This is a genomic window from Flavobacterium glycogeni, assembly GCF_048286775.1.
Lineage (GTDB): Bacteria > Bacteroidota > Bacteroidia > Flavobacteriales > Flavobacteriaceae > Flavobacterium.
Genome location: NZ_JBLVPV010000005.1, coordinates 115,343 through 230,685, shown reverse-complemented (window position 1 = coordinate 230,685; position 115,343 = coordinate 115,343). Strand labels below are relative to the sequence as shown.

The window sequence follows — 115,343 nt, the reverse complement described above, 5'->3', positions numbered from 1 at the left end:
AAACGACTCTGTGTGTGCTATCGTTTATCTTTTTTGCGATAAAAACTCCCGTTAATTCATTTCCATAAACGGTTATGTTCGCTTTATACACATAATCGATTTCTGGATTTGAAAAATACGGTGCATTATACGTTGTTGTTTCTAAAGTTACTGGTGTAAAATCATTTACAACTTGTGTGGCACAAGAAGACAAGATAACAACCAGCAAACAATTAATTAATAAAAACGGAATCGTCAATTTTCGCATTTAACACTTTATTTTTTAAAACAATTCGGGTATAATCTTCTGATGATTCAAGGAGTTTTACTTGAACCACTGTCGCATCTACTTTGTCAAAAGTCAATTCAATTTGTTTGATGTACTTTTTTAGTGTAGCATCTTTTGGAATGAACTTGGTAATGTTTTGCCCTTTATTTTTGAAATAGCTTATCGTAAATTCTTTGTCATCAAACATATCCCCGCTCACACTCCCTACGATAAGCTTGTTGATTTTTGCAAATATTTTACTGCTTCCAATATCAACGGCGCTTTTTTTCCCTTCATCATTGATCAGGATTTTTCCGTTCTTGAAAATAATGCTGTAACTATAGGGTTTTTTATATTGCCATAGCAACAAACCCGGCTCCTTGAAGATCATTTTCCCTGAAGTTTCAATGTCTTTCGACAAAAAATCCATGTGTTTGTATTGTGTAAAATCAGTGCTTAAAGACTTTATTTTTTTAGAAACAACCGCAACTGATTGTTTGAAAGCAACAATTTCGCTTTCGGTCATTTTTTGTTCTTGGGCAAACGAAGACCAGTTACAAAGGCATAAAAATAATACAAATAAATAAATTTTAATTTTCATAAGCTTCTATATTCAAAAGTTGTTCTAACGAAACAACGGTGTAATTGTTTTTTTGCAAAAATTGCAAAAATTGTTCCAAAACATTTACGGTGTGTAAAGAGGTATCGTGCAAAAGTACAATTCCGCCCGGCTTTACACGTTTTATAATTCTATCAAAAATCTTTTTTTCGTTTTTAATCACACCGTCCAAAGATCTAATATTCCAGCCAATTACTTTATGCTTTGTAATTTCTAAAGCACGACGAATGGAGGGGTTTGTAACTCCGTAGGGAGGGCGAAAAAGTTGCGTTTTCTTTCCCGAAATTTTCTCAATTAGCGCATTTGTTTTTTGTAATTCTTCTTTTACTTTATTTTTTCTATAAAAATCAAAAAAATGAGAATGACTGAACGAATGATTTCCCACAAGATGTCCTTCGGCGACAATGCGTTGGAGAATTTCAGGATGTTTTTCGATGTTTTTTCCGATGCAAAAAAAAGTGGCCTTAGCATCGTATCTTTTTAATAAATCCAAAACCAACAAAGTCATTTCGTGTGGACCATCATCAAATGTTAAGGCTATTTTATTTTCTTTTTCCAGATGATTATTACAATAGGCTTTTACATGATAATTTGAAGAAATAAATGAAGAGCCAATCATTACAATTAAAAACCAAATAAAACCAATAGCAACAAAATAGCCAATTCCAATTGTTACAAAAAGACTCAAAAAAGCCAGTAACATTAAAATTGAGATGAAAAAAAGTGTTGTTATTCTGTGTTTCAACATCTTGAAATTAAAGTAAAACTATGATCAATCCCTTTGTATTGATTGTATAAAAGGATCGTTTTATACTCTGGATTTTCTAAGGTATTTACTTTTAAAATTTCAGGAATTTGTTGCGTTTTGATGATTTTTGTACCCACCCACAATCCAAATGCAGAAGCGGTATTGAATTCTCCGCACAAATGTTTGTAATAAACCTGTGGTGTATTTACAAAAGCATTTTCTGAAATATTTTTGTAAAACGTGTCATATTCGACATCGCCATTGTAGCCTAAAATAACTGCGTCAATATCAGAAATTTGCAATGAATTAGTATTCAGAAAAGTTTTTATTTTATCTTCAAGGACCTCTATTTTCAGTTTGTTCAGGATTTCAACATCCAAAACTTCAGCATAAGTATTCTCTTTTTTTTCGTTTTCCAAAGCAAAAAAAGTGGCTCCTTCTCCATATACAGCTCCCTTTGTAGTTGAATTTAAAACGCAGTAAGGACTTTGGTTTTCTTTTTTTATGAATCCGGCCAATTTAAAAAGCGACATGGTGTAATCGGCTGTTTCATCAATTCCTCCAATTAAAACGGTTGACGCTTCCTCTTCTTCCATTTTCATTTTTGCATCCAAAAGAGCCGATTCAAAAGAAACTGAACCATTCACGTACGTTAAATTATATGCTTTACACTGCAATCCCAAAGCAATTTGAGCGCCAACAGTATTGTGTGTCGATTGAATAAAAGAGGTTGGCGTTAGGAATTCCTCCTTATTATCGAGGATCGTTTTTAAAAACTTTTCCGAATCTTCAATGCAACCCATTCCGGTTCCGGTAATAATTGCATCAACGACAGTTATATTTGCCTCTTTCATGGCCAATGCCGAAGCTACAATCCCATTTTTCACGCCTTTTGCCATTCTTCGAATTGCTGTTGGCGAAATAAAATCCTTATAAATTGGGGCTTTTAATGAAAGTATAGTGTCGTTTTCATTTAACTCTGCTTCTTCCAAAAAAACAGTATCAACTGTTTTTTGAGCCGAAATGCAACCTACGCCATTGATATATGTCTTTCTCATTCGCTTTTAGAAAATATAAGAGTCGAACAATTCCCGCCAAATCCGAAAGAATTCGACAAAACATGTTCTATGTTTTTATGTTTTAAAGTCGTTTGTGGTATTAAATTAAATTCTTCCATCGGGGTTTTAAAATTCAGATTAGGAAAAACCACATTATTCTGAATTGCCAAAACACTATAAACAGCTTCGATAGCTGCAGCTGCAGCCAGAGTATGACCCGTAAACGGTTTGGTAGAACTGAAATCGGGGGTTTTATTTTCTCCAAAAATCCGCACAATGGCTCTTCCTTCGGACAAATCATTATTGGGCGTTGCCGTTCCGTGCACATTGATATAATCAATCTGCTCCGGTTTTAAATTCGCAACCTGAAATGCTTTTTCCATGGCCAAAAAAGCGCCATCTCCATTTTCTGAAGAGGCAGTCTGATGAAAAGCATCGTTTGCATTTCCATATCCAGAAACACGCGCCAAGACTTTTTTGTTTTCTTTCTCAACAATCGCATCGGATTCTAAAACCAAATAAGCGGCTGCTTCGCCCAGATTCAATCCTTTTCTGTCAGTATCAAATGGCATATTATAACCATCCGATAAAATCATTAGCGTTTTGAATCCGTTGATCGTAAATTTTGCCAAAGCATCGGTTCCGCCAACAATCACTCGGTCCAGTTTCCCTGTTTTTATCAATCGTGCGCCAAGCATAATCGCGTTGGCCGCCGAGGAACAAGCGGTACTTATAGTGGTTACCATTCCTTGTAAACCCAACTCATCGGCAATTTTGTGGGCCACATCGCCGCCTTCATGACAGCTGATGTATTTTATAAGATTTTCATTTTCAAAATAGTCATAATAATGCGTTTCGGTCATGTCCATACCGCCAACGCTTGTTGCCGAAATTAATCCCGTTTTGTATTCATTTATCGAACTAATTCCAGCATTTTCTAGGGCTTGTTTAGCAGCAATTGCACCCAGCAAAGCCGATCTGGAGAAATTATTATCCGTGGAAAGTTGTAATTCATCTGCTAATTGTTGGTTTGTTTTTTTAATTTCCCCAACTTTAATCACAGCTTTATGAACCGTAGGAATATTTTCGATAGTTGAAATCGCAGCTTTATTATTCACTAATGAAAAATAGTTTTCTTCTACCGTATTCCCGATGGCAGATATAATTCCCATTCCGGTTATCGCAACTCCTTTATTCATTGATTTTAGACTTCTTAGATTTTTAGATTCCTTAGATTTTTAGACTTCTTAGCCAGTATAATGTCTAAGAAGTCTAAAAATCTAAGTAGTCTATAATAGATTACTTGGTTCTATTGCTAGTGATGTAACTTCCCATCGTTTCAATGGATTGAAAAATTATTTTCCCCTCTTTTGGGTCAAGTAATTTGATTCCATAATCTTTATCTAACATAACGATAAGCTCTAAGGCATCAATAGAATCAAGTCCTAAACCATCACCAAACAAAGGATCATTGTCGTTGATGTCTTCCAGATTAATGTCTTCTAAATTCAAAACGGCTATTATTTTTTCTTTTAATTCCTGTTTTAATGCTTCCATAATTTATTTACTATATAATTTTTCTACTGTTTCTTTTTGATGTTCTATGTTTCCCTCCGTCCCTACTAAATAGAGAAAGGCTTTGTATTCTTCGTTGTAATATTCTACCCAACCGCAAAGTACTTTATCCGCTTTTTTTGTGTTCAACAAGACGTTTGCATAATTCGTCATAAACACTGGGTTGAAGGCTTCAAATATAAAGAAAGAATTTTCACTTTTCAGTTGATGCCGAATACTAATTTCCCCCAAACAAATATTAGGCAGGGTATAAACAAAAACGGCCGGACTCGGATAATAATTTTCTTTGTCGGAGATAGAGTTTTGGAATTTCACATCCGTATCCAAACTTGATGATTTATTGGCAAATAACAAGGCAATATTGTTCTCTTTTGTAGCATCAATTTCTTTATTTAAAAGCATTTCAGCTCCTAAGAACGCAAGTTTGCTCAAACTATCCATCTTGAAAAATTTTGGATAATTCATTTCAAACTTTTGATACGCTTTCTTTGAAAAATCAGAGAATGAAGTGGGTTCTGTATTAAAAACAGTTTCTCCGTTCAGAATAATTTCGTTTTCTTGAATGGTACAAAAAGATTGTATGTAGGTTTTATTTGTTGTCATTAGTTCACTTTTTCGAATAAAACTGCCGTATTGCAACCTCCAAAACCCGAGGCTGTTTTTAGAAAATAATGGCTGTTTTTATTTTGATTTTTTTCAATGATGTTAATGGCTTGACTTACTCCTAATTCATCAAATCCAAAAGAAGCAAATAATTTACTTTCCAGAACTGACTGAATTCCGATGACGGTTTCCAGTAATCCGGACGCACCCAAAGTATGTCCATAATACCCTTTCAAACTATTTACAGGAACATTTTCAAGTCCCAATCTATTAAATGCAATCGCTTCCATTTCATCATTGAAAGATGTTGCCGTTCCGTGAGCAGAAATATAATCAATTTGATTTGGATTTATTTCGGCTTCTGCCAAAGCGCTTTCAATACTTCTGAAAAGTCCTTCGCCTGTTCTTGATGGTCCCGAGATATGATTGGCATCGTTGATGGAACCATCACCGATAATTTTTATTTTTGCATTTTCTTTATTAGATGAAACCAAAACTGCTGCAGCAGCTTCACCTAATGTTACACCAGTTCTATTTTTAGAATACGGTTTACAAGGCGTATCACTCATGGCTTGAAAGGAATTAAATCCCGACAAGACAAATTCCGAAACCTCATCGCCGGCAACTATAAATATGTTATCGTACATTTCGCTTTGAATCAATCTTTTGGCAATTGATATCGCTAAAACTCCCGATACGCAGGCGTTTGAAACGACAATAGGCTCGGTTGTAAATCCAAAGTAATCGGCAATTGTTTTGGCTAGTTGATGCAAATGTGCTTTTGCTATGTTTTCTTCCGTTGCGTTTTCTAAAGCCGTTATGTTCCCTTTAGTTGTAGAAAGTATAAATGCTGTTTTTTCGTTTAAATCTAACTTTGAATTTTCAACAATGGGTTGCAATGCCAAAATCATCATTTTTTCTAATCTTGTATAATTTTGTGACTGAGTAATTTTGGCGAAAGCCTCATTCAATTTCTCATCATCAATTATTGAAGCATAGAAAGGATCTCTCATCAATCCAGAATTTTGATGCAATTGAATACCCGAAATTCCGCCGTCAATATTTTTGATATTGGTGGCGACATCAAACCCAATGGGCGTAATGCAATTTGTTTCGGTTATATAAACTTCTTTTAGCATTTTCTTATTTTAGTAATCCAACTTTACGCTTCCATTCTTCATAAAATGGCGGATTCGTCAACATTAATTCTCCTTTGTTATCCAAAAAAACTTGAACCGTTTCTCCAGTACAAGCAATCTCATTTTTGGCGTCAAAAATAGTGTATCTAAAAATCATTTTTGCCGCAGGTGTATCAACGATTGTGGTTTCTATTCGAGCCACATCGCCATAACGCAACGATAATTTATGCTCACAGGTCGATTTTACGATAGGAGTTGTAAACCCGCTATCGAAAACATCAAGATAAGAAATCCCATGTTGCCGACCAAAAGCCTCACGACCATCTTCGAAATAGGTAATATAATAGCCGTGCCATACAATTCCGAGCGGGTCGGTTTCGTTAAAACGAACTCTAATTTCTTGAGAAACGGTCAAAGCGGTGGCTTCGTTATACGGATCTTTTCTTTTTATCATACAATAATGCAATGGTTATGGTAATTATGAAAAACAAAAACAACAAACTTATTTCCGGTAAAATGTCTAAAACACCAGCGTTGCGTAACAGCACATCATAGAACGCATTCAATCCCCAATTCATTGGCGAAGACTGCGCTATAATTTGCATCACTTTTGGCATTGCAAAAACGGGAACCCAAACACCTCCAATTGCTGCCAAAATAATGGTGGCAGTAGCTCCAAACGGGGCCGATTGCTCTTGAGTTTTTGCAACGGTTCCTATTAGAATTCCGAAGCCAATAGCCGCAAAACCTGAAAATAAAGCGACAATGCTCATCAAAAATAAATTGCCTTCAATATTAAGTGATGGTAATCCGATATGTGGAAACAGGAATTTGGCCACCGCCACCATCATGTAAAATTGAATCATACAAATGATGAGATAGGTTATTGTTTTTCCTGCCAAAACGATACTATTGGGAACAGGATTGGTACGCAAACGAACGAAAGTCCCCTGTGTTTTTTCTTTGACAATATTGATTGACAACGGAATTACAATAAAAAAAATGGCGAAAAGCGTCCAAGCAGGAACGTTATGTTGTACCGAATTTGGAATTATTTCCTTATTGTTTACCCTTGGAATTATTTCTTTGAAAATAATGAAGCTTTTCTGTTCAAAACTTGCAGTCCCTTCGCCCAGTTGCTCTTGAAAAGCAGTGTATATAGAATGTGTTTCTATTTGCGAAATCATCTTATCAATAGAACTCATTACGGCATTTTTGAAACTCATTTGTGTAGCTGGATCAAAATAAAGTTTTACCTCTTTTTGATCGACAATTTTAGTGTTTTTCGGTATTGCTAAACTGTCTGTAAATCCTAAACTGCTCACTATTTTCTCGACATTCTGATCAATTTTAGCCTGCAAATCCAAACTTAAGCTAGAAGGAATGATAATTGCCAATTGGTATTTCCCTTTAAAAACAGCTTCTTTGGCAAGTGCTTCTGTCAATGGTTCGTTATCGATTTGGGTAACGACACTAAATACATCACTTTTTTGTAAATTTTCAAAAACGGTTTTCGACACTTTCCCTTTGTCATTATCAACTAATAGAATGGGAATTTTTGTATTACTTATGTTTTTTAGTGTATTGTCTTGAATTAAAGTAACCATAATTATCAACACCAAAGGCATGATAAACAGAATGATTACTCCGCCTAAATCTCTTTTTAACAACAGAAATTCTTTGTAAACCGATCGGTACAGTTTATATATCATCTCTCAATTCATTTCCGGTTAAAGCAATAAAAACATCTTCTAGATTTTTGGCATTTGCGGTGGCTGTAATTAAACCCATTGGTGTGCCTTCTGCATAAATTTCCCCTCGATCTATAATGGCAATATCGGTACAAAAATCTTCGGCTTCAGATAAATGATGTGAAGTGTAAATGATAGTTGTTCCGTTATTGTTTAATTCTTTTAAATAATCAATAATCGCATTTTTTGATTGTACATCGACACCAACAGTTGGTTCATCCAGAAAAAGCACTTTTGGGTTGTGCAAAATTCCTGCAATCAAGTTTACACGGCGTTTCATTCCTCCCGAGAAAGTTTCAATTCGTTTGTCGGCAAATTTTAATAAACCAAGAAAATCAAGGCTTTCGATTACTTTATCTTTTAGAATATCACCTTTTAAGCCATACATGCTTCCAAAATACAATAGGTTTTCTCTTGCCGTTAATGTGGGATACAATGCGTATTCTTGAGGGACAACTCCAATAATTTTTTTGATTTCATTCGCATTTTTAGCATACGTCAGATTAGCGATGGTAAAACTCCCTGAAGTTGGTTTTATCAAACCGCAAAGCATAGAAATTAAAGTTGTTTTTCCTGCGCCATTTGGTCCAAGTAAACCAAAAATCTGGCCTTCATTTATAGAAAGCGTAAAATCGTTCAAAGAATACATTTCGGCATCTTTGTACTTTTTGGATAGATTAGATATTTGGATGATTGGATGCAAAATATTTGTTTTTAGCGTTCCGCAGCTTGTAGCAACTGCGTGATTTATTACTTACGATTCTAAGTGCAAAACTTTTTTTCTAAAGCAGAAGCTTCGCAGTTGCTACAAACTACTTTTATGTTCTAGTGTTATTCCAGTTTTATTGAGTCTATTATTTTGGTCACTTTTGTTAATTCTACTCCGTTTTTTTTGGTCTCTTTTTCTATCAAGTTGATAGTAAATGAACAAATAAACATTTTATCTTTTATAATTACATACCAATAGTAGATAAAATCTTCTCCACTTTCTTCTGAATATTTTAAACCTTCAAAACCATTTTGCGTTTTTAACTTTTCGGCTTTTCCTTCAAAACTATTCATTTCATGTTCTAATAGTTCGCTACCTTTTTTTGGGTCAATTTTGATAGGAGTTATTCTCAGGTTTCCTGTCCATTCAGTTGTATCAAAAAAAGCGTTTGTGTTTTTTTCATCATCGTATTCAGCCCAATTTCCTGGGAGAACAATTATATATCCAAATTCAGAAATAAATTTCATTTTACACGTTTTTACAATTGAACATAACTAATGGCTAATTTCAACTTCTTAAAAAACACTTCTTCTTTATCGGCAATATCCAAAAGTTGGTCGGCGATGGTGTTGTACACATCTGCTTTTGTGCTTCTGTTTTTATATACTCTTGAAGATTCTACGGCAAAATCTCGCCATAAATCGCCAATTGCTGTCATTTCCTCTGACAATTCTTTTAGTTCTTCATTTTCTAATATAACTGCGGATTCTTGTAAAAATGCGGCATATATAAATCGAAAACCACCGCCTCCGGTGCCAATTTCTTCTTGCATGCGCACCATTTGAGCCAAATAGTGATTCGCTTTTTTGGTTCCGTGTTTAATGGGCCATTTCCTGATTTGTCTGGCCACAAATTTAATCCCTCGAACACCAATAATAGGCATTGGAGCCAACATATCGCGACAGGTATTTTTTATCCCTTTGATGATGGCACTTTTCAAATCAACATTTTGTGGAATTTGAATCGGGTAATACATTTGACCTCTTGGCGCAAAAGCCCCCTTGGCAAAACGCACTTTATTCAGTTCATCATGAGTCAAAGTCGTTATGGTTTCCATCACTGGATCGCTGATTAAATAATCAGTTTCGGTTTTGCCATACACAACAAGATTGTGGGCATTGAAATGAAAACGATATTCGTCCGGGAAATAGGTAAGGTTATAAACCCCGACTTGCAGCCCCGATGGAATGTTATTTTTTAAATTTTCGTCTAATGCCTTAGTAGCATTAGCTTCGCTGGAAAATTTTCGCCTTTTTATTTTCAAACCTAAACGTTTGGCCAGTTTATTAAAAATTTGTCCAGGCAACGGTCTGTAACTGATGGCAGGAGCATAATTCACTTTTAAAAAAGGCAAATAAACAAAGAAAAGACCAGAACCAATTCCAAAAACCATGGGTTCACTAATGTTCAGACCGTTGTGTTTTAATAAATTGGAAGCTACTCCATTTTCACAATGGGCAGATTGATGGTGCGTAAAATTAGTTTCCATTAATGAGTTTTAAAATTTCTTAATTCAGTAACAGTGATATTGAAAGCGTCAGCATATTTTTGCAAAATTTTGTCGCTTAATCCTGCAAAGACTTTGGGTTTAAAATGTCTTTTTACACGCCATTGCCACATACCCACATAACTGGACAAAATGGAAATATCCATTCTGCTGAATTCCATAAAATAACAAATAGGGCTTACCTCATTATTCTCTACCTGATTTTTTGCAATAGCGATACGCTCACTTATTTCTTCAATAGAATTAGAAAGTGCAATTGTTTTTGGTTCCCAGCCAGTGCTTAAAGCAGTGGTGTAATTCCCTTTTTCATCGGTTGCATAAACCAATTCTTTCATGTTTTTATTTGAAAGATTTCCTTTGTCTTGTGGTACTTCTTCTTTTTTCATCGGGTTCTACTGCTTTGAATTATTCTCTTGAATAAAAAGATTAATTTCTCCTTCTAAAAGCAATTCTTCATTGTTGAAAGTTTGACAACTCATCGTACACAAACTATACGCATCAGTTACAAATTTTGACACTAAGGTTGCTTTGGTGTTGATTGTGCTTCCTGCTTTTGGGAGCGTATGTATTTTTAATGTTTTTATGGCGCTTATGAATCCCACAACGTCAACATCATCTTTGTCTTCGTTATTTTTATCTACAAAATAATCCTTGGCTACAATTGACGAGCAAGTCTGCGCCGCATTTTCAATCAAGCCTGCTTCTGTAAAAATGTTGTTTTCAATAAATATATTATCTTCTTTGATCTTAAAAATAGTTTCAACTTTTTCATTATCAATTATCAAAACCGCATCTACCATGAGCATTGGTGCTCGGTGTGGCAAATATCTTTTTATATCAACTAAATTGGCTGTTTTTTTGGTCACGATGTTCACAATTATTTTGCAAGAACAGTTTTCATTTGACCTTTGGCTATCTCAACATCGTTTAATTTTGTAACAACATCAACCAAGGTTATTCCGCCAAATTCCTGAAGAATCGTAACCGTAGTTTGAATTTCATCATTAAGTTTAGGGAGTTTTTTTATCTCAACATCTTTTATGGATCCGATATATCCTGTTGGAGCTGGTTCTTGTTTCAAAAAAAACTGATAGCCTGTGTGCAAAGCCACTGATTGCGCCATGTGTTCGATCAATCCAGATTCTACAAAGCATCCGTTATGAAAAAAAACAGCGTCTTCTTGAATTTTAAAACCAGAAACCATTGATGTTTCCGTATAAGAAAACATCTTGTCTACCATTACAAATGGAAATCTTTGTGGTAGTAAATTTTCCACAAAATCTTTATTGAATACTGTGTTTAATATCTCCATAGTTTTTTAGCAAACGGTTAAATACGCAAGGGCATAAGAAAAACGCCCGCTTTCTGGAACAGATAAAAGTATCTTATCTCCTTTTTTTAATTTTCCGGAATTCATCAGTTCTTCTAACGCTAAGTATATAGATGCAGCACCAACATTTCCAACAGTTGCCAGATTCATAAACCATTTTTCCATTGGAATATCTAGGCCTTTTTCAGTAAGCAATTTACTTAAACCCTCAACAAAATAATGAGAAGAAACATGTGGCAAGAAATGATCAATTTGATCTGCAGCAACATTATTTTTTGACAATGCGTCAAACACACTTTGCACTCCCTTATCCAATATAAACTCATCCAATAATTTAACGTCTTGTTTAAATGCAAACAAAGATTCTTTCAGCCAATGTTCCGGATTATAGTCATTCCAAGGTTTTATTTCTCCGTTTTCTAGTTTATCTCCACCAGCATACATACACGTTTCGAGTTCGTATGCATAGGAATAAGCTTCCATCCACTCAATTCTCAAAGAGATGTCTCCTTTGGGTTTGTTTTCCAATAAAAAAGCTCCAGCTCCATCAGACAACATCCATCTTAGGAAATCTTTTTTGAAAGCAAGTATAGGTTGCTCTTCCAGATTTTTTAAATTAACAACTTCATTCTCAAATTTACCAGACAACATCCATGAAGAAAGTTTTTCAGAACCCGTGCAAACCGCATTCTTCGTGCTTCCGGATTTCACGGAAAGAAAACCAAATTTCAAAGAACTCATACCTGCGCAACATACACCCGCAGATGAATTTAACTCAAGGTTTTTATTTTTTAACAAGCCGTGAACCATCGACGCATGAGAAGGCACAAGTACATCTGGTGTCGTAGTTCCACAGGAAAGCAATTCCATATCCTGGGCCGTAAAACTCTCGTCATACAACTCCTCAATGGCATTTTTAGTTAATTCGGCATTGTTATGCGTACTGTTCCCGTCCTTATCAATAGCATAATAACGGCTAACAATTTTGTTGTTTCTTAATATCACTCTTCTTGCTTTGGAAGCGGTATCATTTATAAGTCCTAAATAATTTTCCATTTCGTCATTTGAAATGGCTTCATTTGGCAAACATTTTCCAATTTTTGTAATGTATACTTCAAACATAATTAACTTAATTTACTGAATTCCTTGATAATATTGAATTTCCTTTTTTATTTTTTTAAACTTAAATGGATAGGTAAGAACGTGTAAGATATATACTATTGGCGATATTAACCAAATTGCGAGTAACAAATAAACTTTAAAAAACTTCAGCCAAAATTTTCTCGATTCCTCTTCTTTTTTAATGATAAAGTTGGACCATTTGTGGAATATTTTGTTGGCGGTTCTATCTACAATCACTAGATAGGAACTAATCCTGACAGCATCGATTGCCACTAACTGAGGTTGCAATGGCTCAAAATTATTTTGCTGTAAACTGGAAAGGATTGCGTTTCCAAATTTAGACGATTCCTGAATGTCTTTTGCTGAAACTCCCGGTAAAGGAAAGATCCCTAGATATTTCTTTTTTACGCCCGAGAACATCCATTCGACTATTGTAATCACGCTAATTAAATTGCCAACTCTGTCAACCAAAGCAATATTTCCTTTTAACTGTGCATTGTTTTGTTTCAACAAAACTTTAATTTTTTCATGTGCCATTATCCACATGTTCCTTGAACCACTTATGGTAACAACAGGAGTGTTGTTTAAAAGAATTTTAGCTTCAGCGCTTTTCAAAAAAGAATTAATTGGAATCGATGGCGACAAATACCAAACTTGGTAATTCAAAAGAATTAAATCAAACTTTATATTCAATATTTCTGCAGGAATAGGCTTTAATTGCGTTGGAATTTGTAAAAAAGATTCCGGAAAAGCGCCAAAAAACTCTTCATTCTTCCAAGGAAAAGGAAAGGGATTTTCTAACTGAATCTCATGAAATGAAACGTTTATTTCATCTGAATTCAAAAGCGGTTTTGCAATATTTCTAGCAATAGATTCCAATTGCCCCGACTGAGAATAATATATAACGAGGACGTTTTTCATCTTTTGTAATTTATAAAGTACTAATCTAACTAAAAAAATGCAATTTATACTAATAGACTTTTACTTCCTTGAAAGTTCTTCTCTTATCTGATCTTTTTACATGAATCCATTCTGGCCATGTTGATACATCTTCGGCATCATAAATTCGCAATTTCTGATTGGCATCTTCCATCAATAAATCTTCTGATTTGCAATTCAAAATTAAGGCTGCCGCAATGACTCCTGAATGCGTTGCACCGCCAACTCCATGTGAAAGCGTACTTGCCCCACAGAGATATAGGTTTTCTATTTCTGCTTTATTTTTATACGAAAAAGGACCAACCTGATGTAACGTTTTCTCTGTTCCGTACACATTTCCTTTGGTAGAATTAATGTAAAACTCATTCGTTTTTGGCGTACCTAATTCGGCTTGAACTGTATTTTGTTTGGCATTAGGAATAACCTTTTCGATGTTATTCATCAATTTAAGGATAATTTTTTCTTTGAAAATCATATAGTCTTCAGTATGATACTCTTCTAAATTCTTGAATTCTTGCAAATTATCATAATTTACATAAGTCAGCACTTCAAAATTATGGTATCTCCCATTGAAACTTACAGGGTCTTTCATGGTCGTGCAACTAATAAATACGGCTGGAAACGAATCGCCTTCAGTACAATCATTGTCCATCAAATCCTCAAAATTCGCATCATCATGCTCGTCTTTCATCATCCAGATATTCCCGGAATCAATCCCAAATTGAGTAACATCCATATCTAAAGTCAAGAACAAAATCAACGAGGTAACCGAATATTTTGTTCTTTCTAATTTTTTAATCAAACTTTTGCTTAAATGCGATTTTCCAATTAAATTCAAATAAGTAATGGAAGGATCAGCATTGGAAACAATATTTCTCGCCCAAATTTTTTGTCCGCTTTTTAATTGAACGCCAACTGCTTTTTTGTTTTCAATCAGAATTTTTTCGACATCTTGTTTTACCCGCACTTCACCTCCGTGTTTTTTAATTCCGTTGGTCATCGCTTTTACAATGCCGCCACCACCACCCATGGGATAAAATCCACCATCAAAATAGTGACTCATCACCGAGCAATGTACCGGAAAACAAGCTCGCTTTGGCGAAAGCCCATGATCGCCGCATTGAATATTCAGAACAGCTTTCAACAAAGGGTCTTTTATATGCCAACCAATTACTTTTTTCAGAGGAAACAAGGCAAATTTTCCGAAGTGTTTGGTTCGAAAAGGAACAGTTATTTTTTGCCAAAACCCTTTCAACTTAGGGATTAATTGCAATTCATGACTCACTCTTTGCACTAGAGTTAAATATTCTGTGATGTTTTTTTCTTCCTTTGGAAAACGAGCAATAAGTACTTTCTTTAAATTGGCTATTCCAGCAGGCAGATTGAAGGTTTCATTGTTAATCAAACAATGTTCGTAGGCATTTTTATTCATTCGAAAAAACACCATATCGTTTGCAATACCTAATCCGCGATAGACTTCGTTTAACGACTGTCCTTCATCAAGAAGCCCAACATAATGCACGCCTGGGCTAAATCGCTGACTGTTTAAAGTAAAACTATGACTCCATCCTCCAGGAACATAATGCTGTTCGAGTACCAAAACTCTTTGTCCCGTCCGTGCTAAACAAATTGCCGTAGCTAACCCGCCAACTCCAGAACCAATAATAATTGTGTCAAATTCTTCCATATTTTGCTTTGAAGTTCTGCTAAAATACAAAATGGATGGAATGAATACTGCATTTGTAGTTCAAACTTTATTTTTGGTGCTGATTTCCGAGTTTGTTCCAAAAATCAAAATAATTAAACCATTGCAACGGATATTTTTCAAGCATCGATTCGACACTTGCTACATAAGCTTTCAGCACTCCTTTTTCGTCTCGATGTTTTACTTGGGCTTCTCTGGCATATAAATGATAATGCAAATTGGCTTCTTTCATCACATAAACAAAAACTACTGGAACTTTTAATCTGGAAGCAATAAGAAATGGTCCTGCAGGAAAATTAGCTTCCTGACCCAATAAATTTTCCGACAACGATTTTACGCCTTCAAAATAACGGTCGCCTGTAAAACAAATCAATTCGTTTTTTGCCAAAGCAGCATTGATTTCATAAATATGCGACAGATCGTCTTTGATGATAATGAATTTGATATTTGATTTCTTGGTTATGCCCTCCAGATAGTTTTTAATTGTAGTATGTTCTAAATCAGTAGTGACTAGATTAATTTGAAAATCAAGATCAATTTCTCCAAAAAAATGTTCGGCTATCTCAAAATTACCGATATGGGCGCTGATGAGAACGCCTCCTTTTTTTTCGGATAAAAGTTTTTTTAAGATTTCAATTCCGTCAAATTCATAGGTGAATCTATTTCGCAGACCGGCTGAAATGGAAATTTTGTCAATAATAGTCTGTCCAAAAGTATAATAACTTTTGAAAACCATTTGTTTGGATTTAAAATAGGAATAACCTAATCTTTCCTTGAAATAATAAAAGATGGCTTGATTACTTTTTTTGAGAAAAAGAAAATAATAGGAAGCAACAAAATAAAGGATAAAATAGGCCGATTTTACACCAACCTTTTTAATAAAAAAAACGAAAATTTTATAACCTAAAAGCGTTCCTTTAGATTTACCATCCCATTGACTCATTTTATTTAGACTTCTTAGATTGTTGGACTTTTAGATTTTTTGGCTTTTAAGATGAAATTATTCTATACCATTATGGATTATAAATTCATACAATCTTGACAGACCTAGATCAAACGCATAAAAAATTGAACCACATAGATTCTGTGTGGTTTGAACTCCAATTTATTTTAATGTGTTTGACCCTGTGACAGACCCTCTTTTGGATAACGTTGGGAAAGGATAAATTAAAATGGACTAATATAAAAATCTAAGAAGTCTGAAAATCTATTTTAGCTTTTAGTTTATTTTCAATTAAGTCATAAAAACTTTGGAAAGAGGCAATTCCCACGAAATCAACTTCGACTAATTTTACGCCAAAATTAGATTCGACAGAAACAACTAAATCCACATAATCTAAACTATCTAACCCTAAAGTATCTTTCAAATTAGCATCCGGCTGAATATCATCGGCATCAACCTCAAACTCATCAACTAAAAATCCATTTATCTTCTCAACTATTTCTTCTATATTCATCACTCTATTTAAACTTTTTAACTACTAATGCCGAATTTGTTCCGCCAAATCCGAAGGAATTCGACAAAAATATATCAATTTTTTTATTTAAAGTCGTTTTAACCAAATTTAATTTTTTTGAATCTTCATCAGGATTTTCCAAATTGATATTGGGTGCAATAAAATCATTTTGCATCATTAAAATCGAATAAATAACTTCGCTTGCTCCCGCCATCCAACATTCATGGCCTGTCATTGATTTTGTGGAACTTACATGTGGATTGCTTTCTCCAAAAATTTCATAAATAGCTTTGGCTTCATTTCCATCACCAACAGGTGTTGATGTAGCATGCGCATTTATATAATCAATATCACTTGGTTTTAGTCCGGCTTCATCTAATGCTCTTTGCATTGCAATTGATGGTCCTTCAACATTTGGTGTAGAAATATGCCCGCCATTGGATGAAAATCCATAACCCACAACTTCAGCAACAATGTTTGCACCTCGCTTTATTGCCGATTCATAACTCTCTAAAATTAAAGTAGCAGCACCTCCACTTGGAACTAAACCATCACGAGCCGCATCAAAGGGCCTGGAGGCTTTTGCCGGTTCTTCTTCACTGGGAGAAAAAACGCCCAAACCATCAAAACTGCTCATCGCATATTTGTTGATTTCCTGTGCGCCTCCACAAATTATGATGTCTTGAAAGCCACTTTTTATTAAAAAATAGGCCAGCCCTATAGAATGTGAACCGCTTGCACAAGCAGCGCTAATAGTAAGATTGATGCCTTTTAATTTAAAAATCGTAGACAAATTCATCGTTACCGTTGAATTCATCGATTTGAAAATCGCGCCTGAACCTATTAATGCAGTATCTTTTTTATTTCTAATAATATCCGTAGCCTCAATAACTGCCTTTGAAACACTATCATTGCCATACATGATCCCTACCTCATTTCCATCAAAAAAAGCATCATCAATATTGGCATTTTTCAAGGCCTCAATTGTGGCCATATAAGCGTACTCCGTTTCCTCTCCAAGACTTATTCTTTGTCTTCTGGAAAGTAAATTCTTCAAATCTGGTTTTGGAACCATTCCTGTTAAGGCAGAGCGGAAACCAAATTCTTTGCGTTCTGGATCAATAACAATTCCTGATTTTCCATTATATAAGGAGTCTTTTACTTCGTCTAATGATGTTCCTATGCACGAGTAAATTCCCATTCCTGTGATGACAACTCTTCTATTCATTCTCTTTAAAGTACTTTTTATGAATAAATTCCTCCGTTTATATTGATAATTTCCCCTGTAATATAACTTGCTTTTTTCGAAACGAGAAAACTAACTAAATCAGCCACTTCTTCGGCTTCGCCAAAACGATTTACAGGAACTAATTTTATCAATTCTTTTTCGTCCAGTTGGCTTGTCATATCAGTTCTGATAAACCCTGGGGCTACTGCATTTACAGTAATGTTTCGTTTGGCTACTTCTTGTGCTAATGCTTTAGTGGCGGCAACAACGGCACCTTTTGCAGCAGAATAATTAGTTTGTCCCGGAGTTCCTTTTACGCCCGAAAGTGAAACTATGTTTACAATTCGACCGTATTTATTACGTAGCATTTTTTGGATAAAAAAATTGGTCACATTAAAAAAACCATTCAAACTGGTATTTACTACGCTGGTCCAGTCTTCCGGACTCATCCACATAAACAAACCGTCTTTTGTAATTCCGGCATTATTTACAATCACTTCAACAATCGCCTCTGGATTTGCATCCTGCCATTGTGTTAATTTATTTTTTACTTCATCAAAATCCGTAACATTAAACTGGATAATTTCTCCAGTTGCTCCTTTTTTGATTACTTCCTCTAATGTTTTTTCGGCGGCTTCTTTATTAGCTTGATAATTAATCAAAATATGATATTGACTATCTTCGGCTAATTTTTGACAAATTGCACTGCCAATTCCTCTTGAACCGCCAGTAACTAATGCACATTTCATAATTATGTTTTTATTTTTTTCTCACCTCAACCTTCTTCTACCGAAATAGCTATTGGGGAGGAGAAAATTAGAATTATTTACTTTATTATTTTTGAAAAAGCTCAGCGTTTTCAAACCATTGATTTCCTAAAACGGCACCATCGGGTTTTAAAAAGCCCCATTTACTTTCGTTTTTTACTCTTGCCAAACCGCTTATGAATCCTTTTTCGTCATCTTTAAATATGGATAAAACACCCCCAGCAGTAATCCCGTATTGTGTTGGGATCACTAACTTTCCGGTTTCATTAACAAAACCCCAATTTTTATCTTTTACAGGTGCTAATCCATCTGCACTAAACACTCCTGCATCATTGTAGATTGGATCTATAACAATAGCACCTTTCATATTAATAAAACCCCATTTTTTTCCAACTAGAACGGGTGCTAAATTTTTAACGAATGCTTTTGCTTTATCAAATTTAGGTTCGATTACCCAATTGCCTTTTAAATCGATAAAACCAATTTTATCATTTTTTCTAGCATAAGTGAGATCTTGCGCTAAAAAATCCCAAATTTTATCTACACCGTCTATGGCAATAAACTTATCGTTTACTACCAATCCGAAAGCAGTTCCGTTTTTTACCCAAGTTGCATTTTTAAAATAATTTCCAATTTCATCATAAATTATCTCCACAACAACTTTACCTGTTTTGTCTATAATTCCCCAACGATCATTATTTCTTACTCTTGCAAATCCTTTTTCAAACGATTTGATAACATCATATTTTGGTTGTAAAACAACCGCCATCTTATTGTTTATTAACCCTATTTTATCTCCTTGCTTGAAGAAAGCTACTCCATCCTCAAAATCATACACTTTATCCGTGCTTGGCGATGATTGAACTTCCCCTTTTTTATTGATATAAAACCATTTTTTATCTTTTGATACCACACATATTCCATTGCTGAAATATTTTGCATCATCAAAAGTGGCTGGAATAACCCACTCCCCTTTTGGATTAATGAAACCCCATTTTCCATTATTTTCGGCAGCTGCTAAGCCATCTGAAAAGTTTTTGGATGTCTTAAATTTAGATTCCATTACAAATTCTCCATTTTTAGAAATATAGCTAAAAAGGCCTCCTTTTCTAACTAAAGCTAATTCTTGGGCGTAAGAAAACTGCATTATTAAAAATAGGAAAAAAACGATCTTCTTCATAATTTGTTGTTTTTAAAAATTAAACACCAAAGTACTACTTATTTATAAGATAATCCTTTACTTTTTGAACAAAAGGATACATGACTTGATCTTCTTTAAATTGAGGAATAATAGCTCTTACATCATCATACATTTTTCTGGTAACCGAAGAAATTTTATCTTTTTGCTCTAATGCATCTATGGCTTGAATAATGGTAATCAACTCAATAGCCAACACTTCGAAAGAATTCTCAATCACTTTTGCGGTAATTACAGCCGCATTCGTTCCCATACTTACAATGTCTTGATTGTCATTATTATTAGGAATACTGTGAATGTACATTGGATTAGACAACATCTGATTTTCCGCAGTGGTTGAAGTCGCTGTAAATTGAACTCCTTGCATTCCGAAATTAAATCCTAAAGTTCCAAGATTTACAAACGGGGGAAGAATTTCATTAATTTTTGAATTTAGTAAATAATTCAACTGACGCTCGGCAAGCATCGTTAATTTGGTAATTACAATTTTCAACTTATCCATTTCCAAAGAAATATAATCGCCATGAAAATTTCCTCCGTGATACACGTGTTGATTTTTCACATCAATAATTGGATTGTCATTTGCCGAGTTAAATTCGTCTTCCAGAATTGAAGCCACATTATTTATGGTTTCTAAAACGGGACCTAGAATTTGAGGAACACAACGTAAGGAATAATATTCCTGTACTTTTTCTTTAAAAATATCCTCGGTATTTTCGCCAGAGTATAAATAATCTTCTCTTTTTCTGATTAAAGTACTATCCGAAAGATTTTGTCTCATTCTTGCAGCAACTTCTTGTTGTCCTTTATGACGTTTGGTTTGGTTTAATTCTTCCGAAAAATGATCGTCATAGGCTTGAACAATTTCGTTGATGGCGCAAGAAAATTTTAGCGACCAATCTAATAGTTTATTGGCATGGTGCACGTTCACAACCCCAATACCCGTCATTACGGAAGTTCCGTTTATTAATGCCAGACCTTCTCTTATTTCTACCTGAATGGGTTTCAGATTTTCTATTTCAAAAACTTCTTGTGTTGCTCTTCTTTCACCTTTGTAAAAAACTTCTCCCTCACCAATCAAGACCAATGCTAGGTGCGATAATTGTACTAAATCACCACTTGCGCCAACCCCACCATGTTCGAATATTAATGGTGTAATGTCTCTGTTAATAAATTCCTTCATCAAATGAATTACAGAAGAGTGAACCCCCGAATTCCCTAACGAAAGCGTATTTAATCTTGCCAAAATTGCGGCTTTAACACAAATGGGGCTTAATGGTTTACCTGTTCCTGAAGAATGGCTTCTAATTAAGTTATATTGCAATTGAATTCGATCCTCATCTTTAATACGGTATTGAGCCATTGGCCCGAAACCTGTATTTACGCCATAAATCACTTTGTTTTCAGAGAATTTTTTTAAAAAATTAAAACTTTCGTTTACTCTTTTTAAAACAAGATCACTTATTGATATTTTATTATTTCCAAAAATAATAGATTCAAATTCTTTTAAACTTAAATATTCATTTATAGTGTTCATTCAGCCCTTTTTGATTACCTAAAATAGTTTTTTTTATCAAAAAAATTGTGGTTATTTTGACGGAGCAAATGTAATGCAATAATCAATAATAATTTAAAAATATGTTAAAGGAGTTTGTCGATGTATTAATCATAGGTGCTGGCCCTTCAGGGTGCGTCTCGGCATCTCATCTTTACAACAATAACATCAAGGTGAAAATTGTAGAAAAAACAGAATTCCCAAGATTGGTTGTTGGCGAAAGTCTTATCCCTCGTGTGATGGATCATTTTGCCGAAGCAGGATTATTCGAAAGTCTGGACGCTATGAATTTCGAGAAAAAACTGGGAGCAAGATTCATCCGTGGGGAACAAATTTGTGTTTTCGATTTTAGCAATAAATTTTCTGAAGGTTGGGATTGGACTTGGCAAGTGCCAAGAGCCGATTTTGACAATACGATGGCTCAAGAAGTAATTAGAAAAGGAATTGATTTAGAATTTGAATCGGAAGTCGTGTCTGTTTCTTTTGAAGGAAAAAATTCCAAGACCATTGTAAAAGACAAAGCTGGAAATCTAAAAGAAATTCATGCCAAGTTCATTATAGATTCAAGTGGTTATGGCCGGGTTTTACCGCGCCTTTTAGATTTGGATACTCCTTCAAAATTAGATCCGCATTCCTCTATTTTTACGCATGTAAAAGACAGTAATAGACCCGAAGGCGAAGAAGGAACATTGATTTCTTTTGATGTTTTGGAAACTGAAGTATGGTTATGGGTTATCCCTTTTTCAAATGGAAACACCAGTTTAGGTGTTGTTGGCCCAACTGATTTTATCAATTCCCTATCCGAAAACAAAAATAATGCTGAAGCATTGAAGAACGCTATTCAACTTTCTGACTATTATATCAAACGATTTGGAGGAGTTGATTTCTTATTTGAACCGGTAAAATTGGAAAATTATTCCCGTTCAGTTAAGCAAATGTATGGAGATGGATTTGCTCTAACAGGAAATAGTTCTGAATTTTTGGACCCTGTTTTCTCTTCCGGTGTTGCTTTTGCCACGGAATCCGGGATGCTTGCAGCTAAACTTTTTATAAAAGAATCGCAAGGAATTACCGTAGATTGGGAAGAAGAATTTACGGCATACATGAAAAGAGGCATTAACGTTTTTACCACTTATGTAAAAGAATGGTACACTGGAAATCTACAAACCCTATTTTTTCATCAGCCCGAAAACCCGGATGTTAAACGAAAAATTTGTGCTGTCCTTGCGGGTTATGTTTGGGATGAGACGAATCCTTTTGTGAAGAAACACGATAATGTTATTAAGAATATGGCGCATATAATAACCCTTGAAAAGGAGCAAAAAACAAAAAACCCCAGTATTAGCTAGGGTTTTTGTTTAATAAATTATTTATACGCTTTTTTCAATACCATTTTAGCTAAAGATTTTGCTGTTTTAGCAAATCCTTCGCCAATTCTAGATTCATTACTAAAGTTACTTCCATATTGATCTCCGGGAGCTTCTTCGCTAGAGATTTCTAATAAAATATTTGATTTATCGTTCGTTTCTACAAATTTTAATAAGGTCGAAACTTTTGCAGGTTGTTTCATTACCATTGCATCCCAACCTGGATAGATCCAAACGGTCTCTACAATTAAAGTATATTTTGCCGTTATTAATTCTTCTTGAAAACTAACTTCTTTTTTATCTTTTACAAAAACAACATTCATTAATTCTAAAAATTTCGGGCTCCAGATTAACTCTTTGCTTGCATTCCATTTTTTCATCCAAATATTACCAATTCCTTTCGTTTTCTCATTTAATTCTTTCGTTCGGTCTTCAATATATTGCGCTTCGGTTTTTTTCTCTTTCATTAAAGTCATTTTACTGTAATCAAATTCGACGTTGATTTCCTTTTGATCTTTCAGGAAATCAAAATTCCCTTTTACTACATCCATATCCTGAGCCGTCATTATTGACGAAACAAATAATACTGCTACTACTAATTTTTTCATTTGTTTGATTTTTTTTTGTTTTGTGTAAAAAAACTTACACGTAAAAATATATAATTTTAATTAAACTAAAAATAAAAAAACGCATTATTCATTATATCCTATACCTTCTTTGATGCTGATTAACTTTGAATTATATTTGCAGATTAATTGTCGCCGTTTGCGATGGTGCGTGAGGGATAGAAGCGGCATCCTTTTGTGTAGCTTGCGAAACAAAAGATATAGCGGATAGCCCGACATTGCTGGAACGATAGAGGAAGCAAAGGCACGTCCTAAAAAAATAGATACTAATAGAAGATGAAACATATACGGAATTTTTGCATTATTGCACATATTGATCACGGGAAAAGTACGCTTGCTGACCGTTTACTTGGCGCAACACAAACGGTAACCGCTCGTGAAGAAAAAGCGCAATTGCTTGACAACATGGACTTGGAGCGCGAACGTGGGATTACGATTAAGAGTCACGCGATCCAGATGGAATACACTTATAAAGGACAAGAATACATCCTGAATTTGATTGATACTCCGGGACACGTGGATTTTTCGTATGAGGTTTCTCGATCCATTGCGGCTTGTGAAGGCGCACTTTTGATTGTAGATGCAGCACAAAGTATCCAGGCACAAACGATTTCAAATTTATATTTGGCTTTGGAGAATGACTTGGAAATTATTCCAGTTTTGAATAAAGTGGATTTACCAAGTGCCAATCCTGAGGAAGTAAGTGACGATATTATTGATTTACTCGGATGTAAATTGGAAGATATTATTCACGCTTCGGGTAAAACGGGTTTTGGTGTTGAAAATATATTGGCAGCGATTATCGAAAAAATTCCGCCTCCATCAGGAAATGTTGATGAACCATTACAAGCATTGATTTTTGACTCGCATTACAATCCGTTTCGAGGAATTGAAGTTATTTTCCGTGTGAAAAACGGACAGATTAAAAAAGGCCAAAAGATAAAATTCATGGCTACGGGTAATGAATATTTTGCAGATGAAATTGGTACTTTGAAATTAAATCAAGTTCCGAAACAAGTAATTTCAGCAGGTGATGTTGGGTATTTAATTTCTGGAATTAAAGAAGCAAAAGAAGTAAAAGTAGGAGATACGTTGACGGATGCGAAAACGCCAACAACAAATATAATTACTGGTTTTGAAGATGTGAAACCAATGGTTTTTGCAGGAATTTACCCTGTAGACACTGAAGACTACGAAGAGTTGAGAAACTCGATGGAAAAATTGCAGTTGAATGATGCTTCGTTGGTGTTTTTACCGGAAAGTTCAGCAGCTTTGGGATTTGGTTTCCGTTGTGGATTCTTGGGAATGTTACACATGGAGATTATCCAGGAACGTTTGGAGAGAGAGTTTAATATGACTGTGATTACTACAGTTCCCAACGTTTCTTATTTGGCTTACACCAAAAAAGATCCTACAACACCACTTATAGTAAATAATCCTTCTGACTTGCCGGAGCCATCTCGTTTAGACCACGTTGAAGAACCTTTTATTAAAGCAACTATCATCACTAAATCCGATTATGTTGGTAATGTAATGAGTTTGTGTATCGAAAAACGTGGATTGATCACTAATCAGACGTATTTGACTACGGAACGCGTAGAGTTGACTTTTGATATGCCTTTGGCTGAAATTGTGTTTGACTTTTATGACCGTTTGAAAACAGTTTCTAAAGGATATGCTTCCTTTGATTATACGCCAATTGGGATGCGAACTTCCAATTTGGTTAAAGTGGATATCTTGTTGAACGCTACCATTGTTGATGCTTTATCATCCTTGATGCATGCTGACAACGCCTATTCGATTGGTAAAAAAATGTGCGAGAAACTGAAAGAATTAATCCCACGCCAACAATTTGACATTCCTGTTCAAGCTGCTATTGGTGTGAAAGTAATTTCGCGTGAAACTATCAAAGCCTTACGTAAAGATGTTACTGCCAAATGTTATGGCGGGGATATTTCCCGTAAACGTAAATTATTGGAAAAACAGAAAAAAGGTAAAAAACGTATGAGACTGGTTGGAAATGTTGAAATTCCACAAGAAGCGTTTATGGCTGTTTTGAAGTTGAACGATTAGATTTTTTTTAGAAGAAAGAAGAAAGAGAATAGAATATAGAGAAAACCTGATGATGAAAATTGTCAGGTTTTTTTATTTAAGTTTGAAGGAGAAAATTAAAATATGAAAACAATTAACGGAGAAGAATTTCTAGAAATTTTATATTCAAATAAAGGTGATATTTCCATATCTGATTATACTATTGATTATAATAAATTATCTATTGACTTTGAAAAAGTTAAAACCAAGAATCCTATATTTTTTCAAAATCTAACCTTTACTGGAAAACATTTAAATTTTTATAATCAAACTGAAAAGTTTAAAACAATCATTCAAATTGAAGACTGTACATTTAATACCAGCATCAACATTCAAGGACAATTTGATGATATTTCATTTAGATCTAACACGTTCAATTGCAATAAGTTCCAAATAATTAATTCAAAAATTGGAGTTCTAGAATTTATTGACAATGATGATATGACTTCTGAAAATAAAAAAAATAATATTTTCAACAAAGGTAATTTCAAAATACATAATTGTGATTTCAGTTCCATCTTCTGGCTCAAAAATGTTCAGTTTATGGAAAACACAACCTTTGACATTAGTAGTGTTAAATTTCTTAGTGGTTGCTTTTTTGATTTTACTTCATTAAATAAAATCATGTTTTACAGTTGTGATTTTTTAAAAGAATTCAGATATGACTGCAATTACAATTCTTCCCAATTTAGGGAATGTAATTTTTCAGGTCCAACAACATTTTTAGGTTTGTTTAATGTAAATCTAGGCACTTCCATTTTGTGGCTTGATGATTGTACTTTTTCTAAATTAGCTAATTTCAATAGATACTTTGTGCATAAATTGCTAATCGAAGACACAACTTTCCGAGATAATGTTTCATTACAAAAAACTTATTTGAACATTATAACAATTGTAAGGACTGTTTTCGAAAAAAAAGTATGGTTTGAAAATATTCAAATTAATCAAATAGATAATTGTGATATAGAAACAATCCGAACCATAAAACAAGAACTTCAAAAAGCAGAAAACAAAATTGACTTTAGCAGATTTAGAGTTTATGAATTTAATGCGTACAGAAAAGATATTAGAAAAAAACTAATTGAATTCAAAAAAGACAAAAATCATTTTCATCATCGAAAAAGAGAACCAATTCAATTAAAAAGAGATTTGTTCATACTTGATGTTAGTGATATAATTTCTGAATATGGAACTGATTGGAAAAGAGCAATGAAATTTACTCTAATGACTGGATTTACTGCTTTTTCTCTCTTTTTTATATTAGAAAACATCAAGCTGAATGCTGATTTAAACAACTGGCAAGATTTTCTTTATGGTTATTTTAGATTCTTTTTAATCACAGATTTTAAAAATGAATATTATGAAACAGGAGAAAGTATTTTGAAGTTTAATTGCTTTCTTAGTTTAATACCGTTCATTCTTGGAAAAATTTTAGTTGCCTTCGGTATTTATGAAATGATCCAATCATTCAGAAAATTCAAAGCATAAATTAAATAAAACATTTCCCTAATTATGCAAGATGACACCCCAAAACGATTTGACCGAATCGTAGCAATTCTCATTCAATTGCAATCCAAAAAAATAGTAAAAGCACAGGAATTGGCTGATCGCTTCGAGGTAAGTTTAAGGACAATCTATCGTGACATTCGAACGCTGGAAGCTTCGGGAGTTCCTATTTACAGTGAAGCTGGCGTTGGATATGCCTTAATGGATGGATACAGATTGCCGCCTGTAATGTTTACCCGAGAAGAAGCCAGTAGTTTTATTGCCGCCGAAAAATTAATGCAGAAATTCACGGATACCACTCTTGGAAATCATTATGCTTCGGCTATGTATAAACTAAAAGCCGTGCTTCGAAGTGATGATAAAGATTGGGTTTCAAGCATCGAGTCTAGTGTTTTAATGCAATCTTCCGAGAAGCTTTTTAATGATAAATCCCCAAATACTTTAGCGACTCTTTTTGAAAGTATTGCCGAAAAAACGCAAGTTATTCTTTCGTATGAGGCTTTTGATTCAAACGGAATTACAGTGCGACATATTGAGCCTGTTGGCGTCTTTCACGATAATAACAATTGGTATATGTTAGGCTATTGCCATTTGCGGAATGATTACAGACAATTCCGAGCGGATCGTGTTCACGGAATCAAAAAAACGGAAATCCCTTTTTCATTAGAACACGATTCATTAGAAACTTTTTTGAATAAAAATGAAAGTATCCCAACTACTAAAGTGCTTATTCTTGTAGAGAAAAAAATAGCAAAATATCTGGCATACGAACGAAAATATCATGGCTTTGTTTCTGAAAAAGAAAAGGAAGATAAAATCGAAATGACTTTTATGTCACGCGATATCGAAGAAGGTTTTTCGCGTTGGTATTTGATGTTTGGAGATTATGCCATCATACTAGAACCCGAAAGATTAAAAACCAGAATTTTGGAATTACTGGAAATAAACAGACAAAAATTGATGTAAAAAAAGCTCCTAAAATGAAAATCATCTTAGGAGCTTTAATAGTTTTATCTTTCCCAAAAAAAAGGCGGTTCAATGCCTAAAGCGCGTAAATAGACATATCCTTGCCCACGATGATGCACTTCATTATCAATAAAATAGAAAATATTGTGAATGATTGGAAATTCATATTGCCCAAAAAGATTAAAGGTTTCGCTAAAATCTTCGATGGATAGTTGTTCCCAATACTCGTTGATTTCTTTAGTTGCTTCATCCCATTTTTGAAGATATTGAGATTTAGATGTTAATTCATCCGTGTCTTTTTCACTAAAAGGCTGACTCTCCCGATTGACGATCCCTTTTAAGGCAGGTGAAGCAATTGACAAAAGTTCATTTGTCAATTTTGAAAAAGGACGCATTCCTGCGATGGAAAATTCAAAAAAATCTTTTTCTGGAAAGGCTTCAATCACACGACGTGTCAATGCACGGTGTCCTTGCCAATGTTTTAATAAATCCTGAGGGCTTACTACTTGAGATACTGTTTCCATAATTTTAAAGTTTTATTTTTTACTTCACCAAAATTAAATACGGTCGGTGACAACAGTTTGTCAGTAGTAATTTTATTTATGATTTTTATTTATCCTTCAACCAATCAAATAAACGTTGTGCATCTGCGCCTTTAAATAATTGTGTTCCTTCATTCATCGTTGCCGCTGATCCGCAGGCCACACCCCAACGGATTACTTCTTTCAGGCTTTTGTTTTGCGAAAGTGCCCAAACCATTCCCCCCACCATACTGTCTCCGGCCCCCACGGTACTTTTTTTGGCTACATGAGGAGCTGGAACAAATTCGTAATTATCTTTTGTTACCAATACCGCACCTTGCGGGCCAAGAGAAACAACAACAATTTCGGCGCCGCCTTTGGTGATGATTTGTTTGGCCGCTTTATTTACTTCTTCCAGTTCGAGACGTTCCACACCAATGAGTTTTGCAAGCTCCCCAACATTGGGTTTTATCATATAAACACCTGTTTCCAATACCTTTTTTAGTGCTTCTCCTGAAGTATCTACAATCATTTTTGAGTTTGATTCTTTTGCTATTTCAGCAATTTTTTGGTAAAAATCAATCGATAAATCTTTATTCAATCCCCCACTGACAACCAGAAATTTAGGTTTCAGTTCTCGAATGACTTGAATGATCTCCTCTTTTTCAGCAGATGAAATGGCTGGTCCCGGAAAACTAAAACGATATTGAGAATTCGTATTATCATCAACTGCCACGAAGCTTTCTCTTGTCCAGCTTTGAATTTCGATAGCTTTATACGCTATCGATTCCTTACTTACAAAATCTTCAAGCATTTTACCTGTTGGACCGCCAGAAGTGAATACCGCTAAAGAAGTTCCTCCTAAACGAGAAATTGCTTTAGACACATTGATTCCTCCACCTCCGGCATCATAACGCGGTTCTTCACATCGAATTTTTTGCTCAGGCACCAATCCGGAAAAATGAGCACTTTTGTCCAAAGCAGGATTAACTGTAAGGGTAACTATATCAAATGATTTCATTTTACACGATTTAACTACCTAAAGGTGCGATAAAATTTGGAAAAAATGGTGCAAACCAAGGCGAATATTTCTTCGTATATTTGTAACCAAATAAACTTTTTTTAAATTAAAATAAGTGAATGAAGCGATTGCTTCGTTCCTCGCAACAATCATGATCGAAGATAAAACCCCACAACGCACAAGTATTGCCCAATTAGGAGAATTTGGATTGATAGACCATTTGACAAAAAACTTTGAAATCAACCAACCTTCTACTTTAAAGGGAATTGGGGATGATGCAGCTGTTTTGGATTTCAAAGATAAAAAAGTAGTTGTTTCTACCGATTTATTGATTGAAGGCGTGCATTTTGATTTGGCCTACATGCCCTTAAAACATTTAGGTTATAAAGCAGTCGTAGTCAATGTTTCTGACATTTGTGCGATGAATGCCAAACCAACGCAAATCACGGTTTCAATAGCTGTTTCTAATCGTTTTCCTTTGGAAGCATTAGACGAATTATTTGCGGGAATAACACATGCAGCCCGTGAATATAATGTAGATGTTATAGGTGGTGACACTACCTCATCACAAAAAGGTTTAATCATTAGTATTACCGCAATCGGAGAAGCAGATGAAGAGGAGATCGTTTATAGAAATGGCGCCAAACAAACGGATTTATTAGTGGTTACTGGTGATATTGGCGCAGCTTACATGGGATTGCAAGTTTTAGAAAGAGAAAAACAAGTGTTTCAGGTGAACCCAAATTCACAACCTGATTTAGATGCCTATACGTATTTAATCGAGCGTCAATTGAAGCCAGAAGCCAGAAAAGATGTTCGTACTTTATTGCACGCTTTAGAAATAAAACCAACTTCAATGATTGATATCTCTGATGGATTGTCATCGGAAATTATGCATTTGTGTAAACAATCAAAAGTGGGTTGTAATTTATATGAAGACAAATTACCTATTGATCCTCAATTCATTAATGTTTGTGAAGAATTCAACATCGACAGTACAACAGTGGCAATAAACGGAGGAGAAGATTATGAATTACTCTTCACCATTGCCATGGAAGATTTCGAAAAAATCAAAGGGAATCCAAATTTCACCATTATTGGTCATATGACACAAGAAAGTGAAGGTATTCATTTAGTAACTCGAGCCAATACAAAAATTGCTTTAAAAGCGCGTGGTTGGGATGCTTTAACTCAATAAAACTTCTTTAAAAACAAAAAAACGACACTTTAAAAATGTCGTTTTTTTGTTTAATAAAATTTAAAAAAGTAAGCCTTTATTTTTTGCCTCTCGGATTAAGTCGACATCACTGCCATCCTCTATTTTTAATAGTTCTTTTAATTTTATTTTCCTGCTTTCAATTGCCCCTAATGAAATTGGAATGTATTGCGGGATATCATTTAACTTAGTTCCTTTAGACAAATGAAATAAAATTTGTTTGTCAAATTGGTCAATTTCTATAGTATCTTTTTCAGACAAGTCTAACATTTTCAAAACTGATTCACTATAATATGTTTCATCTTTTATAACTTTATCAAAAGCAAAAAGCAATTCATCAAATGTCAAATCATTTTTTATAACCAAACCACTTGGGTTAATTGTTTTGATAATGGTCTTTATTTTCAACAATTCAGTATACATCGTTAGCAAAATAATTTTGCAACTGGGCATGTATTCAGAAATCAATCTTGCCAAATCCTCGCCGTTATAAATATCTTTTTCTTCATAAGAAGGCATACTAATATCTAAAAAAGCAATATCAAAAGCTATAGTATCGGGATTTGTAATGATATTATATGCCGATTCGCAATCTTTGGCCTGACTAATTAAAAATTCAAATTCTTGAGGATTATATCTTGTAATCGCATTTTTGTATCCTTCAATAATAAAAGGGTGATCATCAACGATTAATATATTATTTTTAGTTGTTGTCTTTACATCTGAGGCAATTGTCATTTCTATGTAAGTATTTGTTTGTTTTCAAATGGAACTGCAATCGTAATAATTGTTCCATTTCCTTTTTTTGATTTTATGTCAACCGTTCCATTGCATTCTATGGTACGAGATTGTATATTTTGCAAACCAATGCCCTTTTTCGATTTATTTACATCAAATCCATTACCATCATCACTTATGGTTAAAAATAAATCTTCCTCAATTTTTTTAAGTTCTACTTTAATAGTATTTGCTTCAGCATACTTATTAATGTTTTGAAGTGACTCTTGAATAATCCTGTATAAATTTATTTTAATCGAATTGCTTAACAACTCCCATTTTATGGTTCTGTCAATACTTGTAAATAATTTAGGCTTGAACGTCTTTTTCTGTTCTTCAAGTAAATTATCTACAATAGCAACGAAGTTATTAATTAATTCTGATTTTTCTCTATTTAAATCATGGGAAATTTCACGAATATCCTGCTCAATGCTTTTCAACTCTGTTAAGTAGTTGTTCCTTTTTTCAACAGCAGTTCCGTCGTGAATTTTATTTAAACTATCTAAGTTCATTCGAATACCAAACATTCTCCCCAAAACTCCATCGTGCAATTCCTGAGCCACTCTTTTTTTCTCCTTAATTCTAATCCCCTCAATGGTATTCTGTTGCGAAATCATTAGATTGTAAATTTCTTCATTCACCTTTTGTTGTTCTTGTTTGAACAATAATTCTCTATTTTTAGTTTTTTGAGCTTTAATCACAAAAGTAAACAACCCCAACATCGCTAATCCACTGAAAATATAAACTAAATTCCTGTTTTGTACTACTAAATCTGTATTTTCACTTTTAATTTCTTCTGTTTCGAACTCTATACGGGTGAATTTATTACCCATTTTTCGTTCAGATTTTTGTAGTTTCTCGCTAACTTGAATATATTCGTTTGCATAAATTTCAGCGTTTTGAGGCTCTATAATAGATAATTGCTTTAGCGAATTTAAAACATTTCGATAATTGTTTGACTTTTGAGATAATTCAAGAGCTTGTTTGGCAAACTGACTTGCTTGTACTCTATCATTTTTTGAAATAAAGTATTCAGATAAATTTATTTTACTTGCAATGACACCCGCCGTAAGTTGTAAACTATCTCTGATTTTTAATGATTTAAAAAACAAATCTGGCATGTCTTGCTTATCGCCCAGCTTAAATTTAGAATACGCTAAATTATTTAACAACATGGCGTATAATGATGGCTTATCTTTAGATACATTTTTCTCTTCTAATCCTCTCTGAAAATATATTTTCGCCTGCTTGTAGTTTTGTCTTTTAAGATAAGTATAGCCAATATTATTATAAGAAGTCGCTTCTGATTGAAAAACAGATGGAATTATTTTATCAATACTGGTTAAAGCTTTATTATGATAAGCCATTGCATTGTTATAATCCTCTAACTCATTGTAAATCAATCCTAATAAATTGTAGGCATCATACAAAATGTCGCTTTGATTTGTGTCCTTTATAATCTTTAAAACTTTAGAAGTCGCTTTTTCAGCCCCTAAAAAATCACTTTGATTGAATTGTAGGTTTGCTTTTTTTATAATTGTTTTTGCTAAATTACTGTTGTCATTTAAATCAGCATACATTTCTTCTGCTTTGTGATAGTAAGTAAACGAACTATCTGGAATTGCCTGAGATTCATAATAATCCCCTAAATAAATATAACCTTTTGCAAGACTAAAAGTATCTTGCTTTATTTCTGATTTTTTTAAAACAAGATGTACCGTTTTTTTATATTCTTTCCAATTGTCTAGATTATAATACCTATTGGCAATTTTAAATAAATTAGTCCTATAAAGTGAATCATTCTCTTGAGAGATTATGATTTTTACGGCCTTATCAATGTACTGTACTCTTTGCTTATTAGATAAATCAAAATCATTTGCCATAATTAAATAGCTTAACAGACTGTCTTTTTGAATACTATCACTAGTTTCAGCAGTCTTTTTGGGCGTACAACCAAAAAAAACAAATAGGGTTAACAATAATATGCTATTAAAATATTTCACTTATAATATCTAATTTTATCAAAAATAACAAAATAAAATTAGTACCATAAAAAAAGGCTGTCAAATTTCTTTGATAGCCTTTTAAATTTATATGAGAAGTTTGTTAATCTACTTTCTTATTCCCCGCACTTGTTGAACCATTCCCAGCAAGATTTAATTGTACATTTTCAATTGTGAAAACTTCTGCTTTATCATTTTTTGTTGTTGAAGTAATTCCTTCATTTGAAGTAAAAGAGGTTAATACCATCACTAAAGAGAATAATCCGATTGTTAAGATTGCTTTTTTCATAATTTGGGTTTTATATTGTTGTTTTGTTTTGACTTACTTTAGAATCACGTTTACACGGAATTCTTTAGTAAAACTACACAGACAACTTCAAAAAATCCTACAGAAAAAGGCGTTTATGGTAGAATACAGCCATTTGATAGTGAATGACCATCAAATTAAAGTGAATGACTGTTTTTTAAATTTCCAGATAATTTCCATTGGAAAAATCAGAAATAATAAGGTCAATATTTACCTTATAGGATTTGGAGAAGGGGAGTTTTACGGCGCTGTTTTTAATATAACACACTGAATTTCCACTATGAATTCTGGAAATATAATTACGGTTTACGATATAACTGTTATGAATTCTAATAAAAGGAAAAGACAAAACTCCTTCAAAATGCTTCAATGTTTTGAAAGCAGTTATCATTTCACCATTATTCAGGTATATATCCGTAGAATTATTATCGGCTTGGAAATAGCAAATATCTTTGGCAGCAATGTACCTGTAATCACCATAGGATTTGATACACAGAATAAGAGATTGGTCTTGATTTGGCGTTTCTTGTCTGATTAAAACTGTTGGTTTTTCATCAATAACTGACGATTGTTCTAAAAAAACTTCTTTTGGAACAATCGATTTATTCAATTTTAAAATTGATTTTATAACATCAATCCGTACCAGTGGTTTTAATAAATAATCGAAAACCTCATATTTTAAAGCCTCAAAAGCCAAATCTTTTTTGGCCGTTGTTACAATAATTTTAGGGATCACTTTCAAATACCTGTGCAGCTCATTAATAAGAGCCAGCGACAAATTACTGGCTGGATTTGCCGGATCGATTTCCAGAAAAACGAGTTGCGGAGTATGTTCTAATATGAGATTTAAACCCTCTTCATAATTATTAGCCGATGCTACAAAATCGAGCTCTGAAAAACTATCAGCCATGGCTTTTGTTTTCAAAACACTTTCTTGATCGTCGTCAATAATAATGTACGAATAATTCATCGATGGTTTTTACTGGAATTGTTAGGTATTGTCAAATATCCAAAGCAAAATACACTTCAAATTATTAAGTAATAACGGTAGTTTTGGGAAACTAATTAAACAAAAAAATTTTATTTAACATTCTAAAAATAAGCATTTAACCCATTTTGCACGGGTGTTGTTAATATGTTTTTAACAAATGTTGATACATTAAGATGAAATGCAAATAAATCCGTTGAAGAGCATTGTTGCTTTTTTAAAAGAAATTAAATTCTCAATTCATTCCTTCAATTGTGCATTAAAAATATTTCATGTGAATACAGAAACAAAAAATTTAGCAGGGGAAAGCCTTTACTCGTTTTCACTAAAGGAAAAGAAAACATCTTTATTAACCTATAAATATTTTGTCCGAATTAACCAACATAAATTAAGTTTGAAAATATATATTTTACAAATTTATCTTACTTTTGCACAAAAAACTAATGTTATGAAAAAACTATTTGTTATAATGTGCTTATCTTCTTTTTTATTTGGCTTTAGCCAAGAAAAAGAAACAACCGATTTCAAAAAAAATGAATTAAAAGGAAATGCACTTATGCTAGTTGCTGGAGCTGTAGAATTCACCTATGAGCGATTGCTTAACGAAGAATCCGGAGCTGGAGTCTCCTTATTTTTTTCTTATGATGAAGATGTTTACACTAAGTTTAGCCTGACACCTTATTATCGTTTTTATTTTGGAAAAAAACCAGCCGCCGGATTTTTTGCTGAAGGTTTTGGAATGCTAAACACGTATCAAGGCGAAACTTATTATTATAATAACGGAATGAGTACAACTATAAAAGAAGAGCAAATCACCGATTTCGCACTTGGTTTTGGCTTAGGAGGAAAATGGGTGACCAAAAAGGGATTTGTATTTGAATTAAATGCCGGAGTTGGAAGAAATTTATTCAATGAAAAAAGCAATGATTACGACCAAAAAATTGTAGGCCGTGGTGGAATTACACTTGGCTATCGATTTTAAAAAACACAAAAGGCTTCTCAATCGAGAAGCCTTTGTTTATTCAATAAACGATTAAGCAAATAACCGAATCTACTACATTTTCATCAACCAGTTTTTCATTGAAACTTCATTCTCGATGATCAATTTTAAGTCGGCAATGTTTACACGGTCTTGTTTCATTGTATCTCTATGACGAATCGTTACCGTTTGATCTTCGATAGTTTGATGATCTACGGTAATACAGAAAGGAGTTCCTAATGCATCTTGTCTTCTGTAACGTCTTCCTACCGCATCTTTTTCATCATACGCCACATTGAAATCCCAGCGCAAATCGTCAATGATTTTATGTGCAATTTCCGGCAATCCATCTTTTTTAACCAATGGTAAAATTGCCGCTTTAGTTGGAGCCAGAACTGAAGGTAATTTCAGCACTGTTCTTGTAGAACCATCTTCTAAAGTTTCTTCTTTTAATGAAGTTGCGAAAACTGCCAAAAACATTCTATCTAATCCTACTGAAGTTTCCACTACATAAGGAACGTAATTCTGGTTCAATTCAGCATCAAAATACTGCAATTTTCTACCGGAGAACTGTTCGTGTGCTTTCAAATCAAAATCGGTACGAGAGTGAATTCCTTCCAATTCTTTGAATCCAAAAGGGAAGTTAAATTCAATATCAGCAGCTGCGTTCGCATAATGGGCTAATTTTTCGTGATCGTGAAAACGGTAATTTGCTGCCCCTAAACCAAGTGACAAATGCCAATTTAGTCTAGCTGTTTTCCAATGTTCGTACCATCTCATTTCATCGCCTGGACGCACAAAAAATTGCATTTCCATTTGTTCAAACTCACGCATACGGAAAATAAATTGTCTCGCAACAATTTCATTTCTAAACGCTTTTCCGGTTTGCGCAATTCCAAAAGGAACCTTCATTCTTCCTGATTTTTGTACATTCAAGAAGTTAACAAAAATACCTTGCGCCGTTTCCGGACGCAAATATAAATCCATTGCTGAATCAGCTGAAGCTCCAAGTTTTGTTCCAAACATCAAGTTGAATTGACGCACTTCAGTCCAATTTCTGGAACCAGATTCCGGACAAGCAATTTCTAATTCTTCGATTAATGCTTTTACATCTTCCAAATCTTCGTTACCAAGAGAGCGAGCCATTCTTTCCAGAATTTCTCTTTCTTTGGCTTTGTACTCCATCACACGGGCATTTGTAGTTACAAATTCCTGTTCGTTGAAAGCATCTCCAAAACGAGCTCGCGCTTTTTCGATTTCTTTGATTGCTTTTTGATTTAGCTTTTCGGCATAATCTTCAATCAAAACATCGGCTCTATATCTTCTTTTCGAATCTTTGTTATCAATCAATGGATCATTGAAAGCGTCTACGTGACCTGATGCTTTCCAAGTGGTTGGGTGCATCAATATTGCCGCGTCAAGGCCAACAATGTTATCGTTCATTTGAACCATTGCTTTCCACCAATATTCGCGTATGTTCTTTTTTAATTCTACTCCGTTTTGTGCATAATCATAGACTGCACTTAAACCATCGTATATTTCGCTTGACGGAAAAATAAATCCGTATTCTTTTGCGTGCGAAATTACATTCTTAAATAAATCTTCTTGTTTTGCCATAATGATGCAAAAATATAAAAAGTGAACTTAAAAAAAAGAAAATTGTTAAAGATTGAAGCATTGATTTGTCTATTTTTATAAATAAATCCCTGATTACATGTTTGAAAGCATTATAAATCTCTTTTTTCCAAAAGTCTGTTCCGGTTGCAGCTCCTTTTTATTGACCAATGAAAATGTAATTTGTACGGTTTGCAGACACGATATTCCACTGACGAATCATCATTTGAATCCAGAGAATGATGCTTTCAAAAAATTTTACGGACGAATTCCTGTACTTCATACCTCGGCATTATTTTATTTTCATAAAAAAGGAATCGTACAAGAACTCATTCATAATTTAAAATACAAAGGACACGAGGAAATAGGAACAATTCTTGGCGAATGGTACGCTGAAGATTTGAAAAAAATAGCACCATTACAATCTGTTGATGAAATTATTCCAGTTCCATTACACCGAAAAAAGTTAAAAAAAAGAGGATACAATCAAGTTAGCACTTTTGGAAAAGCACTTTCTTCGAGTTTAAATATAGATTATAATGATTCGCTGTTGATTCGGAATGTGTATTCAAAAACGCAATCCAAGAAAAACTTATCAGGAAGAACAGAAGGAATCGAAACCATTTTTGATGTTGTGTTTACTGAAAAAGACCACAATAAACATTTCCTTTTAATTGATGATGTTATTACAACCGGAGCTACATTAGAAGCCTGTTCGCGCGCTTTACTAAAAATTCCCGGTTCAAAAATTAGTATTATTTGTATAGCGATGGCGCAATCGTAATTTGGAAATTTCGGTTCTAAAACTTGTATTTAAAACAGAATGGTAATTTAAAACACAGTGGTTTTTTAGCCCTGATTACTTCACCTAACTTTTATTCTCATAGGAGTTCAGTGAACTTCGTTTGAAGTGGAAATCCTTTTTATCAGCCTTTTCGGCGGATAAAAAGATTGCAGCGTCCCTATAGAATAGCTCCTGAAAACAAGTCTGTTACAACTCCAAAGAGCACACTATCAATTAATTTAATGAAATTATAACGAAATAGAATTTCCGTTTCCAAAGTTTAATGTTTAAATTTGAATAAAAATATTTATAAATCATTTAAACAATCATATTATGGCTTTTGAATTACCACAATTACCTTATGCGTATGACGCATTAGAACCTTATATTGATGCGCGTACAATGGAAATTCACCATTCTAAACATCACAATGCTTATACTACCAATCTTAATGCAGCTATTGTTGGAACGGATATGGAAGGTAAGACGATTGAAAATATTTTGATTAATCTTGACCTAAAAAACGCTGCTGTTCGTAACAATGGTGGTGGATTTTACAACCATAACTTGTTTTGGACCGTAATGACGCCAAACGGTGGTGGACTTCCAACTGGTGATTTATTAGTTGCTATTGAAGCTGCTTTTGGAACTTTTGAAGAGTTTAAAGCAAAATTCAGCAAAGCGGGAATTACGCAATTTGGTTCTGGATGGGCTTGGCTTTGTGTTCATAAAGGTGGAAAAGTAGATGTTTGCGGTACTCCAAACCAAGATAATCCATTAATGCCAGGTGTAGGTTGTGGCGGAACTCCAATTTTAGGAATGGATGTTTGGGAACATGCTTACTATTTGCATTATCAAAACAGAAGACCTGATTATATCGAAGCTTTTTTCAATGTAATCAACTGGACGGAAGTAGCAAGAAGATTCGCTTTAGAGAAATAGTTTAAGAAGTTAAAGGTTAAAGTAAAAGGTTAGAAGTTGGGGGTTAAGAGGTTTTATATTGCTTTTGCAATTTCGTACTTCTAACCTTTAACTTCTAACTTTTTTTATTGACTTTATTCCAATAAAAAAGGTGGAATTTCTTCCACCCTTTTTGCCCCAAATCTACCATAAACTTAACCTACTAATGTTATGGTGATTCAAATTTATATCAGTTCTTGGTTGCCACCAAATAAATTAGACGAACAACTTAGAAAACCGATTAAAAACCCATCATCTGCTATATTAGTATGCTCTGGCATCTTTTCCTTCATAGAAATTCATGAATGCTCGGTTTACTACTCGGTTCCCTCCAGGTGTTGGATAGTCACCGGTAAAGTACCAATCTCCTAAATTTTTAGGACAAGCAATATGCAGATCTTCTACGGTTTGAAAAATAATTTTTACTTCAGCTTTTATCTCAGGAGAACTCAACATTTGTGCAATTTTATCTGAAACCTCTTGTGGTTGAAAAGGCGCATATATTGCTGTTACGTAATTTACGACATCAATGTCCTTGAAGTTTTCTTGTGCTTTACATTTCACATATACTTCGTCAACAATATGGTATAAGTTTCTTTCTTTAAGCAATTCTAATGCTGCTTTGAAAGCCACCAAGCCTTCTAGTTTTGCCATATCAATTCCGTAACAATCCGGATAGCGTATTTGCGGCGCTGATGACACGACAACAATTCGCTTTGGATTCAAACGATCCATCATTTTGATAATACTCATTTTCAAGGTCGTTCCTCGAACAATACTATCATCTATTATTACCAAATTATCTGTTGGCTTTATAACACCATACGTAACATCATATACGTGGGCTACTAAATCATCACGACTGCTATCCTCTGTAATAAAGGTTCTTAATTTAGCGTCTTTAATGGCTACTTTTTCGGTACGGATTTTCACTGAAAGTAATTCCTGCAAAGAATCTTTTGTCAAAGTATCTTTATTTTCCAGAATGTAGTTGTTCTTTCTTTGATTCAAGAAATCTTGCGCTGCTTCAACTAATCCGTAAAATGAAGTCTCGGCCGTATTTGGAATATAAGAGAAAACGGTATTGTCTGTATCTTCGTCTATTGACTTTAAAACGGCAGGCAAAATAAGTTTTCCTAAATTTTTTCTTTCTTGATATATTTCGGCATCACTTCCTCTCGAGAAATAAATTCGCTCAAAAGAACAGGCTTTTTTAACCGTTGGTGGAAGAATTTCCTGCATAGAAACCGTTCCGTTTTTCTTGATGATTAGTGCATTTCCAGGTTCAATTTCTTGAACTTTTTCAAAAGGAACATTAAAAACAGTTTGGATTACCGGTCTTTCTGAAGCCACTACAACTATTTCATCATCTTGATAAAAATAAGCGGGACGAATTCCTGCCGGGTCTCTAAATACAAATGAATCACCATGACCCAGAAGTCCAGCCATAGCATAACCTCCATCTAAATTTTTAGACGCACGAGTCAAAATCTTAGCAACATCCAGTTTTTCAGCAATTACTGGCGATGCTTCTCTTTTTGTCAATCCATTAACTTTACATTCTTGGTACAAATCAGTTACTGCATCATCCAGAAAATGACCGATTTTTTCCATTACTGTAACCGTATCCGCCATTTCTTTTGGATGCTGACCAAGTTCAACTAAACTTTGAAAAAGCTCTTTAACATTAGTCATGTTAAAATTTCCGGCCAAAATCAAGTTTCTGTGCATCCAGTTATTCTGACGTAAAAATGGATGAACACTTTCAATGCTGTTTTTACCAAAAGTTCCATAACGAACATGTCCTAAAAACAATTCTCCTAAATACGGAATTTTCTGTTTTTGAAGCGCTACATCATCCGCATATTCTGGATGAGAAGCCATTTCCTCATTTATTCTGTCATTTATTTGAGCGAAAACATCTTGAATAGGTTGCGCATGATTAGAACGAACTCTACTGATGTAACGTTCTCCCGGCTCCACATCTAGTTTTATGCTTGCAAAACCTGCTCCGTCTTGCCCGCGATTGTGCTGCTTTTCCATAAGAAGATACATTTTTTGTATTCCGTAGAAAGCAGTTCCGTATTTCTCTTTATAAAATTCAAGCGGTTTGAGTAGTCTAATTAAGGCTATACCACACTCGTGTTTTAAAGCATCACTCATTGTAAGGTTGTTTGTGTTGTTGTGTTATTCTAAAAAATAAATTGAACTGATCTAAAAAATCGATAAATCAGATGTAATTCCCTGCTAATTTTATTTAACAAAAAAACCCCGTTTCCGAGGTTTCAGTGCATTATAATTCTATATCGAATTGTGTCAGTGATTTGAATTGTTGTAATCTGGACACAACTTCCTCTTTATCTAAATCAACCATCCTTTCTGTTCCAAATTTTTCCACACTAAATGAAGCTAAATTAGAACCATAAATAACGGCATTTTTCATGTTCTCAAAAGAGATGTTTTCACTCTGCGTTATAAATCCTGCAAATCCACCTGCAAAAGTATCTCCTGCCCCAGTTGGATCAAAAACTTCTTCTAATGGTAATGCTGGCGCAAAAAACACTTCTTTTTCATGAAACAAAAGCGCTCCGTGCTCTCCTTTTTTTATCACCACGTATTCCGGTCCCATTTTATGAATTTTTGCAGCTGCTTTTACCAAAGAATATTCTCCGGAAAGCTGTCTTGCTTCTTCATCATTAATAGTGATTACATCTATACGTTTCATTACATCAAGCAATTCCGGTAAAGCACAATCCATCCAAAAATTCATAGTGTCTAAAACCACTAATTTTGGTTTGCTTTCCATTTGATCCAAAACACTGCTTTGTACCAATGGATGTAGGTTTCCTAACATCACCACATCAGCATTTTTGAAATTTTGAGGCACTTTTGGTTGAAAATCACCCAAAACATTAAGCTCAGTAGCCAATGTATCTCTTGAATTCAAATCATTATGGTAAAGACCACTCCAAAAAAACGTTTTTCCGCCTTTTACTACTTCAAGTCCCGAAATATCAATATTTCTTGCTGTTAATAAATCTAAATATTCTTGTGGAAAATCATCGCCAACTACAGAAACTATGGCAGATTGTAAATTAAAAAAAGAAGCCGAAAGTCCTATATAAGGTGCAGCTCCACCTAAAATTTTATCAGTTTTACCAAAAGGCGTTTCTATGGCATCAAAAGCAACGCTTCCAACAATCAATAATTTATTCATTTATATAGGTTTCGAATTAAGGCGCAAAGATAGTTTATAAGTTGTAAAGTTGCAATGCCTCACAATCGTAAAATTTTCACAATTTATCACACTGAAAAACAGCCATTTACAGTAATTTTTCTTCTTCTTTTTCGTAAAAAGCATCGACTGAAAGCTGCTTTTGCATCGAAGCCATAACGGCTAACTCATCACATCTTTCGTTTTGGACATGATTGTTATGTCCTTTGATCCATTTGAAATCAACTTGGTGTTTTCTATACACCACTAAAAAACGTTTCCACAAGTCGGAATTTTTCCTGTCAACAAATCCTTTTTTTTCCCAGCCTAAAACCCATTTTTTCACCACTGAATCTACCACATACTTAGAATCAGAAACCACTAAAACTCTAGTGTTCGGATTTTTTAATTTTTCGAGACCTACAATCACCCCCAACAATTCCATTCTATTATTGGTAGTTCGACGAAAACCTTCATAGAATTCTTTCTTATACGGTTTTCCTACCCATTCCATTACTACTCCATAACCACCGTTCCCAGGGTTTCCCTTGGCAGCACCATCCGTATATATGTGTACTTCGTGTTCCATTTCAGATTTCTTAGATTTTTAGATTGTTGGACTTCTTAGATTTTTAGACTTCTTAGACTGTTGGATTTTTAGAAAAGATAATGTAAAGAGACAAACTTTTTCAGGCTAACTTTTGTTCATCTTAAATAATACATTTAAGCGCTGAATATTTTTTTGAATTTATGAATCAACACAAAAATCTAAGAAGTCTAAAAATCTAACTAATCTATTCTTCCAATAATCTCTCAATTATTTCCGGGAAATATTTTTGTTCTAATTCATGTATTTTTCCGGCCACTTCTTCTGGAGTTTCATCTCCTGACAAGGCTACCTTTTTTTGAAAAATAATATTCCCTTCATCATAATTTTCATCAACAAAATGAATGGTAATTCCAGTTTCCACCTCTTTATTGCCAACAATTGCTCTGTGAATGTACATACCATACATTCCTTTTCCGCCGTACTTTGGTAGTAATGCCGGATGAATATTTATGATCTTATTAGGATAGACTGCAATGATGTTTTCGGGAAATTTTAATAAAAATCCTGCCAAAACAATCAAATCAGGTTGAATTTTATTTATTTTTTGTAATACAATACCTTCAATCAGTTCTTCTTTTGAGAAAATTATTGCTGGAACTCCATAGTTTTTTGCCCTTTCAATCACTAGAGCACTTTGGTTATTTGTAAACACCGCTTCAACCGTTCCAATTTTTGTTTTCGCAAAATACTTTATGATATTTTCAGCATTAGTCCCCGATCCAGAAGCAAAAACCACAATTTTTTTCATAACCTATCCTATTTTAATTGCACAAAAAAAGGCATAAAAATCGAAAATAAATAACATTACGACAGCTTTGTTAAAATAAATTTCATAAATTAGATGTCACATTTATTAACTAAATAGTTGTTTTAAAATAAAGTTTTTTATTTTTGCCAACAAATTAAATTCTAAAATTAAAGATTATGTCAGACATTGCATCAAGAGTAAAAGCGATTATCGTAGACAAATTAGGTGTTGACGAAAACGAAGTTGTAACAGAAGCAAGCTTCACTAATGATTTAGGAGCTGACTCATTAGACACTGTTGAGCTTATTATGGAATTCGAAAAAGAATTTGACATTCAAATTCCAGACGATCAAGCAGAAAACATCGCTACTGTAGGTCAAGCAATCTCTTACATCGAGGAAGCTAAAAAATAATAAATTATACACCCGTTTGCAATCCTGCAAACGGGTGTTATTATTTTTTTTAAAATTAAATTCGAGATTGAATTTCAATCAAAACTATATTTATTGTAATACCCATGGCTCTTTCGTAATAGTAATACAGCAAAGAAAGCATGGGTTTTATTTGTTTAAAGATAACAAAAAATAAAGAATTTATGGTATTAAGACGAGTTGTTGTAACAGGTTTAGGCGCTCTTACACCCATTGGAAATAACATTGAAGAGTATTGGAACGGACTTATTAACGGCGTTAGTGGAGCTGCTCCGATCACTTATTTTGACGCTTCGAAATTTAAAACTCAATTTGCATGCGAATTGAAAAATTTTAATGCTGAAGATTTCTTAGACAGAAAAGAGGCAAGAAAAATGGACCGCTATGCGCAATACGCAATGGTATCATCTGAAGAAGCTGTAAATGATGCCGGATTCAATCTGGAAACTTTAGATAAAGACAGAGCCGGTGTTATTTGGGGTTCAGGAATTGGTGGATTGGAGACCTTTCAAATCGAAATGTTGAATTTTGCAGCAGGCGATGGAACTCCTAAATTCAACCCGTTCTTTATTCCAAAAATGATTTCAGATATTGCCTGTGGTCATATTTCTATAAAATACGGATTTAGAGGACCAAACTTCGCTACCGTTTCTGCTTGTGCATCTTCAACAAATGCTATTATTGACGCTTTCAATTATATCCGATTAGGCCATGCAGATGTTATGGTAACCGGAGGATCTGAAGCGGCTGTAACTATAGCAGGTATGGGTGGATTTAACGCCATGCATGCTTTATCAACACGAAATGACGATCCAAAAACAGCTTCCAGACCTATGGATAAAGACCGTGATGGATTTGTTTTAGGAGAAGGAGCAGGAGCTTTAATCCTTGAAGAATACGAACATGCTATTGCTCGTGGAGCAAAAATATATTGCGAAATTGGCGGTGGCGGTATGTCAGCAGATGCGCATCATATAACCGCTCCACATCCTGATGGATTGGGTGCCAAAAACGTAATGTTAAACTGCTTGAGAGACGCTGGTTTAAAACCAACCGATGTTGACGGAGTAAACATGCACGGAACTTCAACGCCTCTTGGAGATATGGCAGAATCTAAAGCTATACTTCATGTTTTTGGCGAGCACGCTTATACAATGAATCTAAATTCAACAAAATCCATGACTGGTCATTTACTTGGCGCAGCAGGGGCTGTTGAAACAATTTCTTCTATTCTTTCCATGAAACACGGAATAGTGCCACCTACCATAAATCATTTTACAAATGATGAAAGCATTGATTCAAAATTAAATTTTACTTTCAACAAAGCTCAGAAAAGAGAAATGAATGTTGTTATGAGTAATACTTTTGGTTTTGGCGGTCACAATGCTTGTGTATTGGTGAAAAAATTAGAAATCTAATAATTATATATGCGTATAATCAGAAAAATATTTTCAAAATCCCGTTCTCCAGAAGACGGGATTTTTTTTGATTCTATTCAGAAAATCTTGGGTTTTGACCCACTAAACTTAGATTTTTATAAGAAAGCTTTCACGCATCGTTCCTCAAATCGTCTGGATATTTTAGGAAACCCGATCAATTACGAACGACTGGAATTTTTGGGTGACGCCATGCTAAGTTCGGTAATTGCAGCACATTTATTCAGTAAAGCACCCGCTGGAGACGAAGGTTATCTTACTAAAATGCGTTCAAAGATTGTAAGCAGAGAACATTTGAACGAATTAGGGAAGGACCTAAATTTAGTACAATATATAGAAAGCAAAGTGCCAATACAGCATTTTGGGGAAAACATCCATGGTAATATCTTTGAATCACTCGTAGGAGCAATTTATCTGGATAGAGGCTATGTATATTGTGAAAAATTCATTCAAAAAAGAGTTATAATTCCTTACGTAGATATCGCAAGACTCGAAGGAAAAGTAATTAGCTATAAAAGTTTGGTAATAGAATGGTGCCAAAAAGAAAAGAAAATATTTCATTATGATATTTTCGAAGATAACGCAATTGACGGACAACGTTTATTTGGCGTAAAACTTAGTATTGATGACAAAGTGATTGCAAGAGCAAGAGCAACTTCAAAAAAGAAAGCGGAAGAAAAAGCATCCCAACGTGCTTATTTTGCATTTCAAGAAAAAATGGACAGAAAATAATATCAATTTTCATAAAACTATAACGTTTTCGTTCATAAATTAACGAAAACATCTTATTCTGAGAGGTCTATACTTCGTTAGAAATACTATATTTACATCTTATTTTTTCACAAAATGGCTATTCATAAATTGGATCTTGGCGAATTTGACGAAATAGATTACGATCTCATCGCAATTCATACTTCATTAGAAGACTATCGATTGGCTTATTTTATCAATCAAAAGCTGCCTATAAATTTGAGTAAAAGCAAAAATGAAATTCAAATTAATATAAAAGAAGGCGAGACCAATTTTTCGAGATTTTATTATAATGATACCGAAAAAGACGTCTCTTGGGATTTGATTCAAAATAAAAATGAGGTTACCCAATACAAAAAAGAAAATACTCAAAATCTATTTTCAAATGTAACAATGGAAGTTTCAACCAAAGTATTTTTACTTCCGGAATTTAAAAAAGTAGATTACTTTTTAAAAATAGAAAATAACGACGATACCATGAATGTATCCAAAATACAGATCCTATTAAATACCATAGATAACGTATCCACAGTTTATACGGTAGATACAAATCAAATAAAATCAAAAAACAATTTAATTTTTTAATACAAATGCTCACAAACAAAAAAACAAAAATTGTAGCCACACTTGGGCCCGCATGTAGTACAAGAGAAATCATAAAAGACATGATTGATGCCGGTGTAAATGTATTTAGAGTGAATTTCTCTCATGCTGATTACAATGATGTAAAAGAAAAAATTAATATCATACGAGGCCTTAACGAAGAATTTGGCTATACAACTGCAATCCTGGGTGATTTACAAGGGCCAAAACTTCGTGTAGGAGTTATGGAAGAAGGTGTAATCGTTCATGATGGTGATTTAATTACATTTACCACTGCCGAAGACATTCTTGGAACTGCAAAGAAAGTATTCATGAAATACCAAAACTTTCCAAATGATGTAAATCCTGGAGAAAGAATTTTGCTTGATGATGGAAAACTTATCTTTGAAATCGTTGAAACGGATAAAAAAACAGAAGTTATAGCAAAAGTGATTCAAGGTGGTGAATTGAAATCTAAAAAAGGAGTAAATCTTCCTAATACAAAAATTTCTCTTCCCGCTATGACCGAAAAAGATATAGCAGATGCTATTTTTGCTATTGGACAAAACGTTGATTGGATTGCATTATCTTTTGTAAAAACACCAAGGGACTTGCAAGACCTACAAGAATTAATTGCGGAACACTCGGACTATAAAATTCCAATTATTGCCAAGATAGAAATGCCGGAAGCATTAGAAAATATTGACAAAATTGTTGCGTATTGTGATGCTTTGATGGTTGCTCGTGGAGACTTAGGAGTGGAACTTCCTGCTCATGAAGTACCTTTAGTTCAAAAAGAATTGATTCGCAGAGCTAAAACTGCCAGAATTCCAGTAATTGTTGCCACTCAAATGATGGAAACAATGATTACTAGCTTGACACCAACTCGTGCAGAGGTGAACGATGTTGCCAACTCGGTTATGGACGGTGCAGATGCAGTAATGCTTTCTGGAGAAACGGCTACCGGTAACTATCCGGTTCAGGTAATTCAAAAAATGACACAAATTATTGAAGCAGTGGAAGATTCTCCGCTAATTCAAGTGCCACAAAACACCCCACAGATTAAAACAAAACGTTTTATCACTAAAACAATTTGTCATCACGCTGCGACTATGGCTAATGTTATCAAAGCTAAAGCCATCTGTACCTTGACAAATAGTGGCTATACTGCTTTCCAGATTTCGGCTTGGAGACCTAACGCTCATATTTTAGTTTTTACTTCAAATAAAAGAATCCTTACCCAATTGAATTTGTTATGGGGCGTAAAATCGTTCTTGTATGACAAAAGAGTAAGCACCGACGATACTGTGACTGATATAAATGATATCGTTAAAGAAAAAGGGTATGTTGCCAAAGGAGATTTTGTTATTAATTTAGCCGCAATGCCAATAAAAGAAAAAGGAATGGTTAATACCTTGAGAATTTCTGAAATAGAATAGTTTAAAAACTACTTAAATACTTATCTGTCTTATTTCTTTTTAAAAACGAAATAAGACAGATTTTTTTTATTCATAAACGTATTTCGGTCCTACTCTCATTCGAAAAAAATTTAAGACTATTTAAACAATCTTCTGCAAAATAAAAATTATATTTGAGCAACAAATAATCCTACAAACTATGAACTTCAATTCAAAGAATCCATTTTTAAATAATAAAACTTTTTCCACTGCAGTTTCAAAAAATGACGAAGTACATCAAGCTAACATCATTGATTATAACGACGAAATGACTTTGTCAGGAACCATTAATAAAAGTTTAATCTTGTTTTTACTGCTTACCGCTTCTGCAACTGTAATTTGGTGGATGGCTTTTAACGGCATGAATCCAATGGTTCCGGCAATTGGCGGTGCTATTGTGGGATTAATTTTAGTACTTATTTCAGCTTTCAAACCACAATATTCCCCATATTTAGCTCCAGGATATGCGCTGTTCGAGGGGTTATTTATTGGTGGAATTTCGGCAATATTTGAAGCCATGTATCCCGGAATCGTAATTCAGGCAGTAGGCGCAACTTTTGTAACTTTTATGGTTTGTCTGGGATTGTATAAATATAAAATCGTAAAAGTAACAGAGCAATTCAAATCGGTTGTTGTGGCAGCTACACTTGCAATTGCAACCTATTACCTTATATCTTGGGTGTTTTCTATGTTTACCAGTTTTGTTCCCGTGCATTATGGAAACTCAATGATGAGCATTGGAATCAGCATTTTTGTTATTGTAATTGCCGCTTTAAATCTATTTTTAGATTTTGATCGAATAGAAAAAGGTGCCGAACAAAAAATGCCAAAATACATGGAATGGTATGGCGCCATGGGATTAATGATTACACTGGTTTGGTTGTATATTGAATTTTTAAGATTGCTATCTAAATTGAACAGTAAGAATTAAAACCATTATAAAAAATTTCATAAAAGAGAAAACCTTTCCAATTTGGAAAGGTTTTCTCTTTTATGCCGCTTTCTCAAAAGCTATGTAGTGGCTTAACTGCCCTTTTGTATTGAAGACTGGAAATCCTTTTATCTTACATCCATAAACATCTCCATTTTTTTTATAATTCACAATTGTTTTTTCAAAAGGTTCTTGAACTAGTATTGCACTACGAATTTCGTTCAAAATTCTCAAATCGGTTGCTGCACCTTGAAACATCTTAGGGCTTTTACCCAGAACTTCTGCTTCCAGATAACCATTCATTTTCATCATATTATGCGAAGCAAAAACGATGTTTAATTTAGTATCTGTTACAATTATTACTTCTTCTTGTAGTCTTGTTTTTAAATCCCAATTATTACGAATCCATTTATTTTGGGAAGCAAGAGCATCCAGTTTATTTAAATCCACAAAGAGATTTTTAATTAAACCTAAAAAATCATTATGGAAATCCCAAGAAGAAACAGGAACTGTTTTTACGCTTAAACTACTGTGATACTTAGCAATTGCCTCTTCGTATTGTCTAAAATTACTCATGCCTTTTTATGTTAAAAAACCAAATGTAATTTTATTTATAAAAATAAAACCACATATTTCAGACTTTAACCATTGTTGAACGAGTCAATTACTTAATTAAAAATCAAATTTCAACTGCACGACAACAAACTTCTTCTCTTCGGTATTTAAATTGCTGAGTGAAATTCCAAGTAATCGAACAGAGTCTTTCATGCGTTCTTGATAGAGCAACTCTTTTACAATTTCTAAAATCAATCCTTTATCTGAAATAAAATAAGGCAAAGTTTTACTCCGGGTTTGCTGTGTAAAGTCGCTGTATTTTATTTTTAAAGTGATTGTTTTTCCTGCTACATTGTATCTTTTTAATCTTTTTTCCAATGCACCGGCAATGACCTCCAATTTCTCAATCATGAAAATTTCTGAAGAAAGATTAACATCAAAAGTATGTTCGGCAGCAACTGATTTTGTAATTCGGTCTGATTTCACTTCGCTGTTATGGATTCCTCTTACTACATTGTAATAAAAATTTCCCGATTTTCCGAAATGTTTCTCCAAGAAATCCAATGTTTTGCTTTTCAACTCCACTCCGGTAAAAATTCCCAATTGATACATCTTTTCAGTAGTCACTTTTCCAACACCATGAAATTTTCGAATGGGTAATTCTTCCAAAAACGAAATAACTTCATCCGGATTGACCGTTTTTTGACCATTGGGCTTGTTGTAATCACTGGCAATTTTAGCCACAAACTTATTCACTGATATTCCTGCCGAAGCCGTTAAACCCACTTCGTTGAAAATACGCTGTCTTATTTCCTGTGCCAATAATGTCGCGCTTGGATTTCCTTTTTTATTATTGGTAACATCTAAATACGCTTCATCAAGTGATAAAGGCTCAACCAAGTCCGTATATTCATAAAAAATCTTTTGGATTTTACTCGAAATTTCCTTGTATCTGTCAAAACGCGGTCTTACAAAAATGAGTTCTGGACAATTTTTTTTGGCCATAACCCCACTAATAGCGCTTCGAACTCCGAATTTTCTAGCTTCATAACTTGCCGCTGCAACAACTCCTCTATTTTCTGAGCCGCCAACAGCAATAGGTTTCCCACGCAATAATGGATTATCCATTTGCTCCACTGAAGCATAGAAAGCATCCATGTCAACGTGTATGATTTTTCTATTTGGAATTAATTCCTGCATCTAAACTGATTGAATATCCAACACTATTTCCTAATGATTTATTAGCGCTAAAAATTATTTTTGATCTTCCACGTGCAAATAGTTTTCTACAACCGCTGATTTATCTTTCTTTTCCGTTGGAAAAAAGAAACTAATGGGTCTCGACTTGAAATGATTCCAAATGGAAACCGTAACAAATCGCAATTCGAATAATGAGATGGCTCTCGAACGAAATGCAAGCCCTAGTGAAAGACTAAAACTTACTATAAAGTTAACCAATCCTATAATACCAATCCCAAAAATACCCCAGAATAACATCGAGTCGCTTACTGCATAATTCGCACCGTATAACGCCAGAGCGAGATTTCCACTTCCAAAAGTGATATGTCGAATATCAAGATTCAATCCCAAAAACAAGCCAATAGATGCCGTACTTCCCATGAATATTCCAAACCAGAAATTTGAAATAATCCCAGCCCATCTTTTTCTGTATAATTTGGCTAATTTAACCGTTCTGTCTTTTCCAAAACTCCTTTTCAGCAAAGGGTGTTCTGTAATTCGAAAATACACTTGATTGTGTTTATCCCTGTTTGCAATACTTCCTGAGATGATTCCTGACAAAAACAAAAATACTCCTGCAATAGCCGCATGAAATATGGCTAAAGAGTGAATCGGACTCAAATCAATAAGTAAGCCTTCCCATTTAGTTGCAGCAATATTATACTGTAACGTATAATCAATACCCCAGATTCCAAGTAATGAAACCGGAAAAGCCATGATTACATTCCCCACAAAAGCGATAAACTGAGAACGAAACACACGTGCAAAAAGAATAGCAAAAGCTTTATACTTTTCGGCATCTTTTCCTTTTTTTATAACACCTTCCTCCAATGCTTTAATCAAAGCTGAAGCTGTCATAGCGGGTTGTTTTGTTGCCAAGGTAAATCCCAGAAGATAAATAGCAATAAATCCAAAAGCATAATTCATACTGTAAAGGAATGCATGCCCAAAAAAACTGGTATCAGCTTTAGAAAGTAAAACTTTAATGATGCATAAAATACCTACTATAAATCCTCCTCCTAAAGCAGTTCTAAACATTTTGAAATACTCTTGTCGGCTCTCAGTAATATAATGCTCCCCTGTTTTAGCCGTATGTTGCGTTATTTCATAGGAAATGAGTTGGGTGCTTTCGCCAATAAATTTCCTAACATTGTTTTTGTAGCAATTGTATTTAATCAAGTGCAAAGCCAATGTAATTCCGTTATTTTTTTTATCACTTCCTTTTTCTATAATCAATAATGAAATTAAAAATTTAAGTCGCACTAATTGCTGTCTGATTTTTAATAAATTCTGATTTACACGAAGTGAAATTCCGTATTTTGAACTATTATGAAATGCTTTCTCCACAAAGTCTTCGCATTGTTTATGTAAAACTAACAGCTGGGCATAGGACAAATCATCGGGTTTAATAAAATGGTTTTCAGAATTTCTAATTCGGTCTTCAATCAGGAATAATTCCTTTTCAAAAGCTGTAAAAGGACTTTCGTAATCATCAAATTCCGGAACCATTTTGATAACATCGGTTTCCAAGGCACGACCACTAATTCGTTGCGTAATTAAATCCATTGCAACTAATAATTCCGACAAAACTGAATTAGGTGCTACACTTTCATAAATTGATTTGAATTTGAAAAGCCTGTATAGTTCTTCCAATTGACTGGATGGAATTTTATTAATCCAAATCGTATCGTTGGCCAAATAGAAAACCTGATTAAGAATATATTCTAAAGTATCTTTTTGAGGCTGGTAGGGCAAAAACTTAGCGAAAATTCTTTTTTTGACTTCAAAAATAAAATCTACATCTTGTAGAATAGCTGCGTCAGAAAGTATTTTGTTGAATTTTTTATCTTTTACTATTTCTTTGAGATATATCGAGAATTGTTCTCTGCAAGAATCATTTTCATTGAAAAAAGAAATGATTTCCTGTAAATCAACCGTTTCCAGTTTTTTAATTTTTAAAGGTCTAATCAGCCTAATCAAATCGATTAAGGGTTCTAAGCTATCTTCCGTTTCACGCCAAGATTGGTTTTCCCCAAAAAACTTAATTAGTAGTGCTGCTGGTGTTGGTTTAGATTTTACTTTAAAAATTGGCATATTTGAATTCATTCGGTTTTTGTAAAAATACAAATCGACCCAACAACTTCCATTAACTTATTCATAAAATAATTGTTATACCGTTTGAACATAGAATTTACTGGATTATATTGTTGTGGCTTTGTCAAATGACAAATAGACACTGTTTTATTCCATTAAAAAGAAAGCTTAAATGGTATAAGTATGAAAAATAGAAATATTTGATACCTTTGAGTTTCTGGATTAGCCCAGATAGAAGTGGAAATCTTCGATTGAAAAAAACTATTTTTTCTTTTTAAAAAAGAGCGACCCAAGAAGCTCCTTTTTTAAAAATAGAAAAAAAGTTTTATGATTGAGAAATTGAAATGAATAGCTGGTCCCGATAGCTATCGGGATAGCTCCAAAATATTTATAAAAAATGATTGAAATAGAAAGAAAATTTTTGGTTTTAAATGATTCATTCAAAGAAGAAGTTTTCGCACAAAATCATATTGCGCAAGGGTATTTGAGTTCGGTTCCAGAACGTACGGTACGGGTGCGCATAAAAGGTGACAAAGGATACTTGACCATAAAAGGGATTTCAAATGATTCCGGCATGTCTCGTTTTGAGTGGGAAAAAGAAATTCCTGTTGCTGAAGCAAAGGAATTATTATTGTTATGCGAAAAAGGCGTTATTGACAAAACCCGTTTTGAGATAAAACGAGGCAATCATGTTTTTGAGGTTGATGAATTTTATGGTGACAATGAAGGGTTGATTGTCGCTGAAATTGAGCTTGATTCTGAAATGGAAACTTTTGAAAAACCAAGTTGGCTAGGTGAAGAAGTGACAAACAGTAACCGTTATTACAATGCTTATTTAAGCACTAATCCCTACAAAAACTGGTAATTTAATTGCTTAATACCGCCATTGTCACTTTCATTCCGCCGCTGCTTTTATTAGAGGTAATATCCATAAAGGCTCGTTTTGAAAGGTCAATTTCTCTAGATTTTACAAATGGTCCTCTATCGGTAATTTCCACAATTACGGACTTCCCATTTTTTTCATTGGTCACTTTTACTTTTGTACCAAAAGGAAGTTTTTTGTGTGCGGCAGTATACTTGTTATTATCAAATCTTCTACCGCTTGTAGTCCGTCTTCCATTAAATTTATCGGCATAATAGGATGCATGCGCCTCCTTTTTATAGATTTTAAATTTTCCTAATGAAGTTATTAAAGAATCTAATTTGTTATCTTGTAATTCAATTACTGCTTTACCTTTTTTAAGTGTGTCTTTTTGTATTGCTGCTTTTTGTTTATCTGAGATTGAACTTTGGCTGCTGACTAAGCTAACAATTGCAAGTAAAAAAAATAATGTTATTGATTTTTTCATATATATCGTATTAGTTAAATCTATTTTACAAAAACCATACCTAGATAAGAAAAGCCCTATTTCTAGGGCTTTTTTGGTTTTTTAAAACCAAATTTTCCATGGAATCCTACTTAAGATAAGTACTAATCCCAAGCCATAAAAAATAGAGAAGGTTTTGAATTTTGATTCGCCAGCTATTAATTTTTTATGCTTAGACCAACCAATTGTGATTAGAACAATTGCAATGATATTTATTAACGGATGCTCTAAAGCCAGCAATCTGCTTTCGGTTGTTAATCCACCCATTCCAACTGCTTTTATCATATTTAATCCATTAGGCGACACAAAATATAAAATCAACCCAACTAACAATTGGGTGTGTATTGCTATTAATGCAAACAATGCAATTTTCCTGTCTTTTGAAGTAAAATCTTTTTTAGAAAACATCCCAATAAAGGAATTAACCACCGCAACCACTAATACTAAAAGTGCTAAATACCCCCAACCGGAATGAAATTTTTGAATAAAATCGTACATAAATAATGTTTTTGTTTTAACAAATATAAGAAAAAAAGGCATAAAAAAACCCTCATTTCAATTGAAATGAGGGTTTCACTATTTTAAACTAAACTAGTTGAACGTGTAACGAACACCAGTTTGCATTTGCCATCTTGATGAGTTCAAACCTACATCATCAGCTTGATTAATGTTGTCACCTATAGTTGGATTGTAGCTAAAAGTAGGTGTGTTAGTACCCGTTACGAAACCAACTTGTGTTAGCAACTGTACTTGGTCATTGCTTGTAAAATATCTTTTACCCCAATTTTTATTTAAAAGATTGGTGAAGTTAAAAATGTCTGCAGTAAACTCTAATGTATGTTTCTTTTTACCAATGTTAAAAGTAAATTCTTGTGCGAATTTTAAATCAACTACATGGCTTGTTTTTAAACGATCACCATTACGCTCAGCATAATCTCCTTTTCTACCTCTCAAGTATTCATTACCTTCAATAAAAGCGCTTAAAGCATCCCATTGTTGTTGAGGAGTTAAAGTATTAGAAGAAGTAGTAACAAGTCTGATCTCACTTTGCGCAGCAGGAACATAAATCAATGCTGAGTTAGAGAATGTATCTTGCAATAAACGTCCGTTATCAAAATAAACATAACTGATTGGAGTCCCTTGCGCTCCTTCATAGAATACACCAATTCTAGATTTAGTAAATTTATTCCATTTGAATGTTGCATTACCATTAGAGATAACTCTTCTTCCTGGATCAAAATCAGATCTTGAAAGCGCTAAATAGTTTGCACCATTAACTGTTTCAGTATTATTCCATTGTGAACTGTTTTGAGAAGAAGTCGCATCAAGTAGAACAGTAGATTTACCATAAGAATATGTTCCAGAAATATTAGCATCAATGAAATCAGATCTAAAGTTTTTAGCTAATGTAAAAGCTACATTATACGCTTTACCTTCACTTGTATTAGAACCTAAATATACTCCTAAATAAGAGTTATCAACTCTATTAAGACTCCCATTATAACGAGGTCTTGTATCAGGACCCGTCAAATTACTTGATGAATTTCTGATGTTTAAGTTTTCGTAGGTAACTGCGCTGATGTTATCATTATACGTAATTTCAGAAGTCAAAACAAAACCTAAAGGTAATTTTTGATCAACAGCAAAACTCGCTTTGAAAACTTGAGGCAATTTGAAATCTTTTGCAAACAAATCAACATTTCCACCTCTACCGCCTGAACCTGGTCTAGGATTAGATGCAGGAAGTGGAGCAATTTGACTATCAACACTTGGGTTTGGATTGAAAAATGGTGCTGGTCTTGGTTGCGCTGTAGTATTTTCGATTGAAATAGCACCTTGAGTAACACCATTGTTGTTATAAGTTCCACCTGGCCATACTAATGGTAATCTTGAAGTAAAGATTCCTAAACCTCCTCTAATTTGAGTAGCTTTTTTACCATTTACATCATAATTAAAACCTAAACGTGGTGCAAAATGAGCTGTGGTATTAATTCTTTCTCCTACTCTAGCTCCTTGCAAATTTTTACCGGCAGCTTGTAACAAACCTATTGTTCTGTTATTAAAATCATCATTACCCATACCATTTTCCCAAACTGGTACATCAACTCTCACACCATAAGATAATTTAAAATTATCAGTTAATCTCATGTCATTTTGTAAGTAGAAACCAAATTGTTTAGTTCCAAATTCAGCAGCTCCTAGTGACTCATCTCCACTACCTCCTATCAAAGAGTAGTTCATTTGAAATCTGTTAGGTCTTCTATCAAGTAAGAAATCATCTAAAGTACTATATCTATAAGACCCATAATTGTTTCCAAAAAATACGTTTTTGGATTGAGAAAATTCATTGTGAGTACCAATAGTAATTTTATTCATTCCAACATTGATCTCAAAATTATCTGTGATCGTCAAAATCTTTTGATCTAAAAGATTTGCTGTAGAAAACCCTTCTGCTCCAAAGAAAATATTTCGACCGGCTCCGTCGTTTATTTGTACAGTTGGAAATGGATCTCCAGCTGCATCTCTATCATCAACAACACTCGTATAGGCAACAACTAAATTGTTTGAGAATTTATTTCCAAATCTTGAGTTTAATTCTAAAGCGGTAGAGTTCGTTTTAGAATTAAACAATTGACTACCATTTATGAAACTAATTGAAGTCGCAGAAGAACGGCTTGGAGAAAATTGTTCAGCAGCAACGTAACTATGCTTTAAAGACAATTTGTGGTTGTCATTAATATTCCAGTCTAATTTACCGATAATCTTATCACTTACAAGTGTACGTACATTATTTTCAAAAGAACCTGGATCATAGCCGTAAGTAGCAAGCTTAGTTCTTAATTCTCCCAATCTATTTCCTGACAAACCTGTGTAAGTTGTCGGATCAAAAGGCTGTGGTGTTTCATTGTCTTGTCTTTCATAATTTATAAAATAAAACAATTTATCTTTTACAATAGCTCCACCTGCACGAACACCATACGTTTGAGCTGAAAAATCAGCTAATTTCTGTCTTCCATTTGCTCCAGCTAATGAAGGAGGTGTTTTTCCTGCTAAAGATTCATCTCTATTAAAAAAATAAGCTGAACCTTCAAAATTATTAGTTCCTGATTTAGTAATCGCGCTAATTGCTCCTCCTGCAAAACCAGAAAGCTTTACATCATAAGGAGCTACGCTTACTTGAAATTGCTCAATGGCATCAATAGAGATAGGACTTACTCCTGTTTGACCTCCATTAGTTCCATTTGCAGCTAATCCAAAAACGTCATTGCTTACAGCACCATCAATGTAAATAGCATTAAATCTATTGTTTTGACCTCCGATAGATAAGACATCATCCCCTCTCAATTGAGCTTGCGGTGTTAGTCTTGCAAAATCCGCAATGTTTCTAGACAAAGAAGGCAATGCTTTAATCTTATCTGAATTAATTACTGTTTGAGCTCCAGTTCTTTGTGAATTAAAAGTATTATCTCTTGAAGTTCTAACTACAACCTCTTGCAATTCATTTGATTCTTCTTGTAATACAACTTTAAAATCTTTTGAATCACCTAATTGAAGGTAAACTTCACTATCTTCAAATGTCTTAAAACCAATAAAAGTAATAACGATTTTGTACGGACCTCCAACTCTCATATTTGAGATTCTGAAATTACCCGTATAATCTGTAGATGCAGTGTATCGAGTACCTGATGGCGTGTGGGTTGCAAGAATTGATGCTCCTGGTAAGGATTGAGAGTCCTTATCATAAACATTACCGCTAATAGAAGAGGTAGTGTTACCCTGTGCGTAAACACCAGGATTGGCGAACATTAGTACAACTAGAATTAAAAATAATTTTAATAATTTTTTCATATTGTTTAATTTATTAATATTTGGCAAAAATATAACATTTTTGACTAAAAAAGTTAACATAACGTTAAGAATGGCATATTTTTAAGTAGGATTTTTTACCTTAAAATGATTTGTTCTGTTTTTTTGTTAAAAAAATACATAATTACTATTCATGCATAGTATTTTTGTATTTTTAATTAAAAAAATCGCGGCATAACTGAACACAAAATATCCTATTAATTCTAAAAAAAAATCATTTAATCTCCTAAACGACAAAACCTTGACTTAAAAAAGCCAAGGTTTTGTCGTTTAGAATATCCATTAAGAATAAAAAAACTTATTTATTCATCAGAAAATGATTCAATAAAAAGGTTGTAGAACTGTCATGATTTTTGACTGTTTTTGTATTAATCTCCTCCAAAATAGAATTCGCCAACTGTTTTCCTAATTCTACACCCCATTGATCAAAACTAAAAATATTCCAGATAATTCCTTGTACAAAAATCTTATGCTCATACAAAGCAATCAAAGAACCTAAAGTTTTTGGAGATAATTTCTGGATTAAAATAGTATTTGTAGGCTTATTGCCCGCGAAAACTTTAAACGGCAAAAGAAATTTAGCTTTCTCTTCCGGAATACCTTGTTTATCGAATTCAGCCTGAACTTGTTCTACAGATTTCCCATGCATTAACGCTTCCGTTTGTGCAAAAAAGTTAGACATTAGCTTATCATGATGATCATTATCTCCATACAAAGGAGCTACAAACCCAATAAAATCTGCAGGAATCAATTTTGTTCCTTGGTGAATCAATTGAAAAAAAGCATGTTGCGCATTAGTTCCCGGCTCTCCCCAAATAATAGTCCCCGTTTGATAATTTACCGGCTTCCCATCACGACCTACACTTTTACCATTACTTTCCATAGTCCCTTGTTGCAAATAAGGAGCTAATTTTTGTAAATATTGCGTGTAAGGAATTAAAGCCTCACTTTCGGCACCAAAAAAGTTATTGTACCAAACACTTAATAAAGCCAAAATTACTGGCATATTTTTGCCGAAATCGGTTGTTTTGAAATGTTCATCCATTTCATTCGCTCCTTCTAACAATTCATCAAAATTATCGTATCCAACTGCTAAACTTATCGTAAGTCCAACGGCACTCCACAAAGAAAATCTTCCGCCAACCCAATCCCACATAGGGAATACATTGTCAGGATTTATCCCAAACTCTGTTACTTTTTGGATATTGGTAGAAACTGCAACAAAATGCTTCGCCACATCCTTTTGAGTCGTCCCGAAGTCTCGGGATAAAAACCATTTTCTGATAGTTTCAGAATTGGTCAGTGTTTCCTGCGTTGTAAATGTTTTAGAAACAATTACAAAAAGTGTCGTTTCCGGATTTAGTTTTTTTATAATTTCATTTACATGATCTCCATCCACATTGGAAACAAAATGAACGTTCAGATGATTTCTATAAAATTGTAATGCCTCGACAGCCATAGCAGGGCCTAAATCAGAACCTCCAATACCTATATTAACAACATCAGTGAAAGATTTTCCCGTATAACCAGTTCTTTCACCTGAAGTGACTTCATTAGTAAATGCTCTTATTTTACTTTTTACTTCATAAATTTCAGAAACCACATTATCCCCATCAACATTTATAACCGTCGATTCTTTGGATCGCAATGCAGTATGAAGAACTGCTCTATTTTCGGTTTGATTGATTATTTCGCCATCAAAATAGTCTTTAATGGCACTTTTAAGACCTACTTCATCTGCCAATTCCAATAACAACTGAAGTGTTTCTTGATTGATAATATTTTTTGAATAATCAATTAAAAAATCATTCCATTTCAAATTGAATTTTTCAGTTCTGCTTGCGTCCAATTGAAATAGTTCCTGCATCGAAGCTTTTTGCATTTCGTTGTAATGCATCTCAAGTTTCTTCCAAGCGTTCGTTTCTGTTGGGTTTATCGTATTTAAAGCCATTTATAGGTAGTTTGTAGTATTATTTAAATTCTGGCAAAAATACTGAAATTAGTTTTAACGCTAAATGAGTTTTGAATTATATAACAATTTAGCAGGAAAAACACCAAATAGTGGTTGACATATAATCACACTAATTGTTTCTATTTATTCGCCAAATAAATCTTTTTAGTTAATTTAAATTGTTGATTTATAAATTGGCAACACTATCTAATTCAAACTTTAACGGAGTAATCGTTTTAATGTACCGATCTTTATTTCTTCCGCTCATCGGTTCGCCGCTAGGCAATTTAAGTCTTAGTGCATCCACTTGCTTACCGTTTTTCCAAAATCGATAACATACATGCGGTCCGGTTGCCAAACCTGTGCTTCCTACTAAACCGATAACCTGACCCTGACTGACACGTTGCCCTCGTCTTACCAATATTTTAGACATGTGCAAGTATTGTGTCGAGTAGGTTCCGTTGTGCTTTACTTTTACAAAATTCCCGTTTCCGGCCGTAAAACCACTTTGCTCCACAACTCCGCCAGCCGTTGTAGTAATAGGCGTACCGCGTGGCGCCGCATAATCCGTTCCTTTGTGCGCTTTCCATCTGTGTTGAACTGGATGAAATCGACTAGTTGAAAATCGAGAGGATATTCTACTGAATTTTATTGGAGATTTAAGAAAGAAATTTTTTAACGTTTTTCCATCTTCATCGTAATATTCTATTTTATCTGAGTCCGGATTTTGAGCAAAAGGAAATGCGTAAATAATTTTTCCTTTGTATTCAAAAAAGGATGCTTCCAGTTCTTCCACTCCATCATAAACAGAATCATTTATGAACCGTTCCGTAAAAGTTATCGCAAAACGATCTCCTTTTTTGAGTTTCATAAAATCAATGGAATAAGCATAAATTTTAGAAATTTTACTTGCCAATGCCCCTTCAATCTTGGCATTGCCTAAAGTCTCAGACAATGATTCTTTCAAAACCCCGCCAATGGTGCGTCGCTTAATCGTAATGGGTTTTGTTTTTTTATAAACAACAACTGCAGTGTCACGTAAATCAATTACATAATAGTTCAATGCATCCGGCTGATAGATAAAAACCTGTAAATCGTTCTTCTTGTTTTTAGACCGAAGCAGTGTGTAAGGCTTATTGAATCTAATAGACCTGACATCAAACGTATCTTTGACCTTAGCAATAATATCATAGACTTTTTTGTCTCCAATATTTTGCTTTTCAATTATAGTTCCAAAAGTGTCTCCCTTTTTTATAGTATCCTGAACGACGTTAAAATCAGAATATTTAAACCCAAATTCTATCTTTTTAACCGCTGGTTTTATAATTTCTTTTTCTAGAATCTCATCGGATTTATTACAAGAAACCAAAGAAAATAATACTATAATCGCTAATAATACTTGTTTCAAATTATGTTTTTTTATTCAAATTATTTTTCTTCTCCCCAATGCGCCAGTTCCTCTGCCGACCATAATTCCGGAAAAAATATTCTGCGTTGGTATTTTGGATGCATGTATTTTTTCCAGTCACTTCCGCCCGTCGCTTCACCATCTCCTTTACCGCTCTGATCAATATATTTCTTTGCCGTATTCAAATGCTGCATTACCCAGGTGATATTCACCGTATGGTCATAATGACGCATCGCTACTATTAACTCTGGATTTTTTTGATCTAAATCTGGAAGCTGTTTGAATTTTTGCCAAATATTTATGGTATTGTATTCTTCCATATGATTCAGGAACATCTTCTTATATTTTTTTTCAAATTCCTCAAGTAAAAAAGATTTTTTACCGGTATGATAATCTTTTCCGGCCGCTTGCCAATACAAATGCTCTAAGGCAAATTCATAAGGCGTGTTTCTATCTATTGAATCTCTATAACGGTGATCGATAAGATTTATTAGGTCTGTAGAAGAAAATTCTATTAAACGGTATTGCGCGCTTTGAAAACCACTGGCAGGAGTTAGCGTATTTCTAAATTTCATGTATTGATCCACTTCCATTCCATTTTCCATAATACCGAAAGAAGTTGTCAGCATATCAAAATACCGACTGATTCTCATTAATCTTTCGGTGAAAAAATCAGTTTTGATATTTTCACAATAAGAAATCTGGTTCATTTCCCAAAGTATCATCTTAAAGATCAATTCATTTACCTGGTGATACATAATAAAAACCATTTCATCAGGAAGCGTTGTTCTTTGAATTTGAAGACCCAATAATGCATCCGTTTGAATATAATCCCAATACGTAATTGGTTTTGACCATAACAATCCTTCCAGCTGTGTCTCTGTTTTTTGATTTATTGCTTGGTATTTAATTTCAATTTCTTTTAAAATCGTTTCTGAATTATCAGTATTACTCATTATTTATTTGTTTTAAAAGGATTTTTCAATCCTCTGTATGCATCTATATCTGCTTTTATTGAACCTACTGCCAAGCTGGCTTTTATTCTGATTGGCAATTTATTATCGTCATCTGAAATCCAAACGGTAAGACTTTCTTGTTCTTTAAAAACACGCCCTGATTGTACTAAAGGTCTAAAAACCATTGTTGACACCACACCAAATTTAGTTGTAATATTTTCACGACCTATAAATTTGAGTTTAAACTTTGTCGTTTCATCATCAAAAAACATATCTATCGCAACTGACTCTCCTATTTTTAACTTATCAATCCCAGGATAATTTCTTAGATAATAGAAGGTAGACAAAATGTCCTGTGTGTTTTTAGGAACGTAAAGTGTCTTCTCTGTTTTATGTTTGTAATCTTTGACAAGAACTCTATTTGTAGATTGATTAAAAAAACCTTCTTGATTTTTAGTGTAGCCCCCTTCATTAATTTTTCGGACAAACTGGTATGGATTTCTGGTATCCTTGTCAATATAGCTTTCGTATAAATCATCCACTTTAAAGAAGAAGCGAGACATTCCGGTAGTATATCCTCGACCTACAACATGAAACGTCTTTTTGTCATTCACGGTAGCGTCTTTTACTTCCAGTGTGGCATAGCCGGCATTGACTATCCCATAATGAATTCGAAATTTGAACCATTCTCCCACGTCATAAGCATCCTCTTTTGGAGAATCAAAACTTACGGTCATTACCAGCACAAAGAATAGTATTATTTTTCTCATCATTACTTTATTAGTCAATTCAGTGACTCTAATAACAAATTTTGTTCCAAATATATTAAAACAAAAAAACTCAGTCAAATAATGACTGAGTTTTTATGCTATTAACTAACCAAAAAACTATAAACTATGAAATTTATATGAAATCAGGAAGGAAACCACCCCTTCCCTTTTTGCGAGTGCAAAGGTAGCTAACAAATCCAGTTATTTTAGCGAAAAATAAAGTTTAACACAACATCTACAAAAAAACATGTTGTTTGTCGGTTATTTTTTCACAATATGTAAAAATAATGCTTTTTTACAGCGTTCCTCGCAATTGCTGTTCTCTCTCAATTGATTCAAATAGCGCCTTAAAGTTCCCCGCACCAAAGCCTTTGGCTCCCATTCTTTGAATAATCTCAAAAAACAAAGTTGGTCTGTCTTGTACAGGCTTTGTAAATATTTGTAATAAATACCCTTCTTCATCAGCATCGACCATAATGGCCAGCTTTTCGATTTCGTTTAAATCTTCTTTCATCATTTTCATGTGATCGCCCAATCGCTCCGGAATAGCCTCATAATAGGTATGTGGAGGAGCTGACAAGAATTCTATTCCTCTTGCTTTCAATTGCGATACTGTTTTGATAATATCATCCGTCGCTATAGCGATATGCTGAATTCCAGGTCCGCCATAAAAGTCCAGATATTCCTCAATTTGTGATTTTTTCTTTCCTTCGGCAGGTTCGTTGATTGGGAATTTAATTCTTCCGTTTCCATTGGACATTACTTTACTCATCAACGCCGAATATTCGGTATTAATTTGTTTATCATCAAAAGAAAGGAAATTCACAAATCCCATGACGTCTTCATAGAACTTAACCCAAGTATTCATTTCGTTCCAACCTACATTCCCCACCATGTGGTCTATGTATTTTAATCCAGTTGGCTCCGGATTGTAATCAGATTTCCATTCCTTATAACCAGGCAAGAAAACACCATTATAGTTTTTGCGTTCTACAAAAATATGCACGGTTTCCCCGTAAGTATAAATCCCCGAACGTACTACTTCTCCAAACTCATCTTTCTCCACCGTAGGCTCCATAAAAGAGCGAGCGCCACGTTTCATTGTTTCTTCGTAAGCACTAGTCGCATCTTCTACCCAAAGTGCCGCAACTTTTACTCCGTCTCCATGTTTTCTCAAATGTTCGTGTATGGGAGAATCTTGTGTTAATGGTGTGGTTAATACAATGCGGATTTTATCTTGTTTTAGCACATATGACGTTCTGTCTCTTACTCCAGTTTCTAATCCGGCATAGGCCAATGACTGGTATCCGAAAGCGGTTTTATAATAATGTGCGGATTGTTTTGCGTTTCCTACGTAGAATTCTACATAATCGGTTCCTAATAACGGAAGGAAATCTTGCGCTCCTTCAAATATTTTTTCTAGCCCGTATTCTACTGATTTTACTTCTTTTGACATGGTATTTATTTGTTTTTTGAATTGCCTCCAGATTTATCTGGAGGTAAAATATTTGTTATTGAATTGGCTTTAGCCAAATTTTAATTTTTGAATTTTTGAAACCCATATTTATCAATAAAATCATCATATTCTTCTTGAAAAGATTTTTTGCTATGATGGATTTCCTGATTTTTTATATAATTTCTAACTTTATCAACTACAGATTCTGAAACTGACACAGCAAAATACTCATCTTGCCATTCAAATTTTTGCTCTTTTAAAATTGGTTTAAATTCTTCTTGTTTATTTATCCAAAAAGATGATTCTCCTTTTATTAACTGCATTACTTTCTGAATTGATTGATCCAATCCTAACGAAACTAAACAATGACAATGATCCTCATAACCATTTACAAAATCTATAAATATTCCTTTTTCTCTTGCATTTTCTAAAATGTGATTCCAAACTTTTCCCCTAAATTCCTTCGTTGCTAGAAACGGCTCTCTATTTTTTGTGCTCCAAACAAAATGAATATATACTTTTATAAATGACATATATTGGTTCAATTGGTTTTTTAACGAATTCTATTAATGAATGGGTTAAAACCCATTCCTAGTCAACCCAAGATTTATAATACTGACCATCATCTAATCCCATAGCTTCTTCGGTTACCATTAACGGGCGAAATGTATCGACCATTACTGCTAATTCGTGGGTTATGGTTTGGCCAATACTGCGCTCCATTGCTCCTGGTGCGGGTCCATGCGGAATGCCTTTTGGATGCAATGTAATGTGTCCTTGCTCGATATTGTTGCGGCTCATAAAATCGCCATCTACATAATACAAAACCTCATCACTATCAATATTACTGTGATTATAAGGTGCCGGAATTGCTTTTGGGTGGTAATCATACAATCGTGGACAAAACGAACAAACTACAAATGTTGCCGTTTCAAATGTTTGATGAACCGGTGGCGGCTGGTGCACGCGACCTGTTATAGGTTCAAAATTATGAATGCTGAATCCGTAAGGGAAATTATATCCGTCCCAACCTACTACATCAAAGGGATGCGTAGCGTAAACGAATTCATGTATCATTCCTTCTTTTTTGATTTTGATTAGAAAGTCGCCTTTTTCATCGTGCGTTTCTAATTCTGTTGGCAAAATGAAATCGCGCTCGCAAAATGGCGAATGTTCTAAATGTTGACCTGATTCGTTTTTATATCTTTTTGGCGTATAAAAAGGCGCAAAAGATTCTACGTAAAACAATCGATTTTCGGTTGTTTCAAAATCAATTTGATAAATCATTCCACGGGGAATAATCAAGTAATCTCCATATTCGAAAGGAATATTTCCCATCATGGTACGCAATTTTCCTTTTCCTTTATGGATGAAAATCATTTCATCAGCATCGGCATTTTTATAGAAATAGTTGCGCAACGATTGTCTTGGCGCAGCCAACCCAATAGTACAATCCTTATTGACTAACATCGCTTTGCGACTGTCCAGAAAATCATCTTCGGGTTTTAACTCAAAACCTTTTAATAACAACGATTTTATGTTTTTTCCAATGGCAATTTTAGGCTCCACCGAATAGGATTTTAGAATTTCCTTTACCTGTGTTGGTCTGTGAACGTGATATAATAATGACGAATGACCGTGAAAACCCTCTGTTCCAAAAAGTTGCTCATAGTATAAACCGCCGTTTGGCTTTTCGAATTGTGTGTGTCTTTTTTGGGGGAAGTTTCCCAATTTATGATATAAAGGCATGATTCTTTTGCTTAAAAATTAACGTTTAAAAGTTTAAAGTTTTGTCGAACTAAACTTATTTAATTAAATCAAAAAAATGCAATTTATTCAGGGTTCCTCTTGATGAGAAATTGCAGATATCCTAATAAACCGCTCCAAGTTGTTTTCATGATAACAAATATCGGAATTATTATTGAATTAAATTACAATTAAAACATAAACCCAATACTAAACCAAGTATATCCTTTTGCATTTTCCGGAGACCAGGAATATTTTATTTCTATAGGTCCAATTCTTGTCTCTAAACCATACCCTACTGCATAACCTGAATATTTTGGGATTGAAATCCAATCTACCGTTTCGAAAATTTTATCGCCAACATTAGCAAAGTTTGCTGAAAAATTGAAATGGTTGTTCTTATAAAACTCATAATCAATCGTTCCTGTTGATTTTATATAACTATTGGCAGCAATACTCAAATAATCATACCCATAAAAATACTTGAAGTTGTTTATCGGATTGTAACCGTAACCTCCCAAAATGAAATTAAAAAAAGAAACACTTTTATTCCCAAAGGAGAAACCGGCATCCGTATGAAATTTAACCGTTACATTTCTAAAAAGTGTTGCAGCCACTCCAAAATCTGCTTTTGCGACGGAAAAAGGCTCAAAAACTCCTGTGTAATCCGAGGACACCAAATACGATTGTATATCGCCTGAAAAATACCATCCTTTTTTTGGAAAATATTTATTATCAAAAGAATCAAATTTCATATAACCAAAAAGACTTAAGTAATTACTGTTATCAATTACCGGGTCAGCATTGGCCAATGTTTCCGACTTTATTTTTAAATATTTTAATTCAACTCCTCCGCCAATCAAAAATTTTTGAACAAATAAAGATTGAAAATAAACCTGATTTGTTAAATCGTGAAAATCAACATTGATTGATTTTACACCCAAAGCTCCTAAATCTAAAGTGCTAATTTCTTTGGCTACATTTCTATTGAATTGATTAAACTGCGATTTGAAACCAAAACTCAAATTAAATCCATTCTCTATATAATAATCTAAATTATACCTGATATTATCTCCCAAAACTATATCCAGAGAAGTTCTGTCATTTTTAAAAAACGTTTTTTTATGTGTCAGGTTAATCAAAACAGCACTCTTGAATAAATTGTCATAATGCAATCCAAATTTCAAATACGTTTTTGTAGGGTTTTCTTTTAAAGTTAAATTTAAATCATCCCCGTTTTTATTTTCATCCAATGAATAGGATATAGCACTAAAATTTTGAGTTGCGTTGATATTATTTATTCCCTTCAACAAATCATCATAACACGTTTTAGCTCCCGGTTTAAATCTTAATTTACCTATTACATATTCTTTGGTATAATTATCCAATTCATTGCTATTGATGTCTATAATCTGCAAGCTGTCTGTTGTTAATTTTAAATTCGGCTTCTTATACGGACCAGACCCATCGGCAAGTAATTTTATTTTCTCATAAACTGAGAATGTGGCTTCTTCCCCTTTTCTAATGATTTCCTTTCCTTTGTCGAAGGACACAACTCCGTAGTTTTTGACATCCGGCCTTATATAGACCTCCGTTTCTTTTACATTTTTTTTCATCCTTTCAATGGATTGAAGATTTGTAATTTGGACCAAGATTCTCGTGGCATCTTTAAGCTGGCTCCTATCTAACAAATCATTTTGAACATCAACACCTATTATAATATCCGCGCCTAATTTTCGCACTTCCTCTATTGGATAGTTATTAACGACACCTCCATCCACAAGCACCCTTCCGTCAATTTCCACAGGAGAAAACAAAGACGGAAATGCGGAGCTGGCAATCATAGCCTGTGCCAGATTTCCTTTGTTCAACAACACTTCTTTTCCGGTTTCTATATCAGTTCCAATACATAGAAAAGGAATTGGAAGCTGATTAAAATCTTTAATATGCCTAACGTTTCTGGTAATTCTGTTTAACAAATTATAATTATACATCCCTTTTGACAGCGCTTCCGGAATACCTATTTTGAGTTTACTAAACGGCAAAACGAGCGCGTACAATTCGTCGTTTCTTTTTTCGTAAAAATTCTTGGAAGATCTCGGAATAAAATCGTTTAACAGTTCGTCAAAATTAGTTGCATGAAAAATAGAATCAATCTGACTTGCATTATAACCCGAAGCATAAAGACCGCCAATAACCGCTCCCATACTGGTTCCGCCAATGTAATCAATCTTGATTCCCGCTTCTTCCAATACTTTCAAAACTCCAATATGCGCAAATCCTTTTGCACCGCCTCCACTTAAAACTAAACCAATTTTTGGTTTCTTTTGCTCTTGCGAAAACACAGTCAGACTTGCAAAAACAATGAATAATAGAGCAATTTTCTTCATAAGGAGCAATTTGGTAGTAATAAAATTTGGCACGATCCGGCATTATTTGCCCAAATTTCAATAATCTAAATTAATCATTCATTTGTGGCCTTGTAAAATTCGGTAATTTTTTTGGCTTTAGACATACCTATAACGTCAGAAATTTCTTTTTCTGTGGCTAATTTCAATCTTTTAACACTTTTAAAGTGTTGAATTAAAGCCAGCATCGTTTTTTCTCCAATACCGGGAATACTTTCTATCGAAGAATTTAGTGCCGCTTTACTCCTTTTATCTCTATGATGCGTGATCCCAAAACGATGCGCCTCGTTGCGCAATTGCTGGATTATTTTCAAGGTCTCCGATCTTTTATCCAGATACAAAGGAATGGAATCACCCGGATAAAATAACTCTTCCAGCCTCTTGGCAATACCGATTATCGTAATTTTTCCTCGCAAACCCAATTCATCGATACTTTTTAATGCCGAGGATAATTGCCCTTTTCCTCCGTCAATGATAATTAATTGTGGTAAAGGCTCGTTTTCATCTAATAATCTTTTGTAACGGCGATAAACCACTTCGGTCATCGAAGCAAAATCATCAGGTCCTTCGACAGTTTTTATATTAAAATGGCGATAGTCTTTTTTGCTTGGCTTTCCGTCCTTGAAAACCACACAGGCTGCAACAGGATTTGTTCCTTGAATGTTCGAGTTATCAAAACATTCGATATGTCTTGGCTCCACCGGCAATCGCAAGTCTTTTTGCATTTGCGTCATAATCCTTTTGGTATGGCGATCAGGATCTACAATTTGCAATTGTTTTAATTGTTCGATTCGGTAAAACTTAGCGTTGCGAATCGACAAATCCAATATTTGCTTTTTGTCTCCCAATTGCGGAACGGTAATTTTTATGTTTTCACCCAAATCAACGTGAAACGGAACGATAACTTCTCGAGACAGCAATTGAAAACGCTCTCGCAATTCGATGATTGCCAATTCTAATAATTCTTCATCGGATTCGTCCAGTTTCTTTTTGATTTCCATAGTGTGCGAACGAATAATCGAACCGTGAGAAATTTGCAAGAAATTCACATACGCCGCACTTTCATCCGAGACAATCGAAAAAACATCAATATTCGTGATTTTAGGATTTACAATTGTGGAACGTGATTGGTAATTCTCGAGAATTTCTATTTTCTCTTTGATTTTTTGCGCTTCTTCAAAATGCATATCTTGAGCCAAATTAGTCATGACGCGTTTGAAATCCTTCATGCTTTCTTTGAAATTCCCTTTTAGGATTTCACGAATCGCGTCAACTTGCTTTTGGTAATTTTCTAACGTTTCGAAACCTTCACAAGGCCCCATGCAGTTGCCAATATGGTATTCCAGACAAACCTTGAATTTTCCGCTTTCAATATTGCTTTTACTCAAATCATAATTGCAGGTTCGCAGCGGATACAATTCTTTTATCAGTTCTAAAATAGTGTTTACGGTTTTGAAACTGGTGTAAGGCCCAAAATATTCCGACCCATCTTTGACCATTCTTCGAGTGGCAAAAATGCGCGAAAAAGGTTCTTTCTTGATACACAACCACGGATAACTTTTATCATCCCGCAACAATACGTTGTAGCGCGGCAGCAATGTTTTTATCAGGTTATTTTCCAATAAAAGGGCATCGGTTTCCGTAGGAACCACAATGTGTTTTATGGTGACAATTTTTTTTACGAGCACATTGGTTTTGGCCGTATCATGAATTTTATTAAAATAAGAAGAAACTCTTTTTTTTATGTTTTTGGCTTTGCCCACATACAGAATTTTCCCTTCCTTATCGTAATATTGATATACGCCGGGACCGTCTGGTAAGGTTTGAATTTGTAAGGCTAAAGTTATTGGATTCATGTAACAAAGTTAATCTCAAAAATCACGAAATACAAATCAATACTCTTGAAATCTTTCCAGCGAAATTTTTATCAGAATTTTAGTTTCTAATTCGTTATTATCGTTATTTTTATGGTTTCAAGAACCTATGATAAAAACCAATACCACACCAATCGTAATTTTCGGCGAAAGCATTGTTCCCGGCGAAAGCAAAACCATCAATGTCGAAATTGCCCGATTACACACCACTACAAAACTAAACATCCCCGTCATTGTAAGACGGTCTAAAATTGATGGCCCCGTGGTACTTTTCTCAGCAGGAATTCATGGAGATGAAATTAACGGTGTCGAAATCGTTCGGCAACTTATCCGCAAAAAAATAAACAGGCCAAAAAAAGGAACCATAATCTGTATTCCAATTATAAACGTATATGGATTTGTCAATAAATCCAGGGAATTTCCCGATGGCAGGGATTTAAACAGGGTTTTCCCCGGCAGCAAAACAGGTTCTTTAGCCAGCAGATTCGCGTTTCATATTTTAACGGAGATTATGCCAATTGTACAATATGCCGTTGATTTTCATGCCGGCGGCGCCAGTCGTTTCAATGCGCCGCAAATTCGTCTTACCCAGAACAATGAACAGTTAAAAATATTGGCAGATGTTTTTAATGCTCCGTTTACGTTGTACTCCAAAAACATTTCAGGTTCTTTCAGAAGTTCCAGTGAAAAAATGAATGTAAAAATGCTGCTTTTCGAGGGCGGAAAATCACTTGACATTAATAATTCCGTAGCCGATGAAGGAGTTAATGGTGCAAAACGCCTATTGTCACACCTTGGCATGTTAGACCCAAAACATACGGCAATCAAACCAAAATCGCCTTCAATCTATATTGAAAAATCAGGGTGGATTAGAGCCAAATGTTCCGGATTGTTGCATGATTATAATACTATTGGTAATTTTGTACAAAAGGGAACAATTCTAGCCACCATAACAGATCCGTACGGAAAGTTTGAGCGAAAAGTGAAAGCGCCAAATGATGGTTATGTGATCAATGCCAATCATTCCCCTATTGTTTACGAAGGCGATGCTATTTACCACATGTCAAACACTAATGAAGAGGATGAAGAATAAAACCTGTTTTTCAGTCAACATTCCTTTTAACAATCAAAAAACCTTTCAGAAAACCTAACATTTATCATGTTTTTTATCGTTTTATCACAGTAGTTTTGACTAAAACTACTGTGTATGCAATTCTGGAAAAAATTATCCCAAAAAGAAAGACAAGAGCGCATTCAAAAAGCGCTGAACGAAAACGTAAATTTTGCCCATGATGCTTCTTTGGGGTATCCTGCATCTAAATTAGACGGAAAAGTATTCAATGGTGATGCGCCTTTCCTGAAAGATGCTCCTACCCTCCAAACCTATGTTGCCAATCCCAATCATATTGGATGCCACACCCTTGGCACTTCCGAAAAAGCATTCAAAGGAACACAGGAAATGGAACGTGAAGTATTGAATGTTCTTGCTGTGGATATTTTCAAAGCGCAACCCGATTCTTTTGACGGCTACATTGCCCCTGGCGGAACAGAAGCAAATATTCAAGCCATCTGGATGTATCGCAATTATTTCATGTATAAACTAAATGCCAAACCTGCTGAAATGGCTATCATTGCCTCAGAAGATACGCATTATTCCATTCCGAAAGCGGCCAACTTATTGATGCTCGATTGGTTAAAAATTCCTGTTGATTTTAAGACCCGTGTCATTGATGTTTTTTCTCTTGAAAATATTATTATTAATGCAAAAGAAGAAGGGAAAAAATATTTCATCATAATTTCAAATATGGGAACAACCATGTTTGGTGCCGTAGACAATCCTGACGATTATATTCAGATACTGGAAAAACACCACTTAACATACAAACTGCACATTGATGGCGCTTATGGCGGATTTGTTTATCCGTTTAGCAATAAAAATTGCGACATCAATTTTGAGAATCCAAAAATCAGCTCCATAACCATTGACGCACACAAAATGCTTCAGGCTCCATACGGAACCGGCGTGTTTATTTGCCGAAAAGGTTTAATCGAAAATGTACTGACCAAGGAAGCCGAATATGTCGAAGGAATGGATTTGACGCTTTGCGGAAGCCGCTCGGGGGCAAATGCCATAGCGGTCTGGATGATATTATTTACCTATGGTCCTTTTGGATGGTGTGAAAAAATACGCGTTTTGCAAATGCGAACCGAGTGGTTATGCGAACAGTTAGACGAATTGAATCTAACCTATTTCAGAGAACCGTATATGAACATTGTAACCATTCCGTCAGAACATATCACTAAAGCATTGGAAGAAAAATACGATTTGGTTCCTCAAAAACACGGCAATGGCAATCAATGGTATAAAATTGTGATTATGGATCACGTTGAAGTGGATCATTTGAGTACTTTTATAACCGATTTAAAAGCGACCATTCATGCTAAAAAAGGAATTACGACAAAAATACAAAGCATTACGGAAACAACTTTCTGAAAATGAATTGGAGGAAATGAGTTTGGCAATTGCCAATAAACTGCTGAAGCTTCCTATTTGGGAGAAAAGCTATTTCCATATCTTCTTGCCCATAACGGAACATCATGAGGTAAATACCGAATTTATCCTGCACGTATTATCCGGAAAAGACAAGGAGGTTATTGTCTCGAAATGCGATTTTAAAACTTGTAATTTGGTTCATTTTCTTTTGACTGACAACACCAAAATCAAGAAAAACGAATACAACATCCCGGAACCTGTAGATGGAATTGAAGTTCCTTCGCATAAAATTGATGTGGTTTTTGTGCCGCTTTTGGCTTTCGACAAAAAAGGGCATCGCGTGGGGTATGGCAAAGGGTTTTACGATAAATTCTTGTCGGAATGCAAACCGGATGTAATCAAAATTGGTCTCTCTCTTTTTGAACCCGAAGAATTGATTACCGATATTTTTGAAGGTGATATAAAACTGGATTATTGCGTAACGCCGGATTCCGTTCACTCTTTTTAATTTTTAATCCGTACTTTCGCAACAGATTAAATCTAATTAAGTTATGAGAACATTTAAAAATTCAAGATTTGCCGTAAGCGTTATGGTTATTCTATTTGCAGTTTCATTATCAAACTGTAGCATTCACACCGGAACCAGCAGATCTACCTATAAAGCTAAAAAACTCCCACCTGGGCAAGCTAAAAAAATATATGGTGGAAAAAGCGCTAAACGTTATGCACCCGGACATAATAAAAATTAATAAAAGAAAAAGACCTGTTCAAATATGAAATAGGTCTTTTTTATTTTACAAAAGTGACAAATCTACTTAAGAACTGCCCGCAGTAACTCGCAGGTTATAATACCGTGAGTAATATTGCCATTCTTCGTTACTATTTGTGATTTTGAATCCTGTCGATTTCATATATTTACATTTCAAATGACAGTAATTTATTATGGAGGATTTTTTAATTGGTATTGGAAAAAGATTAAAGGAAATAAGAAAAAAAAATGCGCTAACTATACATGAAGTAGCCAACAGAGCCGGAGTAAGCAATGGTCTTATATCCCGAATTGAAAACGGCAGAACGATTCCCTCCTTACCCGTTTTAATCGAGTTAATTCAATCCTTAAATACAGATGTCAGTTATTTTTTTGAAGGAGTTGAGAATACCAAAAATGCCAAATACATTCATATAAAGAAAGAGGATTACCAAAAAATAGAAAAAGAAGACAAAACCGAAACAAAAGGGTTTAATTACTTTCATATTTTTAGCAAAAGCATTAATTCGATTGGTTTTGAAGCTGTTATATTGGAAGTCGAACCCAATTGCAAGCGAGAAAAAGTAATAACAGATGCATGGGAATTCAAATACATTATAAAAGGAAGCGTGACTTATCTTATTGATGATGTTGAAGTTATCGTTAACGAAGGTGATTCTTTATGTTTTAACGGAAGGCATCCTCATGTTCCCGAAAACAGAACTCAAGAAAATTGCATTATGTTGGTGCTCTATTTTTATTCGGAGAGCAATAGCTAAAGAATTGTTGTTGCTTTTATTCCGTTTCCAAAAAAAATAAGGCTACCTAAAAAATCTAGATAACCTTATTCAAAATAAACAACAAAATAAGTTCTAATCCTCTTAACTGACAATACTGTATAACGAAGCCACAGAATCTAATATGTAGTCTGGTTTTGCAGTTTCTAACTGCTGTCTTGTTTGGGCTCCCGATAAAACGCCAATCGTAATTCCGCATTTGGCATTTTTTCCTTCTTCGACATCAATGGCAGAATCTCCGGCTTTCAATACTTTCGAAGCATCTTCAATTCCAAATAATTGCATTGCTTTAATTATCATGTCCGGAAAAGGGCGTCCGCGTTCGACATCATCTGCGGTGATCAATGCGTCATAGTGTTCGCCTTTCTTCCAATTCAATTTTTCTAACAAAGTATTGGCTACTTTACTGCTGTAACCCGTGTTTAGAACAATTTTCACCCCATTTTTTTTAAGATCGTTAAAAACCTTTTCAACTCCTTCAATTGGGATAACTGTAGATGTGAGGTATTCTTGGTCTAATAACTGTTTGAAATCCTGGAAAATCAATTCGGATTTTTCAGGATCCCTATTATTCAAATACGCTAAAATATCTTTTATTGCTTGGTGCTTTTCCTTTCCGGCTCCAATTGACAAAACCAATTCCAGAGAAACGTCTATTCCAAATTTGTTAATCGATTTATGTAAAGATTTATAAACTATATTTTGTTCGTTTATTGTTGTCCCGGCCATATCAAAGACAACCATTTCAATTTCGTTAATTTTCATGTGTATCTACTATTTGTTTTTTAAAGGAACATGGAATTCGCATAATTCATCTGTGTTTACATCGAATTTCCGTTATGCTCATTTCATATTTATGCGTTAAAAATTTTGTGTATATTATGTTTTGCAAATCCGGCGCTTCCAGTCATTCCTTTTCCTCCAATTCCGGTTACGATGTGAATGTTATCGCCAATAGTGTGCTCAAAAATATCTTTGGTTTTGCATTGTGAATACATTCCAAACCATCGGTTCTGAATTTCATAAGTTGGCAAATCGATTATTTTTTTCGCCTCATTTATCATGAAACTATCGATATCCATATTCAAATCAAAACCAAGGGAGTCCATTTCTTTTGCACTGGCATATTCATGGGAATCTCCTAAAATCACCGAGCCATCCATCGCTTGTTTGAACAATATATGAACTCCGTATTCTTTCTCAAAACTATTTGGGTTTTCTTTGGCTTTGATGGCCTGATAAGAAGGACATTCTTCAAAAGATTCATACCTCCTAATGGTTAATCCGGTTAGAATAGACCCGTCTAGTTTATAATTGTTTTGCGGTTTTGTTTGCAACATCTGAAGCTTAGAAACAATTAAATCACTGTTGTTGTAAATTTCTGGGTACAATATTTTAAAATCATTTCCACTGCAGATAATCATTTTCGAGGCCTTAAATTCTATCCCTGCTGCAGTAGTTGCAACCACTTCGTCAGATTTATCTTCGGTATTAACCACGGTTGTATTGGTATATAAATCCAATCCTAAATTGGCAATCATATATTCCTGTAATTTATGAATCATGGTATTGGGTTCTACTGTAACTTCTTGAGGAAAAAACAGTCCGGCTTTGCAATAATCGGAACGCAAACCATCGTATTTGGCTAAACATTGATTTTTGGAAAGCAACTCCGATTGGTAATCATTTGCAATGTTAATTTGGCGCAATTCCTCAATAAGTTGCATTTCTTCGTCATTCGAGGCAATATAAACCGTTCCGTTTTGACGTAAATTGATATCGAATTCGTTTTGGATTTCTTTGTATATTTTTAGGCTTTCTTTACCAAAATTCTGCCATTTTTTGTCCATTCCAGAAGGCACAACCTGGCCAAAATTTCTCACTGTTGCTCCTTCTGGTTTTGTGTTTTTCTCCAGAATTGCTACGGATAAGCCTCTTTTTAAGGCATGAAAGGCATGAAAAGTTCCCAGAACTCCTCCGCCAACTATTATTAAATCATATTTTTTTTTCATAATTTGATATTTATTGTACGATACTCCATGTTGTAACGGTCTCTTCATCTGATTCTCCTGATGAAGATGAGTAAGAAGGAATAGTCGTGGTTTTTACTATTTTTTTGAATTTTCGTCTAAAGTAATTAAAAGATAATAATGTGGTTATGACACCAATAAATGATAAAATGTAGATGCCGGTTGTAAAGAATTTTAGCAATGAAATATTTTTATCTCCAAAGTTTTTAAAAAACAAGACCAAAATACTTCCTAAATAACCAAAGGCGTCTGCTACATATATAAGAAAACCGGTGTTTCCGTTTATTTTGTAAGTGGCTATCATTCTGTCAAAAAACAAGCCATTAAAAGGAATGTAACAAACATACATGCCAAATCCAGACGCAATCATCCAAGGTAGCGGTGTAATCCTGTTTTGTTGGAATAAAAAAGTAGTCACCCCGATGAGTAATGAACCTAGAAACAATACCAAATGATAATTTCTAAAGGCTTTGTAATTGTTTTTCATGCTTCCCAAAACTCCTAAAATAACGAGAACCGATACGGCTATAGGAATTTCTGAATACATGTAAACGGATATACTTTCTTTGTATCCTAAAGAATCCCATAACTCCCTTGCAAAATTATCCCTGAATTCTCTCATCGCAGTTAGCGTTGCATAGAAAATTATGAACGCAATTAACGGGAACGCAAATTGGTTAAACAACGAAATACGCTCTTTTTTGCCCAATGGTTTTCGTTTCGATTTTAATTGTAAATCTTCGTCTGTTGGATTTGGAATTTTTTCTAAATAAAGAGAAAACAAGATTAACGGAATGATGAAGATTAAGCCTGAAACAAAAGGCATCCAAAATTCATTACAACCGACCACTTTCAAAACAAACAAACCAACCGATTTTGCTGAAGCCGAAGAAACAATAAAACTGGAGCATAAAATAACGCCCAATAGTTCCGTGGTTTTTCTTCCTTCAATATAAGAGAAAACGATGCCCCAAATCATTCCTAAAGGTATTCCGTTTATGAACAAAAACAGAATATTGTAGGGAGGAGGAGTCAGTGCGAAGCCCAGTAAAGCCAATTCGGAAATCAGGATAAAACCAATTAGGTATAACGTTCTTTTGGATGATTTTAATTCGGATATAATTTTAATTCCTAAAAATTTAGAAAGCGTATAGCCTAAAACCTGCGCTATGATCAGCAATATTTTATAGTCAATTCCCCAAAAAGACAAATTGTCAAATGTTGCTACCGTAAACGGTTTCCTAAAGGCATACATACAAAAATAGGTGCCAAAAGCAGCTATTGATGTTTTTAATATAAATTGAAAATTCGACGATTTTTTTGACATTACCTTATGCTTTTTCGATGAGATAGTTCTGATAGAGAATTATAGAAAATGGTTTTAAAAAAATAACCAGTTGGGTGTAGTTTCGTTTGTTTACTTAAATTTTCATCTGCAAAAATCAGACTGCAAAATTAAGATTCAACAACACCCAACTGGTTAACAAATAGTTATTTATAAGCTATATTTAATACCTAAATTAGCTTTCACTCCATAATTTTCCACTTGTTTTGGCCTGTCTGGACTTTTACCAAAATGGTACATCAACGGCTCGTTTAGGATATTGTTGACATCGGTAAAGACGGTAAAATGTTTCCCTATTTTGCAGGAAGCTGAAAAATCCAAAGAGTTGTACTTTCCGTAATAGATATCGTTCCTATCCGTGTTTACTGCATTTGCATCAAAACCAATTGCATAAGCCCCTTTGTGGTTAAAAGCGACTCTCGTATTAAAACCTCCTTTTTCGTAAAACAATTGTAAATTGTATAATTGTTTGGCTTGGTATGGAGTCGAAACTTTTCTTCCGTTTGGATTATTGGTGTTTTGTCCCAATGTCATTTCAGAATCCATTAAAGTTGCATTTATTTGGGTTCCGAAATACTTAAAGAATCCTGGCAGAAAATCAAATCGTTTGGTGATTCCAAATTCAACTCCGCCAATCCATGCATTTCCACCATTCGTTGGAGCACTAATTTCTATATCAGGGATTCCGTTTATTGTTCCTTGATACGTATCATCAAAAATTGGATCGGTGATCGATTTGTAAAATACCCCAGCATTGATTACACCCACTTCGTCCAAGAAATATTCTCCCAATAAATCAAAGTTCCAGGAATACGTTGGGTTTAAATTTGAATTCCCTCCTGCATATTCACCATCTATTGTATTTAATGAACCGGCTGGTGTAATATCTCCAAAATTAGGTCTCGCAAAAGTTCTTGTAGTCGCAAAACGAATGTTTAAATTTTCTTCTGGAGAGTATTTCAAATGCAACATTGGCAGTACAGATAAATAATCTTTGGTATTACTCACATCGACTACAGCTCCATTCTCCACGGTTTTACCGGTAACTTTTGTAATCGTGTTGGTCAATCGAACGCCTCCCAAAACGGTCAACTTATCCGATATTGAATAGGTTGACATTCCGTAGAAAGACGAAGTGGTTTCATCTACATTAAAATTTCGTCCCAAACCTTTTCCTAATTCCGGAATCTGGGAGTCAGCTTTATTCAAGACTAAATTTCCTTGAGCCGAATTGTAAAAATTAATCATCCCATCAGTAGACAATACAGGGCCAAAGCTGTTTCCAATTGTCGTCCCGATTTCCTTTTTCATATAATCCACGCCTCCGGGCTGGCTAATCAAATCTTGACTGTAGTTCGATAGAAAAGGAGTTGGTGATCCCGTCCAATTATAATATTCATCTCTAAAAGTTGCAATACGGTCTTTATCTGCTATTTTGGCTCCAAATTTCAGTTTAAGATTCTCATTGACATTGTGCTCGTAATTTACCGATGCTATAATGTTATCGCGCTCGGTAATGTTCACTTTGTATAATTCTAAAGTGGAAAACTTCATTTTTGCTGGATCTGTTTTAAAATTTGGATCCGAGAAAAAGTCGAATATCGTTTTGGGATTATTAGGATCTAATACTCCGCCATCCGCAGCCCAATACGCTCTTGGGCCTCCGGCTCCTCCATTGGCTACAGGAATGTTGTTTACATAATTGGGTTTAATGCCCACTCCTGTTTGATTAAACTGGATTAACATATAACTGTTGTTTTCTTCGTTTGGGATGTTTCCATATTTAAAAGTATTTCTATAGGAAGCCAAACTCCAATCTAAATTTCCCTTTTCTAACTGGTGTTTTCCGCCTAAATCAAGTCCGAAAAATTGGGTGATTAATTCGTTATGGATGTTTTGTTGTTCTACCGTTAAAGCGTTTGTTGCGCTATTGAATTTGTCAAATCTAATTCTGTGCTTATAATGTGTTTCTTTGTCGGCAAGCGTACCGTACGTCGCTTTCAAAAAGATTTTATCGTTTGACGAAGGATTAAATTCAAATGCACCGTTTAAACCCGTAGTTTTTCTAACTCCGGTATAATCCCTTAATTCCAAACGATAAACACCTTGATCTCCTTGTCTTCTTGCTTCGTAATTGTCCGTTGCCCAATTTCTGTTCCAATGCGTTCCATTAACAATATACCCGAATTTGCCGTTTTTACTTTTATCACCTAACGTAATGGAGCCACTGTAAATACCTTTGTCCGATTTTTGGTTGTATCCGCTAAAAAAACTGGCCTTGAATGTCTTTTTTGTGGGAGCCGTTTGTGTAGTGAAATTTACGCTTCCGCCAATGGCATCGGCATCCATATCCGGAGTGATTGCTTTTGTCGCTTCGACATAAGAGATAAGATCGGAAGGAAAAAAATCGAATGCAGTGGCTCTTGAAGTTGTTTCTTCTTCGGCAGTCGGAATTCGGTTGCCGTTTATTGTAGTTGATGACCAAAATGGAGGCAAACCCCTAACCGAAACAAAACGTCCTTCGCCTTGATCACGCTCAATAGATACGCCTGGCATACGCTGTACTGTTTCTGCGGCATTACGATCTGGTAATTTTCCGATTCCATCGGCTGCAATTACATTCACAATACTTAACGACTTTTTTTGCATGTTCAGCGCTCTGGCTTCACTATTTCGAAGACTCATTCCGCTAACTACTACTTCATTCAGTTGTTTTGAATTTGTATTTAAAGTAATAAGCCCTAAATTCAAACGCTCATTTTCTTTAACTTGAACTTTTATAATTTTTACTTCGTAACCAATGTAAGAGATTTGCAACTCAACACTGCCTGATGAAATGTCTTTTATAATAAAGTTTCCGCTAAAATCGGTTGTTGTTTTCTGATTCCTATCGGATAGTACCACCGCTGCTCCAGGTAATGGAGATTGGGCATCCGTAATTGTTCCGCTAATGGTTGCATTTTGGGCTGCCATTTTTTGCGTAAAAAGAGCAACCGATAAAATAAAAATTGCCTGATAAACTGTTTTCATGATTAATATGTTTACAAATATTAAATTTACATGGCAAATAAACGCAGTTTTTTATAAATAGTAAAAATATTGATTTTATGTAATTGTTAAAAAAAAGAAAATTTAAAGTGATTCTGATACATAAAATATTTATAAAACAAGAAAGACTGTCACGGTTGGTGGCAGTCTTTCTTGTTTTGCATGTATCGCTATTTCTGGGCGGGACAGAATAAATAACAAAAAAGACCTATTCAAATATGAAATAGGTCTTTTTCTATGTTGTGAATCTTAGTTAAAATTTAGGCTGTTTTGTGATGAAATGCTTTTTTGTTGAAAAAAATCAAAATCCCAACTCCTGTAGAAATAGCCATATCGGCAACGTTGAAAATAGCGTTGAAAAAAGTAAATTCTTTTCCACCCCAAATAGGCAACCAACTTGGTAAATTTCCGTGCCAAAAAGGAAAGTAAAACATATCAACTACTTTTCCGTGAAACCAAGTTCCATAAGGTTGGTCCGAGAATAAAGTGGCTAATTGTTGTTGGCTATCGTCAAAAATAACTCCGTAAAAAACAGAATCGATGATGTTCCCGAAAGCTCCAACAAGAATTAATGAAATCGCGACAATTAAATAATCCGAACTCTTCTTTTTCACCGAATCCCACAACCAATATCCAATTCCACCAACAGCGGCGATTCTAAAAAGAGTTAAAAATAATTTCCCATAAGCTCCAGGAATTTGAACTCCCCATGCCATTCCCTCATTTTCAATGAACAGAATTTTGAACCATTTGAATACTTCAACTTCTTCTCCTAAAATAAAATTAGTTTTAATGTAAATTTTAGAAACTTGATCAACAAGTAATAAGATAAAAATAAGGAGATACGCTTTTCGTAATGACATTTTATAAATTTTAATGGCGCAAAAATAACAATTTAATCAAAAAAAACGCTCCCAATGGAGCGTTAAATGTTGTTTAACAAGAGGTTTATCGTTGCAAGTTCTTTGCTTCGATACTCATTGTTGCATGAGGAACGATTTTTAATCTTTCTTTCCCAATTAATTTACCTGTAACTTTACAAACTCCGTACGTTTTATTTTCTACACGGAAGAGTGCATTTTTTAAATCACGAATAAACTTCTCCTGACGAATCGCCAGTTGTGAGTTTGCTTCTTTAGACATCGTTTCGCTTCCCTCTTCAAAGGCTTTAAACGTAGGCGAAGTATCGTCAGTCCCGTTATTCAAATCATTCATATAGGCACTTTTTATCAAATCTAGATCTGCTTGTGCTTTATGAATTTTACTAAGGATTATCTCTTTGAACTCTGCTAAATCTGCGTCAGAGTATCTTGTTGCTTCATCTACCATTTTTGTATTATTTTGAAATTAATATCATTGTTTTTATATCATCAAATTCAATTTCTGTCCCGTTTTCTATCTCATCTACAAAAACCAAATCGCTGGTTAATGTTTCCGATTTTATATACGCTTCGTTTTTAAGAATCGCCTCTTCTAGAATTCCATTCCTTTTCAATTGAACTTTAATTTTATCGGTAACTTCAAATCCTGAATCTTTACGGATATTCTGAATTCTGTTTACCAATTCTCTGGAAATTCCTTCTTGTTTTAATTCTTCAGAAATTGTAATGTCAAGCGCAACCGTTATTCCGTTTGAATTGGCTACTAACCAACCTTCAATGTCCTGCGATGTTATTTCTACATCTTCTAAAGTTAAAATTACGTTATTTCCTGCAATAACAATATTCAGACTTCCTTCCTTGTCCAATTGACTGATTTGCTCTTTTGAAAACCCTTGTATTTCCTTAGAAATCAAGCCCATATCCTTTCCAAAACGTGGTCCGAGCGCCTTAAAATTAGGCTTAATTTGTTTCACCAAAACACCGGAAGCATCGTCCAAAAGTACGATTTCTTTCACGTTTACCTCTGCTTTTATAAGGTCAGAAACAGCTTCAATTTCAGCCCTTTGATTGTCGTCAAGTACTGGAATCATTACCTTTTGCAACGGTTGGCGTACCTTTATCATTTCCTTTTTTCGGAGTGATAAAACCAATGATGAAATGGTTTGTGCTTTCTGCATTTTGCTCTCTAATATTTTATTAACATAGTTTTCAACCGAAATTGGAAACTCCGCCAAATGTACACTGTCATATTTTTCCGACTGTGTTGCTAAAGTTAAGTCTCTGTAAAGTTTGTCCATAAAGAACGGAGCGATAGGCGCACCCAGTTTACTTATAGTTAACAAACAAGTGTATAAGGTTTGATACGCAGCGATTTTGTCCTGCGCATATTCCCCTTTCCAGAAGCGTCTTCTGCACAAACGAACGTACCAGTTACTTAAGTTTTCCTGTACAAATTCAGAGATTGCACGAGCCGCTTTCGTTGGTTCATAATCCGCATAAAAACCATCTACTTCTTTTATCAAAGTGTTCAATTCCGACATGATCCATTGATCAATTTCCGGTCTTTCGTTTAATGGAATCTCCGCTTCTTCGAATTTAAAACCATCAATATTGGCATATAAACTAAAGAACGAATACGTATTGTATAATGTTCCAAAGAATTTTCTGCGCACCTCAGCGATTCCTTCTAAGTCAAATTTCAGGTTGTCCCAAGGATTCGCATTGGAAATCATATACCAACGCGTGGCATCAGGACCGTATTCTTTTAATGTTTCAAATGGATCTGCGGCATTCCCTAAACGTTTGGACATTTTTTGCCCGTTTTTGTCCAAAACCAATCCGTTAGAAACTACATTTTTATAGGCTACCTTATCAAAAACTAATGTTGCAATTGCGTGTAAGGTATAAAACCAACCACGGGTTTGATCGACTCCTTCTGCAATAAAATCAGCAGGAAAATCTTTGTTTTCGTCTATTTTATCTTTGTTTTCAAAAGGATAATGCCATTGTGCATACGGCATGGAACCCGAATCAAACCAAACATCAATCAAATCAGCTTCACGCGTCATCGGTTTTCCGGAAGCAGAAACCAAAGTAATTTCATCAACTACATTTTTATGCAAATCAACTAAATCGTAATTGGATTCCGCCATATTTCCAATTTCGAACCCTTTGAAAGGATTTTCTTTTTGGAAACCTGCAGCGATTGATTTTTCGATTTCGTTGTATAATTCTTCAACAGAACCAATTAGAATCTCTTCTCCCGAACCGTCGGGACCATCTTCAGTTCTCCAGATTGGCAATGGAATTCCCCAATAACGAGAACGTGATAAATTCCAGTCATTGGCATTTTTCAACCAATTCCCAAAACGTCCTTCTCCGGTTGCTTTCGGCTTCCAGTTAATAGTCTCGTTTAAGTCAAACATTCTGTCTCTAACCTCCGTGATTTTTATAAACCATGAATCTAAAGGATAATATAAAATAGGTTTATCCGTTCTCCAGCAATGTGGATAACTGTGTACGTATTTCTCTACTTTAAACGCCTTATTCTCTTCTTTTAATCGAATGGCGATTTCAACATCTACCGAACGTTCCGGCGCTTCACCGTCGTTATAATATTCGTTTTTGACATATTTATCGGCATATTCACCCATGTGAGAAGTGAATTTCCCTTGCAAATCTACTAACGGAACCGGAGTTCCATTTTCGTCCAAAACTAACATTGGCGGAACTTCAGGAGTTGCTTCTTTAGCCACTTTGGCATCATCAGCACCAAATGTTGGCGCCGTATGCACAATTCCTGTTCCGTCTTCGGTAGTAACGAAATCTCCAGCAATTACTCTAAAAGCATTTTCTGGATTTTGGTACGGTAATGCAAATGGTAATAATTGCTCGTAACGTATATCAACTAAATCAGCTCCTTTACATTCAGCCAAAACCTGATACGGAATTTTTTTGTCGCCTTCTTTGAAATTTTCAAAATCAGCTGGCTCAGCACTTTCAAAGAAACCTTTTCCGAATTGTTTTCCAACTAATTTTTTAGCTAGAATCACTTTGGTTGGACGAAACGTATATTGATTGAAAGTATCCACTAAAACATAGTCGATTTTTGGACCTACAGTCAAAGCCGTATTACTTGGCAATGTCCAAGGCGTTGTCGTCCAAGCGAGGAAATAAATCCCAGCCCCAGCCCCTCCCTTCGGGAGGGGAGCAAGGCCGAAAGCTTTGAACACCGAGTTTTCGGCTCCGGTTCCCTCCCCTTCGGGGAGGGCTAGGGTGGGGAATTGTGCCACAACCGTCGTATCCGTTACGTCTCTATAACTTCCTGGTTGGTTTACTTCATGCGAACTCAAACCAGTTCCTGCTTTTGGAGAATACGGTTGGATTGTGTAACCCTTGTACATCAAATCCTTGTTGTAGATTTGTTTCAAAATCCACCAAACCGTTTCCATGTATTTGGATTTGTACGTCACATATGGATCTTCCATATCTACCCAATACCCCATTTTTTCGGTCAAATCATTCCATACGTCCGTATAACGCATCACGGTTTTTTTACAGGCTTCGTTATATTCTTCGATGGAAATGGTCTTTCCAATATCTTCTTTGGTAATCCCTAATTCTTTTTCGGTTCCTAATTCCACAGGCAAACCATGCGTATCCCAGCCCGCTTTACGCTTTACTTGAAACCCTTTTTGAGTTTTATATCTGCAAAAAATATCCTTAATCGCACGCGCCATTACGTGGTGAATTCCAGGCAATCCATTTGCCGAAGGCGGACCTTCAAAAAATACGAATGGTGGGTTTCCTTCACGAGTGGTTACGCTTTTCTCAAATATATTTTCTTTCTTCCAAAAATCAAGTACTTCTGACGCTACCGTTGGTAAGTCAAGTCCTTTGTATTCAGTAAATTTTGTGCTCATTTTGTCCTTTTCTTAAATCGAAATGCGAAAGTAATAAATAGTTATGAGTTATGAGTTATGAGTCATGAGTTTTTGCGTAAGTGATAGAAGTGGAAAGCCCACAGCTAAATGAAGCGAAAGCGGAATTTAGCGAGAACTTGAAACGAATAGCACGACCCGAAGTTTTTACGAAGGGTTACGCCCAAGATTGCTTCGTTCCTCGAAATCACTTTATGAGAAAACTTCTTTTAAAACGTCCAGAGATTTTGGTTTTTTAAAGCCATCCAAATGAAAACTGTAGTAATCGATCAGTATTCTCAAAACTATTTGTCTTTCAATGACATGGAATATTTTTTGATTGTTATCGAATTTTAAATCGATCAGTTTTTTGAACAAATTACTTTCATGTTCCGTGAGCGAACTGATGGCATGAAACGGTGTAAAAACGCCCTCGGTCATTTCGAAAAAAGGCATATCCATATCAGAAATATCAGGATAAAAACCCAAATATTTTGTAGTTTCCAATAATAGAATCAAATGAAAATTGGCAATTTCATCATGATTATCCAACCAATGCAAAGCGGTTTCAAGAAAGGTGAACAAATGCTCATTTTTTTCCTCTTCATGAATGGAATGATGCAGCATTTCTGAAATGAACATCACAATCGTGCTTTTATAAATATCCGAATGTATCGAATGAAAAGGAGACGCAATTTTTATTTCCTTGAAATTTTCCAAAGTGCCTTTGTTTTTATGAACGGCTTCAATTTCGAGAATAGTCAAAGGCTGAAAATAGGCAATTTTCTGGTTGGCTTTTCTGGAAGAAAAAGCATCCCGAACAAAATAAGACTTCAAACCATGAGACAACGTAAAGCATTTCACAATCAAGCTTTTTTCCTGAAATTTTAAAGACGAAATAACAATGGCTTTGGTTTTGACCTGCATTCTTTTGGTAGAGGTTATAAGTTGGAGGTTATGAGTTAAGAGTTCAAAAACTTATAACGGATAACTTTTTTTTAACGAATTATCATCACTTTTTTAACTTTCGTTTCCACTCCGTCTTGTGCCGAAATAAAAATCATATACACGCCCGAAGCTACTTTGTATTTTCCAAAAGCGGTGGTATCCCATTCTATTGTTCCGCCTTCAGAAGTAGTTTCATAAACCAGATTCCCTTCAATATCGGTGATTTTAATGTTCGCTTTATCCAATAATCCCGCAATTTTAACGGTTCCTTGGTATTCCGGCCGCACCGGATTTGGATACACGAAAGCGTTACTTAAATCATCATTTGGCGCAGTAGCAGTTCCTTTGAAAGAAATTAAACCTTTGGCAGTAGCTATAAAAACTTCGCCTGTAGCGCTATTGATATCAATGTCATTTATAACATTGCTGGGCAACGGTGAATTATTTATCGTAAAGTGATACTTGGTTTCCTGACCATTTGGCGAGACAAGAAACAAACCCGAATCGGCGGTGCCAATCCATTTATTATTTGCTCCGTCAACAACAATATCAGTAATAAATTGTTCGTATAATAATTCTTGCGCCAGATTATCGTCTAAAATAATTATGGGGTTCGTTGTCATCTGGTCTTCTGTTTGAAAACTGCCTACATTCGGCAAAACCCGCAATCCTTTTGTGGTCCCTATCCAAAGTTGGTTTCTACTATCTACCGCAACTACGTTTACATTTGAAATAGGCAAATTCCCAGTATCTGGTCCAGTTGTTATTTTTTTGAAGACATTGTTACTTTCATTAAAACCAATAACCCCATCTTCACTGGTAGAAAGCCATTTAGTTCCATTTTTATCAATGGCTATTGTTCCAAAATTATTATCAATAGCCGAATCCAGAATATTGTCCATAGCATAACTTTGCCATTGACCATTAGATTTGAACACTTTCAATCCGTTTTTTATTCGGCTGATGGTAACCCAAAGATTTCCTGATTTGTCAAATGCCGTTCCGTTAACCCTTATATCTATATAATTAGGACCCACAAAGGTCAAAGACTCAAGACCACTATTGGTTTGATTGTACAAAATTGCAGGGGTATCCTCTTCAATTTTTAGCAAACCCGAAAAAAAAGAACTCGCATATACTTCGTTTTCATTGCTGGGATTAACTGTAATTCTGGTCATCGATTGCGCCCCTAAAACTTCTTCATAAGGGATATTCAACCATCCTGTTGCACTAAATTTACTTATACCGTAACTGTCTAACGGATACGGATTATAATCTGCTGAATAATCTCCGTAAACCGTCCAAAGTGAACTTGTCGTGGCGTCAAGCGCAAATATATTGTTCCGAGAAGGACCAATAGGCGTTATATTTTCGAAAGTTACTCCCGAAGAAAGTGAAGCGGTAATCAATCCATTTTCTTTTGTTCCGATAAAAACAGCATCACCAATTATTGTGGCACACGTAAAACTTGGATTACTGTCCGTGATTTGATTTGTACTTATTTGGCGCACCAAAGCCATCTGATTGTTGTAAATATAAATACTGTTCAAAGTAGCCACTATTACATAATCCGCTGTTGCTCTCATGTCCAATGAAGGCTGAGAAAGTTGGATAAATCCTGTAAAGGAATTGGAAACCGAATTAAATTTATGAATGTATCCCGCAGCATTAATGGCATACAAATCCGTTCCAAAAGTCACAATGCTTGACCAATTTCCAGTTGCAATTGTTTCCCATTGATTGTAATCGATTAAGTTTTTATTGGAAATGATAGCTCTTCGCATGCCGTTATTTGTGGCTGCATAAATAAATCCATTAAAAAGTGCTGTTTGGTTCACAATGATTTCGGCTCCATTATCGCCAATAAAATAAGTGTCCCCAAATTGCATGGTGGCCAGATTAAATTGAACGATTCCAAAATCACAGGAAACATATGCAACGCCTTCAAATTCCATGAAGTGATTGATTTTTTTTATATTTGGAGGAAGTTGTTTATTGATAATATCGACTACCTTCAGCATGCTTCCATCGGTTTCATTAATCACTATTATCAGTCCGTTTTCGTATCCTACAATTGTTTTATTGAATGTTGCACTGTGATATACTGATGAAATAGTTTGTCCGGAAAGCCCGTCAATGGTATTCGTTGTTTTAATTACGTTTGTCGATACGTTTTTTGAAAACAGAGCATTTTCGGAAGCAGCAAAAACAGCCGTTGCAGATTCTGAGACATCTTTAATTTCATTGTAAGAGAAATAGCCTTGCCACGACAAGTTACTTTGGGCAAAACCCATTTGGATAAAAAGTAAAAGCAAAAAATATAAAACGCTCTTTTTCATTATTTGCATCAATATTGGTTTACAAATATAGAACAAACGAAAGTCTTAGCATTTTGTTACGCAAAAAAAAGCCTTTCATCCGATCCCGAAGCTCAGGATAGTGAAAGGCTTTTTAAATTACAATAATCTGATTTATACCACTCCTTGAGCAAGCATAGCATCAGCTACTTTTACAAATCCGGCAATGTTTGCACCTTTTACATAGTTTACATATCCTTCTTCGTCAGTACCGTATTTTTTACATTGATTGTGTATTCCAACCATGATTTCTTTTAATCTGGAGTCCACTTCTTCACTCGTCCAGTTTAAACGAATAGAGTTTTGCGTCATCTCTAATCCTGAAGCTGCAACACCACCTGCATTTGCTGCTTTACCAGGAGCAAAAAGCACTTTAGCTTTCAAGAACAGTTTCATAGCTTCTAAAGTACATGGCATATTCGCCGCTTCTGTTACACAAATAACTCCATTTGCAATTAAGTGTTTAGCATCTTCCTCGTTCAACTCATTTTGAGTAGCACAAGGTATCGCAACATCAACTTTTACTTCCCATACGCTTTTTCCTTTGTGGAAAACTGCATTTGGATATTTTTCTAAATAAGCTTCGGCTTTATTATCTCCTCTTGCTCTCATTTCAAGCATAAAGTCGATTTTATCTCCAGAGATTCCTTCTTCATCATAAATATAACCATCAGGACCAGAAATAGTAACTACTTTTCCTCCAAGATCATTTACTTTTAAAGCTACTCCCCAAGCAACGTTACCAAATCCAGAAATAGATACTCTTTTTCCTTTGATGTTTTGACCAATAGTATTCAGCATTTGTTCTGCAAAATAAACTACTCCGTAACCTGTTGCTTCCGGTCTGATTAAAGAACCACCATAAGCCAATCCTTTTCCGGTTAAAACTCCGGTAAATTCGTTTTTGATTCTCTTGTATTGACCAAATAAATATCCGATCTCTCTGGCTCCAACTCCGATATCCCCAGCAGGAACGTCTAATTGTGGCCCGATGTGTCTGCACAATTCAGTCATGAAAGACTGACAAAAACGCATCACTTCCCCATCAGATTTTCCTTGTGGATCAAAATCAGATCCTCCTTTTCCTCCACCCATTGGCAAAGTAGTCAAACTGTTTTTGAATACTTGTTCAAAAGCTAGAAATTTAAGCACTGATAAATTTACCGTATGATGAAAACGAATTCCACCTTTGTAAGGTCCAATTGCTGAATTCATTTGAATTCTAAAACCCCTATTTACCTGAATCTCTCCTTTATCGTCTACCCAAGGGACACGAAATATAATAGAACGCTCCGGCTCCGCTATTCTGAGAAGCAAATTTTTTCCGTCGTATTTTTTTTGCTCTGCAATAAATGGAATTACAGTCTCTGCAAATTCCCTAACAGCTTGAATAAATTCAGGTTCATTTGGATTTTTGGCCTCAACTTGAGCCATAAAATCATTTATTTTTAGTAACATAGATTATAAATAATTAATTAAGAAAACGATTTCGTTATAATCCACAAAGATACATTTTATAAAAATATTCAGACTCTGTTTTTTTCGATTTCTAAATAGAATTATCTTTTTATTAAGCATTTTCAAACAATTGTGTTTATGATATACTCATTTAAACCAAATAACTGGGACTTTCGTAAGTAAATAAGAATTTGTCTGCTTATTTTTAATTTTATTTTTATATTAGGTATGCATGATGTTTTTATATATTTGTCAAGATTAGAAAAATTAACACCTAATGATCAAACAAACAATCCTCTTTTTATTAATCTGTTATGGATTTTCCCCTGATGCAAACGCGCAATTCGGTGGATTTTCTCATGAAATAGGGGTGATAGCAGGGCCAGTTGCCTTTCAATCCGACTATGGGGAGCGTTATGATTTTGATACTAACTCCGGAAATACAGGTTTAGGAATCGGGATTATTCACTATCTCAACTTTTCTTACAAAGCGGAATGTAACTGTTTCACGCCTGAAACTTATTTTAACGACCATTTTAAATTAAGGTCGGAACTCTCTTATAACAAAACCAACTTAGAACATTTTGGACAATGGGTTGAAGGCAAACCTTCGCGAGGAAAGGAGCAATTGAAAGCAATGACTGGGAGTACGGCTGTAACTAATATCGGTATGCAACTTGAATATTTCCCTTGGAGCATTCGTGACTTTACTGCCAGAACAGGAAGTTTTGGCCCCTTTATCAGTCTTGGTGGACAATTCAGCTATTATAATGCTGAAGCTTCGTCAACATTAGGCCCATTAGGAACTCCCTTAACTACATTTCCTAAGTATTTAACCCCAACTGACGGACGTCCTTATGGTTTTTCTACCGAAAGCGGAACCGTTTGGTCTGTAATATCCAGTGTGGGAGCTCGCTATAAATTAAGCCCATTACAAGATTTAATGGTTGATTTAAGATTTCAATATTATTTTTCCAATTGGGTAGATGGACTAAATCCTAATCCTGCGCTTTACAAGGAAAACAGAGCAAACGATTGGTTGGTCTGGTTCAACGTGGGTTACATTTATTACTTGCAATAGCACTTAAACAACCATTTATAAAAAACAAAACCCCAATTCTGAAATTTAGAATTGGGGTTTTGTTTTTATTAATTTATGCTAACGCTTGTTTCAAATCTTCTATCAAATCCTCAGCATCTTCTATACCTACACTTAATCGAACAAGATCATCTGTAATCCCAACTTCCTTTCGTTTGTCCTCCGGAATGGAGGCATGCGTCATCAAAGCCGGATGATTCGCTAGTGATTCCACTCCGCCTAAAGATTCAGCAAGTGTAAAAACGTTTAATTTTTCCAGAAAATCAATCGCATCTTCTTTTTTGCCCGAAACAAAAGTAAAAGACACCATTCCTCCAAAACCACTCATTTGCTTTTTAGCAATTTCATGATACGGATGGCTTGGTAATCCAGGATAATATACTGTTTTAACTTTTGGATGGTTATTCAGAAACTCCACCACTTTTCCTCCATTTTCACAATGTCTTTCCACGCGCAAATGCAAGGTTTTAATTCCTCTTAATACCAAGAAACTATCCATTGGTCCCAATGTTGCTCCAGTCGCAAATTGTTGAAAATGCAATTGTTCTCCCAGTGCTTCATCTTTTACAATCAAAGCGCCGGCAATAACATCAGAATGGCCTCCCAAATACTTAGTCGCCGAATGCATCACGATATCAGCTCCCAAGTCTAATGGTTTTTGCAAATAAGGCGTTGCAAAAGTATTATCAACTGCAAAAAGGATTTTCTTTTCCTTAGTTATTTTTGCAATTTCTTGAATATCGGCCAATTTCATCAAAGGATTCGTTGGTGTTTCTACCCAAACCAGTTTAGTGTTTTCGTTGATTAATGACTTGAATTTCTCTAGGTCATTCATATCCACAAAATGGAATTTTATTCCGGAATTTTTATATATACGGGTAAACATTCTATACGTTCCACCATACAAATCATCCATGGAAATGATTTCGTCACCAGCTTTAAAAGAACGTAAAACACAATCTGTGGCTGCTAATCCTGACGAAAAAGCCAATCCTCGTGTTCCATTTTCAATACTTGCCAATGCGTTTTCCAAAGCGCTTCTGGTAGGATTTGCAGCTCTACTGTACTCATAATCCGGATTTATAGGCTGTCCAGGGCTAGTTTGTACAAATGTTGACGTTTGATATACTGGCGGCATAACTGCTCCCGTACTTGGATCATGATGCTGACCTCCGTGAATAACCTTCGTATTGAATTTCATATCTTTTAATTTTAAAATGCTAAATAACTTCACAAATTTACCCTTTAATTTATTTTAACCAAGCAACAAGAGGTACCTTTGTATTTAATTAACAATTTTGAGATGAAACACTTTATAATTTATACTTTATTCCTTTTTTTAATAACAGGTTGTTCGAACGAATTGGCTTTTAAAGACCAATCTTTTCAGAAAAAAACAACTTTACCCTGCAAAGAAAATTGCCCTGAGATAACTGTAAAAATCCCTCTTGCAAAAAACGACCCTATTGTAGCGGACAGCATCAATAAAAAAGTGTTTTCAGTATTGAAAGAGATTATTTATTTTGGCGAAAAACCATATACATCAACAGACTACAATGGATTGTTAGCCTCATTTATTGATTCCTATGAGAAACTCCAAAAAGATTTTCCGAATGACACCTTTGGCTGGGAAGCTGAAATTAAAGGAAGTGTAAAATACCAGTCCGAAAGTGTTTTGAATATAGAAATCAACCATTATACCTACACCGGTGGCGCTCACGGATATCAAGGATTGCGTTCACTGCTTTTTGACCCCACTACCGGAAAATCCATTTCGAATAAGGAATTATTCAATGACAAGGATGCTTTTATGGCTTTCGCCGAAAAGAAATTCCGAGCCAAATATAAAATTCCGACAAACAAATCAATCAATGCAACCGGATTGATGTTTGAAGACGAGAAATTCAATCTTCCCCAAAATATTTTTTACACCGATAAAGGATTGCTGCTTTATTACAATTCGTATGAAGCGGCATCGTATGCTGATGGACCTAAAGAATTATTATTATCTTATAAGGAAGTGAATGATTATTTGGCGGTTAAATAACAAAATGGTCTTCAAAAAATCAAAAATTATTTTTAATACCATTTAGTTTATTTTTAGGGATTACCTTGCCCCGATAGAAGCGGATATCCTTTTCCTTTTTTCTTTAAAAAAGGAAAAGATACGAGCGAATAGCGGGAAAAAGCTCCTAAATAAATTTTCGGATACTCATCATCATTCCGGCGTGAAGCGCTTCGTGATAGACATTAAAAGCCATCGCATCTTCTGCAGTTTTCATTGTAAAACCGGTCATCGTAGTAAATTCCTGAAAATTATTGAACACTTTGTTTTCTAAATCCGCTTTGGTTTGATCGATGGTTTCAAAAAGAAATGACTGAATTTCATCTACATCAGCCTGCGTTGCGTCTTGTTCCGGCTTGGTTCCTCTTTTATATTTTTCTACCATTTCATCTGGAATCATCATAGGCAAACCTGACAATTTGTAAACCAACATTTGTTGAACCACCACAATATGCCCAATATTCCAAATCAGATTATTGTTATAGCCTTCCGGAATTGTGTTGAGTTGCTCTAATGTATATCCTTGTAAAAACTTTGACAAGGTATTTCTACTGTTTTCGGTAACGCAGAATGTTTGATTCATTTTTCTATTTTTTGATAAAACAATTATTTTTTTGACTTAAATAAACTTTCTAATACTCATAATCACTCCCGTATGTAGTGCCTCATGATAGTTATTAAAAGATAAAGCATCTTCAATATTTTTAATAGTTAAGCCTATTGAAGTGGTATATTCCTGATAATTTTTAAAAATTTCATTATTAAAATCAGCTTCGGTTTGATTGATGGTTTCAAAAAGTAACGACCGAATTTCTCCCACCTCAGTCTGAGTAACATCTTGAACCGGCTTGGTTCCTCCTTTGTATTTATCGAACAACTCGTCTGATATAATCATAGGCACACCCGAAAATTTATAAACCAACCTTTGTTGTGTAACCACAATGTGAGCGATATTCCAAATCAAATTATTATTAAATCCCGGAGCCATTTTATTCAATTGTTCCAAAGTATAATTTTCCAGAAATTGTGACAACACTTTTCTGCTCGCTTTGGCAATATCGAATGTTTGATGCATTTTTTTATTTTTTTGATAAAAATAATCATTTTCCGTATCAAATGATTTTTCTTTGCACAAAGAAATCGCTATTTACATGGACAAAATATACTATCTCGCTTCTTGCGATACCTGCAGAAAAATCATAAAATCATTACCGAAAGATCATAACTTGAAGTTTCACGACATCAAACAAGACCCAATTACTGTAGCAGAATTGGAACAAATGCGTGAACTTTCCGGAAGTTACGAAGCGCTTTTCAGCAAAAAAGCACAGTTGTACAAATCGATGGATTTAAAGAATAAATCGTTGACCGAAGACGATTACAAGAAATACATTTTAGAGCATTACACGTTTTTGAGTCGTCCTGTTTTTATTATCAAAGACAAGATTTACATTGGCAACACACAACAAAACATGCATCAAGTAATGCTTGCTTTTGCAAATGTCTAAAAGAAATCTCGCACTTATTGGCGCCACCATTGTTTCGTTGATTTACGGCGTTACGTTTACCATTGCCAAAGATGTCATGCCATTGTACATTGACGCCTATGGCTTTATCTTGTTGCGCGCCGGCGGTTCGATGATTTTGTTTTGGTTGGTTTGGCTTTTTATGCCAAAAGAGAAAATTGCGTTCAATGATTTTCCTCGAATTATTGCGGCGGCTTTCTTCGGCGTGGCGTTTAATATGCTTACATTTTTCAAAGGATTAAGCCTCACTTCTCCCATTAGTGCTGCGGTGATTATGGTTTCGACACCAATGATTGTTTTGACACTTTCGGCATTGATTATGAAGGAACGCATGCAAAAACGAATGGTTTTTGGGATTATCCTTGGTTTGATAGGAACTGCTTTTCTTATTCTGTACGGAAAATCCATCGGCAGTGCCACAAACGCCGGTTTGGGAAATTTTCTGGTTTTGGTCAACGCCATTTCCTATGGTTTTTATCTGATAATCGTCAAGAAATTAATGGACAAATACAATGCGTTTACGTTTGTAAAATGGATTTATTTATTTGGTTTTATTATGGTTTTGCCTTTTGGCTGGAGCCAATTTCAAGCTGTGAACTGGGCTTTGGTTCCAATGGATATTTGCTGGAAAATAGGGTTTGTGGTGGTTTTTTCGACTTTCCTGACCTATTTGCTGAATTTGCTTTCGATGAAAGAATTAAAACCAACCACGGTTGCCGTTTTTATTTATTTACAACCGCTATTCGCAACTATTTTTGCGATAAGCTTGGGGAAAGACGAATTGAGTTTGGTGAAAATTGTTTCAGCCATTTTAATATTTGTCGGCGTTTATTTGGTGACGCAGAAGAAGTAAAAAGCAGTGTTCAGTCTCGACGCTTCGGGATTAGTGTTCAGTGTCCAAATCGAAGATTATAGTCTTTTATATTATTCATTGCGCTTATTATATGAATGCAAAAATTAAAATCTGATTACTAAAAACATTTACTTAAACCGAGTCACGGAATACTAATCCCGAAGCGCCGAGACTGAACACTGCAAACTTTTAATTATCTTTGACCTCTTTTAGAAAATTATATGATACAATCAATGACGGGTTTTGGTAAAGCGACTTTGCAATTACCAACCAAAAAAATCACGGTAGAAGTAAAATCCTTAAACAGTAAAGGTTTGGATTTGAATGTAAGAATGCCTTCACTTTACCGCGAAATGGAATTGGGTTTACGCAACCAAATTGCACTAAAACTGGAAAGAGGAAAAGTGGATTTTTCTATTTTTATCGAAAGTACCGCCGAACAAACTTCTACGAAAGTCAATGTGCCGATTGTAAAAGCCTACATCAATCAATTAAGAGAAGTGTATGCTGATGCTGATGAAACGGAACTCATGAAAATGGCTGTTCGCATGCCGGATACCATGAAAATAGAACGCGATGAAATTGATGAAAACGACTGGGTACAAATCCAAACCGTTATCGAAGAGGCTTTGCAAAACATCTTGAACTTCAGAAGAGATGAAGGAATGTCTTTAGAAAAAGAATTCCAATTGCGAATTGGCAACATTCGTCAATACATGACCGAAGCTTTGGCACTTGATCCAGAACGCGTTCAAGCGATAAAAGATCGTTTGCAAACTGCAATCTCAGAACTTAAAGTCAATGTAGACGAAAATCGTTTCGAGCAGGAATTGATTTATTATTTAGAAAAATTAGACATCACCGAAGAAAAAGTACGTTTGACGAATCACTTGGATTATTTCTTGGAAACCATCAACGGAACAGAAGCCAACGGTAGAAAATTAGGTTTCATTACCCAAGAAATGGGACGTGAAATCAACACGATGGGTTCTAAATCCAATCACGCACAAATGCAAAAATTAGTCGTTCAGATGAAAGACGAATTGGAAAAAATCAAGGAACAAGTATTAAACGTATTGTAAAACATATTAGGTAGAGACGCGATTCATCGCGTCTTTATGCATAAAGACAGGAGCATTTTGCGACTAGAATTAAATAACAACATGAGCACAGGAGGAAAATTAATCGTTTTTTCGGCACCATCTGGATCGGGGAAAACTACCATAGTTAGACATTTATTAAGCAAAGAAGATTTGAATCTTGAATTTTCGATTTCGGCAGCTTCACGTGAGCCAAGAGGCGAAGAGGTAAACGGAAAAGATTATTATTTCATGTCTACCGAAGCGTTTAAAAAACACATCAAAAACGAGGACTTTCTGGAATGGGAAGAAGTCTATCGTGATAATTTCTACGGCACCCTAAAAAGTGAAGTGGAACGCATTTGGGCCAAAGGAAAAAATGTGATTTTTGATATTGATGTATCTGGCGGATTGCGTATCAAGCATAAATTCCCTGAAGAAACTTTAGCTGTTTTCGTGAAACCACCAAGCGTGGATGAACTAAAAAGAAGATTAAAGGAACGCTCTACCGAAAGTGATGACAAAATCAATATGCGTATCGCTAAAGCATCGGTAGAATTGGCAACAGCACCACAATTTGATGTTATTATAAAAAACTACGATTTAGATATTGCTTTGGAAGAAGCGTATCAATTGGTAAAGAATTTTGTGAAATAAAAAAGCTAGGCGTTAAAAGTTAGAGGTTAAGCGTTAGAACTTCCCGCCTCATAACCTCTAACTTTTAACGCCTAACTTTTAACCTCTAACTTTCAAACATGAAAATAGGTCTGTATTTCGGAACGTTTAATCCCATACATGTTGGGCATCTCATCATTGCCAATCACATGGCGGAGCATGCCGATTTAGATCAAGTTTGGATGGTGGTAACGCCACACAATCCTTTGAAGAAAAAAAGCACGTTGCTCGATGATTATCATCGGTTACAAATGGTACATCTTGCCTCTGAAGATTTTCCAAAAATAAAACCATCGGATATTGAGTTTAAATTGTCACAACCCAATTATACCGTGAATACTTTAGTTCACTTACAGGAAAAATATCCAAATTACGAGTTCTCCTTAATCATGGGCGAAGACAATCTCAGGTCGTTACACAAATGGAAAAACTACGAAGCTATTCTTGAAAATCATGAGATTTATGTGTATCCTCGAATTTCAACCGAAGCAGAAAATGCAACTTTCAAAAACCATCCAAAAATCCACATGATTGATGCACCTGTTGTAGAAATATCATCGACATTTATTCGGGACAATATCAAAAAAGGGAAAAATGTGCAGCCTTTGTTACCAACAAAAGTCTGGGAATATATTGACCATAATAACTTTTATAAAAAGTAATTATCCCAAAACTCTTTTCAATTCCAGTTGAATATTCTCAAAAACAGCACTCAGATTTTCATTTTTACCTGATAATAAAAATACTTCTGTACTAGGCATTTGCTTGCTGTTCCACAACAATTGGATTTTTTTTTCTTGCATTAAACATTTCGCATTGCAATCCCAAACGACAGCGATTCCAGTATTTTTCGAAATTATTTCCAGCATTTCATATTCAGACGGAATGATATAATTGGGAATCATCGAAGGTCTTTTTTTGTTAAAAACATGCAGCCAGAACAATTTAATATGTGGAATCTGCGCATTGTGGCTGAACCATTTTTGGTCGTTTAACCAATGTTCAATTGCAGAGAAATCCTTTATTTTGATATTGAATTTTAATTCGGAAGCATCGATAGTGTTGGAGCCAACAATCACTTGTTTAATTTCCCCGACCTTCTTCTGAATGGTGTCAAACGTGTCATATTTTTTGGTGACAACCGCAAAATCTAATTTTTTAGAATTGACCAATTCAAAAAGTGCATCGTCGTGATGAAAACTAAAATCGATAAATTCAAATTTTGAAACCAAGGCACTTCCCAAACTGCTCATCAAATGCTTTGAGATTCCAATTGAAATTAATCGATTCGCATTGAACGCTTTGGCACGAAAACCATTCTCCACATTTTCCAATCGGTCTAACGCCTCGATGATTAAATTATTGAGTAACTTAGCGTATTCCGTTGGTTCTACGCCTTTAGACTTTCGATTGAAAAGTTTATAACCTACATGTGCTTCCAACATTGATATTTGCTGACTAACAGCAGGTTGACTGATAAACAATTCTTTGGCAGCCAAAGAAAAATTACCGTTTTTATAAACAGATTTAAACGTTCGGTACCATTCGAGATTGACCATGATATAAATATATTTATCACAAACATAATTTAAATTATTTTTACTAATAGCATATTCGTCCTAAATTTGTATAAACAAAATTAGAAATGAAGAAAATCGCATTATTTGCCCTTATAGCATTAACCGTAAGTTGCATTAGAGCAACTGCACAAAATAAAAAAAGTATGAAAAAGGTATTATTTGTTGTTACCAGTCACAATAAATTAGGTAACACGGGAGAAAAAACAGGATTCTGGACAGAAGAATTTGCCGCACCTTATTACGAATTATTAGACAAAGGAGTTGCCATTGATGTTGCTACTCCGCTAGGTGGACAACCGCCTATTGATCCAAAAAGTGAAGATCCATCAGCTGCAACTGAAGATACTAAAAGATTTGATGCTGATACTGAGTTATTGGCAAAACTGAAAAACACGAAAAAATTAGCGGATGTAAAAGAGTCTGATTATGATGCGGTTTTCTATCCGGGAGGTCACGGTCCGTTATGGGATTTGACAACTGATAAAAATTCAATTGCCTTAATCGAGGCATTTTATACAAACAATAAACCCGTTGCTTTTGTTTGTCATGCACCTGCAGTTCTTAAAAGCGTAAAAGCAAATGGAGAATTTTTAGTAAAAGGCAAAAAAGTAACCGGATTTTCTAATACCGAAGAAGCCGCTGTGGGTTTGACTGACGTAGTTCCATTTTTATTGGAAGATGCTTTACAGGCCAATGGCGCGACGTATTCAAAGGCTGCAGACTGGCATCCTTATGCCGTTGAAGATGGATTATTGATTACGGGTCAAAACCCGGCTTCGTCCAAACTAGTTGCTGAAAAATTATTAAATCAATTGAATTCAAAAAAATAAAAACATGTTAAACTTCGAATTATACAATCCTACTAATTTAATTTTTGGAAAAGGACAAATTGAAAAACTTTCCACTTTGGTGTCACAAGGAGCAAAAATCCTTCTGGCGTATGGCGGTGGAAGTATTTTTAAAAATGGAATCCATGAACAAGTTATCAATACTCTAAAAGGTTTTGAAATCGTGGAATTTGGAGGAATTGAACCAAATCCACATTTTGAAACATTGATGAAAGCAGTTTCAGTTATCAAAGAACAAAAAATAGATTTTATACTTGCCGTAGGTGGTGGTTCGGTAATTGATGGGGTAAAATTCATTTCGGCTGCCGTTAACTTTGATGGAAATCCAATGGATATTCTTCAAAAGAGATTATTGATTAAAGATTTGTCTAAAGTGATTCCTTTTGGAACTGTTCTAACGCTTCCGGCTACTGGAAGCGAGATGAATTCCGGCGCCGTAGTTACTATTGAGTCTACGCAAGAAAAATTAGCTTTTGGTGGTTCTGCTTTGTTTCCAAAATTTTCGATTTGCGATCCAACCGTAATTGAATCTTTGCCAAAAAGACAATTGCAAAACGGAGTTGTTGATGCGTACACCCATGTTTTGGAACAGTATTTAACCTATCCGCATGAAGGATATCTTCAAGACCGAATCGCAGAGAGTATTTTGCAAACTTTGATTCAAGTAGGTCCTGAAGTGGTTGAAAAACCTACTGATTATGCTTTGGCTTCTAACTTTATGTGGAGTTGCACCATGGCTTTGAATGGATTAATCCAAAAAGGAGTTCCTTCGGATTGGGCGACGCACATGATTGGTCATGAATTAACGGCTTTGTACGGAATCGATCACGCCAGAACGTTGGCGGTTGTGGGTCCAAATTTATACCGAGTGATGTTTGAAACTAAAAAGGGAAAATTGGCACAATACGGAAAACGTATTTTCAATTTAACTGGAACTGAGGACGAAATCGCAAACGAAGCCATCAACAAAACAGTTGAATTTTTCCATACTATGGGAATGGAAACTAAATTATCCGATTACACTAAAGAGTTTGATAAAACGGCTGATTTTATTGTAAATCGTTTTGAAGAAAGAGGTTGGTTAGGGTTGGGAGAAAAACAAAATATCACTTTAGAAAAGGTGAAATCTATTGTTGAAATGAGTTATTAATTCAAATGCTGATTGAAGCAGTTTAAATAAAAAGGCGTTCTCATTTTATATGGGAACGCCTTTTAAAATTCTAAACTATAACTAACTAATTCAATTCGCATTATTTTGTTAAATTGTTAAACAATAAACAACAAGAACGAAATGCCAGTATCTATATTGTGTTAAAAAACAAAAAAAATTAAAATTATTTTTTACCCGTTATAATTGCCGTATTTCCAAAACGTTTAAAAACAAACGTTCTTGTTCTAATTTAATTTGTATCATCAGTACTTTTTTAAGTACTTTTGATTAAATTCAATAAAAAAATGGCTGAAAATATAAAATTCGCAGTAATAGGTGGTGGAAGTTGGGCGACAGCGATAGCAAAAATGTTATGTGTAAATCTTACCGAAATTTCATGGTATATGCGTAATGAAGCTGCTATTGAACACATTAAAACGTACAAACACAATCCAAACTATTTGAGTTCTGTAGAATTCGACATCAATAAACTAAAACTGACCAGCGATATCAATGAAGCTGTAGCGTATGCAGATTACATCATTTTTGCTATTCCCTCTGCTTTTTTAGATGGTGAGTTAGAAAAATTAACGGTTTCTTTGAAAGATAAAATCATTTTTTCAGCGATTAAAGGAATTGTTCCGGAAACGAGTTTAATTGTGGGAGAACATTTCCATGTGAAATATGATATTCCTTATTACAACATCGGTGTAATTACTGGTCCTTGTCATGCAGAAGAGGTAGCAATGGAACGTCTTTCTTACCTTACCATTGCGTGTGGCGATCCCGATAAAGCTAAAGTTGTTGCTAAAAATTTATCTGGAAATTATATCAAGACAAAAATTACAGATGACATCATAGGAACGGAATATGCAGCCATGCTAAAAAATATTTATGCGATTGCAGCGGGAATTGCTCATGGTTTGGGTTATGGTGATAATTTCCAATCGGTGTTGATGAGTAATGGGATTCGAGAGATGAAAAAATTCATCAAGAAAGTCCATAAAATGAAACGTAACATCAATGATTCCGCTTATTTAGGTGATTTATTGGTTACCGGTTATTCGGTATTTTCCAGAAACAGAATGTTCGGAAATATGATTGGCAAAGGCTATACGGTTAAATCAGCAATGATGGAAATGAGTATGGTTGCCGAAGGGTATTATGCCGTAAAAAGCGCCTATAAACTCAATCAGGCTTACGGTGCCAAAACGCCAATTATAGATGCCGTTTACAGTATTTTATACGAAGGACAGGAAGCTAAAGCCGTGTTTAAGAAACTTACCGATAAACTGGATTAACACTTTTTTTGTCATTTCGACGCAGGAGAAATCCCATCAAGTGATTCAGATTATGAGATTTCTCTTGTGTCGAAATTGACAAGATTATAACTATATTCTTATGAGCGAAAGATGGAAATACCAGATAAAAACTGGTGGGATTTGGGGTGTATTTATGACGGTTTTCAATGTATTATTCGACATTAAAGAAATCCCTTTTTCAGAACAGGTTGCTACACCTAATTTTTATATTCGCGCGGTTGCTTACATCATTGTAGGTATATTTGTTTTAGGTTATTTTACCTGGAAATCCAAAGTTAAACAACAAAGCCGCTAAATCATTTTTATGAGTGAAAGATGGAAATTCCAGATTAAAAATGGTGTGATTTGGGGATTGATTATCTCCTCTTGCATAGCCGTTTTTGACGTATTCGAAATGTCTTTTGAAGATGCTTTTTTGTCCAAAGAAAAGCTACTCCGAACGCTTTATTTTATTTTGGCTGGAATATTTATAGTTGGTTATTCGAATTGGAAGAAAAAAGTCAAACGCGAGTATAGTACTGAATTATCTCACGATAACCCCGTCAACAAATAGAATAGGCACTTCTTCAACGAAATCCTCATGGATGGAATGTGCTTTAAAAATGAACTTTTTATCGTATAATTTGTCTCCAATAAAAAACGTTAGCATGAACTCATTGTTGAGCACCAAAACACTTTTTTCTATCATTTCAATTTTGACCACTGAAACCGGTGGCACTTCTACAAAAGCGTGACGCAAAAGTGATGTTTTTTTCATTTCACCGTCAATAGTTCCAAAAGCTTTAGAAACTACCATAACACTTTCGATTAAGTAATCGCTATCATTTACTAAATAAGCATACCACACTTTTTCCATGAAATCGTCACTCCATTCTTGAACTACAGCAAGAAATACGTTTTCTACTTCGGGGATGATGATGTCTTTTTTCAACTTTTAAACTATTTGTTAAATCTAACCCTTTCAGAGTTCAAAACTCTGAAAGGGTTGCTATGTTTATTTATATACTTGATTTGAATTGCTCCAAGAAACGAACGTCATTTTCGTAGAACATACGGATATCGCCGATTTGGTACAACAACATGGCGATTCTTTCGATTCCCATCCCGAATGCAAAACCGTTGTATTCATCAGGGTTGATGCCACAGTTTTTCAAAACGTTTGGATCTACCATTCCGCAACCCATGATTTCTAACCAACCAGTTCCTTTGGTGATTCTATAATCGGTTTCTGTTTTAAGACCCCAATAAATATCAACCTCAGCACTTGGCTCGGTAAACGGAAAATAAGACGGACGCAAACGGATTTTTGATTTTCCGAACATCTCTTTTGTGAAATATAAAAGCGTTTGTTTTAAGTCGGCAAAAGAAACGTCTTTGTCAATATACAAGCCTTCCACTTGGTGGAAAATACAGTGTGAACGCGATGAAACGGCTTCGTTACGGAATACTCTTCCCGGAGAAATCGTACGAATTGGCGGTTTATTTTCCTCCATGTAACGCACTTGTACTGATGATGTGTGCGTACGCAACAAAATATCAGGATTCGTTTGAATGAAAAACGTGTCTTGCATGTCACGTGCCGGATGGTATTCCGGTAAGTTTAATGCGGTGAAATTATGCCAGTCATCTTCGATTTCCGGACCTTCAGAAACGTTGAAACCAATGTTTGAAAAGATGTCTATAATTTGGTTTTTTACCAATGAAATAGGGTGACGAGAGCCAATAGTTATTGGTTCAGCCGAACGCGTCAAATCACCATAAAAGCCTTTGATTTCTTCTTTACTTTCTAAAGCTTCCTGTATGGTTTTTACTTTGTCTTCGGCAGACGTTTTAAGCAAATTGATTACTTGTCCAAATTCCTTTTTTTGGTCGTTTGGAACGTTTTTGAATTCAGCGAAAAGGTCTTTTAAAAGTCCTTTGCTTCCAAGAAATTTAATTCGGAATGTCTCTAATTCAGCTACGTTTTGCGTTGAAAAAGCTTGTGCTTCGCCAATATATTCTTTTATCTTATCTATCATTTTCATTCAATAATTGAGAGTGCAAATTTAGTAAAAAGTTGGAAGTTAGAAGTTAGAAGTTAGAAGTATTTCTAAACTTCTATAGCAATATCAACTTTAAATCAATCCCGATAGCTATCGGGGCGTTAATCTGTAATCTAAAATCATCAATCAATAAGTTCTCTTTCCAGGAAATAATTCACAATAGCTTCCTTCATCAAAACCGTCTGTTCTCCAGCTTTTAGCGGTGGCAATTCCTCTTTTACCTTGTAATGTGGCCATCCTTCTTCATCAAAAAATTCGAATTCATAGAAACCATACGGTTCTAATAACCTGCAAATCGCGATGTGCATCAGGTTTAGTTTTTCGTCTTTTTTGTATTCACTATGCACTTTCCCGAGTTCTTGTACGCCAATTAGATAAATAATAGCGTCGAGATCTAAATCCTCCCCTTGAGAAAATTGATTGGAAAGTATATCTACAAGCTGTTCCCAGCGTTCTTTAAGTTGTGTGTCTCTTGACATTTTTATGAGTTATGAGTTATGAGTCATGAGTTATTAATTCATCTGTCATAAAATTATTTCGGTAAAGATAAGAACTTGAAAATTGGCAATTGATAACGAACTATTCTTTTATATTTGCACTTTTATTTTTCTTAATTAAGTGTCATGGGATTTTTGGATATTATTTTGGGTGTATTGCTTTCTTTTGCTTTGTATAAAGGCATTAGAAATGGTCTTTTTGTAGAATTAGCTTCTTTGGTTTCGCTGTTGGCCGGAATTTATTTTGCCATAAAATTTTCGTCATTTATCAAAGAAATCTTAGCCGGATTTGTCAAATGGAATCCCAACACAATCCAAGTAATTGCTTTTGTACTCACATTCATACTGGTAGTAATTGGAATATCACTTTTGGGTAAATTTCTAACCGGAATCGCTGATTTTGCCTTTTTAGGATGGCTGAACAAGTTAGGCGGCGGTTTCTTCAGGGTGCTGAAAACAATTTTGATAATAGGAATTGTTTTCAAGGTTTTCGAAAAAATAAACTATCATAATTTTATAGCCAAAAAAGAAACGTTAGACAATTCTCTTTTTTATAATCCAATCCAAAAAACGGCAGGATTCATGTATCCTTCGATAGAAAACTGGTATGACGGTTTGAAGAAGAAGTAATCAGGTTGCAGTGTTCAGTTGCAGTTTGCAGTAGTTGAAAAGAAGAAATTAAATTTAAGAAATATTATGCCAAAAAATTTAAAGTGGACATTGCGATTTGGAATGTTAACACCAATTCTAATTTTGATTGCTATTTTTCTAGCTGGAGGAGGACATGGTTATTTTGAACCCATTTTCATTCTTTTCCCATTTTCTTGTATCTCTATTATATTTTTTAATGAGATCAATCTCTTGTTTATTTTTATAGCTTTGATTCAATATCCTATTTATGGATTACTTTTAGACAAAATGAAAGTTAAGAATATCGCATTCTTTATTATTCTTGCACATTTATTTTTAGCGATAACTACTTATGTCCTTAGACCTATAAATTTCAGTTAAAAAGAATACAAATCAATTTATAGGCTGATAAAAAACTGACACTAAAAACTATTATTTCACTTCCTTAATTGCGCTGCTTTCAATCCAGCCTTCGGTTCCATCAGTCAGTTGTACTTTTTTCCATTTTCCGATGATTTCCTCCACATAGACTTTAGTTCCTTCGTGCAGCACAAATATTGGCTGACCGCCATTTCTGGGTTCGCTCTTTACATTGGCCATTTCAGCAAAAACAATAGCCGGTTTTTCAGTGTCAAAATGACTTTTTTCAAAAATTGTAGACGAAACACTGATTAGAATTAGAAAAAAAAGCACAAACATTCCAAAAAAGAAAATTCTTTTTGAAAGTGTTATTTGTGAAAAATAATATCCAATAAAAAACAATAGAAAAGTTATTGCCAGTCCAACAGAAATCCACGCCCACGTATTGTAATGATAGATTCCCGTAAAATCCCGAATCAGCTTTCCAAAACCTACTTTTGGAATTACTTTAATTTCATCGATAGTCCGTTTTTGAGCGAATTTCAAGTTGTTAATCGCATCGATATTATTTGGGTTTAAAACCAATGCTTTTTCATAATTGTAAATAGAAGGCGCCACTTTATTCAACTTATAATACGCATTTCCTAGATTAAAATACAATTCAGAAGAATGTTTGCTTTCTGTCAAAACACTTTCATACGCTTGAACTGCCTGATCGAATTCCCCATTTTTATACAATTCATTTCCTTTTTCGAAACCACTTTGGGCAAAGAAAACTTGGGTTGTCAATAGTAATATATAAAGTATGTTTTTCATTTTAATGTTATAAGTTATCGATTGACTATTCTCGAAAATCAAAGTGAGATTGCTTCGTTCCTCGCAATGACATCGGCGGTTCAAAATTATATCTGTTTTTCTAAGTCTGAAATAATCGCTACCGCTTTATCAAAATCCTTTTGTATCGTAACACTTGATGATGGCGCATATCGTGCGATTTCACAGTTCTCCGTAAGTGCAATAAAATCATTCACCGCTTCAGGATTCGCATTTCTTGACAACAACAATTCTTGAATATTATCCTTACTCATTTCTGAAGTCTCAATATGCAACTTGGCTTTCAAGAAATTATGCATCGCTTTCTCCAGCGCAATGTAAAACAGTTCTTTGTTGTTGATTTGTTTCTTGGCTTCCGATAAATATTTCTTTGCCAATCTATTATTCATTCGAATTCTGTTTCCGGTAATATCACCATCAATAGCTTCTTTTTTCTTTTTGAATAATACGATTAAAGGCAACATTAAAAATGGAAAAAAGAACAATCCGTAAAACAAATTAGACCCAAAGAAATCTTTCTTATTCATCGTCAAAAGATTGCTTTCTAACTTTATGAATTTGAATTGCTCTACTTTGTCAATTTCACTCTTGTTTGCATCAGCACCAGAAGCTACTGTCGCATCAGTAGGCGAAGGACCATCGAGAACATTAATCATGATCTCTGGTGAACTTAGCGTTTTATACGTTCTGGAACCCAAATCAAAATAGGTAAATTTTAATGGTTTTATCGGGTAATTTCCTTTGTACTGCGGAACGATGGTATAGCTGTCTGAAATCTTTCCGGCCATTCCAGAAACGGGCGTATTGACCTGTTCGCTATGAACTGCTTCATACATTTCCAGCGCATTGGGTGCTATCGGTTTTGGCAAGCTAAATAATTTCAGATTCCCTTTTCCGGTTACACTTACTACCAAGTCCAGGCTTTCTCCGTTTTTTAAATTGGTTTTTGTTGGTGTTACTTTAAAGTCAAAATTTCCAACAGCACCCGAGAAGTCTTCCGGTTTTCCAGCCTCAGGAAGTGGCTTAACATTTATGGTTTTAGCTCCTGCAGAAACTCTCTTACTGCCTTCGGTGACAACCATTCGACCAAACATATCCCTGCGATTCGACGGTAATTCAACATCAATGTCTAATGACAACGGCTCAATGACCAGCTTTCCTGATTTTTGAGGATACAAAACTATTTTTTTAAGCACAATAAAACGGTATTTCTCCCCTTTAAACATGCCTTCTTCTGCAACAAACCGTTTTATATCAATGTTCTGACTCCAGAAATCATTGTATTTTGGCTTACTAACTTCGTTAGAATTTGTGATTCCGATATTATAGCTGAAATACAGCTTATAAACCACCGTAATAGGCTCGTTTACATAAGGATTTGTTTTAGAAATATCAGCAACAAGATAAATATTATCATCCGCTGAAACACTTGTATCATTTGGATCCCTTGGCTGTTCCGTTGCAGCGGTAACATTTATTTTTATGGGTGTCGTTTTATAAATTTGCCCGTTGTATTCTATAGCGGCTTGCTTGATAACCAATGTCCCTTTTTTATTTGGCAAAAGAAAATAAGAATATATTTTCTCAAAAGAACTTCTTCCGTTTACCCAAGACTGACTGACTTGCTGGCTTGGTCCGGCAATAATTCTAAATCCTTCAAAAGAGGGTTGGACAAAATTATCCCCATCTACATTCATCATAAAATCGATGCGAAGTCTCTCGTTTATACCAAGCGTAGCTTTACTCACTCTAGCCTCAAATTGCACTTGAGCGCTAAGTAAATTGCACACCATTAAAACAATTACTGCTATAAATTTTTTCATTTTTAAATTGTCTAATTGAACTACCAATCTTTCTCCGTCTTAACTGGTTTTCCTTGTACTTTTTTGGCGTTTACTTTATCCTGTACTTTCTTTTCTTCTTTATTCACTGCATTCAATAGATTTTCTAAACGCTCTTTAGAAATTCCTCCAGGAGCCGGTTTTGGCTCTCCATCTTCATTAGGTTTAGGATCTTTTTTTTGTTTGTCCTTATCTCCCTTATCGTCTTTCTTGTCTTTATCCTTATTGTCTTTTTTATCTTTTTCTCCGTCTTTCTTATCGTCCTTTTTGTCTTTATCGCTCTTTTTATCGTCTTTTTTGTTATCATCCTTTGGAGGATTTTCTTTCAGCATTTTTTTTGCCAAAGCATAATTATAACGCGTTTCCTCATCTGTTGGGTCGTTTCTCAAGGCGTTTTTGTAGGCCTCAACTGCTTGCGTATAATCCTTTTCATTCATAAAAACATTTCCCAAATTATGAAAAGCCCTGTGTTTCTGAGGTCTTGCTTTTGAATTTTTCAATGCTTTAGCATACGCAAATTTCGCTTCCGAAGATTGTTTTTGCTTATAAATAGTATTTCCAAGATTGAAAGGTGCAGTCGCTTTATTTGGAAATTTTGAATCCGAAATTCTATAATTAGCTTCGGCATCTACAAATTTATTTTCAGCATATTCCTCGTTCGCTTTAGGCAATATTCTATCTTTCTGTTGCGCGTTTGCAACAAAAGAAAAAAGCAATAACAGATATAAAATTATGTTTTTCATTGTATTTTTTAATGTAAGTGTCAAAGCATACCGACTATTTTTGTTCCAATAATGGAGCGCAACCCTATACTTTACTCTTTATACTTTTTTATTCTCGTTAAATAAATTCAATTTGTTTACCCAACTTGTTTTTCTTTCCAAAAGGAAAATATCCAGAAATAAGAAAACAAAAGCAAAACCTAAAAACCATTGAAATTGCGATTGAAAATCAGCCATTTCTGTCGCTTCAAATTCTGTTTTTTGAATATTATTCAATGCATTCTTAACATATTCAAGTACTTCTTTAGTGTTATTTCCGTTTACATAACCGCCTTTTGTTGCTTTAGCAATCGCAGTCAGGCTTTCTGGAACCAATTTCGTTATAACTACTTCATTGTTATTATCTCTTTTGAAACCTTCGACAATTCCATTTCTTTTCAATGGAATCGTACCTCCTTTTTCAGTTCCAACACCAATTGTAATGATTTTAATACCAAGTTTATTCGCCTCTTCCGCTGCTTCTTCTGCACCTTCGTTATGGTCTTCACCATCAGAAATCATAATCAACAACTTACTCGTTTTTTTATCATCAAAATACGTTGACGATAATTTGATTGCTTCGTTGAATGATGTTCCTACGGAAGAAACCATATCTGTATTCATGCTTTGCAGAAACATTTTTGCAACGCTATAATCCGTAGTAATGGGCAATACCGGGAAAGCGCTTCCGGCATACGCCACAATTCCTATTCTGTCGCTTCCCAATTGATTGATAATTTGCGAAACAATTTGCTTGCTTTTATCCAGACGGTTTGGCGCTACATCTTCGGCAAGCATACTTTTGGATACGTCTACTGCAAAAACAATATCAATTCCTTCTCTTTTTACGGTTTCCATTTTGGTACCAATTTTTGGATTTACCAATCCAAGAATTAATCCGGTCAATGCCAAAAGCAATACTCCTAATTTCAAAATTGGTTTAAAAACAGAACTTTCCGGGCTCAGTCTTTTTACCATTTCTAAATCCCCAAACTCACGTTGTTTTTTTCTTTTCCAATATAAATTGGCCAGAAAAACCAACACCAAAAGTGGCAGTATAAAAAGGAGGTATAAATATTTTTTTTCGTCTAATTCCATTTCTAATTTTAGATTTCTGAATTTTGATCTTAGGTTTTTACTCTAAATCTAAATTCTAAACTTGGTGATTTCAATTTCAACATTCCAGTTCCGACTCCCTTCCCTTCGGGGAGTCCCGAGGCTTCGGGAGGGGTGGGGATTCTATATAAAGCTTTTAAAAACTGTATTTCGTAATCCTAATTCAAACAATAATAAAAAACCGGCGAACCATATAAATGGTCTGAATTTCTCATCATAATCATAAAATTTTAATTCTTCAATTTCGGTAGTTTCTAATTTATTGATTGAGGCGTAAATCTCCGCTAATTTGCTGTTGCTCGTTGCTCTAAAATATTTTCCATCTGTCTTTTTAGCAATGCTTTTCATCAATTGCTCATCAATTTCCACTTTCATCATTTGGAATAAAAACTGACCATTTGGTGCAATTGAATAGGGAGACATTGCCATTCCATTTGTCCCAATCCCTATGGTATACACTTTAATTCCGTATTGTTTTGCAATATCTGATGCGGTTTCGGGCTCGATGAATCCGGCATTATTCACCCCGTCAGTCATCAGGATAACCACTTTGCTCTTCGCCTTACTGTCTTTTAATCGGTTTACGGCAGTGGCTAATCCCATTCCAATTCCTGTTCCATCTTGCAAAACATTGTCGTATTTTATACTTCTAACAGCATCCAAAATAACCGCTTTATCGCTGGTCACCGGTGTTTTTGTATACGCTTCCGAGGCATACACCACAAGCCCAATCCTATCATTTGGTCTTTCATCAACAAAATCTGCGGCCACTCTTTTGAGTGCTTCCATTCTGTTCGGTTTCAAATCTTTGGCAAGCATACTTCCTGAAACGTCTATTGCCATAACAATATCAATTCCTTTCGTAGTTTTTGTTTTATTACTTACATCAACTGTTCTTGGTCTTGCCATGGCTACAATCAAAGAGCACAAAGCCAAGATTCTAAGCACATTCAACATTGGTTTTAGCTTTGTCAAATAGGAATTGGAACCTTTAAATCCTTGTAATGAACTTATTTTTAATGTCGCTGATTGATGGTTCTTTTTCCGTAACAACCATACAATCGCTACTGGAATCAGAAGAAACAACCAAAAAAACTCTGGGTTTAAAAAAGTTACTTTAGTCATTATTTACTTGCTTGTTTTAATTCGACAGAGTTCAAAACTCGTTCTGATATTTCATTTGCATAGGTATCACCTTCTTCATGAAAAAGTAAAATCTGTTGTAATCCACCTTCTTGACTAAACAGTAATGCTTCATAATACATTTTTGCACTTGACTTATTGTCACCATTAATTTGCGAAAAAGTACCATAGGCTTTAATTCCTTTAACGCCTTCCTTAGTTTCAAATTCTTCTTGCTTGACAATCATATTTTGGGCGCCTTGAGCTTCCATTGATTGCAATATACCATTCATTGATTTAGTCAAATCTATTTGGGTTTGCTTCGCCTGTTCGCTAGCGCTCGGGTCCTGTTTGAATTTTAAAGTAGAAACCATCAGATAAAAAGGATCTAAAGCACTTCCATACGCAAAAGACTGCATTTCTTTGATTAAAGCCATTCCGTCTTTAGGAAGTGTTTTTGTCAAATCTACTCTCTTAAGCACTTTTGGTGTTTCTATAATAATCCCAGGATTTCCGTAATCACTTTTCACCCATTCTCCTTCCAATAATTCTTTGGTAGGATGACCAATAATATTATCTTTTACATAACTAAATCCTTTGGTTACAATGAAAAAAGTAGTGGTTGCTGCCAATAAAAACACAACTGAGACTACGGCGGTCACAATGCGTTTATTTCTTTGTTTGCGCAGTTGAATCTGTATCTGCTTTTGTCTTTGCGCTTCATTCAACAACACATCTTCCTCAACTGGTACTTCCACAGGAATAGAATTGTCTAATGTCAGAATTGCTTTTTGAATCTTATTTCGGTCCTCGGTGATTTCAAAATCCAATGGTTTTGACTTGGCAAATTTCACTAAATCGGCTTGTTTCAAAACACGCTCCAGATTTTCGATTATTTCCTGCGAAAGCGTCATTTTCTTTTTGACAGAAGCCGCTCTAAGTCCTTGAATCAATTCCGAAGTAGTGCTTTCCATCGCTGGAATTTCTATTGCTTCTTCAATATAATTTCTGGCAATATCCGTCAATTCACTATAATAGGCTTTGACTTCTCCTTTTTGCCAAAGTTCCTTTTTCTCTAAAGTATCCAGCAAACTGGTCGCTTTCTCGATTGGAGTTTTATAAATTTCTTCGAGTAATTTCTTTTCTTGTCGTTTTTTAATGTACCAATAAATAAACGCTCCAATACCAACAATCAAAGCGACAATCAACAGGTATTTCCACCAATCCCCAATCGGGTTATCCGCTGGAGCAATGTCCTTAATGTCGAACATTTTTTGTTTCAAAGTATCCACTTGAACATTCGCCACTTCAACCAAAAGCGAATCCGTCAGAAACGGTTTGCTGTCGATAAAAATCTTTATACTCGGAATAACATATCTACCGGAATCAAATTGGGTTAAACCGTATTTTTTGATTAATTCATAACGTCCGTCCATTTTGACAGTATCAATAGGATACGACTGAATCACCTCTAAAGCGCCAAAGTTTTTTAATTTTGGAAAAATCACTTTAGACGAAGTATCAACAGTAGTTTTTATGGACAGTTTAAATTCGGCACCAATTTTATTCTTAATCGTGTCAATACTTGTGACTACTTGCTTTTGTTGTGCAAAAATAGCCGTAGAAAGCAGCAATAATAGTAGGTAAAGTCTAATTTTCATTTTTTATCTAGTTAACCCTGTCAGGGTTTAAAACCCTGACAGGGCTAGGTTTCGTTTTATCTCGATTTAAAATAGCTCAATAATTTTATCACATAACTTTCGTCAACTCTAGTATTTACAACACCTGAGCCTGATTTGCTGAATGTTTCTTTAAAATAGTTTACTTTATCGTGGTACTGTTTTTCATAATTCATTCGGACTGATTTCGAACCGGTATTTATCAATTCGATTGCTCCGGTTTCGGCATCAAGCATAGAAACCATACCTAAATCCGGCATTTTTTCTTCTCGAATGTCGTACACGCGAATACCCGTTATATCATGTTTTTTAGAGGCTATTTTTAATGTTTGCTCGTAATCTTCCGACATGAAATCAGAAATCACAAATACAATTGCTTTCTTTTTTTGGGTTCCCGATAAAAATTTCAAGGCTTGAGCAATATCTGTTTTACGGCTTTTAGGCTGAAATTCGATTAATTCCCGAATAATACGCAACACGTGTGATCTTCCTTTTTTTGGCGGGATATACAATTCTATTTCATCCGAAAACAAAATCAAACCTATTTTATCGTTGTTTTGAGTAGCCGAAAAAGCCATTGTTGCAGCAATCTCCGTAACAATATCCTTTTTGAATTGATTTTTCGAACCAAAACTTTCTGAACCCGAAATATCAACCATTAACATCATGGTCAATTCGCGCTCTTCCTCAAAAACTTTTACGTGCGCTTCGTTGTACCGTGCGGTTACATTCCAATCAATAGCACGAATATCATCTCCGTACTGGTATTGACGCACTTCGCTGAACGTCATTCCACGCCCTTTGAAAGACGTATGATACTCTCCCGAAAAGATGTGATCGCTCAATCTTCGGGTTTTGATTTCTATTTTTCGTACTTTTTTTAAGAGGTCTTTTGTATCCATTTGATTGTTGATTGTTGATTAACGATTGCTGATTTCAGATCTAAAATCTAAAAACATACATCAAAAATCTTAAATCTTTTTAAGGTACTTCTACTTCGTTTACAATTTTGTTAATGATGTCCACTGAAGTAATATTTTCTGCTTCGGCCTCATAGGTAACTCCAATTCTGTGACGCAACACATCATGAACTACCGCACGAACATCTTCCGGAATTACATAGCCGCGACGTTTGATAAAAGCGTAACATTTTGCGGCATTCGCCAAATTGATACTTCCACGTGGCGAAGCTCCAAAACTGATTAATGGTTTCAAATCAGCCAATTTGTATTTCTCTGGATAACGCGTGGCAAAAATGATATCAAGTATGTATTTTTCTATTTTTTCATCCATATAAACCTCACGAACTGCTTCTTGAGCGCGTAAAATTTGTTCAACTGAAACT

The 115,343-nt window shown here is 34.7% G+C and carries 111 protein-coding genes (2 of these 111 running past the window's edge); 34 read left to right on the top strand and 77 right to left on the bottom strand.

Annotated elements, in window-relative coordinates; genetic code table 11:
• The 25 genes from lolB2 to flxA all read right to left on the bottom strand — a co-directional run.
• Positions 1-247, bottom strand: partial view of a flexirubin biosynthesis protein LolB2 gene (gene lolB2, locus ACNQGX_RS06345; protein ID WP_417975084.1) — the start only. Its footprint begins 389 nt before the window's first position; the window shows 247 of its 636 coding nt (coding positions 1-247); its start codon is at positions 245-247; its stop codon lies off the left edge, out of view.
• Positions 213-848, bottom strand: coding sequence for a flexirubin biosynthesis/transport protein LolA2 (lolA2, locus tag ACNQGX_RS06340; protein ID WP_417975082.1), 636 nt, complete (start codon positions 846-848; stop codon positions 213-215). Before lolA2 ends, lolB2 begins: the two co-directional genes overlap by 35 nt.
• A complete protein-coding gene (locus ACNQGX_RS06335; RefSeq protein ID WP_417975080.1) occupies positions 838-1,569 on the bottom strand; it encodes a polysaccharide deacetylase family protein in 732 nt (243 codons plus the stop codon). The genes lolA2 and ACNQGX_RS06335 overlap by 11 nt, the downstream gene beginning before the upstream one ends.
• Positions 1,570-1,607: 38 nt before the next feature.
• Positions 1,608-2,672, bottom strand: a complete 1,065-nt coding sequence (locus ACNQGX_RS06330) for a beta-ketoacyl synthase chain length factor (protein WP_417975078.1) — start codon at positions 2,670-2,672, stop codon at positions 1,608-1,610.
• Entirely contained in the window at positions 2,669-3,871 is a 1,203-nt protein-coding gene (locus ACNQGX_RS06325; protein WP_417975076.1) for a beta-ketoacyl-[acyl-carrier-protein] synthase family protein, read from the bottom strand. Before ACNQGX_RS06325 ends, ACNQGX_RS06330 begins: the two co-directional genes overlap by 4 nt.
• A gap of 100 nt (positions 3,872-3,971) precedes the next feature.
• On the bottom strand, positions 3,972-4,229 hold the full coding sequence (locus ACNQGX_RS06320; RefSeq protein WP_417975074.1) for a phosphopantetheine-binding protein: 258 nt from the start codon (positions 4,227-4,229) through the stop codon (positions 3,972-3,974).
• Positions 4,230-4,232: 3 nt separating this feature from the next.
• Positions 4,233-4,850, bottom strand: a complete 618-nt coding sequence (locus ACNQGX_RS06315; protein WP_417975072.1) for a 3-oxoacyl-ACP synthase — start codon at positions 4,848-4,850, stop codon at positions 4,233-4,235.
• Positions 4,850-5,989 carry a beta-ketoacyl-[acyl-carrier-protein] synthase family protein gene (locus tag ACNQGX_RS06310; protein WP_417975070.1) on the bottom strand — a complete coding sequence of 380 codons (1,140 nt, stop codon included), beginning with the start codon at positions 5,987-5,989 and terminating at the stop codon, positions 4,850-4,852. The genes ACNQGX_RS06315 and ACNQGX_RS06310 overlap by 1 nt, the downstream gene beginning before the upstream one ends.
• Positions 5,990-5,993: 4 nt before the next feature.
• A complete protein-coding gene (locus ACNQGX_RS06305; RefSeq protein ID WP_131990467.1) occupies positions 5,994-6,443 on the bottom strand; it encodes an acyl-CoA thioesterase in 450 nt (149 codons plus the stop codon).
• Complete coding sequence (locus ACNQGX_RS06300) at positions 6,418-7,701, bottom strand: ABC transporter permease (protein ID WP_417975067.1); 1,284 nt, start codon at positions 7,699-7,701, stop codon at positions 6,418-6,420. Before ACNQGX_RS06300 ends, ACNQGX_RS06305 begins: the two co-directional genes overlap by 26 nt.
• On the bottom strand, positions 7,691-8,389 hold the full coding sequence (locus ACNQGX_RS06295; RefSeq protein WP_417975106.1) for an ABC transporter ATP-binding protein: 699 nt from the start codon (positions 8,387-8,389) through the stop codon (positions 7,691-7,693). Before ACNQGX_RS06295 ends, ACNQGX_RS06300 begins: the two co-directional genes overlap by 11 nt.
• Before the next feature lie 182 nt (positions 8,390-8,571).
• Positions 8,572-8,976, bottom strand: coding sequence for a DUF3805 domain-containing protein (locus ACNQGX_RS06290; protein ID WP_417975065.1), 405 nt, complete (start codon positions 8,974-8,976; stop codon positions 8,572-8,574).
• A gap of 11 nt (positions 8,977-8,987) precedes the next feature.
• Positions 8,988-9,998 (bottom strand): BtrH-related acyltransferase DarH, encoded by a 1,011-nt coding sequence (darH, locus tag ACNQGX_RS06285; protein WP_417975063.1) that lies wholly within the window; start codon positions 9,996-9,998, stop codon positions 8,988-8,990.
• Complete coding sequence (gene DarG, locus ACNQGX_RS06280) at positions 9,998-10,402, bottom strand: flexirubin biosynthesis protein DarG (protein ID WP_417975061.1); 405 nt, start codon at positions 10,400-10,402, stop codon at positions 9,998-10,000. Before DarG ends, darH begins: the two co-directional genes overlap by 1 nt.
• A 6-nt stretch (positions 10,403-10,408) precedes the next feature.
• Positions 10,409-10,882 carry a hotdog family protein gene (locus ACNQGX_RS06275; protein WP_470303504.1) on the bottom strand — a complete coding sequence of 158 codons (474 nt, stop codon included), beginning with the start codon at positions 10,880-10,882 and terminating at the stop codon, positions 10,409-10,411.
• Between the two features lie 11 nt (positions 10,883-10,893).
• Positions 10,894-11,328 carry a hotdog family protein gene (locus tag ACNQGX_RS06270; protein WP_417975059.1) on the bottom strand — a complete coding sequence of 145 codons (435 nt, stop codon included), beginning with the start codon at positions 11,326-11,328 and terminating at the stop codon, positions 10,894-10,896.
• Between the two features lie 6 nt (positions 11,329-11,334).
• A complete protein-coding gene (gene darB, locus ACNQGX_RS06265; RefSeq protein WP_417975057.1) occupies positions 11,335-12,468 on the bottom strand; it encodes a dialkylresorcinol biosynthesis protein DarB in 1,134 nt (377 codons plus the stop codon).
• A gap of 12 nt (positions 12,469-12,480) precedes the next feature.
• Positions 12,481-13,389, bottom strand: coding sequence for an NADPH-dependent FMN reductase family protein (locus ACNQGX_RS06260; RefSeq protein ID WP_417975055.1), 909 nt, complete (start codon positions 13,387-13,389; stop codon positions 12,481-12,483).
• Between the two features lie 49 nt (positions 13,390-13,438).
• Positions 13,439-15,094 (bottom strand): phytoene desaturase family protein, encoded by a 1,656-nt coding sequence (locus ACNQGX_RS06255; protein ID WP_417975052.1) that lies wholly within the window; start codon positions 15,092-15,094, stop codon positions 13,439-13,441.
• A gap of 67 nt (positions 15,095-15,161) precedes the next feature.
• Positions 15,162-16,055: an LpxL/LpxP family acyltransferase gene (locus tag ACNQGX_RS06250; RefSeq protein ID WP_417975050.1), complete on the bottom strand. Its 894-nt coding sequence runs from the start codon at positions 16,053-16,055 to the stop codon at positions 15,162-15,164.
• Between the two features lie 247 nt (positions 16,056-16,302).
• Complete coding sequence (locus ACNQGX_RS06245) at positions 16,303-16,569, bottom strand: acyl carrier protein (protein ID WP_417975048.1); 267 nt, start codon at positions 16,567-16,569, stop codon at positions 16,303-16,305.
• Positions 16,570-16,573: 4 nt separating this feature from the next.
• Positions 16,574-17,797, bottom strand: a complete 1,224-nt coding sequence (locus ACNQGX_RS06240) for a beta-ketoacyl-[acyl-carrier-protein] synthase family protein (RefSeq protein ID WP_417975046.1) — start codon at positions 17,795-17,797, stop codon at positions 16,574-16,576.
• A 17-nt stretch (positions 17,798-17,814) separates the two neighbouring features.
• Positions 17,815-18,546, bottom strand: a complete 732-nt coding sequence (flxB, locus tag ACNQGX_RS06235; RefSeq protein ID WP_417975044.1) for a flexirubin biosynthesis SDR family reductase FlxB — start codon at positions 18,544-18,546, stop codon at positions 17,815-17,817.
• 85 nt (positions 18,547-18,631) lie between these two features.
• Complete coding sequence (locus tag ACNQGX_RS06230) at positions 18,632-19,744, bottom strand: WG repeat-containing protein (protein ID WP_417975042.1); 1,113 nt, start codon at positions 19,742-19,744, stop codon at positions 18,632-18,634.
• Positions 19,745-19,778: 34 nt separating this feature from the next.
• The gene (gene flxA / locus ACNQGX_RS06225) at positions 19,779-21,299 is read right to left on the bottom strand and encodes a flexirubin biosynthesis tyrosine ammonia-lyase FlxA (protein ID WP_417975040.1); all 1,521 of its coding nucleotides are present in this window, start codon (positions 21,297-21,299) and stop codon (positions 19,779-19,781) included.
• 101 nt (positions 21,300-21,400) lie between these two features.
• On the opposite strand from flxA, the gene ACNQGX_RS06220 reads away from it, so the two are divergent.
• Positions 21,401-22,666 carry an NAD(P)/FAD-dependent oxidoreductase gene (locus ACNQGX_RS06220; protein ID WP_417975035.1) on the top strand — a complete coding sequence of 422 codons (1,266 nt, stop codon included), beginning with the start codon at positions 21,401-21,403 and terminating at the stop codon, positions 22,664-22,666.
• A 17-nt stretch (positions 22,667-22,683) separates the two neighbouring features.
• On the opposite strand, the gene ACNQGX_RS06215 is transcribed toward ACNQGX_RS06220, so the two are convergent.
• Positions 22,684-23,292, bottom strand: coding sequence for a hypothetical protein (locus tag ACNQGX_RS06215; protein WP_417975033.1), 609 nt, complete (start codon positions 23,290-23,292; stop codon positions 22,684-22,686).
• Positions 23,293-23,586: 294 nt separating this feature from the next.
• Here ACNQGX_RS06215 and lepA point away from each other — a divergent pair, with 294 nt between their 5' ends.
• The 3 genes from lepA to ACNQGX_RS06200 all read left to right on the top strand — a co-directional run bounded on the left by lepA (position 23,587) and on the right by ACNQGX_RS06200 (position 27,873).
• On the top strand, positions 23,587-25,383 hold the full coding sequence (lepA, locus tag ACNQGX_RS06210) for a translation elongation factor 4 (protein WP_282711015.1): 1,797 nt from the start codon (positions 23,587-23,589) through the stop codon (positions 25,381-25,383).
• Positions 25,384-25,485: 102 nt separating this feature from the next.
• A complete protein-coding gene (locus tag ACNQGX_RS06205; protein ID WP_417975031.1) occupies positions 25,486-26,889 on the top strand; it encodes a hypothetical protein in 1,404 nt (467 codons plus the stop codon).
• A gap of 24 nt (positions 26,890-26,913) precedes the next feature.
• Entirely contained in the window at positions 26,914-27,873 is a 960-nt protein-coding gene (locus ACNQGX_RS06200) for a helix-turn-helix transcriptional regulator (protein ID WP_417975029.1), read from the top strand.
• A gap of 44 nt (positions 27,874-27,917) precedes the next feature.
• On the opposite strand, the gene ACNQGX_RS06195 is transcribed toward ACNQGX_RS06200, so the two are convergent.
• Both ACNQGX_RS06195 and ACNQGX_RS06190 read right to left on the bottom strand, forming a co-directional pair.
• Positions 27,918-28,397, bottom strand: a complete 480-nt coding sequence (locus ACNQGX_RS06195) for a DinB family protein (protein WP_417975027.1) — start codon at positions 28,395-28,397, stop codon at positions 27,918-27,920.
• A gap of 85 nt (positions 28,398-28,482) precedes the next feature.
• Complete coding sequence (locus tag ACNQGX_RS06190; protein WP_417975025.1) at positions 28,483-29,415, bottom strand: 1-phosphofructokinase family hexose kinase; 933 nt, start codon at positions 29,413-29,415, stop codon at positions 28,483-28,485.
• Positions 29,416-29,566: 151 nt separating this feature from the next.
• Here ACNQGX_RS06190 and thiL point away from each other — a divergent pair, with 151 nt between their 5' ends.
• Positions 29,567-30,613: a thiamine-phosphate kinase gene (gene thiL / locus ACNQGX_RS06185; RefSeq protein WP_417975104.1), complete on the top strand. Its 1,047-nt coding sequence runs from the start codon at positions 29,567-29,569 to the stop codon at positions 30,611-30,613.
• A gap of 60 nt (positions 30,614-30,673) precedes the next feature.
• On the opposite strand, the gene ACNQGX_RS06180 is transcribed toward thiL, so the two are convergent.
• The 4 genes from ACNQGX_RS06180 to ACNQGX_RS06165 all read right to left on the bottom strand — a co-directional run bounded on the left by ACNQGX_RS06180 (position 30,674) and on the right by ACNQGX_RS06165 (position 34,688).
• The gene (locus tag ACNQGX_RS06180; protein ID WP_417975023.1) at positions 30,674-31,369 is read right to left on the bottom strand and encodes a response regulator; all 696 of its coding nucleotides are present in this window, start codon (positions 31,367-31,369) and stop codon (positions 30,674-30,676) included.
• A gap of 2 nt (positions 31,370-31,371) precedes the next feature.
• Positions 31,372-33,387, bottom strand: coding sequence for a tetratricopeptide repeat-containing sensor histidine kinase (locus tag ACNQGX_RS06175; protein ID WP_417975021.1), 2,016 nt, complete (start codon positions 33,385-33,387; stop codon positions 31,372-31,374).
• Positions 33,388-33,514: 127 nt separating this feature from the next.
• Positions 33,515-33,700, bottom strand: a complete 186-nt coding sequence (locus tag ACNQGX_RS06170) for a hypothetical protein (RefSeq protein WP_417975019.1) — start codon at positions 33,698-33,700, stop codon at positions 33,515-33,517.
• Between the two features lie 175 nt (positions 33,701-33,875).
• Positions 33,876-34,688 (bottom strand): LytR/AlgR family response regulator transcription factor, encoded by an 813-nt coding sequence (locus tag ACNQGX_RS06165; protein WP_417975017.1) that lies wholly within the window; start codon positions 34,686-34,688, stop codon positions 33,876-33,878.
• A 466-nt stretch (positions 34,689-35,154) separates the two neighbouring features.
• On the opposite strand from ACNQGX_RS06165, the gene ACNQGX_RS06160 reads away from it, so the two are divergent.
• The gene (locus ACNQGX_RS06160; protein WP_417975015.1) at positions 35,155-35,688 is read left to right on the top strand and encodes a DUF3575 domain-containing protein; all 534 of its coding nucleotides are present in this window, start codon (positions 35,155-35,157) and stop codon (positions 35,686-35,688) included.
• A 72-nt stretch (positions 35,689-35,760) separates the two neighbouring features.
• On the opposite strand, the gene ACNQGX_RS06155 is transcribed toward ACNQGX_RS06160, so the two are convergent.
• Positions 35,761-37,302, bottom strand: coding sequence for a glycine--tRNA ligase (locus tag ACNQGX_RS06155; RefSeq protein ID WP_417975013.1), 1,542 nt, complete (start codon positions 37,300-37,302; stop codon positions 35,761-35,763).
• Positions 37,303-37,399: 97 nt separating this feature from the next.
• Between ACNQGX_RS06155 and ACNQGX_RS06150 the strand changes: the two genes are divergently transcribed.
• Both ACNQGX_RS06150 and ACNQGX_RS06145 read left to right on the top strand, forming a co-directional pair.
• Positions 37,400-38,083 carry a ComF family protein gene (locus tag ACNQGX_RS06150; RefSeq protein ID WP_417975011.1) on the top strand — a complete coding sequence of 228 codons (684 nt, stop codon included), beginning with the start codon at positions 37,400-37,402 and terminating at the stop codon, positions 38,081-38,083.
• A 333-nt stretch (positions 38,084-38,416) separates the two neighbouring features.
• A complete protein-coding gene (locus ACNQGX_RS06145; RefSeq protein WP_417975009.1) occupies positions 38,417-39,025 on the top strand; it encodes a superoxide dismutase in 609 nt (202 codons plus the stop codon).
• 282 nt (positions 39,026-39,307) lie between these two features.
• On the opposite strand, the gene ACNQGX_RS06140 is transcribed toward ACNQGX_RS06145, so the two are convergent.
• The 4 genes from ACNQGX_RS06140 to purN all read right to left on the bottom strand — a co-directional run bounded on the left by ACNQGX_RS06140 (position 39,308) and on the right by purN (position 43,615).
• The gene (locus tag ACNQGX_RS06140) at positions 39,308-41,206 is read right to left on the bottom strand and encodes an amidophosphoribosyltransferase (protein WP_131914771.1); all 1,899 of its coding nucleotides are present in this window, start codon (positions 41,204-41,206) and stop codon (positions 39,308-39,310) included.
• Between the two features lie 130 nt (positions 41,207-41,336).
• Positions 41,337-42,260 (bottom strand): PfkB family carbohydrate kinase, encoded by a 924-nt coding sequence (locus ACNQGX_RS06135; protein WP_417975006.1) that lies wholly within the window; start codon positions 42,258-42,260, stop codon positions 41,337-41,339.
• Between the two features lie 106 nt (positions 42,261-42,366).
• On the bottom strand, positions 42,367-42,846 hold the full coding sequence (gene rnhA, locus ACNQGX_RS06130) for a ribonuclease HI (RefSeq protein ID WP_417975004.1): 480 nt from the start codon (positions 42,844-42,846) through the stop codon (positions 42,367-42,369).
• Positions 42,847-43,051: 205 nt separating this feature from the next.
• Positions 43,052-43,615, bottom strand: coding sequence for a phosphoribosylglycinamide formyltransferase (gene purN, locus ACNQGX_RS06125; RefSeq protein WP_417975002.1), 564 nt, complete (start codon positions 43,613-43,615; stop codon positions 43,052-43,054).
• Positions 43,616-43,791: 176 nt separating this feature from the next.
• Between purN and ACNQGX_RS06120 the strand changes: the two genes are divergently transcribed.
• The 6 genes from ACNQGX_RS06120 to ACNQGX_RS06095 all read left to right on the top strand — a co-directional run bounded on the left by ACNQGX_RS06120 (position 43,792) and on the right by ACNQGX_RS06095 (position 49,202).
• Positions 43,792-44,028 carry an acyl carrier protein gene (locus ACNQGX_RS06120; RefSeq protein ID WP_007137004.1) on the top strand — a complete coding sequence of 79 codons (237 nt, stop codon included), beginning with the start codon at positions 43,792-43,794 and terminating at the stop codon, positions 44,026-44,028.
• Positions 44,029-44,210: 182 nt separating this feature from the next.
• Positions 44,211-45,464 (top strand): beta-ketoacyl-ACP synthase II, encoded by a 1,254-nt coding sequence (gene fabF / locus ACNQGX_RS06115; RefSeq protein ID WP_417975000.1) that lies wholly within the window; start codon positions 44,211-44,213, stop codon positions 45,462-45,464.
• Between the two features lie 9 nt (positions 45,465-45,473).
• Complete coding sequence (locus ACNQGX_RS06110) at positions 45,474-46,214, top strand: ribonuclease III family protein (protein WP_417974998.1); 741 nt, start codon at positions 45,474-45,476, stop codon at positions 46,212-46,214.
• 114 nt (positions 46,215-46,328) lie between these two features.
• Positions 46,329-46,817 carry an IPExxxVDY family protein gene (locus ACNQGX_RS06105; RefSeq protein WP_417974996.1) on the top strand — a complete coding sequence of 163 codons (489 nt, stop codon included), beginning with the start codon at positions 46,329-46,331 and terminating at the stop codon, positions 46,815-46,817.
• 5 nt (positions 46,818-46,822) lie between these two features.
• The gene (gene pyk / locus ACNQGX_RS06100; RefSeq protein WP_417974994.1) at positions 46,823-48,253 is read left to right on the top strand and encodes a pyruvate kinase; all 1,431 of its coding nucleotides are present in this window, start codon (positions 46,823-46,825) and stop codon (positions 48,251-48,253) included.
• 178 nt (positions 48,254-48,431) lie between these two features.
• Positions 48,432-49,202, top strand: coding sequence for a Bax inhibitor-1/YccA family protein (locus ACNQGX_RS06095; protein ID WP_417974992.1), 771 nt, complete (start codon positions 48,432-48,434; stop codon positions 49,200-49,202).
• Positions 49,203-49,262: 60 nt separating this feature from the next.
• Here ACNQGX_RS06095 and ACNQGX_RS06090 read toward each other — a convergent pair whose 3' ends face one another.
• From ACNQGX_RS06090 to ACNQGX_RS06080, 3 genes are all read right to left on the bottom strand, one after another.
• On the bottom strand, positions 49,263-49,778 hold the full coding sequence (locus ACNQGX_RS06090; RefSeq protein ID WP_417974990.1) for a PAS domain-containing protein: 516 nt from the start codon (positions 49,776-49,778) through the stop codon (positions 49,263-49,265).
• A 96-nt stretch (positions 49,779-49,874) separates the two neighbouring features.
• Positions 49,875-50,957, bottom strand: a complete 1,083-nt coding sequence (dinB, locus tag ACNQGX_RS06085; protein WP_417974987.1) for a DNA polymerase IV — start codon at positions 50,955-50,957, stop codon at positions 49,875-49,877.
• Positions 50,958-51,011: 54 nt separating this feature from the next.
• Positions 51,012-53,102 carry a recombinase gene (locus ACNQGX_RS06080; protein WP_417974985.1) on the bottom strand — a complete coding sequence of 697 codons (2,091 nt, stop codon included), beginning with the start codon at positions 53,100-53,102 and terminating at the stop codon, positions 51,012-51,014.
• 385 nt (positions 53,103-53,487) lie between these two features.
• Between ACNQGX_RS06080 and ACNQGX_RS06075 the strand changes: the two genes are divergently transcribed.
• Positions 53,488-53,955 carry a CYTH domain-containing protein gene (locus tag ACNQGX_RS06075; protein ID WP_417974983.1) on the top strand — a complete coding sequence of 156 codons (468 nt, stop codon included), beginning with the start codon at positions 53,488-53,490 and terminating at the stop codon, positions 53,953-53,955.
• A 1-nt stretch (position 53,956) separates the two neighbouring features.
• Here ACNQGX_RS06075 and ACNQGX_RS06070 read toward each other — a convergent pair whose 3' ends face one another.
• The 12 genes from ACNQGX_RS06070 to uvrC all read right to left on the bottom strand — a co-directional run bounded on the left by ACNQGX_RS06070 (position 53,957) and on the right by uvrC (position 70,875).
• Positions 53,957-54,439, bottom strand: coding sequence for a septal ring lytic transglycosylase RlpA family protein (locus ACNQGX_RS06070; RefSeq protein WP_417974981.1), 483 nt, complete (start codon positions 54,437-54,439; stop codon positions 53,957-53,959).
• A gap of 81 nt (positions 54,440-54,520) precedes the next feature.
• Positions 54,521-54,955: a hypothetical protein gene (locus ACNQGX_RS06065; protein ID WP_417974979.1), complete on the bottom strand. Its 435-nt coding sequence runs from the start codon at positions 54,953-54,955 to the stop codon at positions 54,521-54,523.
• A gap of 93 nt (positions 54,956-55,048) precedes the next feature.
• Positions 55,049-58,306: a TonB-dependent receptor gene (locus ACNQGX_RS06060; protein WP_417974977.1), complete on the bottom strand. Its 3,258-nt coding sequence runs from the start codon at positions 58,304-58,306 to the stop codon at positions 55,049-55,051.
• Between the two features lie 316 nt (positions 58,307-58,622).
• The gene (gene pgi / locus ACNQGX_RS06055; protein ID WP_417974975.1) at positions 58,623-60,275 is read right to left on the bottom strand and encodes a glucose-6-phosphate isomerase; all 1,653 of its coding nucleotides are present in this window, start codon (positions 60,273-60,275) and stop codon (positions 58,623-58,625) included.
• 187 nt (positions 60,276-60,462) lie between these two features.
• Positions 60,463-61,683, bottom strand: a complete 1,221-nt coding sequence (locus ACNQGX_RS06050; protein ID WP_417974973.1) for a M23 family metallopeptidase — start codon at positions 61,681-61,683, stop codon at positions 60,463-60,465.
• 20 nt (positions 61,684-61,703) lie between these two features.
• Positions 61,704-62,639 (bottom strand): tryptophan 2,3-dioxygenase family protein, encoded by a 936-nt coding sequence (locus ACNQGX_RS06045; RefSeq protein WP_417974971.1) that lies wholly within the window; start codon positions 62,637-62,639, stop codon positions 61,704-61,706.
• Entirely contained in the window at positions 62,639-63,409 is a 771-nt protein-coding gene (locus ACNQGX_RS06040) for a DUF3108 domain-containing protein (protein WP_417974969.1), read from the bottom strand. Before ACNQGX_RS06040 ends, ACNQGX_RS06045 begins: the two co-directional genes overlap by 1 nt.
• A 295-nt stretch (positions 63,410-63,704) precedes the next feature.
• Positions 63,705-64,865 (bottom strand): 4-hydroxyphenylpyruvate dioxygenase, encoded by a 1,161-nt coding sequence (hppD, locus tag ACNQGX_RS06035; RefSeq protein ID WP_131990552.1) that lies wholly within the window; start codon positions 64,863-64,865, stop codon positions 63,705-63,707.
• 80 nt (positions 64,866-64,945) lie between these two features.
• On the bottom strand, positions 64,946-65,398 hold the full coding sequence (gene tnpA / locus ACNQGX_RS06030) for an IS200/IS605 family transposase (protein WP_417974966.1): 453 nt from the start codon (positions 65,396-65,398) through the stop codon (positions 64,946-64,948).
• Between the two features lie 58 nt (positions 65,399-65,456).
• Entirely contained in the window at positions 65,457-66,614 is a 1,158-nt protein-coding gene (locus tag ACNQGX_RS06025; RefSeq protein ID WP_417974964.1) for a homogentisate 1,2-dioxygenase, read from the bottom strand.
• Positions 66,615-66,802: 188 nt separating this feature from the next.
• The gene (locus tag ACNQGX_RS06020; RefSeq protein WP_417974962.1) at positions 66,803-69,001 is read right to left on the bottom strand and encodes a patatin-like phospholipase family protein; all 2,199 of its coding nucleotides are present in this window, start codon (positions 68,999-69,001) and stop codon (positions 66,803-66,805) included.
• A 74-nt stretch (positions 69,002-69,075) separates the two neighbouring features.
• Complete coding sequence (uvrC, locus tag ACNQGX_RS06015; protein WP_417974960.1) at positions 69,076-70,875, bottom strand: excinuclease ABC subunit UvrC; 1,800 nt, start codon at positions 70,873-70,875, stop codon at positions 69,076-69,078.
• A 127-nt stretch (positions 70,876-71,002) separates the two neighbouring features.
• Between uvrC and ACNQGX_RS06010 the strand changes: the two genes are divergently transcribed.
• The 5 genes from ACNQGX_RS06010 to ACNQGX_RS05990 all read left to right on the top strand — a co-directional run bounded on the left by ACNQGX_RS06010 (position 71,003) and on the right by ACNQGX_RS05990 (position 74,914).
• Positions 71,003-71,986: a succinylglutamate desuccinylase/aspartoacylase family protein gene (locus tag ACNQGX_RS06010; protein WP_417974958.1), complete on the top strand. Its 984-nt coding sequence runs from the start codon at positions 71,003-71,005 to the stop codon at positions 71,984-71,986.
• 114 nt (positions 71,987-72,100) lie between these two features.
• Positions 72,101-73,387 (top strand): pyridoxal phosphate-dependent decarboxylase family protein, encoded by a 1,287-nt coding sequence (locus ACNQGX_RS06005; protein ID WP_417974956.1) that lies wholly within the window; start codon positions 72,101-72,103, stop codon positions 73,385-73,387.
• Complete coding sequence (locus tag ACNQGX_RS06000) at positions 73,332-73,895, top strand: 5-formyltetrahydrofolate cyclo-ligase (protein ID WP_417974954.1); 564 nt, start codon at positions 73,332-73,334, stop codon at positions 73,893-73,895. The genes ACNQGX_RS06005 and ACNQGX_RS06000 overlap by 56 nt, the downstream gene beginning before the upstream one ends.
• A gap of 43 nt (positions 73,896-73,938) precedes the next feature.
• A complete protein-coding gene (locus ACNQGX_RS05995; protein ID WP_417974952.1) occupies positions 73,939-74,136 on the top strand; it encodes a hypothetical protein in 198 nt (65 codons plus the stop codon).
• 193 nt (positions 74,137-74,329) lie between these two features.
• On the top strand, positions 74,330-74,914 hold the full coding sequence (locus tag ACNQGX_RS05990; RefSeq protein WP_417974950.1) for a helix-turn-helix domain-containing protein: 585 nt from the start codon (positions 74,330-74,332) through the stop codon (positions 74,912-74,914).
• Positions 74,915-75,016: 102 nt separating this feature from the next.
• Here the strand turns inward: ACNQGX_RS05990 and ACNQGX_RS05985 are convergent, their stop codons facing one another.
• From ACNQGX_RS05985 to gdhA, 10 genes are all read right to left on the bottom strand, one after another.
• Entirely contained in the window at positions 75,017-75,697 is a 681-nt protein-coding gene (locus ACNQGX_RS05985; RefSeq protein WP_417974948.1) for a phosphonatase-like hydrolase, read from the bottom strand.
• A gap of 89 nt (positions 75,698-75,786) precedes the next feature.
• Positions 75,787-76,944: a TIGR03364 family FAD-dependent oxidoreductase gene (locus ACNQGX_RS05980; RefSeq protein ID WP_417974946.1), complete on the bottom strand. Its 1,158-nt coding sequence runs from the start codon at positions 76,942-76,944 to the stop codon at positions 75,787-75,789.
• Between the two features lie 10 nt (positions 76,945-76,954).
• On the bottom strand, positions 76,955-78,289 hold the full coding sequence (locus tag ACNQGX_RS05975; protein ID WP_417974944.1) for a DUF5690 family protein: 1,335 nt from the start codon (positions 78,287-78,289) through the stop codon (positions 76,955-76,957).
• 168 nt (positions 78,290-78,457) lie between these two features.
• On the bottom strand, positions 78,458-81,337 hold the full coding sequence (locus ACNQGX_RS05970; RefSeq protein ID WP_417974942.1) for a TonB-dependent receptor: 2,880 nt from the start codon (positions 81,335-81,337) through the stop codon (positions 78,458-78,460).
• A 278-nt stretch (positions 81,338-81,615) separates the two neighbouring features.
• A complete protein-coding gene (locus ACNQGX_RS05965) occupies positions 81,616-82,218 on the bottom strand; it encodes a lipoprotein signal peptidase (RefSeq protein WP_417974940.1) in 603 nt (200 codons plus the stop codon).
• A gap of 85 nt (positions 82,219-82,303) precedes the next feature.
• Positions 82,304-82,684, bottom strand: coding sequence for a TraR/DksA family transcriptional regulator (locus ACNQGX_RS05960; protein WP_417974938.1), 381 nt, complete (start codon positions 82,682-82,684; stop codon positions 82,304-82,306).
• A gap of 7 nt (positions 82,685-82,691) precedes the next feature.
• Positions 82,692-86,159 carry an isoleucine--tRNA ligase gene (gene ileS / locus ACNQGX_RS05955; protein WP_417974936.1) on the bottom strand — a complete coding sequence of 1,156 codons (3,468 nt, stop codon included), beginning with the start codon at positions 86,157-86,159 and terminating at the stop codon, positions 82,692-82,694.
• Positions 86,160-86,369: 210 nt separating this feature from the next.
• Positions 86,370-87,083, bottom strand: a complete 714-nt coding sequence (recO, locus tag ACNQGX_RS05950; RefSeq protein WP_417974934.1) for a DNA repair protein RecO — start codon at positions 87,081-87,083, stop codon at positions 86,370-86,372.
• A gap of 71 nt (positions 87,084-87,154) precedes the next feature.
• Complete coding sequence (gene porZ, locus ACNQGX_RS05945; protein WP_417974932.1) at positions 87,155-89,443, bottom strand: type IX secretion system anionic LPS delivery protein PorZ; 2,289 nt, start codon at positions 89,441-89,443, stop codon at positions 87,155-87,157.
• 132 nt (positions 89,444-89,575) lie between these two features.
• A complete protein-coding gene (gdhA, locus tag ACNQGX_RS05940) occupies positions 89,576-90,919 on the bottom strand; it encodes an NADP-specific glutamate dehydrogenase (RefSeq protein WP_417974930.1) in 1,344 nt (447 codons plus the stop codon).
• 277 nt (positions 90,920-91,196) lie between these two features.
• On the opposite strand from gdhA, the gene ACNQGX_RS05935 reads away from it, so the two are divergent.
• On the top strand, positions 91,197-92,000 hold the full coding sequence (locus ACNQGX_RS05935; protein WP_417974928.1) for a THC0290_0291 family protein: 804 nt from the start codon (positions 91,197-91,199) through the stop codon (positions 91,998-92,000).
• A gap of 73 nt (positions 92,001-92,073) precedes the next feature.
• Here the strand turns inward: ACNQGX_RS05935 and ACNQGX_RS05930 are convergent, their stop codons facing one another.
• Positions 92,074-93,219, bottom strand: a complete 1,146-nt coding sequence (locus ACNQGX_RS05930) for a cystathionine gamma-synthase (RefSeq protein ID WP_131914737.1) — start codon at positions 93,217-93,219, stop codon at positions 92,074-92,076.
• A 102-nt stretch (positions 93,220-93,321) separates the two neighbouring features.
• Here ACNQGX_RS05930 and ACNQGX_RS05925 point away from each other — a divergent pair, with 102 nt between their 5' ends.
• Positions 93,322-94,065 (top strand): DUF3298 and DUF4163 domain-containing protein, encoded by a 744-nt coding sequence (locus ACNQGX_RS05925; protein WP_417974925.1) that lies wholly within the window; start codon positions 93,322-93,324, stop codon positions 94,063-94,065.
• A gap of 145 nt (positions 94,066-94,210) precedes the next feature.
• Here the strand turns inward: ACNQGX_RS05925 and ACNQGX_RS05920 are convergent, their stop codons facing one another.
• Positions 94,211-94,666 carry a DinB family protein gene (locus tag ACNQGX_RS05920; RefSeq protein ID WP_417974923.1) on the bottom strand — a complete coding sequence of 152 codons (456 nt, stop codon included), beginning with the start codon at positions 94,664-94,666 and terminating at the stop codon, positions 94,211-94,213.
• A 36-nt stretch (positions 94,667-94,702) separates the two neighbouring features.
• Positions 94,703-95,158 (bottom strand): DinB family protein, encoded by a 456-nt coding sequence (locus ACNQGX_RS05915; RefSeq protein WP_417974921.1) that lies wholly within the window; start codon positions 95,156-95,158, stop codon positions 94,703-94,705.
• A 76-nt stretch (positions 95,159-95,234) separates the two neighbouring features.
• On the opposite strand from ACNQGX_RS05915, the gene ACNQGX_RS05910 reads away from it, so the two are divergent.
• The 5 genes from ACNQGX_RS05910 to nadD all read left to right on the top strand — a co-directional run bounded on the left by ACNQGX_RS05910 (position 95,235) and on the right by nadD (position 98,878).
• Complete coding sequence (locus ACNQGX_RS05910) at positions 95,235-95,591, top strand: arsenate reductase family protein (RefSeq protein ID WP_131914733.1); 357 nt, start codon at positions 95,235-95,237, stop codon at positions 95,589-95,591.
• Positions 95,584-96,462, top strand: a complete 879-nt coding sequence (locus ACNQGX_RS05905; protein WP_417974919.1) for a DMT family transporter — start codon at positions 95,584-95,586, stop codon at positions 96,460-96,462. The genes ACNQGX_RS05910 and ACNQGX_RS05905 overlap by 8 nt, the downstream gene beginning before the upstream one ends.
• A 221-nt stretch (positions 96,463-96,683) precedes the next feature.
• Positions 96,684-97,544 (top strand): YicC/YloC family endoribonuclease, encoded by an 861-nt coding sequence (locus ACNQGX_RS05900; protein WP_131914731.1) that lies wholly within the window; start codon positions 96,684-96,686, stop codon positions 97,542-97,544.
• Positions 97,545-97,625: 81 nt separating this feature from the next.
• Complete coding sequence (gene gmk / locus ACNQGX_RS05895; protein WP_417974917.1) at positions 97,626-98,198, top strand: guanylate kinase; 573 nt, start codon at positions 97,626-97,628, stop codon at positions 98,196-98,198.
• 98 nt (positions 98,199-98,296) lie between these two features.
• Positions 98,297-98,878 carry a nicotinate (nicotinamide) nucleotide adenylyltransferase gene (gene nadD / locus ACNQGX_RS05890; RefSeq protein ID WP_417974915.1) on the top strand — a complete coding sequence of 194 codons (582 nt, stop codon included), beginning with the start codon at positions 98,297-98,299 and terminating at the stop codon, positions 98,876-98,878.
• Here nadD and ACNQGX_RS05885 read toward each other — a convergent pair whose 3' ends face one another.
• Complete coding sequence (locus ACNQGX_RS05885; protein WP_417974913.1) at positions 98,879-99,775, bottom strand: LysR family transcriptional regulator; 897 nt, start codon at positions 99,773-99,775, stop codon at positions 98,879-98,881.
• An 86-nt stretch (positions 99,776-99,861) separates the two neighbouring features.
• Here ACNQGX_RS05885 and ACNQGX_RS05880 point away from each other — a divergent pair, with 86 nt between their 5' ends.
• The 5 genes from ACNQGX_RS05880 to ACNQGX_RS05860 all read left to right on the top strand — a co-directional run bounded on the left by ACNQGX_RS05880 (position 99,862) and on the right by ACNQGX_RS05860 (position 103,669).
• The gene (locus ACNQGX_RS05880; protein ID WP_417974911.1) at positions 99,862-100,626 is read left to right on the top strand and encodes a type 1 glutamine amidotransferase domain-containing protein; all 765 of its coding nucleotides are present in this window, start codon (positions 99,862-99,864) and stop codon (positions 100,624-100,626) included.
• A 4-nt stretch (positions 100,627-100,630) separates the two neighbouring features.
• Positions 100,631-101,794: an iron-containing alcohol dehydrogenase gene (locus ACNQGX_RS05875; RefSeq protein ID WP_417974909.1), complete on the top strand. Its 1,164-nt coding sequence runs from the start codon at positions 100,631-100,633 to the stop codon at positions 101,792-101,794.
• Between the two features lie 305 nt (positions 101,795-102,099).
• A complete protein-coding gene (locus ACNQGX_RS05870; protein ID WP_417974907.1) occupies positions 102,100-103,095 on the top strand; it encodes an NAD(P)H-dependent glycerol-3-phosphate dehydrogenase in 996 nt (331 codons plus the stop codon).
• Positions 103,096-103,195: 100 nt separating this feature from the next.
• Entirely contained in the window at positions 103,196-103,411 is a 216-nt protein-coding gene (locus ACNQGX_RS05865; RefSeq protein ID WP_417974905.1) for a hypothetical protein, read from the top strand.
• A gap of 9 nt (positions 103,412-103,420) precedes the next feature.
• Entirely contained in the window at positions 103,421-103,669 is a 249-nt protein-coding gene (locus ACNQGX_RS05860) for a hypothetical protein (RefSeq protein WP_417974903.1), read from the top strand.
• On the opposite strand, the gene ACNQGX_RS05855 is transcribed toward ACNQGX_RS05860, so the two are convergent.
• The 3 genes from ACNQGX_RS05855 to ACNQGX_RS05845 all read right to left on the bottom strand — a co-directional run bounded on the left by ACNQGX_RS05855 (position 103,640) and on the right by ACNQGX_RS05845 (position 105,637).
• Entirely contained in the window at positions 103,640-104,047 is a 408-nt protein-coding gene (locus ACNQGX_RS05855) for a hypothetical protein (RefSeq protein WP_417974901.1), read from the bottom strand. The two genes, ACNQGX_RS05860 and ACNQGX_RS05855, sit on opposite strands and share 30 nt — an antisense overlap.
• A 67-nt stretch (positions 104,048-104,114) precedes the next feature.
• Complete coding sequence (pheS, locus tag ACNQGX_RS05850) at positions 104,115-105,134, bottom strand: phenylalanine--tRNA ligase subunit alpha (RefSeq protein ID WP_417974899.1); 1,020 nt, start codon at positions 105,132-105,134, stop codon at positions 104,115-104,117.
• Between the two features lie 146 nt (positions 105,135-105,280).
• Complete coding sequence (locus ACNQGX_RS05845; protein ID WP_417974897.1) at positions 105,281-105,637, bottom strand: hypothetical protein; 357 nt, start codon at positions 105,635-105,637, stop codon at positions 105,281-105,283.
• 144 nt (positions 105,638-105,781) lie between these two features.
• Between ACNQGX_RS05845 and ACNQGX_RS05840 the strand changes: the two genes are divergently transcribed.
• Positions 105,782-106,285, top strand: a complete 504-nt coding sequence (locus tag ACNQGX_RS05840) for a CvpA family protein (RefSeq protein ID WP_417974895.1) — start codon at positions 105,782-105,784, stop codon at positions 106,283-106,285.
• A 66-nt stretch (positions 106,286-106,351) separates the two neighbouring features.
• On the top strand, positions 106,352-106,666 hold the full coding sequence (locus tag ACNQGX_RS05835; protein WP_417974893.1) for a hypothetical protein: 315 nt from the start codon (positions 106,352-106,354) through the stop codon (positions 106,664-106,666).
• Positions 106,667-106,717: 51 nt separating this feature from the next.
• Here ACNQGX_RS05835 and ACNQGX_RS05830 read toward each other — a convergent pair whose 3' ends face one another.
• The 8 genes from ACNQGX_RS05830 to ACNQGX_RS05795 all read right to left on the bottom strand — a co-directional run.
• Entirely contained in the window at positions 106,718-107,461 is a 744-nt protein-coding gene (locus ACNQGX_RS05830) for a tetratricopeptide repeat protein (RefSeq protein ID WP_417974891.1), read from the bottom strand.
• A gap of 86 nt (positions 107,462-107,547) precedes the next feature.
• Positions 107,548-109,302, bottom strand: a complete 1,755-nt coding sequence (locus ACNQGX_RS05825) for a BatD family protein (RefSeq protein WP_417974889.1) — start codon at positions 109,300-109,302, stop codon at positions 107,548-107,550.
• Between the two features lie 20 nt (positions 109,303-109,322).
• Positions 109,323-110,063: a tetratricopeptide repeat protein gene (locus ACNQGX_RS05820; protein WP_417974887.1), complete on the bottom strand. Its 741-nt coding sequence runs from the start codon at positions 110,061-110,063 to the stop codon at positions 109,323-109,325.
• 78 nt (positions 110,064-110,141) lie between these two features.
• Positions 110,142-111,179 carry a VWA domain-containing protein gene (locus ACNQGX_RS05815; RefSeq protein WP_417974885.1) on the bottom strand — a complete coding sequence of 346 codons (1,038 nt, stop codon included), beginning with the start codon at positions 111,177-111,179 and terminating at the stop codon, positions 110,142-110,144.
• A gap of 141 nt (positions 111,180-111,320) precedes the next feature.
• The gene (locus ACNQGX_RS05810) at positions 111,321-112,322 is read right to left on the bottom strand and encodes a vWA domain-containing protein (protein WP_417974883.1); all 1,002 of its coding nucleotides are present in this window, start codon (positions 112,320-112,322) and stop codon (positions 111,321-111,323) included.
• A complete protein-coding gene (locus ACNQGX_RS05805) occupies positions 112,322-113,980 on the bottom strand; it encodes a hypothetical protein (protein ID WP_417974881.1) in 1,659 nt (552 codons plus the stop codon). Before ACNQGX_RS05805 ends, ACNQGX_RS05810 begins: the two co-directional genes overlap by 1 nt.
• A gap of 56 nt (positions 113,981-114,036) precedes the next feature.
• Positions 114,037-114,900, bottom strand: a complete 864-nt coding sequence (locus tag ACNQGX_RS05800; protein WP_131914714.1) for a DUF58 domain-containing protein — start codon at positions 114,898-114,900, stop codon at positions 114,037-114,039.
• A 79-nt stretch (positions 114,901-114,979) separates the two neighbouring features.
• Positions 114,980-115,343: the end of an AAA family ATPase gene (locus ACNQGX_RS05795; RefSeq protein WP_121343043.1), read on the bottom strand. The gene runs 641 nt beyond the window's last position; the window shows 364 of its 1,005 coding nt (coding positions 642-1,005); the start codon falls outside the window, past its right edge; it ends in the stop codon at positions 114,980-114,982.

What these genes read in the sequence shown, in the direction of transcription:
- lolA2 (WP_417975082.1), bottom strand. Translation starts at nt 848, where the DNA reads ATGAAAATTAAAATTTATTTATTTGTATTATTTTTATGCCTTTGTAAC.
- ACNQGX_RS06335 (WP_417975080.1), bottom strand. Translation starts at nt 1,569, where the DNA reads ATGTTACTGGCTTTTTTGAGTCTTTTTGTAACAATTGGAATTGGCTAT.
- ACNQGX_RS06330 (WP_417975078.1), bottom strand. Translation starts at nt 2,672, where the DNA reads ATGAGAAAGACATATATCAATGGCGTAGGTTGCATTTCGGCTCAAAAA.
- ACNQGX_RS06325 (WP_417975076.1), bottom strand. Translation starts at nt 3,871, where the DNA reads ATGAATAAAGGAGTTGCGATAACCGGAATGGGAATTATATCTGCCATC.
- ACNQGX_RS06320 (WP_417975074.1), bottom strand. Translation starts at nt 4,229, where the DNA reads ATGGAAGCATTAAAACAGGAATTAAAAGAAAAAATAATAGCCGTTTTG.
- ACNQGX_RS06315 (WP_417975072.1), bottom strand. Translation starts at nt 4,850, where the DNA reads ATGACAACAAATAAAACCTACATACAATCTTTTTGTACCATTCAAGAA.
- ACNQGX_RS06310 (WP_417975070.1), bottom strand. Translation starts at nt 5,989, where the DNA reads ATGCTAAAAGAAGTTTATATAACCGAAACAAATTGCATTACGCCCATT.
- ACNQGX_RS06305 (WP_131990467.1), bottom strand. Translation starts at nt 6,443, where the DNA reads ATGATAAAAAGAAAAGATCCGTATAACGAAGCCACCGCTTTGACCGTT.
- ACNQGX_RS06300 (WP_417975067.1), bottom strand. Translation starts at nt 7,701, where the DNA reads ATGATATATAAACTGTACCGATCGGTTTACAAAGAATTTCTGTTGTTA.
- ACNQGX_RS06295 (WP_417975106.1), bottom strand. Translation starts at nt 8,389, where the DNA reads ATGTATTCTTTGAACGATTTTACGCTTTCTATAAATGAAGGCCAGATT.
- ACNQGX_RS06290 (WP_417975065.1), bottom strand. Translation starts at nt 8,976, where the DNA reads ATGAAATTTATTTCTGAATTTGGATATATAATTGTTCTCCCAGGAAAT.
- darH (WP_417975063.1), bottom strand. Translation starts at nt 9,998, where the DNA reads ATGGAAACTAATTTTACGCACCATCAATCTGCCCATTGTGAAAATGGA.
- DarG (WP_417975061.1), bottom strand. Translation starts at nt 10,402, where the DNA reads ATGAAAAAAGAAGAAGTACCACAAGACAAAGGAAATCTTTCAAATAAA.
- ACNQGX_RS06270 (WP_417975059.1), bottom strand. Translation starts at nt 11,328, where the DNA reads ATGGAGATATTAAACACAGTATTCAATAAAGATTTTGTGGAAAATTTA.
- darB (WP_417975057.1), bottom strand. Translation starts at nt 12,468, where the DNA reads ATGTTTGAAGTATACATTACAAAAATTGGAAAATGTTTGCCAAATGAA.
- ACNQGX_RS06260 (WP_417975055.1), bottom strand. Translation starts at nt 13,389, where the DNA reads ATGAAAAACGTCCTCGTTATATATTATTCTCAGTCGGGGCAATTGGAA.
- ACNQGX_RS06255 (WP_417975052.1), bottom strand. Translation starts at nt 15,094, where the DNA reads ATGGAAGAATTTGACACAATTATTATTGGTTCTGGAGTTGGCGGGTTA.
- ACNQGX_RS06250 (WP_417975050.1), bottom strand. Translation starts at nt 16,055, where the DNA reads ATGAGTCAATGGGATGGTAAATCTAAAGGAACGCTTTTAGGTTATAAA.
- ACNQGX_RS06245 (WP_417975048.1), bottom strand. Translation starts at nt 16,569, where the DNA reads ATGAATATAGAAGAAATAGTTGAGAAGATAAATGGATTTTTAGTTGAT.
- ACNQGX_RS06240 (WP_417975046.1), bottom strand. Translation starts at nt 17,797, where the DNA reads ATGAATAGAAGAGTTGTCATCACAGGAATGGGAATTTACTCGTGCATA.
- flxB (WP_417975044.1), bottom strand. Translation starts at nt 18,546, where the DNA reads ATGAAATGTGCATTAGTTACTGGCGGTTCAAGAGGAATTGGCAGTGCA.
- ACNQGX_RS06230 (WP_417975042.1), bottom strand. Translation starts at nt 19,744, where the DNA reads ATGAAGAAGATCGTTTTTTTCCTATTTTTAATAATGCAGTTTTCTTAC.
- flxA (WP_417975040.1), bottom strand. Translation starts at nt 21,299, where the DNA reads ATGAACACTATAAATGAATATTTAAGTTTAAAAGAATTTGAATCTATT.
- ACNQGX_RS06220 (WP_417975035.1), top strand. Translation starts at nt 21,401, where the DNA reads ATGTTAAAGGAGTTTGTCGATGTATTAATCATAGGTGCTGGCCCTTCA.
- ACNQGX_RS06215 (WP_417975033.1), bottom strand. Translation starts at nt 23,292, where the DNA reads ATGAAAAAATTAGTAGTAGCAGTATTATTTGTTTCGTCAATAATGACG.
- lepA (WP_282711015.1), top strand. Translation starts at nt 23,587, where the DNA reads ATGAAACATATACGGAATTTTTGCATTATTGCACATATTGATCACGGG.
- ACNQGX_RS06205 (WP_417975031.1), top strand. Translation starts at nt 25,486, where the DNA reads ATGAAAACAATTAACGGAGAAGAATTTCTAGAAATTTTATATTCAAAT.
- ACNQGX_RS06200 (WP_417975029.1), top strand. Translation starts at nt 26,914, where the DNA reads ATGCAAGATGACACCCCAAAACGATTTGACCGAATCGTAGCAATTCTC.
- ACNQGX_RS06195 (WP_417975027.1), bottom strand. Translation starts at nt 28,397, where the DNA reads ATGGAAACAGTATCTCAAGTAGTAAGCCCTCAGGATTTATTAAAACAT.
- ACNQGX_RS06190 (WP_417975025.1), bottom strand. Translation starts at nt 29,415, where the DNA reads ATGAAATCATTTGATATAGTTACCCTTACAGTTAATCCTGCTTTGGAC.
- thiL (WP_417975104.1), top strand. Translation starts at nt 29,567, where the DNA reads ATGATCGAAGATAAAACCCCACAACGCACAAGTATTGCCCAATTAGGA.
- ACNQGX_RS06180 (WP_417975023.1), bottom strand. Translation starts at nt 31,369, where the DNA reads ATGACAATTGCCTCAGATGTAAAGACAACAACTAAAAATAATATATTA.
- ACNQGX_RS06170 (WP_417975019.1), bottom strand. Translation starts at nt 33,700, where the DNA reads ATGAAAAAAGCAATCTTAACAATCGGATTATTCTCTTTAGTGATGGTA.
- ACNQGX_RS06165 (WP_417975017.1), bottom strand. Translation starts at nt 34,688, where the DNA reads ATGAATTATTCGTACATTATTATTGACGACGATCAAGAAAGTGTTTTG.
- ACNQGX_RS06160 (WP_417975015.1), top strand. Translation starts at nt 35,155, where the DNA reads ATGAAAAAACTATTTGTTATAATGTGCTTATCTTCTTTTTTATTTGGC.
- ACNQGX_RS06155 (WP_417975013.1), bottom strand. Translation starts at nt 37,302, where the DNA reads ATGGCAAAACAAGAAGATTTATTTAAGAATGTAATTTCGCACGCAAAA.
- ACNQGX_RS06150 (WP_417975011.1), top strand. Translation starts at nt 37,400, where the DNA reads ATGTTTGAAAGCATTATAAATCTCTTTTTTCCAAAAGTCTGTTCCGGT.
- ACNQGX_RS06145 (WP_417975009.1), top strand. Translation starts at nt 38,417, where the DNA reads ATGGCTTTTGAATTACCACAATTACCTTATGCGTATGACGCATTAGAA.
- ACNQGX_RS06140 (WP_131914771.1), bottom strand. Translation starts at nt 41,206, where the DNA reads ATGAGTGATGCTTTAAAACACGAGTGTGGTATAGCCTTAATTAGACTA.
- ACNQGX_RS06135 (WP_417975006.1), bottom strand. Translation starts at nt 42,260, where the DNA reads ATGAATAAATTATTGATTGTTGGAAGCGTTGCTTTTGATGCCATAGAA.
- rnhA (WP_417975004.1), bottom strand. Translation starts at nt 42,846, where the DNA reads ATGGAACACGAAGTACACATATATACGGATGGTGCTGCCAAGGGAAAC.
- purN (WP_417975002.1), bottom strand. Translation starts at nt 43,615, where the DNA reads ATGAAAAAAATTGTGGTTTTTGCTTCTGGATCGGGGACTAATGCTGAA.
- ACNQGX_RS06120 (WP_007137004.1), top strand. Translation starts at nt 43,792, where the DNA reads ATGTCAGACATTGCATCAAGAGTAAAAGCGATTATCGTAGACAAATTA.
- fabF (WP_417975000.1), top strand. Translation starts at nt 44,211, where the DNA reads ATGGTATTAAGACGAGTTGTTGTAACAGGTTTAGGCGCTCTTACACCC.
- ACNQGX_RS06110 (WP_417974998.1), top strand. Translation starts at nt 45,474, where the DNA reads ATGCGTATAATCAGAAAAATATTTTCAAAATCCCGTTCTCCAGAAGAC.
- ACNQGX_RS06105 (WP_417974996.1), top strand. Translation starts at nt 46,329, where the DNA reads ATGGCTATTCATAAATTGGATCTTGGCGAATTTGACGAAATAGATTAC.
- pyk (WP_417974994.1), top strand. Translation starts at nt 46,823, where the DNA reads ATGCTCACAAACAAAAAAACAAAAATTGTAGCCACACTTGGGCCCGCA.
- ACNQGX_RS06095 (WP_417974992.1), top strand. Translation starts at nt 48,432, where the DNA reads ATGAACTTCAATTCAAAGAATCCATTTTTAAATAATAAAACTTTTTCC.
- ACNQGX_RS06090 (WP_417974990.1), bottom strand. Translation starts at nt 49,778, where the DNA reads ATGAGTAATTTTAGACAATACGAAGAGGCAATTGCTAAGTATCACAGT.
- dinB (WP_417974987.1), bottom strand. Translation starts at nt 50,957, where the DNA reads ATGCAGGAATTAATTCCAAATAGAAAAATCATACACGTTGACATGGAT.
- ACNQGX_RS06080 (WP_417974985.1), bottom strand. Translation starts at nt 53,102, where the DNA reads ATGAATTCAAATATGCCAATTTTTAAAGTAAAATCTAAACCAACACCA.
- ACNQGX_RS06075 (WP_417974983.1), top strand. Translation starts at nt 53,488, where the DNA reads ATGATTGAAATAGAAAGAAAATTTTTGGTTTTAAATGATTCATTCAAA.
- ACNQGX_RS06070 (WP_417974981.1), bottom strand. Translation starts at nt 54,439, where the DNA reads ATGAAAAAATCAATAACATTATTTTTTTTACTTGCAATTGTTAGCTTA.
- ACNQGX_RS06065 (WP_417974979.1), bottom strand. Translation starts at nt 54,955, where the DNA reads ATGTACGATTTTATTCAAAAATTTCATTCCGGTTGGGGGTATTTAGCA.
- ACNQGX_RS06060 (WP_417974977.1), bottom strand. Translation starts at nt 58,306, where the DNA reads ATGAAAAAATTATTAAAATTATTTTTAATTCTAGTTGTACTAATGTTC.
- pgi (WP_417974975.1), bottom strand. Translation starts at nt 60,275, where the DNA reads ATGGCTTTAAATACGATAAACCCAACAGAAACGAACGCTTGGAAGAAA.
- ACNQGX_RS06045 (WP_417974971.1), bottom strand. Translation starts at nt 62,639, where the DNA reads ATGAGTAATACTGATAATTCAGAAACGATTTTAAAAGAAATTGAAATT.
- ACNQGX_RS06040 (WP_417974969.1), bottom strand. Translation starts at nt 63,409, where the DNA reads ATGAGAAAAATAATACTATTCTTTGTGCTGGTAATGACCGTAAGTTTT.
- hppD (WP_131990552.1), bottom strand. Translation starts at nt 64,865, where the DNA reads ATGTCAAAAGAAGTAAAATCAGTAGAATACGGGCTAGAAAAAATATTT.
- tnpA (WP_417974966.1), bottom strand. Translation starts at nt 65,398, where the DNA reads ATGTCATTTATAAAAGTATATATTCATTTTGTTTGGAGCACAAAAAAT.
- ACNQGX_RS06025 (WP_417974964.1), bottom strand. Translation starts at nt 66,614, where the DNA reads ATGCCTTTATATCATAAATTGGGAAACTTCCCCCAAAAAAGACACACA.
- ACNQGX_RS06020 (WP_417974962.1), bottom strand. Translation starts at nt 69,001, where the DNA reads ATGAAGAAAATTGCTCTATTATTCATTGTTTTTGCAAGTCTGACTGTG.
- uvrC (WP_417974960.1), bottom strand. Translation starts at nt 70,875, where the DNA reads ATGAATCCAATAACTTTAGCCTTACAAATTCAAACCTTACCAGACGGT.
- ACNQGX_RS06010 (WP_417974958.1), top strand. Translation starts at nt 71,003, where the DNA reads ATGATAAAAACCAATACCACACCAATCGTAATTTTCGGCGAAAGCATT.
- ACNQGX_RS06005 (WP_417974956.1), top strand. Translation starts at nt 72,101, where the DNA reads ATGCAATTCTGGAAAAAATTATCCCAAAAAGAAAGACAAGAGCGCATT.
- ACNQGX_RS06000 (WP_417974954.1), top strand. Translation starts at nt 73,332, where the DNA reads ATGCTAAAAAAGGAATTACGACAAAAATACAAAGCATTACGGAAACAA.
- ACNQGX_RS05995 (WP_417974952.1), top strand. Translation starts at nt 73,939, where the DNA reads ATGAGAACATTTAAAAATTCAAGATTTGCCGTAAGCGTTATGGTTATT.
- ACNQGX_RS05990 (WP_417974950.1), top strand. Translation starts at nt 74,330, where the DNA reads ATGGAGGATTTTTTAATTGGTATTGGAAAAAGATTAAAGGAAATAAGA.
- ACNQGX_RS05985 (WP_417974948.1), bottom strand. Translation starts at nt 75,697, where the DNA reads ATGAAAATTAACGAAATTGAAATGGTTGTCTTTGATATGGCCGGGACA.
- ACNQGX_RS05980 (WP_417974946.1), bottom strand. Translation starts at nt 76,944, where the DNA reads ATGAAAAAAAAATATGATTTAATAATAGTTGGCGGAGGAGTTCTGGGA.
- ACNQGX_RS05975 (WP_417974944.1), bottom strand. Translation starts at nt 78,289, where the DNA reads ATGTCAAAAAAATCGTCGAATTTTCAATTTATATTAAAAACATCAATA.
- ACNQGX_RS05970 (WP_417974942.1), bottom strand. Translation starts at nt 81,337, where the DNA reads ATGAAAACAGTTTATCAGGCAATTTTTATTTTATCGGTTGCTCTTTTT.
- ACNQGX_RS05965 (WP_417974940.1), bottom strand. Translation starts at nt 82,218, where the DNA reads ATGTCATTACGAAAAGCGTATCTCCTTATTTTTATCTTATTACTTGTT.
- ACNQGX_RS05960 (WP_417974938.1), bottom strand. Translation starts at nt 82,684, where the DNA reads ATGGTAGATGAAGCAACAAGATACTCTGACGCAGATTTAGCAGAGTTC.
- ileS (WP_417974936.1), bottom strand. Translation starts at nt 86,159, where the DNA reads ATGAGCACAAAATTTACTGAATACAAAGGACTTGACTTACCAACGGTA.
- recO (WP_417974934.1), bottom strand. Translation starts at nt 87,083, where the DNA reads ATGCAGGTCAAAACCAAAGCCATTGTTATTTCGTCTTTAAAATTTCAG.
- porZ (WP_417974932.1), bottom strand. Translation starts at nt 89,443, where the DNA reads ATGAAAAAGAGCGTTTTATATTTTTTGCTTTTACTTTTTATCCAAATG.
- gdhA (WP_417974930.1), bottom strand. Translation starts at nt 90,919, where the DNA reads ATGTTACTAAAAATAAATGATTTTATGGCTCAAGTTGAGGCCAAAAAT.
- ACNQGX_RS05935 (WP_417974928.1), top strand. Translation starts at nt 91,197, where the DNA reads ATGATCAAACAAACAATCCTCTTTTTATTAATCTGTTATGGATTTTCC.
- ACNQGX_RS05930 (WP_131914737.1), bottom strand. Translation starts at nt 93,219, where the DNA reads ATGAAATTCAATACGAAGGTTATTCACGGAGGTCAGCATCATGATCCA.
- ACNQGX_RS05925 (WP_417974925.1), top strand. Translation starts at nt 93,322, where the DNA reads ATGAAACACTTTATAATTTATACTTTATTCCTTTTTTTAATAACAGGT.
- ACNQGX_RS05920 (WP_417974923.1), bottom strand. Translation starts at nt 94,666, where the DNA reads ATGAATCAAACATTCTGCGTTACCGAAAACAGTAGAAATACCTTGTCA.
- ACNQGX_RS05915 (WP_417974921.1), bottom strand. Translation starts at nt 95,158, where the DNA reads ATGCATCAAACATTCGATATTGCCAAAGCGAGCAGAAAAGTGTTGTCA.
- ACNQGX_RS05910 (WP_131914733.1), top strand. Translation starts at nt 95,235, where the DNA reads ATGGACAAAATATACTATCTCGCTTCTTGCGATACCTGCAGAAAAATC.
- ACNQGX_RS05905 (WP_417974919.1), top strand. Translation starts at nt 95,584, where the DNA reads ATGTCTAAAAGAAATCTCGCACTTATTGGCGCCACCATTGTTTCGTTG.
- ACNQGX_RS05900 (WP_131914731.1), top strand. Translation starts at nt 96,684, where the DNA reads ATGATACAATCAATGACGGGTTTTGGTAAAGCGACTTTGCAATTACCA.
- gmk (WP_417974917.1), top strand. Translation starts at nt 97,626, where the DNA reads ATGAGCACAGGAGGAAAATTAATCGTTTTTTCGGCACCATCTGGATCG.
- nadD (WP_417974915.1), top strand. Translation starts at nt 98,297, where the DNA reads ATGAAAATAGGTCTGTATTTCGGAACGTTTAATCCCATACATGTTGGG.
- ACNQGX_RS05885 (WP_417974913.1), bottom strand. Translation starts at nt 99,775, where the DNA reads ATGGTCAATCTCGAATGGTACCGAACGTTTAAATCTGTTTATAAAAAC.
- ACNQGX_RS05880 (WP_417974911.1), top strand. Translation starts at nt 99,862, where the DNA reads ATGAAGAAAATCGCATTATTTGCCCTTATAGCATTAACCGTAAGTTGC.
- ACNQGX_RS05875 (WP_417974909.1), top strand. Translation starts at nt 100,631, where the DNA reads ATGTTAAACTTCGAATTATACAATCCTACTAATTTAATTTTTGGAAAA.
- ACNQGX_RS05870 (WP_417974907.1), top strand. Translation starts at nt 102,100, where the DNA reads ATGGCTGAAAATATAAAATTCGCAGTAATAGGTGGTGGAAGTTGGGCG.
- ACNQGX_RS05865 (WP_417974905.1), top strand. Translation starts at nt 103,196, where the DNA reads ATGAGCGAAAGATGGAAATACCAGATAAAAACTGGTGGGATTTGGGGT.
- ACNQGX_RS05860 (WP_417974903.1), top strand. Translation starts at nt 103,421, where the DNA reads ATGAGTGAAAGATGGAAATTCCAGATTAAAAATGGTGTGATTTGGGGA.
- pheS (WP_417974899.1), bottom strand. Translation starts at nt 105,134, where the DNA reads ATGATAGATAAGATAAAAGAATATATTGGCGAAGCACAAGCTTTTTCA.
- ACNQGX_RS05845 (WP_417974897.1), bottom strand. Translation starts at nt 105,637, where the DNA reads ATGTCAAGAGACACACAACTTAAAGAACGCTGGGAACAGCTTGTAGAT.
- ACNQGX_RS05840 (WP_417974895.1), top strand. Translation starts at nt 105,782, where the DNA reads ATGGGATTTTTGGATATTATTTTGGGTGTATTGCTTTCTTTTGCTTTG.
- ACNQGX_RS05835 (WP_417974893.1), top strand. Translation starts at nt 106,352, where the DNA reads ATGCCAAAAAATTTAAAGTGGACATTGCGATTTGGAATGTTAACACCA.
- ACNQGX_RS05830 (WP_417974891.1), bottom strand. Translation starts at nt 107,461, where the DNA reads ATGAAAAACATACTTTATATATTACTATTGACAACCCAAGTTTTCTTT.
- ACNQGX_RS05825 (WP_417974889.1), bottom strand. Translation starts at nt 109,302, where the DNA reads ATGAAAAAATTTATAGCAGTAATTGTTTTAATGGTGTGCAATTTACTT.
- ACNQGX_RS05820 (WP_417974887.1), bottom strand. Translation starts at nt 110,063, where the DNA reads ATGAAAAACATAATTTTATATCTGTTATTGCTTTTTTCTTTTGTTGCA.
- ACNQGX_RS05815 (WP_417974885.1), bottom strand. Translation starts at nt 111,179, where the DNA reads ATGGAATTAGACGAAAAAAAATATTTATACCTCCTTTTTATACTGCCA.
- ACNQGX_RS05810 (WP_417974883.1), bottom strand. Translation starts at nt 112,322, where the DNA reads ATGACTAAAGTAACTTTTTTAAACCCAGAGTTTTTTTGGTTGTTTCTT.
- ACNQGX_RS05805 (WP_417974881.1), bottom strand. Translation starts at nt 113,980, where the DNA reads ATGAAAATTAGACTTTACCTACTATTATTGCTGCTTTCTACGGCTATT.
- ACNQGX_RS05800 (WP_131914714.1), bottom strand. Translation starts at nt 114,900, where the DNA reads ATGGATACAAAAGACCTCTTAAAAAAAGTACGAAAAATAGAAATCAAA.